The sequence below is a fragment of the Mycobacterium sp. NBC_00419 genome (assembly GCF_036023875.1).
Taxonomy (GTDB): domain Bacteria; phylum Actinomycetota; class Actinomycetes; order Mycobacteriales; family Mycobacteriaceae; genus Mycobacterium.
The window spans coordinates 4,684,464-4,799,806 of record NZ_CP107931.1 but is presented as its reverse complement, the minus strand read 5'-3'; the positions used below and the strand labels follow the sequence as shown (position 1 = coordinate 4,799,806).

The 115,343-nt window shown below is 67.5% G+C and carries 109 protein-coding genes (1 of these 109 only partly in view); 31 read left to right on the top strand and 78 right to left on the bottom strand.

Translation table 11 applies throughout. The features are described 5' to 3' along the window. Positions 1–37 precede the first annotated feature (37 nt). The 4 genes from OG976_RS22960 (at position 38) to OG976_RS22945 (ending at position 2,449) form a co-directional block, all read left to right on the top strand. The gene (locus OG976_RS22960) at positions 38–793 is read left to right on the top strand and encodes a hypothetical protein (protein ID WP_328354136.1); all 756 of its coding nucleotides are present in this window, start codon (positions 38–40) and stop codon (positions 791–793) included. A 102-nt stretch (positions 794–895) separates the two neighbouring features. After that, entirely contained in the window at positions 896–1,141 is a 246-nt protein-coding gene (locus OG976_RS22955) for a hypothetical protein (protein ID WP_328354133.1), read from the top strand. Further along, a complete protein-coding gene (locus OG976_RS22950) occupies positions 1,138–1,536 on the top strand; it encodes a VOC family protein (protein ID WP_328354130.1) in 399 nt (132 codons plus the stop codon). The genes OG976_RS22955 and OG976_RS22950 overlap by 4 nt, the downstream gene beginning before the upstream one ends. A 232-nt stretch (positions 1,537–1,768) precedes the next feature. Beyond that, the gene (locus OG976_RS22945; protein WP_328354127.1) at positions 1,769–2,449 is read left to right on the top strand and encodes a hypothetical protein; all 681 of its coding nucleotides are present in this window, start codon (positions 1,769–1,771) and stop codon (positions 2,447–2,449) included. A gap of 42 nt (positions 2,450–2,491) precedes the next feature. Here OG976_RS22945 and OG976_RS22940 read toward each other — a convergent pair whose 3' ends face one another. From OG976_RS22940 to OG976_RS22925, 4 genes are all read right to left on the bottom strand, one after another. Continuing rightward, entirely contained in the window at positions 2,492–3,361 is an 870-nt protein-coding gene (locus OG976_RS22940; protein ID WP_328354124.1) for a hypothetical protein, read from the bottom strand. A 580-nt stretch (positions 3,362–3,941) separates the two neighbouring features. Continuing rightward, entirely contained in the window at positions 3,942–4,166 is a 225-nt protein-coding gene (locus OG976_RS22935; protein WP_328354121.1) for a WhiB family transcriptional regulator, read from the bottom strand. A gap of 40 nt (positions 4,167–4,206) precedes the next feature. Then, positions 4,207–4,419, bottom strand: coding sequence for a heavy-metal-associated domain-containing protein (locus OG976_RS22930; protein WP_328354118.1), 213 nt, complete (start codon positions 4,417–4,419; stop codon positions 4,207–4,209). A gap of 6 nt (positions 4,420–4,425) precedes the next feature. Further along, positions 4,426–6,675 carry a heavy metal translocating P-type ATPase gene (locus OG976_RS22925; RefSeq protein WP_328354115.1) on the bottom strand — a complete coding sequence of 750 codons (2,250 nt, stop codon included), beginning with the start codon at positions 6,673–6,675 and terminating at the stop codon, positions 4,426–4,428. A gap of 193 nt (positions 6,676–6,868) precedes the next feature. On the opposite strand from OG976_RS22925, the gene sigC reads away from it, so the two are divergent. Both sigC and OG976_RS22915 read left to right on the top strand, forming a co-directional pair. Further along, the gene (gene sigC, locus OG976_RS22920; protein ID WP_328354112.1) at positions 6,869–7,423 is read left to right on the top strand and encodes an RNA polymerase sigma factor SigC; all 555 of its coding nucleotides are present in this window, start codon (positions 6,869–6,871) and stop codon (positions 7,421–7,423) included. A gap of 38 nt (positions 7,424–7,461) precedes the next feature. Further along, on the top strand, positions 7,462–7,884 hold the full coding sequence (locus OG976_RS22915) for a hypothetical protein (protein WP_328354110.1): 423 nt from the start codon (positions 7,462–7,464) through the stop codon (positions 7,882–7,884). An 8-nt stretch (positions 7,885–7,892) separates the two neighbouring features. Here OG976_RS22915 and OG976_RS22910 read toward each other — a convergent pair whose 3' ends face one another. Genes OG976_RS22910 through OG976_RS22890 form a run of 5 tightly spaced genes read right to left on the bottom strand, consistent with a single transcriptional unit; the run spans position 7,893 to position 12,889 of the window. Further along, the gene (locus OG976_RS22910) at positions 7,893–8,627 is read right to left on the bottom strand and encodes a FadR/GntR family transcriptional regulator (protein ID WP_328354107.1); all 735 of its coding nucleotides are present in this window, start codon (positions 8,625–8,627) and stop codon (positions 7,893–7,895) included. Between the two features lie 8 nt (positions 8,628–8,635). Beyond that, complete coding sequence (locus tag OG976_RS22905; protein WP_328354104.1) at positions 8,636–9,409, bottom strand: 3-oxoacyl-ACP reductase; 774 nt, start codon at positions 9,407–9,409, stop codon at positions 8,636–8,638. Then, positions 9,410–10,774 carry an aldehyde dehydrogenase family protein gene (locus tag OG976_RS22900; RefSeq protein WP_328354101.1) on the bottom strand — a complete coding sequence of 455 codons (1,365 nt, stop codon included), beginning with the start codon at positions 10,772–10,774 and terminating at the stop codon, positions 9,410–9,412. It abuts the gene before it with no gap. Then, positions 10,771–11,520, bottom strand: a complete 750-nt coding sequence (locus OG976_RS22895) for a gamma-glutamyl-gamma-aminobutyrate hydrolase family protein (protein WP_328354098.1) — start codon at positions 11,518–11,520, stop codon at positions 10,771–10,773. The genes OG976_RS22900 and OG976_RS22895 overlap by 4 nt, the downstream gene beginning before the upstream one ends. Then, positions 11,507–12,889: a glutamine synthetase family protein gene (locus OG976_RS22890; RefSeq protein WP_328354095.1), complete on the bottom strand. Its 1,383-nt coding sequence runs from the start codon at positions 12,887–12,889 to the stop codon at positions 11,507–11,509. Before OG976_RS22890 ends, OG976_RS22895 begins: the two co-directional genes overlap by 14 nt. A 194-nt stretch (positions 12,890–13,083) precedes the next feature. On the opposite strand from OG976_RS22890, the gene OG976_RS22885 reads away from it, so the two are divergent. Then, on the top strand, positions 13,084–14,655 hold the full coding sequence (locus OG976_RS22885; RefSeq protein WP_328354092.1) for an amino acid permease: 1,572 nt from the start codon (positions 13,084–13,086) through the stop codon (positions 14,653–14,655). A 101-nt stretch (positions 14,656–14,756) separates the two neighbouring features. Here OG976_RS22885 and OG976_RS22880 read toward each other — a convergent pair whose 3' ends face one another. Both OG976_RS22880 and OG976_RS22875 read right to left on the bottom strand, forming a co-directional pair. After that, positions 14,757–15,989, bottom strand: coding sequence for a fatty acid desaturase family protein (locus OG976_RS22880; RefSeq protein ID WP_328354089.1), 1,233 nt, complete (start codon positions 15,987–15,989; stop codon positions 14,757–14,759). Positions 15,990–16,000: 11 nt separating this feature from the next. Further along, positions 16,001–17,131: a ferredoxin reductase gene (locus OG976_RS22875; protein WP_328354087.1), complete on the bottom strand. Its 1,131-nt coding sequence runs from the start codon at positions 17,129–17,131 to the stop codon at positions 16,001–16,003. Positions 17,132–17,356: 225 nt separating this feature from the next. On the opposite strand from OG976_RS22875, the gene OG976_RS22870 reads away from it, so the two are divergent. Both OG976_RS22870 and ngg read left to right on the top strand, forming a co-directional pair. Next, positions 17,357–19,156, top strand: a complete 1,800-nt coding sequence (locus OG976_RS22870) for an N-acetylglutaminylglutamine amidotransferase (protein WP_328363903.1) — start codon at positions 17,357–17,359, stop codon at positions 19,154–19,156. Continuing rightward, positions 19,153–20,895, top strand: a complete 1,743-nt coding sequence (ngg, locus tag OG976_RS22865) for an N-acetylglutaminylglutamine synthetase (protein WP_328354084.1) — start codon at positions 19,153–19,155, stop codon at positions 20,893–20,895. The genes OG976_RS22870 and ngg overlap by 4 nt, the downstream gene beginning before the upstream one ends. Positions 20,896–20,897: 2 nt before the next feature. Here ngg and OG976_RS22860 read toward each other — a convergent pair whose 3' ends face one another. From OG976_RS22860 to OG976_RS22840, 5 genes are all read right to left on the bottom strand, one after another. Continuing rightward, positions 20,898–21,461, bottom strand: a complete 564-nt coding sequence (locus OG976_RS22860) for an alpha/beta hydrolase (protein WP_328354081.1) — start codon at positions 21,459–21,461, stop codon at positions 20,898–20,900. Positions 21,462–21,529: 68 nt separating this feature from the next. Further along, positions 21,530–22,195, bottom strand: coding sequence for a hypothetical protein (locus tag OG976_RS22855; protein ID WP_328354079.1), 666 nt, complete (start codon positions 22,193–22,195; stop codon positions 21,530–21,532). Between the two features lie 10 nt (positions 22,196–22,205). After that, positions 22,206–23,711: a cobyric acid synthase gene (locus OG976_RS22850; protein WP_328354076.1), complete on the bottom strand. Its 1,506-nt coding sequence runs from the start codon at positions 23,709–23,711 to the stop codon at positions 22,206–22,208. 25 nt (positions 23,712–23,736) lie between these two features. Beyond that, entirely contained in the window at positions 23,737–24,594 is an 858-nt protein-coding gene (gene map / locus OG976_RS22845) for a type I methionyl aminopeptidase (protein WP_328354073.1), read from the bottom strand. 9 nt (positions 24,595–24,603) lie between these two features. Next, positions 24,604–25,179, bottom strand: coding sequence for a DUF1707 SHOCT-like domain-containing protein (locus OG976_RS22840; protein ID WP_328354070.1), 576 nt, complete (start codon positions 25,177–25,179; stop codon positions 24,604–24,606). 61 nt (positions 25,180–25,240) lie between these two features. Between OG976_RS22840 and OG976_RS22835 the strand changes: the two genes are divergently transcribed. Next, positions 25,241–25,627 carry a QcrA and Rieske domain-containing protein gene (locus OG976_RS22835; protein WP_328354067.1) on the top strand — a complete coding sequence of 129 codons (387 nt, stop codon included), beginning with the start codon at positions 25,241–25,243 and terminating at the stop codon, positions 25,625–25,627. A gap of 3 nt (positions 25,628–25,630) precedes the next feature. On the opposite strand, the gene OG976_RS22830 is transcribed toward OG976_RS22835, so the two are convergent. The 6 genes from OG976_RS22830 to dxr form a co-directional block, all read right to left on the bottom strand. Beyond that, complete coding sequence (locus OG976_RS22830; protein ID WP_328354064.1) at positions 25,631–26,188, bottom strand: TetR/AcrR family transcriptional regulator; 558 nt, start codon at positions 26,186–26,188, stop codon at positions 25,631–25,633. Between the two features lie 33 nt (positions 26,189–26,221). Next, positions 26,222–28,045 (bottom strand): penicillin-binding transpeptidase domain-containing protein, encoded by a 1,824-nt coding sequence (locus tag OG976_RS22825; RefSeq protein WP_328354061.1) that lies wholly within the window; start codon positions 28,043–28,045, stop codon positions 26,222–26,224. 85 nt (positions 28,046–28,130) lie between these two features. After that, positions 28,131–28,985: a GNAT family N-acetyltransferase gene (locus OG976_RS22820; protein ID WP_328354058.1), complete on the bottom strand. Its 855-nt coding sequence runs from the start codon at positions 28,983–28,985 to the stop codon at positions 28,131–28,133. A 46-nt stretch (positions 28,986–29,031) separates the two neighbouring features. Continuing rightward, positions 29,032–30,192: a flavodoxin-dependent (E)-4-hydroxy-3-methylbut-2-enyl-diphosphate synthase gene (gene ispG / locus OG976_RS22815; protein WP_328354055.1), complete on the bottom strand. Its 1,161-nt coding sequence runs from the start codon at positions 30,190–30,192 to the stop codon at positions 29,032–29,034. A 9-nt stretch (positions 30,193–30,201) separates the two neighbouring features. Continuing rightward, a complete protein-coding gene (locus OG976_RS22810; RefSeq protein WP_328354052.1) occupies positions 30,202–31,440 on the bottom strand; it encodes a M50 family metallopeptidase in 1,239 nt (412 codons plus the stop codon). Continuing rightward, positions 31,437–32,639, bottom strand: a complete 1,203-nt coding sequence (gene dxr, locus OG976_RS22805; protein ID WP_328354049.1) for a 1-deoxy-D-xylulose-5-phosphate reductoisomerase — start codon at positions 32,637–32,639, stop codon at positions 31,437–31,439. Before dxr ends, OG976_RS22810 begins: the two co-directional genes overlap by 4 nt. 198 nt (positions 32,640–32,837) lie before the next feature. Here dxr and OG976_RS22800 point away from each other — a divergent pair, with 198 nt between their 5' ends. The 6 genes from OG976_RS22800 (at position 32,838) to OG976_RS22775 (ending at position 40,451) form a co-directional block, all read left to right on the top strand. Beyond that, positions 32,838–33,863, top strand: a complete 1,026-nt coding sequence (locus OG976_RS22800) for an iron ABC transporter substrate-binding protein (RefSeq protein ID WP_328354046.1) — start codon at positions 32,838–32,840, stop codon at positions 33,861–33,863. Further along, complete coding sequence (locus tag OG976_RS22795; RefSeq protein ID WP_328354043.1) at positions 33,864–35,435, top strand: ABC transporter permease; 1,572 nt, start codon at positions 33,864–33,866, stop codon at positions 35,433–35,435. It abuts the gene before it with no gap. Beyond that, entirely contained in the window at positions 35,432–36,487 is a 1,056-nt protein-coding gene (locus OG976_RS22790; protein ID WP_328354040.1) for an ABC transporter ATP-binding protein, read from the top strand. Before OG976_RS22795 ends, OG976_RS22790 begins: the two co-directional genes overlap by 4 nt. After that, positions 36,480–38,939 (top strand): AMP-binding protein, encoded by a 2,460-nt coding sequence (locus OG976_RS22785; RefSeq protein ID WP_328354038.1) that lies wholly within the window; start codon positions 36,480–36,482, stop codon positions 38,937–38,939. The genes OG976_RS22790 and OG976_RS22785 overlap by 8 nt, the downstream gene beginning before the upstream one ends. Before the next feature lie 147 nt (positions 38,940–39,086). Then, positions 39,087–39,743, top strand: a complete 657-nt coding sequence (locus OG976_RS22780) for a fasciclin domain-containing protein (protein ID WP_328354036.1) — start codon at positions 39,087–39,089, stop codon at positions 39,741–39,743. A 102-nt stretch (positions 39,744–39,845) separates the two neighbouring features. After that, positions 39,846–40,451 (top strand): fasciclin domain-containing protein, encoded by a 606-nt coding sequence (locus OG976_RS22775; protein WP_328354033.1) that lies wholly within the window; start codon positions 39,846–39,848, stop codon positions 40,449–40,451. A 99-nt stretch (positions 40,452–40,550) separates the two neighbouring features. Here OG976_RS22775 and OG976_RS22770 read toward each other — a convergent pair whose 3' ends face one another. The 7 genes from OG976_RS22770 to OG976_RS22740 all read right to left on the bottom strand — a co-directional run bounded on the left by OG976_RS22770 (position 40,551) and on the right by OG976_RS22740 (position 49,277). After that, a complete protein-coding gene (locus OG976_RS22770) occupies positions 40,551–42,017 on the bottom strand; it encodes a sugar transferase (RefSeq protein ID WP_328354030.1) in 1,467 nt (488 codons plus the stop codon). A gap of 179 nt (positions 42,018–42,196) precedes the next feature. Continuing rightward, positions 42,197–43,417, bottom strand: a complete 1,221-nt coding sequence (locus tag OG976_RS22765) for a lipase family protein (RefSeq protein ID WP_328354027.1) — start codon at positions 43,415–43,417, stop codon at positions 42,197–42,199. Continuing rightward, positions 43,414–44,676, bottom strand: a complete 1,263-nt coding sequence (locus OG976_RS22760; protein ID WP_328354024.1) for an acyltransferase family protein — start codon at positions 44,674–44,676, stop codon at positions 43,414–43,416. The genes OG976_RS22765 and OG976_RS22760 overlap by 4 nt, the downstream gene beginning before the upstream one ends. Continuing rightward, positions 44,673–45,911: an alpha/beta hydrolase gene (locus OG976_RS22755; RefSeq protein WP_328354021.1), complete on the bottom strand. Its 1,239-nt coding sequence runs from the start codon at positions 45,909–45,911 to the stop codon at positions 44,673–44,675. The genes OG976_RS22760 and OG976_RS22755 overlap by 4 nt, the downstream gene beginning before the upstream one ends. Continuing rightward, positions 45,908–46,582 (bottom strand): YveK family protein, encoded by a 675-nt coding sequence (locus OG976_RS22750; RefSeq protein WP_328354019.1) that lies wholly within the window; start codon positions 46,580–46,582, stop codon positions 45,908–45,910. The genes OG976_RS22755 and OG976_RS22750 overlap by 4 nt, the downstream gene beginning before the upstream one ends. After that, positions 46,579–47,823 (bottom strand): lipase family protein, encoded by a 1,245-nt coding sequence (locus OG976_RS22745; RefSeq protein WP_328354016.1) that lies wholly within the window; start codon positions 47,821–47,823, stop codon positions 46,579–46,581. Before OG976_RS22745 ends, OG976_RS22750 begins: the two co-directional genes overlap by 4 nt. Beyond that, the gene (locus OG976_RS22740) at positions 47,820–49,277 is read right to left on the bottom strand and encodes an AAA family ATPase (protein ID WP_328354013.1); all 1,458 of its coding nucleotides are present in this window, start codon (positions 49,275–49,277) and stop codon (positions 47,820–47,822) included. Before OG976_RS22740 ends, OG976_RS22745 begins: the two co-directional genes overlap by 4 nt. Positions 49,278–49,400: 123 nt before the next feature. On the opposite strand from OG976_RS22740, the gene OG976_RS22735 reads away from it, so the two are divergent. Together OG976_RS22735 and OG976_RS22730 are read left to right on the top strand one after the other, a co-directional pair. Next, positions 49,401–50,795, top strand: coding sequence for an O-antigen ligase family protein (locus tag OG976_RS22735; protein ID WP_328354010.1), 1,395 nt, complete (start codon positions 49,401–49,403; stop codon positions 50,793–50,795). A 10-nt stretch (positions 50,796–50,805) separates the two neighbouring features. Then, complete coding sequence (locus OG976_RS22730; protein WP_328354007.1) at positions 50,806–52,341, top strand: hypothetical protein; 1,536 nt, start codon at positions 50,806–50,808, stop codon at positions 52,339–52,341. Here the strand turns inward: OG976_RS22730 and OG976_RS22725 are convergent. From OG976_RS22725 to puuE, 8 genes are all read right to left on the bottom strand, one after another. Continuing rightward, positions 52,298–53,473 (bottom strand): glycosyltransferase, encoded by a 1,176-nt coding sequence (locus tag OG976_RS22725; protein WP_328354005.1) that lies wholly within the window; start codon positions 53,471–53,473, stop codon positions 52,298–52,300. The genes OG976_RS22730 and OG976_RS22725 overlap by 44 nt on opposite strands. Then, positions 53,470–54,642, bottom strand: a complete 1,173-nt coding sequence (locus OG976_RS22720; protein WP_328354003.1) for a lipopolysaccharide biosynthesis protein — start codon at positions 54,640–54,642, stop codon at positions 53,470–53,472. Before OG976_RS22720 ends, OG976_RS22725 begins: the two co-directional genes overlap by 4 nt. Continuing rightward, complete coding sequence (locus tag OG976_RS22715; RefSeq protein WP_328354000.1) at positions 54,615–55,724, bottom strand: glycosyltransferase; 1,110 nt, start codon at positions 55,722–55,724, stop codon at positions 54,615–54,617. Before OG976_RS22715 ends, OG976_RS22720 begins: the two co-directional genes overlap by 28 nt. Further along, positions 55,725–56,339 (bottom strand): acyltransferase, encoded by a 615-nt coding sequence (locus tag OG976_RS22710; RefSeq protein WP_328353997.1) that lies wholly within the window; start codon positions 56,337–56,339, stop codon positions 55,725–55,727. Continuing rightward, a complete protein-coding gene (locus tag OG976_RS22705; RefSeq protein WP_328353994.1) occupies positions 56,336–57,340 on the bottom strand; it encodes a GDP-mannose 4,6-dehydratase in 1,005 nt (334 codons plus the stop codon). Before OG976_RS22705 ends, OG976_RS22710 begins: the two co-directional genes overlap by 4 nt. Positions 57,341–57,349: 9 nt before the next feature. Next, positions 57,350–58,366, bottom strand: coding sequence for a GDP-mannose 4,6-dehydratase (locus tag OG976_RS22700; RefSeq protein ID WP_328353991.1), 1,017 nt, complete (start codon positions 58,364–58,366; stop codon positions 57,350–57,352). Continuing rightward, entirely contained in the window at positions 58,363–59,484 is a 1,122-nt protein-coding gene (locus OG976_RS22695) for a glycosyltransferase (RefSeq protein ID WP_328353988.1), read from the bottom strand. Before OG976_RS22695 ends, OG976_RS22700 begins: the two co-directional genes overlap by 4 nt. Positions 59,485–59,776: 292 nt before the next feature. Next, a complete protein-coding gene (gene puuE / locus OG976_RS22690) occupies positions 59,777–60,700 on the bottom strand; it encodes an allantoinase PuuE (RefSeq protein ID WP_328353985.1) in 924 nt (307 codons plus the stop codon). A gap of 63 nt (positions 60,701–60,763) precedes the next feature. Between puuE and OG976_RS22685 the strand changes: the two genes are divergently transcribed. Then, positions 60,764–62,122 (top strand): cryptochrome/photolyase family protein, encoded by a 1,359-nt coding sequence (locus tag OG976_RS22685; protein ID WP_328353982.1) that lies wholly within the window; start codon positions 60,764–60,766, stop codon positions 62,120–62,122. A gap of 64 nt (positions 62,123–62,186) precedes the next feature. Beyond that, entirely contained in the window at positions 62,187–62,441 is a 255-nt protein-coding gene (locus OG976_RS22680) for a DUF2631 domain-containing protein (protein ID WP_328353979.1), read from the top strand. A 93-nt stretch (positions 62,442–62,534) separates the two neighbouring features. Here the strand turns inward: OG976_RS22680 and rlmN are convergent, their stop codons facing one another. The 6 genes from rlmN to OG976_RS22650 all read right to left on the bottom strand — a co-directional run bounded on the left by rlmN (position 62,535) and on the right by OG976_RS22650 (position 67,086). Continuing rightward, on the bottom strand, positions 62,535–63,626 hold the full coding sequence (gene rlmN, locus OG976_RS22675) for a 23S rRNA (adenine(2503)-C(2))-methyltransferase RlmN (RefSeq protein WP_328353975.1): 1,092 nt from the start codon (positions 63,624–63,626) through the stop codon (positions 62,535–62,537). Between the two features lie 31 nt (positions 63,627–63,657). Next, positions 63,658–64,551, bottom strand: coding sequence for a phosphatidate cytidylyltransferase (locus tag OG976_RS22670; protein ID WP_328353972.1), 894 nt, complete (start codon positions 64,549–64,551; stop codon positions 63,658–63,660). Further along, a complete protein-coding gene (gene frr / locus OG976_RS22665; protein WP_328353969.1) occupies positions 64,551–65,108 on the bottom strand; it encodes a ribosome recycling factor in 558 nt (185 codons plus the stop codon). The genes OG976_RS22670 and frr overlap by 1 nt, the downstream gene beginning before the upstream one ends. Before the next feature lie 18 nt (positions 65,109–65,126). Continuing rightward, positions 65,127–65,894, bottom strand: coding sequence for a UMP kinase (pyrH, locus tag OG976_RS22660; RefSeq protein WP_328353967.1), 768 nt, complete (start codon positions 65,892–65,894; stop codon positions 65,127–65,129). Between the two features lie 127 nt (positions 65,895–66,021). After that, positions 66,022–66,375 (bottom strand): Fe-S protein, encoded by a 354-nt coding sequence (locus OG976_RS22655; protein WP_328353964.1) that lies wholly within the window; start codon positions 66,373–66,375, stop codon positions 66,022–66,024. Between the two features lie 24 nt (positions 66,376–66,399). Continuing rightward, positions 66,400–67,086 carry a class I SAM-dependent methyltransferase gene (locus OG976_RS22650; protein WP_328353961.1) on the bottom strand — a complete coding sequence of 229 codons (687 nt, stop codon included), beginning with the start codon at positions 67,084–67,086 and terminating at the stop codon, positions 66,400–66,402. Positions 67,087–67,131: 45 nt separating this feature from the next. Between OG976_RS22650 and OG976_RS22645 the strand changes: the two genes are divergently transcribed. Next, on the top strand, positions 67,132–67,551 hold the full coding sequence (locus OG976_RS22645) for a MarR family winged helix-turn-helix transcriptional regulator (RefSeq protein WP_328353958.1): 420 nt from the start codon (positions 67,132–67,134) through the stop codon (positions 67,549–67,551). A gap of 229 nt (positions 67,552–67,780) precedes the next feature. Here the strand turns inward: OG976_RS22645 and OG976_RS22640 are convergent, their stop codons facing one another. The 8 genes from OG976_RS22640 to rpsB all read right to left on the bottom strand — a co-directional run bounded on the left by OG976_RS22640 (position 67,781) and on the right by rpsB (position 77,058). Beyond that, positions 67,781–69,763, bottom strand: a complete 1,983-nt coding sequence (locus OG976_RS22640) for a primary-amine oxidase (RefSeq protein WP_328353955.1) — start codon at positions 69,761–69,763, stop codon at positions 67,781–67,783. A 4-nt stretch (positions 69,764–69,767) separates the two neighbouring features. Next, positions 69,768–71,279: an APC family permease gene (locus tag OG976_RS22635; RefSeq protein WP_328353952.1), complete on the bottom strand. Its 1,512-nt coding sequence runs from the start codon at positions 71,277–71,279 to the stop codon at positions 69,768–69,770. Continuing rightward, positions 71,276–72,025, bottom strand: a complete 750-nt coding sequence (locus OG976_RS22630) for an ABC transporter ATP-binding protein (RefSeq protein ID WP_328353950.1) — start codon at positions 72,023–72,025, stop codon at positions 71,276–71,278. Before OG976_RS22630 ends, OG976_RS22635 begins: the two co-directional genes overlap by 4 nt. A 2-nt stretch (positions 72,026–72,027) precedes the next feature. Continuing rightward, the gene (locus OG976_RS22625; RefSeq protein ID WP_328353947.1) at positions 72,028–72,591 is read right to left on the bottom strand and encodes an ABC transporter permease; all 564 of its coding nucleotides are present in this window, start codon (positions 72,589–72,591) and stop codon (positions 72,028–72,030) included. Next, on the bottom strand, positions 72,591–73,760 hold the full coding sequence (locus tag OG976_RS22620) for an ABC transporter permease (RefSeq protein ID WP_328353945.1): 1,170 nt from the start codon (positions 73,758–73,760) through the stop codon (positions 72,591–72,593). The genes OG976_RS22625 and OG976_RS22620 overlap by 1 nt, the downstream gene beginning before the upstream one ends. Before the next feature lie 95 nt (positions 73,761–73,855). Then, positions 73,856–75,274, bottom strand: coding sequence for an amidase (locus OG976_RS22615; protein ID WP_328353942.1), 1,419 nt, complete (start codon positions 75,272–75,274; stop codon positions 73,856–73,858). A 126-nt stretch (positions 75,275–75,400) separates the two neighbouring features. Continuing rightward, the gene (tsf, locus tag OG976_RS22610) at positions 75,401–76,216 is read right to left on the bottom strand and encodes a translation elongation factor Ts (RefSeq protein ID WP_328353939.1); all 816 of its coding nucleotides are present in this window, start codon (positions 76,214–76,216) and stop codon (positions 75,401–75,403) included. 11 nt (positions 76,217–76,227) lie between these two features. Then, complete coding sequence (gene rpsB, locus OG976_RS22605) at positions 76,228–77,058, bottom strand: 30S ribosomal protein S2 (RefSeq protein WP_328353936.1); 831 nt, start codon at positions 77,056–77,058, stop codon at positions 76,228–76,230. Positions 77,059–77,336: 278 nt separating this feature from the next. Between rpsB and OG976_RS22600 the strand changes: the two genes are divergently transcribed. Next, a complete protein-coding gene (locus OG976_RS22600) occupies positions 77,337–77,834 on the top strand; it encodes a M23 family metallopeptidase (protein ID WP_328353933.1) in 498 nt (165 codons plus the stop codon). A gap of 111 nt (positions 77,835–77,945) precedes the next feature. Next, a complete protein-coding gene (locus OG976_RS22595; protein ID WP_328353930.1) occupies positions 77,946–79,376 on the top strand; it encodes a protein adenylyltransferase SelO in 1,431 nt (476 codons plus the stop codon). Positions 79,377–79,380: 4 nt separating this feature from the next. On the opposite strand, the gene OG976_RS22590 is transcribed toward OG976_RS22595, so the two are convergent. Then, positions 79,381–80,301, bottom strand: coding sequence for a tyrosine recombinase XerC (locus tag OG976_RS22590; RefSeq protein ID WP_328353927.1), 921 nt, complete (start codon positions 80,299–80,301; stop codon positions 79,381–79,383). Between the two features lie 74 nt (positions 80,302–80,375). Further along, on the bottom strand, positions 80,376–80,546 hold the full coding sequence (locus OG976_RS22585) for a hypothetical protein (protein WP_328353924.1): 171 nt from the start codon (positions 80,544–80,546) through the stop codon (positions 80,376–80,378). Between the two features lie 158 nt (positions 80,547–80,704). Between OG976_RS22585 and OG976_RS22580 the strand changes: the two genes are divergently transcribed. Further along, on the top strand, positions 80,705–81,136 hold the full coding sequence (locus tag OG976_RS22580) for an MmpS family transport accessory protein (protein WP_328353921.1): 432 nt from the start codon (positions 80,705–80,707) through the stop codon (positions 81,134–81,136). Continuing rightward, positions 81,133–84,111, top strand: coding sequence for an MMPL/RND family transporter (locus tag OG976_RS22575; protein ID WP_328353918.1), 2,979 nt, complete (start codon positions 81,133–81,135; stop codon positions 84,109–84,111). Before OG976_RS22580 ends, OG976_RS22575 begins: the two co-directional genes overlap by 4 nt. On the opposite strand, the gene OG976_RS22570 is transcribed toward OG976_RS22575, so the two are convergent. The 9 genes from OG976_RS22570 to rplS all read right to left on the bottom strand — a co-directional run bounded on the left by OG976_RS22570 (position 84,108) and on the right by rplS (position 93,971). Then, a complete protein-coding gene (locus OG976_RS22570) occupies positions 84,108–84,956 on the bottom strand; it encodes a siderophore-interacting protein (RefSeq protein ID WP_328353915.1) in 849 nt (282 codons plus the stop codon). The two genes, OG976_RS22575 and OG976_RS22570, sit on opposite strands and share 4 nt — an antisense overlap. Before the next feature lie 69 nt (positions 84,957–85,025). Next, positions 85,026–86,159, bottom strand: coding sequence for a DNA-processing protein DprA (gene dprA, locus OG976_RS22565; RefSeq protein WP_328353912.1), 1,134 nt, complete (start codon positions 86,157–86,159; stop codon positions 85,026–85,028). Beyond that, on the bottom strand, positions 86,156–87,667 hold the full coding sequence (locus OG976_RS22560) for a YifB family Mg chelatase-like AAA ATPase (protein WP_328353909.1): 1,512 nt from the start codon (positions 87,665–87,667) through the stop codon (positions 86,156–86,158). The genes dprA and OG976_RS22560 overlap by 4 nt, the downstream gene beginning before the upstream one ends. Further along, positions 87,667–88,032 (bottom strand): YraN family protein, encoded by a 366-nt coding sequence (locus tag OG976_RS22555; RefSeq protein WP_328353906.1) that lies wholly within the window; start codon positions 88,030–88,032, stop codon positions 87,667–87,669. Before OG976_RS22555 ends, OG976_RS22560 begins: the two co-directional genes overlap by 1 nt. Positions 88,033–88,142: 110 nt before the next feature. Next, on the bottom strand, positions 88,143–91,526 hold the full coding sequence (locus OG976_RS22550) for a right-handed parallel beta-helix repeat-containing protein (protein ID WP_328353903.1): 3,384 nt from the start codon (positions 91,524–91,526) through the stop codon (positions 88,143–88,145). A 117-nt stretch (positions 91,527–91,643) separates the two neighbouring features. Next, on the bottom strand, positions 91,644–91,949 hold the full coding sequence (locus tag OG976_RS22545) for a DUF2469 domain-containing protein (protein WP_167103784.1): 306 nt from the start codon (positions 91,947–91,949) through the stop codon (positions 91,644–91,646). Between the two features lie 47 nt (positions 91,950–91,996). After that, the gene (locus tag OG976_RS22540) at positions 91,997–92,701 is read right to left on the bottom strand and encodes a ribonuclease HII (protein WP_328363901.1); all 705 of its coding nucleotides are present in this window, start codon (positions 92,699–92,701) and stop codon (positions 91,997–91,999) included. Between the two features lie 12 nt (positions 92,702–92,713). Beyond that, positions 92,714–93,535, bottom strand: a complete 822-nt coding sequence (lepB, locus tag OG976_RS22535; protein ID WP_328353898.1) for a signal peptidase I — start codon at positions 93,533–93,535, stop codon at positions 92,714–92,716. A gap of 94 nt (positions 93,536–93,629) precedes the next feature. After that, entirely contained in the window at positions 93,630–93,971 is a 342-nt protein-coding gene (gene rplS / locus OG976_RS22530) for a 50S ribosomal protein L19 (protein ID WP_328353895.1), read from the bottom strand. Positions 93,972–94,294: 323 nt separating this feature from the next. Between rplS and OG976_RS22525 the strand changes: the two genes are divergently transcribed. Beyond that, on the top strand, positions 94,295–95,227 hold the full coding sequence (locus OG976_RS22525) for a hypothetical protein (RefSeq protein ID WP_328353892.1): 933 nt from the start codon (positions 94,295–94,297) through the stop codon (positions 95,225–95,227). Between the two features lie 3 nt (positions 95,228–95,230). On the opposite strand, the gene trmD is transcribed toward OG976_RS22525, so the two are convergent. From trmD to OG976_RS22495, 6 genes are all read right to left on the bottom strand, one after another. Then, positions 95,231–95,920, bottom strand: coding sequence for a tRNA (guanosine(37)-N1)-methyltransferase TrmD (trmD, locus tag OG976_RS22520; RefSeq protein ID WP_328353889.1), 690 nt, complete (start codon positions 95,918–95,920; stop codon positions 95,231–95,233). Position 95,921: 1 nt separating this feature from the next. Continuing rightward, a complete protein-coding gene (gene rimM / locus OG976_RS22515; protein WP_328353886.1) occupies positions 95,922–96,455 on the bottom strand; it encodes a ribosome maturation factor RimM in 534 nt (177 codons plus the stop codon). 43 nt (positions 96,456–96,498) lie between these two features. After that, positions 96,499–96,741, bottom strand: a complete 243-nt coding sequence (locus OG976_RS22510; protein ID WP_328353883.1) for an RNA-binding protein — start codon at positions 96,739–96,741, stop codon at positions 96,499–96,501. Then, positions 96,738–97,247 (bottom strand): 30S ribosomal protein S16, encoded by a 510-nt coding sequence (rpsP, locus tag OG976_RS22505; protein WP_328353880.1) that lies wholly within the window; start codon positions 97,245–97,247, stop codon positions 96,738–96,740. The genes OG976_RS22510 and rpsP overlap by 4 nt, the downstream gene beginning before the upstream one ends. Positions 97,248–97,403: 156 nt before the next feature. Then, positions 97,404–98,330 (bottom strand): amidohydrolase family protein, encoded by a 927-nt coding sequence (locus OG976_RS22500; protein WP_442930372.1) that lies wholly within the window; start codon positions 98,328–98,330, stop codon positions 97,404–97,406. Continuing rightward, a complete protein-coding gene (locus OG976_RS22495) occupies positions 98,309–98,725 on the bottom strand; it encodes a nuclear transport factor 2 family protein (RefSeq protein ID WP_328353877.1) in 417 nt (138 codons plus the stop codon). The genes OG976_RS22500 and OG976_RS22495 overlap by 22 nt, the downstream gene beginning before the upstream one ends. Before the next feature lie 58 nt (positions 98,726–98,783). On the opposite strand from OG976_RS22495, the gene OG976_RS22490 reads away from it, so the two are divergent. Beyond that, positions 98,784–99,665, top strand: a complete 882-nt coding sequence (locus OG976_RS22490) for a D-alanyl-D-alanine carboxypeptidase family protein (RefSeq protein WP_328353874.1) — start codon at positions 98,784–98,786, stop codon at positions 99,663–99,665. On the opposite strand, the gene OG976_RS22485 is transcribed toward OG976_RS22490, so the two are convergent. After that, positions 99,666–100,325 carry a DUF1942 domain-containing protein gene (locus OG976_RS22485; protein WP_328353871.1) on the bottom strand — a complete coding sequence of 220 codons (660 nt, stop codon included), beginning with the start codon at positions 100,323–100,325 and terminating at the stop codon, positions 99,666–99,668. Between the two features lie 157 nt (positions 100,326–100,482). Between OG976_RS22485 and OG976_RS22480 the strand changes: the two genes are divergently transcribed. The 3 genes from OG976_RS22480 to OG976_RS22470 all read left to right on the top strand — a co-directional run bounded on the left by OG976_RS22480 (position 100,483) and on the right by OG976_RS22470 (position 103,147). After that, on the top strand, positions 100,483–101,334 hold the full coding sequence (locus tag OG976_RS22480) for a D-alanyl-D-alanine carboxypeptidase family protein (protein WP_328353868.1): 852 nt from the start codon (positions 100,483–100,485) through the stop codon (positions 101,332–101,334). Between the two features lie 43 nt (positions 101,335–101,377). Next, positions 101,378–102,724 (top strand): HNH endonuclease signature motif containing protein, encoded by a 1,347-nt coding sequence (locus tag OG976_RS22475; protein WP_328353865.1) that lies wholly within the window; start codon positions 101,378–101,380, stop codon positions 102,722–102,724. A gap of 141 nt (positions 102,725–102,865) precedes the next feature. Continuing rightward, positions 102,866–103,147: a hypothetical protein gene (locus OG976_RS22470; RefSeq protein WP_328353862.1), complete on the top strand. Its 282-nt coding sequence runs from the start codon at positions 102,866–102,868 to the stop codon at positions 103,145–103,147. On the opposite strand, the gene OG976_RS22465 is transcribed toward OG976_RS22470, so the two are convergent. Both OG976_RS22465 and ffh read right to left on the bottom strand, forming a co-directional pair. Next, complete coding sequence (locus OG976_RS22465) at positions 103,144–104,214, bottom strand: metal-dependent hydrolase family protein (protein WP_328353859.1); 1,071 nt, start codon at positions 104,212–104,214, stop codon at positions 103,144–103,146. The genes OG976_RS22470 and OG976_RS22465 overlap by 4 nt on opposite strands. A gap of 4 nt (positions 104,215–104,218) precedes the next feature. Then, positions 104,219–105,769: a signal recognition particle protein gene (gene ffh / locus OG976_RS22460; RefSeq protein WP_328353856.1), complete on the bottom strand. Its 1,551-nt coding sequence runs from the start codon at positions 105,767–105,769 to the stop codon at positions 104,219–104,221. 72 nt (positions 105,770–105,841) lie between these two features. Here ffh and OG976_RS22455 point away from each other — a divergent pair, with 72 nt between their 5' ends. Next, positions 105,842–106,513 carry an HAD family hydrolase gene (locus OG976_RS22455; protein ID WP_328353853.1) on the top strand — a complete coding sequence of 224 codons (672 nt, stop codon included), beginning with the start codon at positions 105,842–105,844 and terminating at the stop codon, positions 106,511–106,513. Here OG976_RS22455 and OG976_RS22450 read toward each other — a convergent pair. From OG976_RS22450 to OG976_RS22420, 7 genes are all read right to left on the bottom strand, one after another. Next, entirely contained in the window at positions 106,454–107,485 is a 1,032-nt protein-coding gene (locus OG976_RS22450) for an ABC transporter ATP-binding protein (RefSeq protein ID WP_328353850.1), read from the bottom strand. The genes OG976_RS22455 and OG976_RS22450 overlap by 60 nt on opposite strands. Continuing rightward, on the bottom strand, positions 107,482–108,450 hold the full coding sequence (locus OG976_RS22445; protein ID WP_328353846.1) for an ABC transporter ATP-binding protein: 969 nt from the start codon (positions 108,448–108,450) through the stop codon (positions 107,482–107,484). Before OG976_RS22445 ends, OG976_RS22450 begins: the two co-directional genes overlap by 4 nt. Continuing rightward, positions 108,447–109,388, bottom strand: a complete 942-nt coding sequence (locus tag OG976_RS22440) for an ABC transporter permease (RefSeq protein WP_328353843.1) — start codon at positions 109,386–109,388, stop codon at positions 108,447–108,449. The genes OG976_RS22445 and OG976_RS22440 overlap by 4 nt, the downstream gene beginning before the upstream one ends. Next, the gene (locus OG976_RS22435; protein ID WP_328353840.1) at positions 109,366–110,346 is read right to left on the bottom strand and encodes an ABC transporter permease; all 981 of its coding nucleotides are present in this window, start codon (positions 110,344–110,346) and stop codon (positions 109,366–109,368) included. The genes OG976_RS22440 and OG976_RS22435 overlap by 23 nt, the downstream gene beginning before the upstream one ends. Beyond that, positions 110,346–112,031 carry an ABC transporter substrate-binding protein gene (locus tag OG976_RS22430; protein ID WP_328353837.1) on the bottom strand — a complete coding sequence of 562 codons (1,686 nt, stop codon included), beginning with the start codon at positions 112,029–112,031 and terminating at the stop codon, positions 110,346–110,348. The genes OG976_RS22435 and OG976_RS22430 overlap by 1 nt, the downstream gene beginning before the upstream one ends. Continuing rightward, the gene (locus tag OG976_RS22425; RefSeq protein WP_328353834.1) at positions 112,028–112,993 is read right to left on the bottom strand and encodes a PHP domain-containing protein; all 966 of its coding nucleotides are present in this window, start codon (positions 112,991–112,993) and stop codon (positions 112,028–112,030) included. The genes OG976_RS22430 and OG976_RS22425 overlap by 4 nt, the downstream gene beginning before the upstream one ends. Positions 112,994–113,429: 436 nt before the next feature. Next, on the bottom strand, positions 113,430–115,343 hold the 3' portion of the coding sequence (locus OG976_RS22420) for a [protein-PII] uridylyltransferase (protein ID WP_328353831.1). It continues 570 nt past the right edge of the window; the window shows 1,914 of its 2,484 coding nt (coding positions 571–2,484); the start codon falls outside the window, past its right edge; it ends in the stop codon at positions 113,430–113,432.

The window sequence follows — 115,343 nt, the reverse complement described above, 5'->3', positions numbered from 1 at the left end:
GCCGAGCACTCGACTAATGTCACCGCGGGGACGGGCGTTGCCGTTCCTCCTGATCTCGTTGTTCGAGGCACAAATGCGTTTGGGCCCAGGGCAAGTCGCCACCCCCAACCTGTTGGCGCTCAAGTCCGACGACAACAATGCGCCAGCATGGTCCGACTACATCGCCACCGATGCCCAACCGTCGCTGGAGGGCAGGGTCTTCGTCAGTGTGCCCACCAAGAAGGCCCGCCAGATTCAATCTGGCCTGCTCCGGCTGCACGCGCAGAATCTCATCCACTTGCCGCCAGCCAAGGGCCACAAGCGGAACTATGAGGACTTCATGCTGATGCGGGAAGACGCCCGCTTGATCGGGGACAACAGCGAGTATCGAGTGCCCGAGCATGAGGCCGAGTACTTCACCGTGCCCACAACGCTGTTTACCAACGGCTGGATTCAGGTTCTTGAAGACAGTGAGCTGGCCCTGCTGCTCATCGCCGCCCGCATGCGCTGCAAGCATGGCGATACTCCAGTGCCGCTGCCAGCCGGACCCCGCAAGCTGAACTACGGCCTTAGCCGCGACTCGTACGAGGCCTCCCATCGCATGCTGGATTATCTGGACATCCTTGATGTCATCTCCGATTGGCGGCGCTCTGGAGACGGAAAAGTAGACGGCTTCAACGACCACGGCGCCAAACCCCACGAGCTGCGTTTTCACCCCGAGACCCTCAGCAAGCCAGCCCACCAGAGCATCGTCGAGACCATCACCGCACAACTTGCCCGGCCGGAGATGACCAAACACGCCAGGATGAACTAGGGAACCATCACCCGGAGCCCCATCGATTTCGTTCGGACAGTGGGCCCCGGGACTGCCAGACAATTCGGCGGCATGTCAGTACTCGCGTCTACCGTTGCTGGGATGCAGGATTCAGCGATCGATAACAACGCCGCAGACGTGGCTTTACGCAGTTTGTTGGCCGACATTGCGGAACGTACCCGTAACCCCGGCAAGCGGCAGTTCGTTCTGCACTACCTACGGACGATGAATCCGTTGGCCGAACGGTCCGAATCGGAACTCGACGTACTCAGTCGAATCTGTGACCACGGCGTCAGCCTCGCCCGGATGAATCGCGAACTCAGTGTCATTATCAGCAGCCCACGGTGACGAATGTTGCTGCGCCGTTGCAGATTCCACCCAATCATCTCCCTTCCCTGCTTGAACTGACCGTGTTCGTCAGCAACGTTGACGAGTCCTCACAGTTCTACCGCGCCTTGGGATTTCGGCTGTTCGAGGTCGATGCGCCTGGCTATCCGCAGATGGTTGACGGATCGTTGGGCATTAACACTGGGTTTCAGATTGTCTCTGCGGGCTCCAGGTCCCCAACCCACATCCAATTGGGCTTCTATGTGGCCGACCTCGCCGTTGTGGCCAACGCTTTGCAACGCCTCAGCATCCCGTATCAACTACCCATGCCTCGTCGACTCACCACCGAGGACCCAGACGGAAACCACCTGCACCTGACCGAGTTGGCCCGAGACGATCGAACAAGTCCTGCCTAATCACGGTGAGCGAAGCGCGCCGCACTCCCGGTCGCGCGCTGAGGCCACTGCCATCTGCCCGGGAATTCCAATACGATTGATGCCTCGCTTCTCCTGAAGTGTTGAGCCGCAGAGAGAAGAAGGTTTGTCGTATCGTCGTTCATTGGGCGGACGGTACGCATGAAGGGTGGACACAGGCGGATTCCTTGCCAACGCCGCAAATCTGTCGGGGCCCCGTGCAACGCTTGCGCCTGTGTCACATAACACCGAGCAGCTCCACGTCTTAATCGACCGCTGCGAACAGTTCCGCGATGCCAAGGCGCCAGCGGGCTACCGCGATAGCCTTGCCCTCTGCGTGGTCGATTCCGTGCAGTCCACCGGCGTCACGTACTCCAGCGTGGAGTCGGTCATTACTCGCTACCGGGCCTACCGTAGGGAACAGAGCGGCGACCCGAACACCGACGGCGTGCCCGAACTCCTCACCACGTTCGACGAGCTGATCGGCGCGGGCGGATGGGCGCTAAGGATCGGCAACCGCAACCGCACCTCGACGCACGCCGGCGCCCCACTGAAGTCCGCCGCAATCCGCGCCGCTGCGCTCGCCCTCGCCGCCGAGGAAGTCGACAGCGCCGCCAGTCTGAGGAAAGCAGCCCTGGACACAGAGCGCTTGACGCGTGTGGAGGCGTCGTGGAGAGCCGTTCCCGGTCAACGCTCCGGAATCACATGGCACTACGTGCAGATGCTCGCCGGGATCCCTGGCATCAAGCCGGACCGCATGATCTGCCGTTTCGTCGCAGATGTCTTAGGGATGCCCCGTCGCGCTGTCACGACCGGGTTCGCCCTACAGATCCTGACCGCTACGGCGGTGGAAATGGGCATGTCTCCGACCGACCTCGACCACGGTGTCTGGCAGTGGCAGCGGGCGCGGCGGTAGGCAACTTGTACGTGGTTCTCATGGTGCGACGTGGCCGATACATCAATTAGGGCGAAGCAGTTGGCCGTGGTCGTTGCTGGCGGCACGCAACAAGTCGTCCATCGCTCGCAGCCCGCTCAGCTTGATTGGCGGTAGCCAGGGGGCCTCGTGAGTCCACATCCGCGCGGTGCCGATCTCTGGGATGACAAAGGCGAGCGCGCCGGGGGTTCGGCCGTGTCCGGGTACGGCAATTCTGCTGTGCCTCGTTGGGTCGGCCCCTGGCGGCACAGAAAAGGTGAGGGCGGTGCGGCCATTTTGGTCGTCGACGGTGCCCTGGGTGAGCCAGGGGGCCATGCGCGTTTGGTCGCCGGCGAACCGGAAAGGGTGCAGCCCGTCACCGGTTAAACGGGTGATGTAGCCGCCCACTGTGGCAATGTCGTCGAAGGCGGAGATGGCTTGCATGGCAGCCACGAGCCGGAATTCAGCAGTTGCACTTGGAAGGGCCGAGTGGTGTTGGCTTTGGAACGCGGAGAATGCGGCGGGGTCTCCGATCCATAGACGAGGCAGCGCGCTGCTGTCGTCCACTTGGCCGCGAACGATTCTCCACAGCTTGGGATTTGGGGCGCGCTTGGCGATGAGGAACGACTTGGACACGTTGCGTGAGTCGTGGTCGACGCTGTACCGGCGCAGTGACTCCACAATCTGAGCGAGGCCCTGTCCTCGTAAGCTGGTGACGAACCGCAGGGCGGACTCGGGATTGTCTCCTGCAACAGCAACCGCGATGTCATCGTCGATGATCACGATCTTCAGGCACGGGTGAGTGTAGATGTGCCGCGTAGCGACATCATCAAGCCTGTCGGTCAACTTGGTGTCGGCAAGCAGTGTGACGCGGCCAGCGGCGTCTGAAAGTACCTCGGCGATCGCGAATGTCATGCACGCAAAGGGGTTTCGCGTGCGATCGTCGTCACGCCGTCGCTGCGGCGCTCAATCCGACAGAAGACCCAGGAACGCTGCTCGCGACAACTGCACCGTGTTCTGATGGCGCGGCTGCACCCGCGCAGGAGAGGCATCGTCACCGACCACCTTCCAGATCCGATGTCGCCGACGCGCGGCGGTCACTGCGCCGCCACGGTAGCCAGTCAGAGCGCGGGCCCGAGATCATCGTCAATTGCCTTGTCCTGCTTGGACCTGTGCTGCCCCATGCCAAGAATCATCTCTTGGACTTCTCTCACTCAGGACGGAGAGTATCGATTAAATGCACCTAGATCAATACGAACGAAGCTCTCGAAGGCACGCGTACTTGCGCTCACCTACAAAAGAAGCGCGGACGCCCTGCTCCTAAGTGAAAAAACGACCTACATTTGGCCTTCCGTACGTCCGGTTACGTTCTTTCTGCCGCTGAGGCCAACCGGCTTCTCTTCGGCCTGCGGGCATCGGATCGAGCGAGTTCAGGCCGCGGATTGGCCCCGACGCGCCGTCAAGCCTTCGGCTATGCGATCGCACCAGAAACTCCTCACACGACGGAGGAAGCGCCCACCGCAACGACGACGGCCGAGCTGTCGGCCAACACCGGGCAGCGCTGACAGAGGGTCTTGGCGGCCCGTTCTCGGCCGATGCGCGCGGTGTGGGTCTCGCCGTCCGCGCCGAAGAAGACCGACGAGTCGGCAGCCCGGCACACCCCACGAAGCTGCCAGTCCCACTCGTGGGTTGACGGCCGCGGAAATCGTTGTCGCCTCACGCTTTACATAGTCGTGAGCCGGGCGTGGCCGGTTCCCGGTTCAGCCGACGACGGAGTATTCGCCTTCTTCGTCGAGGGCGGCCTGCACCTGCTCGACGGTCAGATCGGTGTCGGCGCGCACCCGCACCGTCGACGGTTCACCGAGGTCCACCTCGACGGCACTGACATCCGGCAGCGCGCCCAGCGCGGTGCTGACCACGCGGACGCAGCTCTGGCAGTGCAGTCCGTCGACCTTGAAGGTCTGCTCCGGCATGGTGATTCAGCCTTTCCGGTCAGTGCCTGCGAAGTTGCGCAGCCGCAAGCTGTTCGAGACGACGAAGAACGACGAGAACGCCATCGCCGCACCGGCGATCAGCGGGTTGAGCATGCCGGCCGCGGCGATCGGGATGGCGGCCACGTTGTACCCGAATGCCCAGAACAGGTTGACCCGGATGGTGCGCATGGTGGCCCGGGCCAGGTCGAGTGCCTGCGGCACGATGTCGAGATCGTCGCGCACCAGGATGATGTCGGCGGCTCCGATCGCGACGTCGGTACCCCGGCCGATCGCCAGCCCCAGATCCGCCGACGCCAGAGCGGGGCCGTCGTTGATGCCGTCGCCGACCATGGCGACCACCCGGCCGCGGTCGCGCAACTGCTCGATGACATCGACCTTGCCCTCGGGTAGCACCTCGGCGATCACCTCGTCGATACCCACCTGGGCGGCCACCGCACCCGCCGCGCTGGCGTTGTCGCCGGTCAGCAGCACCGTCCGCAGTCCCCTGCTGTGCAGCGCCGCCACGGCGCCCGCCGCCGACTCCTTGACCGCGTCGGCCACTGCGATCGCGCCGCACACCACACCATCAACGGCGACGAAAACGACTGTCTCCCCGCGTGATTCGGCGGCCCGCCAGGCCGATTCCAGCTCCGCACCCAGCGGGGTGTCACCGCGCACCCAGACCGGCCGGCCCACCGTCACCGACGTGCCCGCCACCACACCGGTAACTCCGCGCCCGGCATAGGACCGGAAATCCTCCACCTCACGCCGGTTGGTGACCGCACCCGCAATCGCCACCGCAACCGCGTGTTCGGAGGCGGTCTCGACGGCCGCGGCCAGCCCGAGAACGTCGTCGGCCTGCCAGCCGTCGGCGGCCGTCACGCCGGTGACCGTGAGATGACCGGTGGTCAGGGTCCCCGTCTTGTCGAAGACGACGGTGTCCACGGCACGGATGGCCTCCAGCGCCTGGTAGCCCTTGAGGAAGATGCCCAGTTGAGCGCCGCGCCCCGAGGCCACCATCATCGCGGTCGGGGTGGCCAGGCCCAGTGCGCACGGACAGGCGATCACCAGCACCGCCAGCGCAGCCGAGAACGCCCGGTCCGCGTCGGCGCCGAAGGCCAGCCACACCGCGGCCGTCACTGCCGCGATGACGAACACGACGGGCACGAACACCCCGGCGATCCGGTCGGCGAGCCGTTGCGCGTCGGCCTTCTGCGCCTGGGCCTCCTCGACCAGACGCACCATCCCGGCGAACTGGGTGTCGGCGCCCACGGCGGCCGCCTCGACGATCAGCCGCCCGTCGAGAACCACGGTGCCGCCGACGACGCGGCCCCCGGGATGGGCGCGGGCCGGTTTGGACTCGCCGGTCATCGCGCTCATATCGATCGCCGCGCTGCCCTCGACCACCAGGCCGTCGGCGGCGATCGTCTCGCCGGGGCGCACCACGAAGCGCTGCTGCTCCTTGAGCTCGTCGGCCGGGATCACCATCTCGGTGCCGTCGCCGAGCAGCACCGTCACGTTCTTGGCGCTCAGGGCGGCCAGCGCGCGCAACGCGCCGCCCGCCCGCGACTTGGCCTTGGCCTCGAAGTACCGGCCCGCCAGGATGAACACGGTGACGCCGGCGGCGACCTCGAGATAGATCGCGTCGCTGCGCAGCAGCGCCTGCCAGATTCCGCGGCTCTCGCGGATGCCGTGGCCGAGGAAGATCGTGTACAGCGACCACAGCGTGGCCGCGGTGACGCCGACGGAGATCAGCGTCTCCATCGACGCGGTGCCGTGGCGCGCGTTGCGCAGGGCGACGCGGTGGAACGGCCAGGCCGCCCAGGTGACGATCGGCAGCGCCAGCGCGGTCAGCACCCATCCCCACCCGGTGAACCGGGTGCTGGGGACTACAGCGAACATCACCGACAGATCGGCCAGCGGCACGAACAGCACCGCGGCGACGGCCAGCCGGCGCAACAGGCTCCGCGCGGTCTGGTCGTCGGGGTCGGGCGCCTCGACCGGTGTCGCGCTGCGCGGAGCCGCGTCGTAGCCGGCCTTGCGGACCACCTCACACAGCGTGTCGGTGGGCACCGAGTCGGCGGCGTCGACGGTGGCCACCCGGGTCGCGTAGTTGACGGTCGCGTGCACGCCGTCGACCTTGTTGAGCTTGGTCTCCACCCGCGCCGCGCACGCCGCGCAGGACATTCCCGAGACGTCGAGCTGGACGCGGCGGACGTCGGTGTCGGCAGCGCCGCCGACGACAGATGCCGTCATCGTCCTCCTCGTCGATCGACAGTAATCGGCTCGAGTCGAATAGTCGGATGCCAACCGCACCGAGTTCCCGGAAACAGGAAATCCCTGGTTCTGGGCACATTCGACTCCTCCCAAAGTACTCCGGCGGGGTGTGCGGAAGCTCCTGCGGGGCTGGGGATGTGCCCGCAACCGCGATCCCCTACTCTGACTTCCCGTGAGCGAACGCGACGACGACCAGGTGACCCGGTGGGCACTGGCCGCCGGGCGCGGTGACAACGCCGCGCTGGACGCCTTCATCCGGGCAACCGAACGCGACGTGTGGCGAACCGTCGCCTTCCTGGGCGACCCGGGCAACGCCGACGATCTGACCCAGGAGACGTTCCTGCGTGCCCTGGGATCGCTGCCCCGGTTCTCCGGACGCTCCTCGGCGCGCACCTGGCTGCTGTCGATCGCCCGCCGCGTCGTCGTCGACCAGATCCGGCGCAACCAGGCCCGGCCGCGCAGCACCGGCTACAGCGTCGACCTCGACCAGGTACTCGACACCCGCCGCAGCGCGGCCCGCTTCGAGGACATCATCGAGATCCGGATGTTGCTCGACGGCCTCGACGACGACCGCAGGCACGCGCTGATGCTCACCCAGGTGCTGGGCCTGTCCTACGCCGAGGCAGCCGAGGTGTGTGGCTGCCCGGTGGGCACCATCCGCTCCCGGGTGGCCCGCGCCCGCGACGACCTCATGACCGCGGCCCACCGCGACGACCAGGTGATCTAGGCCGGGAACCAGCGGCCCGCTCGATCCGACTAGTCGAGGTGCCCAGTAGCGATGTCGCAGAGATGCTGCGCGGGATCGAGCGTCAGGTCCTCGACGACGTCTGGATCGATCCGCGGCGCAGAGTCTTCACCGCCGTCGTCATCGCGTGGCTCGCCGCGGCGGCAGCGCTGGGCTGGGCCGACGTGCATGACCGTGCCGCTACTGGCACACCGGGCATCGCCGGCTGCGCCGTCTCGCTGAGCCTGTTTACGGCGACGGCCATGGTGTCATCGATTGCCCTGCTGCGCAGTACTTTCCGCTGGTGCACCCTGGGCGCGGGTGGTGTGGTGGCATCAGACCACCCCGATCGCCCAGGCTCCGGGGCCGCGCCTGTGGATGGCGGCAGGAGTGCTGTGTTCAGTGGTACTGGTGCTGGTGTGGCTGCAGGTGGTCCTGACCCCGCTGGAACGCTCCCAGCCTGATCTTCGGCTCAGTCCAGGAAGCCGTGCAGCAGCGCGGCCGAGCCCGCGACATGGGCCCGCATAGCCGATTCGGCGGCCCCGACATCACCGGCGAGGATCGCGATCACGATCGCCTCGTGCTGTTCGTCGGAGTGAACGATGTTGCGCCGCAACAACGGGATCTGGTCGAGCAGCGCGTTGAGCCGCATCCGGTTCTCGGCCACCATGGGCACCAGCGACGGCGCCCCGGCGGCCTCGGCGATGGCCAGGTGTAGCCGCGAGTCCAGCCTGCGGTAGTCCTCGGGGGTGGCGTCGCGGACGTCGACCAGACGCGACCACAGGCCTTCTCGTTCGGCGGCGGTCAAGGTGCGGGAGGCAGCCATCCGGGCGGCCCCGACCTCCAGGATCTCGCGCAGCCGCATCGCGTCGTCGAGTTCAGCCCGGTTGACGCGCACCGCTTCGTCGGACGGAGCGGGCAACTCCTGGGCCAGGAACGTGCCGCCGTAACGGCCCCGGCGCGACACCAGATACCCGGCGTCGGCCAGCGACTTGATCGCCTCGCGCACCGTGTCGCGGCTGACACCGAGTCTGGCGGCCAGCTCCCGCTCTGGTGGCAGCGAATCCCCCGGCGCGAGCACACCGAGCCGGATGGTCTGCAGCAGTCGGGCGACGGTGTCCTCGAAGGCGTTTCCGGGGCGCACCGGACGCAGCAGTGCCTCGGAAGCCACTGCTGAATCCGGTTCCGGCGCCGCCGCTGCCGACATCGCAGCCTCTACAGCGGAGTCACGTAGTGGCCGCTGATGCCGCCGTCGACCAGGAACGTCGACCCCGTGATGAACGACGAGTCGTCACTGGCCAGGAACGCCACCGCGGCGGCCAGTTCCTCCGGCTCGGCGAACCGGCCCATCGGCACGTGCACCAGCCGGCGCGCCGCCCGCTCGGGATCCTTGGCGAACAACTCCTGCAGCAGCGGGGTGTTGACCGGCCCGGGGCACAGCGCGTTAACCCGAATTCCCTGGCGCGCGTATTGAACTCCGAGCTCGCGCGACATCGCCAGCACGCCGCCCTTGGACGCGGTGTAGGAGATCTGGCTGGTCGCCGACCCCATCACCGCCACGAAGGACGCGGTGTTGATGATCGACCCCTTCTGCGCGGGCACCATGTGCCGCAGTGCCGCCTTGCAGCAGAAGAAGACCGACTTGAGGTTGACGTCCTGAACCCGGTCCCAGGCGTCGATGCCGGTGTTCTCGATGAGGTCGTCGTCGGGCGGGCTGATACCTGCGTTGTTGAAGGCGATGTCGACGCCACCGTGGGTCTCGAAAGCGGTGTCGAACAAGCGATCCACCGCAACCTGATCCGAGACGTCCACCTGAACGAATGTGACGTTCAGGTCGTCGGCAACGGACTTGCCGGTCGTCGGGTCCACGTCACCGATGACGACGATCGCGCCTTCGGCCCGCAGACGTTTGACGGCTGCCAGGCCGATACCGCTCGCGCCGCCCGTGACGACGGCGACCTTGCCGGCCAGACGTTGGGTCAGGTCCATCTAGTTCTCTCCGATCGCAAAGAAGACATTCTTGGTTTCCGTGAAATGCAGGGGTGCATCGGGGCCCAATTCGCGCCCCAGCCCGGACTGCTTGAACCCCCCGAACGGGGTGTTGTACCGCACCGATGAGTGCGAGTTCACGCTGAGGTTGCCTGCCTCCACCGCGCGCGACACCCGCAGCGCCCGAGACAGGTTGTCGGTCCAGATCGAGCCGGACAGACCGTATTCGGTGTCGTTGGCCAGCGCGATGGCGTCGGCCTCGTCCTCGAACGGCAGCACCGTGACGACCGGGCCGAAGATCTCCTCGGTCACGGTGCGGTCGGTGCGCGCCGGGGTGAGCACGGTCGGCGGGAACCAGTACCCGGGGCCACTCGGTGCCGAGCCGCGGAACGCCACCGGGGCGTCGTCGGGCACATAGGCGGCCACCGACTCGAAGTGCTTGCGCGACACCAGCGGACCCATCTCGGTGTCGCGGGCGGCCGGGTCGCCGACGACCAGGCCCTTGACGGCGGGTTCCAGCATCTCCATGAACTTGTCGAACACGCTGCGCTGCACCAGGATCCGGCTGCGCGCGCAGCAGTCCTGGCCGGCGTTATCGAATACCCCGTACGGCGCGGTGGCCGCGGCCTTCTGCAGGTCGCAGTCGTCGAAGACGATGTTGGCGCTCTTGCCGCCGAGCTCGAGCGTCACCCGTTTGACCTGGCTGGCCGCGCCGGCCATCACCTTGGTGCCAACCTCGGTGGAGCCGGTGAAGACGATCTTGCGGATGTCGGGGTGGCTGATGAATCGCTCCCCCACCACCGACCCCTTGCCCGGCAGCACCTGGAACAGGCCCTCGGGCAGTCCGGCCTCGAGTGCGAGTTCGCCGAGGCGAATGGAGGTCAGCGGCGTCCATTCGGCGGGCTTGAGCACCACGGCGTTGCCTGCCGCCAGCGCCGGGGCGAACCCCCACGCTGCGATCGGCATCGGAAAGTTCCACGGGGTGATGACAGCGATGACGCCCATCGGCTCGTTGAACGTGACGTCGAGGCCGCCGGCCACCGGAATCTGCTTGCCGGACAACCGCTCCGGTGTCGCCGAGTAGAACTGCAGCACGTCGCGCACATGGCCGGCCTCCCACTCCGCGGCGCCGATCGGGTGCCCGGAGTTGGCCACCTCGAGGGCGGCGAGTTCGCCGACGTGTGCGTCGACGGCCGCGGCGAAGGACCGCAGCGCGGCAGCGCGCTCGGCGGGCCCCTGTGCCGCCCAGGCCTTCTGCGCGACCTTGGCCCGCGCGACGGCGTCGTCGACACCGGCGACGTCGGTCAGTTCGACGCTGCGCAACACCTGCTCGGTGGCGGGATTGATCAGCTCGGTGGAGGTCACAGGTCAGCCCTTTCGGTCGTATACACCCGCGCGGCGTCCACCAGTCCGGCGAACACCCGCAGGTCGTCCAGCGTCTCTTCGGGATGCCACTGCACCGCGAGAACGAAGTCGTGGCCGGGCATCTCGACCGCCTCGATCACGCCGTCGGTGTCCCGGGCGCTCACCACCAGTCCCTCGCCGAGGCGGTCGATGGCCTGATGGTGATAGCACTGCGCGTCGGAGGTCTCCCCGATCAGCGCGGCGAGCTTACTACCCTCGACGGTGCGCACCGTCGACGTGGAGAACACCGCATTGCCCTGCTGATGGCGGGTATGCCCGAGGAGGTCAGGCAGATGCTGATGCAGCGTGCCGCCGAGGGCGACGTTGAGCACCTGGGCGCCGCGGCAGATGCCGAGCACCGGCATCCGCCGGCGCAGCGCAGCGTCGATCAGCGCGAACTCCCAGGCGTCGCGGTCACGGGCGGGCTCGTCGGTGCTCGGATGCGGGTCGTGGCCGTATGCGCCGGGGTCGACATCTTTGCCACCGGTGATGATCAGGCCGTCGATGCGGTCCAGCACGCGCTGCGCGATCTCGGCGTCGACAGGCTGGGGCGGCAGCAACGCGGCGACACCGCCTGCCAGCGTGACGCCCTCGATGTAGATGCCCGGCAGGAAACTGGCGTGCACATCCCACACGCCGGTCTGCGCCTGTTGGAGATAGGTGGTCAGGCCGACAACGGGACGGGCAATCCCATTAGAGTCGCTCAAAGCCGCGCACCCTCTCCCAGTCGGTCACCGCGGAGTTGAACGCCGCCAGCTCGACGCGGGCGTTGTTGAGGTAGTGCTCGACGACCTCGTCGCCGAATGCCTCGCGCGCCACCGCGGAGCCTTCGAAGAGTTCAGCGGCCTCGGCCAGCGTGGTCGGAAGTTTCTGCGCGCCACTGGTATAGGCGTTGCCCACGCATGCATCCGGCAGTTCCAACCCGTTGTCGATGCCGTACAGACCGCCGGCCACCAGCGCGGCGACGGCCAGGTACTGGTTGACGTCACCACCGGGGGCACGACACTCCATTCGCATGGAATGCCCCTGCCCCACCACCCGCAAGGCGCAGGTGCGGTTGTCCAGGCCCCACGCGATCGCGGTCGGGGCGAAACTGCCCTCGACAAAACGCTTGTAGGAGTTGATGTTCGGCGCGTAGAACAGGGTCAGCTCGCGCAGTGTGGCGATCTGGCCGGCGATGAAGCTGCGGAACATCGCCGACATCCCCAGCGGCTCATCGGAATCGGCGAACACCGGGCTGCCGTCGGCGCCGCGCAGCGAGATGTGGATGTGACAGCTGTTGCCTTCGCGCTCGTCGAACTTGGCCATGAAGGTCAGGGCCTTGCCGTGCTGGTCGGCGATCTCTTTGGCGCCGTTTTTGTAGATGGTGTGGTTGTCACAGGTGACCAGTGCGCTGTCGTAGCGGAACGCGATCTCCTGCTGACCGAAGTTGCACTCCCCCTTGACGCCTTCGCAGTACATGCCCGCACCGTCCATGCCGACGCGGATATCGCGCAGCAGCGGCTCCATCCGGGTGGAGGCGTGGATGGCGTAGTCGACGTTGTAGTCGGTGGACTTCTTCAGTCCGCGGTAGCCGGCGGCCCAGGCGTCGCGGTAGGTGTCGTCGAACACCATGAATTCCAGTTCGGTGCCGACAAAGGCCTCCAGACCGCGCTCGGCCAGCCGGTCGAGCTGGGTGCGCAGGATGCTGCGCGGTGCCGGATGCACCGGCGCGCCACCGACGAACGACAGGTCGGCCATCACCAGTGCGGTCCCCGGCAGCCACGGCAGCAGCCGCAGTGTGTCGAAGTCGGGGCTCATCACCATGTCGCCGTAGCCGGATTCCCAGCTCGACATCGCGTAGCCGTCGACGGTGTTCATGTCGACGTCGACGGCCAGCAGGTAGTTGCAGCATTCGGCGCCGTGGGCGGCGACCTCCTCGACGAACAGTCGGGCCGCCACCCGCTTGCCGGTCAGCCGGCCCTGCATATCGGCGAAGGCAACGATCACGGTGTCGATCTCACCGGCCGCCACCAGCTGATCCAGCTCGGCCGCAGTCAACAGCCCGGACCGACGGGCACCACCACCATGCGTCACGAGCGTCCCTTCATCGCAGGAATGATTCGACGGAAAGTCAACCATTGGAGCCCGCCGCATCGGCGACCTCTGCCTTCAGATTTACATGACTGTCACTCCAAAGGTAGGACACCAGACCAATAGCACTCTATTCTGCCCAATTAGAGCGCGCCGGTCGACGCCTCCCTGCCACCACGCCCAGAAGGAGAAGCGCTGTGCCAGAGGGTCACGAAATACTCGACGAGGACGAACGACACCTCGCCAGCCTTGGTTACTCCCAGGAACTGCATCGCTCCTGGTCCGGATTTTCCAACTTCGCCATCTCGTTCTCGATCATCTCGATCCTGGCGGGCTGCTTCACCTCGTTCGGCCTCGGCTGGAACAACGGCGGTCCGGCGGCCATCGCCTGGGGCTGGCCGATCATCTCGGTCTTCATCCTGTTCATCGGGTTGTGTATGTCCGAGCTGGTGTCTGCGTTCCCGACCTCCGGCGGAATCTATTGGTGGGCAGCCAAACTCGGCGGCCCCAAGGCCGGGTACTACACCGGCTGGCTGAACCTGGTCGGTCTGATCGCCATCCTGGCCTCGGTGGCCTACGGGTCGGCGACCTTCCTGGACCTCACGCTGGGCACGTTCAGCGAAACCTGGCTTGCCGGCTACAGCCTGCAGCGCACCTTCATCATCTTCCTGGTGATCCTGGTGGCCGTCGCCGTCATCAACATCTTCTCCAGCCACCTGCTGGCGGTCATCAACAACATCTCGGTGTGGTGGCATGTCATCGGTGCGGCCGCCGTCATCGTGATCCTGTGGGCGATCCCCGAGCAGCACGCCAGCTTCTCCACGGTGTTCGCCACCACGGTCAACAACACCGGCTTCTTCGGCGGATCGAACGCCGGCTTCGGCTTCCTGCTGTTCGTCCTGCCGATGTCGGCGATCCTGACCCAGTACACGATCACCGGCTATGACGCCTCGGCGCACCTGTCCGAGGAGACCAAGAGCGCGGCCGACGGTGCCGCCAAGGGAATCTGGCGGTCGATCTTCTACTCGGCGATCGGCGGCTGGATCCTGCTGCTGACCTTCCTGTTCGCCGTGCAGGATGTCGACGGCGTGACGAAGGGCGGCGGTGCTGTCGCGACGATCTTCGCCCAGGCGATGGACTCCAAGTGGGTGGCGGTGGTGCTGTTGATCTCGACGGCCGGCCAGCTGTTCTGCACCACCGCGTGCCAGACCAGTTCCTCGCGCATGCTGTTCGCCTTCAGCCGCGACCGCGCGGTGCCCGGCCACCAGCTGTGGTCGAAGGTCAACGCCAAGCGGGTGCCGGCCAACGCCGTCATCGTCACCGCGGCGATCGCGGCGATCATCACCCTGCCCGCGCTGGTCGAGGTGGACATCAACGGCGCTCCGGTGCCGATCGCGTTCTTCGCGGTCGTCTCCATCGGCGTGGTGGGTCTGTACCTGTGCTTCGCGGTGCCGATCTACTACCGCTGGAAGGCCGGCGATTCGTTCCCGCTGGGCAAGTGGAACCTGCGCGGCCACCACAAGTGGATGGCGCCGTTGGCACTGATCGAGATCGTCGTCACCTCGATCATCGCGATGTTCCCCACCTCAATCGGCGGAGCGCCGTGGGACCCCAGCTTCGAATGGAAGTTCGTCAACTACACCCCGCTGTTGGTCGGCGGCGTACTGATCCTGCTGTGGATCTACTGGCACGCCTCGGTGAAGAACTGGTTCACCGGACCGATCAAGCAGGTGGATATCACCGGCGAGGAACTGGAGGGGGTTTCCTAGAACAAGGAGACGTCATTTCCAGGCCCGCCGTGAGGCGGGCCCCGCGCCCCTCGTGCCACCAGGCCGAGGGGCGCGGTTTATGTCGGGCAGCCACGCCGGGCCTAGGCCATCGCTCCGGTCTCGATCTCGCGGATCGCGGTGCGCAGGCCGCGTCGCCTGCCGGTCGCGGCGTCGACTCCGAAGCTCTCCCGCATCCCGGCCCGGATCCGGAACTTGAGTTCGGAATTCGTCTCGGGGGCGTCGTCGGAGGTGGCCTTGAGCAGCTTGTCCGGCAGCGCAAGCTTGGCGATGGTCCAGAACGACTGCAGATACTGGCGGCCCAAAGAGCCAGTCGTGTACGGCAGGTCGTACTTGTCACACAGGGCCCGTACGCGTTCGCTGATCTCGGCGTAACGGTTGCTGGGCAGGTCGGGGAACAGGTGGTGCTCGATCTGGTAGCACAGGTTACCGCTCATGAACGCCATCACCGGGCCGGCATGAAAGTTGGCTGAGGCCAACATCTGTCGCAGGTACCACTCCGCCTGGGACTCGTTCTCGAACTCCTGTCGGGTGAACTTCTCCGCACCGTCGGGGAAGTGACCGCAGAAGATCACCATGTAGGACCAGTAGTTGCGGATCAGGTTCGCAACCGCATTGGCGCGCAGCGTGTGCTTCCAGTTGCGCCGCGTCAGCGCCGGGAACACCAGGTAGTCCTTGCCGACCTGCTTGCCGACCTTCTTGCCGATGATGCGCAGATCCTTGCGGACCTCGGCCAACGACTTCTCACCCTTGCGGTACTTGGTGGTCTCCAATCCGTGCGCGGCCACCCCCCACTCGAACAGCGTGCCGAGCAGCAGGTTGTAGACGGGGTTGCCGATCATCCAGCGTTCCCAGTGCTGATCGCGGGTCAACCGCATGATGCCGTAGCCGATGTCGTCGTCGAGGCCGACGACGTTGGTGTACTTGTGGTGGATGAAGTTGTGCGACTTCTTCCAGTGCACGCTGGGCGAGGTGGTGTCCCATTCCCATTCGGTGGAGTGGATCTCGGGGTCGTTCATCCAATCCCACTGCCCGTGAATGATGTTGTGTCCCAGTTCCATGTTCTCGATGATCTTGGCTGTCGCCAGCATCGCCGTCCCGATTCCCCACGCCAGCTTCTTGTGGCTGGCGAACAGGACGGCTCTGCCGCCGGCCGCCAGCGCCCGCTGCAACTGGATGGACCGGCGGATGTAGCGGGCGTCGCGCTCACCCCGGGATTCCTCGATGTCGGTCCGGATGGCATCCAGCTCGCGTGCGAGCGACTCGACGTCGTCCGGCGTCAGGTGTGCGTACTGCTTGATGTCGGTGATGGCCACGACGTCTCCCCTCAGATTTTCAGCGTGCAGTCGCCGGACGCGGTCGACACGCAGGTGTTGATGCGATCCCCCGCCCCGTGCTCGGCACCGGAGCGGAAGTCCCGGACATGTCCGTCCTCCAGTGGCAGCACGCAGGTTTGGCAAATGCCCATCCGGCAGCCGAACGGCATCTGGATGCCGACCTTTTCGCCGGCTTCCAAAAGTGATGTGGCGCCGTCGATCTCGATGCTCTTGTCGGAGATGGCGAAGGTGACGGTCCCGCCTTCCCCACCCTTGTCGGTACGGGCGATGGTGAAGCGCTCCACGTGCAGTTCGTCGGAGCGGCCGGCGCCGTCCCAGACGGCCTGCACCGCATCGAGCATGGCGGCGGGTCCGCACGCCCACGTCGGCCGCTCCGACCAGTCCGGCACCAGCTCGTCGAGGTGGCCGAAGTCGAGTTTGCCGTCCTGCCGGGTGAGTTGAAGGTGCAGGCGGTAGCCGGCCTGCGCGGCCTCCAGTTCGCGCAACTCGTCGTGGAAGATGACCGCGTCGGCTGACGGCGCGGAGTGCAGGTGCACGATGTCGGCGCTCTGCCCGCGAGCGGTCAGCGAGCGCAGCATCGCCATCAGCGGCGTGATACCGCTGCCGGCGCTGACGAACAGGATCTTGCCCGGTGGCGGATCGGGCAGCGCGAAGCCGCCCCGCGGGGCGGCAAGCCGAACGACCGTGCCGGGCTTGACCCCGTTGACCAGATGCGTGGACAGGAAGCCCTCGGGCGTGGCCTTCACGGTGATGGTGATGTTCTTGTCCCGGCGCCGGGGAATCGAGGTCAGCGAGTACGACCGCCAGTGCCATCTGCCCTCGAGCCGCAACCCGATCCCGACGTACTGTCCGGGGCGGTAGTCACCGGAGAACCCCCAGCCCGGTTTGATGGTGACGGTGGCCGAGTCGGCCGTCTCGGGGCGGACGTCGACGATCTGGCCGCGAAGCTCCCGCGCCGTCCACAACGGATTGACCAGTTTGAGGTAGTCGTCGGGCAGCAGCGGTGTGGTGGCCCGTGCCGCGAGACCGCGCAGCACGTTGACCTTCGGAGTGGTCGCGGTGTCGACGTGTCTCGCCGGCTTGATACTCCAGCGCGCGATATCGCGCAGCGTCGGAGTCATCGCTCAACTGCCACAACGCGCGCTGCCGCCATGGCCGGGGTGATACCCCGGGGTGAGCGGCCTCACACCGGCACGGGCGTCAACCCGGTGTTTCCCGTGCGAAATCAACAAGGACAGCGCGCCGAACTGGCCTTTCACCGGTATGACCGCCCGGCTCGGATTGAGAACGGCCCTGCGCGGGTACAGATCACGGGCACACAAGCGACAGACGGGATGACCGCAACGATGTGTGGAGCGACGGGCGAGGTCCGGCTCGACAACCAGGCACCTGACGTGGCGGCGGTGACCGCGATGGCCGAGACGATGGCGCGCCGCGGACCCGACGGGGCGGGGGTGTGGTCGGCGGGCAGAGTGGCCTTCGCGCACCGCAGGCTCAAGATCATCGACCTGTCGGAGGCCGGCGCCCAGCCCATGGTCGACGCCGAGTTGGGCCTGACGATCTGCTGGAACGGCTGCATCTACAACTACGAAGCGCTGCGCGACGAACTCGCCGGACACGGATACCGGTTCTTCTCGCACAGCGACACCGAGGTGCTGCTCAAGGCCTACCACCACTGGGGTGATCGGTTCGTCGAGCGGCTGCACGGGATGTTCGCCTTCGCGATCGCCGAACGCGACAGCGGCCGGGTCCTGCTGGGCCGCGATCGGCTGGGCATCAAACCGCTGTACGTCAGCAGCGACTCCCATCGCATCCGCTTCGCGTCGTCACTTCCCGCACTGCTGGCCGGCGGCGGCGTCGACACCCGCATCGACCCCGTCGCGCTGCACCACTACCTGAGCTTCCACTCGGTGGTGCCGGCACCGCACACCATCCTGCGCGGGGTCCGCAAACTCGCGCCCGGCACCGTACTGGCCCTCGAACCCGACGGCACCCAGACCACGACCACTTACTGGAGCCCCGACTTCACCCGCCGCGCCGATCGTGCCGACTGGTCCGAACAGGATTGGCAGGACGCTGTTCTCGGCGCTTTGCGCACGGCCGTGAAGCGACGACTGGTCGCCGATGTGCCCGTCGGGTGCCTGCTGTCCGGCGGAGTGGACTCCAGCCTGATCGTCGGTCTGCTCTCCGAGGCGGGCCAGCGCGGACTGTCGACGTTCTCCATCGGCTTCGAGTCGGTCGGCGGCGTCAAGGGCGACGAGTTCGCCTACTCAGACATCGTCGCGCAAGCATTCGGCACCGATCACCACCAGATCCGCATCGACACCGCACGCATGCTGCCCGCCCTCGACGGGGCGATCGGGGCCATGAGCGAACCGATGGTCAGCCACGACTGTGTGGCGTTTTACCTTCTGAGCCAAGAGGTTTCCCGCCACGTCAAGGTGGTGCAGTCCGGCCAGGGCGCCGACGAGGTGTTCGCCGGTTACCACTGGTATCCCCCGATGGGCCATGCCGATGCCGCCAGCGTGGCGGGTTCGGTGGACCGCTACCGCGCGGCGTTCTTCGACCGCGACCACGGCGGTGTCAATGCCCTGCTGTCCGAGGAACTCGCCTACGACGACAGCCTGGATTTCGTCAGCGCGCACTTCGCCCGGACCGGCGCGCAGACCGGCGTGGACCGCGCACTGCGGCTGGACACCACCGTGATGCTGGTCGACGATCCGGTCAAGCGGGTCGACAACATGACGATGGCGTGGGGGCTGGAGGGCCGGGTGCCGTTCCTCGACCACGAACTCGTCGAGCTCGCGGCCAGCTGCCCGCCCGAACTGAAGACCGCCCACGGCGGCAAGGGGGTACTGAAAGAGGCTGCCCGTCAGGTGATTCCGGCCGCGGTGATCGACCGGCCGAAGGGCTACTTCCCGGTGCCGGCCCTGACCCACCTGGAGGGGCCCTACCTCGACCTTGTCCGCGACGCCCTCTACGCACCGCAGGCCAAGGAACGCGGGCTGTTCCGGCCGGAATCCGTCGAACGGCTGCTCGCCGACCCGAACGCCACCCTGACGCCGCTGCGCGGCAACGAACTGTGGCAGATCGGCCTGCTGGAACTGTGGTTGCAGAACCACGGGATCACCGGAGCCGCGGCATGATCCACACAGAAGCCATCACGCTGGGCCTGCACGGCGCCTCCCCGCCCGATCTCGTCGACGCGATGGACGATGACGTCGTGCTCGAACTCGGTTGGGGCCGTTTGATTTTCGGGCAGACATTCAGCGACCCCGACAAGCTTGCCGGTGTGCTGCAGCAGGAGGAGCAGGGTCGTCGCGACATCTGCATCTACGCGCGGGAATCCCATGTGCTGGTGGCCAAGTCACCGGCCGAACTGTTCATCGACCCCAGCCACACCTACCGGCGCCGCTTCACCGACGACGACCCCGCACCCCAGCAGCCGATCGGCTTCTCGGTTCGGGCCGTGCGTGACAGGACCGAAGCCGACGCCATGAATCGGGTGTACGTGCGCTGCGGGATGGTGCCCGCCCCAACCGATCTGATCTGGAACAACCACCTGCACGCCGATGCCGTCGAGTACCTCGTCGCGGTCCGCGACGACGACGGATCGGTGGTCGGCACGGTGACCGGCGTGGACCATCGCCGGCTGTTCAACGACCCCGAGGACGGTGCCAGCCTGTGGACGCTGGCCGTCGATCCCACCGCCAGCCTGCCGGGCATCGGCGCCGCGCTCACCGAGACACTGGCCGCCATCTACCGCGGCCGCGGCCGCGCCTACCTGGACCTGTCGGTGGCCTACGACAACGACGCCGCGATCGGGCTCTACGAGAAGCTGGGTTTCCAGCGGGTGCCCGTGCTGGCCGTTAAGCGCAAGAACGCGATCAACGAGCCGTTGTTCACACCGGCCTCGGAAACCGTCGACGACCTCAACCCGTATGCCCGCATCATCGCCGACGAGGCGATGCGACGCGGCATACATATCGAGGTACTCGACGCCGAAACCGGTGAGATGCGGCTGTCACACGGCGGTCGAAGCGTCATCACCCGAGAGTCGTTGAGCGAGTACACCTCTGCGGTGGCGATGAGCCGCTGCGACGACAAGCGGCTGACCCGTCGCATCGTCTCAGAGGCCGGCATCGTCGTCCCCACCGGCCGCCTGGCGACGTTCGACGCCGACGACCACGCGTTCCTCGCCGAGGTCGGTGACGTCGTGGTCAAGCCGACCCGCGGCGAGCAGGGAAAGGGCATCACGGTCGGGGTGGACAGCCCCGAAGCGCTGGACGCCGCGCTGGCCCGGGCCCGCGAACACCACCCCGAAGTACTGATCGAGCAGCGCGCCCAGGGCGACGACCTGCGGCTGGTGGTCATCGACGGCAAGGTCGTCGCCGCCGCAGTGCGCAAACCCGCCGAGGTGGTGGGCACCGGACGGCACACCGTGCAGGACCTGATCGAAACCCAGAGCCGGCGCCGTGCCGCCGCCACCGGCGGCGAATCGCACATCCCGCTGGACGCGGTCACCGAGGCGACCGTGGCCGAGGCCGGCTGGCGGCTGTCCGACGTGCTGCCCGAAGGCGAGCGACTGCGGGTGCGCCGGGCGGCCAACCTGCATCAGGGCGGCACCATCCACGACGTGACGGCCGTGGTGCATCCGGAGTTGCGCAAGGTGGGCGTCGCCGCCGCGCAGGCCATCGGCATCCCTGTCACCGGCATCGATCTGCTGGTCGCCGACGTGACGCGCGACGACTATGTGTTCATCGAGGCCAATGAACGGCCCGGCCTGGCCAACCACCAGCCGCAGCCCACTGCCGCGGCGTTCGTCGACTTTCTGTTCCCCGGCAATCCCGGGCTACCACAACCCTGGACGCCCGACGGGGCATGAGGTCACCAGGTGCTGGTGCGCAGAACGATCTCGGCGGCCAGTTGCGCGGTGGACTCGGCGGCGTTGCGCCGTCCGGCGAACTCCACCACCCGGTAGTCGCTGTAGACATAGCGCTGACTGGTCTTGGCCAGTGCGCGGGCAGCCGGGCTGCTGACCAGAGCGGTGGTGTTGATCTCGACCGGCGGGCAGTCCTCGTCACGGATGACGCCATGCTGATCGGGCACCCGGGGGTGGCCGCGGTCGATCACGATCAGGCCGGTGAAGCGGTCCAGGCGGGTCGCCGCCAGTTCCCAGGCCAGTTCGGCTCCGGCACGATCGCCGACGAGCACCCCCCAGCGCACATCGAGGGTGTCCAGCAGGCCTGTCACAGCTTTGGGGTGCAGCCGCGGGTCGTGGCCGATGACGACGGTGCGCACCGATGCCGTGTGCAGCCGATGACACACCGCGTCGTACGCCGCGGGCGCATGCTGGGCCGCGCCCAGCACGACCACGTACGGGCCCTTCTCCGGGCCTGACACGCTGACCTGCACGGGGAACCCGTCGACAGTCACCATCGTCGAAGGCATTTCGCCACGCTACTCCGAAAGCGGATTGCGGCGGGCCATTTCGCGAAGCTTACTCAGCTGGTCCTCAGCTACGTCCTCAGCTTGGCGGCCTGCTTGCCGAACACGTCCAAGAATGTCTGTGGCAGTGACGCTTTGGCGGTGACACCGCGATTCGATGTGGGAAATGCGCTGCCGAACACGGCCAGGTTGCCGACGTTCTGGAATGCCATGTACACGCTGTTGGACGCACCGCCGAGCTGCATTGTCTGCTGGTAGGCCAGCGCACCGCTGGGCGCGCCGCCGAGCTCGGTGGTGGTGATGGGGATACCCGCCGAGGCGGTGTCGAAGAGAGCCTCGAACGACGCGCAGCGCTCGGCGGCCGCCCGCAACCTGTCGAGATCCAGATTCCACGACACCACCGTCATCACCATGCGCGCGCCGTCGTAGGTCGCCGCGTATTTGACGGCGCTGCCCGGTCCGCGCTCGGCCGATTGGGCGATCACATTGGTCAGCGCGTTGGCGCAGCCTTCCGGCCGCGACATCATCGACGGCGGGCCGCCAGCACCGTCGGGCTGGCCGGGAGAGTCGATGATGCGGTCGTACTGGACTCCGGGCGGAAAGTCTTCGGCGCCCAGCGCGACCCTGTCCAGCGTGGCACCCGGCCACGTCGGGGTGCCCGTGACCGTCGATCCGCATCCGGCGGCGGCGAGGACGGTTGCCGCGAGTATCGCGATCACCACTCCCCTATGGGCCATGCTGACCAGGCTACCGACGCAGCGCCGTGGTGATGGTGGGCCGCGCGGGAGCCCCGCCGTCGATCAGGGCCAGCAGGGCCTCGATGTCGAGGTGGTCGGCCAGCAGGTCGGCCATGACGTCGAGCTGGGCGTCGCGGCGGCCGGACACACTGACATCGTCGGCCACCACGAATCCGTGCCGGCCCGCCGCGGCGGCGGCCGCGCGCAGCCAGCCCCGGCGCAGGTCGTCGTTGTCCAGCAGGCCGTGCCAATGGGTGCCGTATACCGGGCCGCGGACGTAGCCGTGGGCCGTGCCGTCGACGTCGAACCAGGTGTCCTCGGCGCAGCGGGTGAGCCGGCCGTGGTGGATCTCGTACCCGGACAGCGGCGCCTCCCAGCGGGACAGCACCTTCTCGGCGGCGAACTCGATGTACGCGTCGAGCAGTCCGAGTCCGGGCACCTCGCCGCTGCGCGTCTCGACGGTGTCGACGATGCGGCGGCAGAGCATCTGGAACCCGCCGCAGATCCCCAGCACCGCCCGCCCCGAACGGGCGTGCGCCTCGATCGCCTCGGCCAGTCCGCGCTCGCGCAGCCACTGCAGATCGGCGACGGTGGCCTTGCTGCCGGGGACGACGACGACGTCGGCGTCGGCCACCTCGGCGGGGTCGGTGACCCAGCGGACCAGCACCCCGGGTTCGCAGGCCAGTGCCTCGACGTCGGTGGAGTTGGAGATCCGCGGCAACCGGATCGCGGCCACCCGCAGCCACTGCTGCCCGCGGGGGGGCGACGGTGTGCCGATCACCTGGCGGGCCACCACCGACACCGAGTCCTCGGCATCCAGCCACAGGTCCTCGCAGTAGGGCACCACCCCGTAGGTGGGGCGGCCGGACAGCGTCGCGAGCTGATCGAGTCCGGGGGCCAGCAGTGCCGGGTCGCCGCGGAACTTGTTGACGATGAAGCCCGCGATGAGCGCCTGGTCTTCGGGCGCGAGCACGGCGACCGTGCCGAACAGGTGGGCCAGCAGACCGCCCCGGTCGATGTCGCCGACCACGACGACCGGCAGATCGGCCGCGCGGGCCAATCCCATATTCGCCAGATCCGTTGCCCGCAAATTGATCTCAGCCGGCGATCCGGCACCCTCGCACAGCACGACGTCGAATTCGGCTCGCAGCCCGGCCAGTTCGTCGGCCACCACACCCGCCAGCAGGTCGCGGTGCTCGATGTAGTCGACGGCGCTGACCTGCCCGACCGGCCGGCCGCGCACCACCAGCTGCGAGGTGCGGTCGCTGCCGGGTTTGAGCAGGACCGGGTTGAAGCGAATGCTGGGGGGCAGTCCCGCGGCCCGGGCCTGCACACCTTGTGCCCGGCCGATCTCACCGCCGTCGACCGTGACCACCGAATTGTTGCTCATGTTCTGCGCCTTGAACGGCGCCACCCGGACGCCCTTGCGCGCCAGGAAACGGCACAGGCCGGCGACCACCATCGACTTGCCGGCATCGGAGGTGGTACCGGCGATCAGCAGCGCGCCGCCACTCACGGGTGCGCCAGCTCGCGGGGAAGGATCACACCTGGGTCAGGATCTCGGCACCGTCGTCGGTGACCACCAGGGTGTGCTCGAACTGCGCCGTCCACTTGCGGTCCCGGGTGGCCACCGTCCAGCCGTCGTCCCAGATCTCGTAGTCCAGCGCACCGAGGTTGATCATCGGCTCGATGGTGAACGTCATCCCCGGCTCGAGAACGGTTTCCACGCTGGGCTGGTCGTAGTGCAGCACCACCAGGCCGTTGTGGAACGTGGTGCCGATACCGTGCCCGGTGAAATCGCGAACCACGTTGTAGCCGAAGCGGTTTGCGTACGCCTCGATGACCCGGCCGACCGCGGACAGGGCCCGGCCGGGCTTGACGGCCTTGATGGCGCGCATCGTGGCCTCGTGGGTGCGCTCGACGAGCAGGCGATGCTCCTCGGCGACGTCGCCGGCCAGGAAGGTGGCGTTGGTGTCGCCGTGCACTCCGTTGATGTAGGCGGTGACGTCGATGTTGACGATGTCACCGTCCTCGACGACGGTCGAGTCTGGGATGCCGTGGCAGATGATCTCGTTGAGCGAGGTGCAGCACGACTTCGGGAAGCCCTTGTAGCCCAGCGTCGACGGGTAGGCACCGTGGTCGACCATGTATTCGTGGGCGATGCGGTCCAGTTCATCGGTGGTCACCCCGGGGGCCACCGCCTTACCGGCCTCGGCGAGCGCACCGGCGGCGATGCGGCCGGCGATGCGCATCTTCTCGATCACTTCGGGGGTCTGCACCCACGGCTCGGAGCCCTCGCGGACAGTCGGCTTCCAGGCGTATTCGGGACGCTCGATCGACTTGGGTACCGGCAGGGTCGGCGAGACCACTCCGGCACGAAGAGCGCTGCGTACGGTCATGATCAAAGCCTAGCGGCGACGCAGCAGTGGGCGCTTGGGGCCGCGCACGTTGACCATGCCCATCACCACCCGGCCGGTGAGCACCACGTGCGGGCTGCCCTCGGCGGGCGCATCCTTGCGGCGGTCGCGGGCACTGCCGCCGTAGACCGTGACGTCGTCGATGGAGGCGCTGGCACCCTCGGGCAGCCGCAGGTCCAGCGAGCCGCGCACCAAGTCCAGTTCGATCACCACGACGGGTCCGGCGAAGCGGGCGTTGGTCAGATCGAGTTCGACCGAACCCACCCGGCGCACCAAGGCCAGCCGGGTCGGTACCGTCCACTCCCCCTGCCTCTTGAGCGAGCCGAGCCAGCCGCGCAGTTCCACCCGGTCGGCGGCCGAGGTGACGATGGCCCCCGGCCCGGGCAGGTCGTCGACCAGGATGTCGAGTTCGGTGCGCATGCGGGCCGACGAAACCTGGGCGGAGCGCTCCTCGAACTCGCCGATGTCGATCAGCCCGAGGGCGACGGCGTTGTGCAGCCGCCGCAGAGTCCCATTGCGGTCGGCGTCGGAGACCCGCATCGCGGGCGTGTTGTCGATTCCGGTCATGACCTGTCCACGGTACCTGCGCAGCGCCGCACCCGATGGGCCTGCACTAACCTGACTTGCGATGACTGAACTGACGCGACGCACGGTACTCATCGCGGGCGCGGTCGGACCGCTGGCGGCGTGCGGCACCTCGACCGAGAAGGTGAAGGCGGCCAGCGCGCCGGTGTCCGGTCAGACCCTCGCCCCCACCGCCGACATCCCGGTCGGGTCGGGCAAGGTGGTCGGCGACACCATCGTCACGCAGCCCGTCGCCGGGAAGTTCGACGCGTTCGTCGCCCGCTGTACCCACGCCGGCTGCGTGCTACCTGGCGTGGAAGGTGACTCCATCGACTGCCCGTGCCACGGCAGCAGGTTCGGCCTGGATGGCACGGTGCTGCGCGGGCCGGCCATGCAGCCGCTCACACCGGTGAAGGTCAGCGTGAAGGGCGGCCTGATCGTCGCGGACTGACGCTCACGATGCCTTGCAGATCCCACGGATGAAGATGTCGAGCATCTGGGTGATGTACTCCTGGCGCACCGGCACATCTGCGAACACCACGTCGAACAGCGAGGCGCCGGCGAACATCCGGATCGCCTCGGCCGGGTCCACGTCGTCGCGCAGTTCGCCGCGCTCGTCGGCGCGGCGCAGCACCGAGGTCATCTCGTCGAGGCGCACGCGCCAGAAATCGATCCGGACGTCGGAGAGGTCCGCGTCACCGGATGCCGCGAGGAACCGGTGCATCGAACGCCGGCCCTCGGCGGTCTGGGACAACTCCACCAGGGATCCCACCAGCGCCAGCAGGTCGCCGCGCAGGCGACCCGTGTCCGGGATCGGCACCCGCTGCGCCGAGCTGCTGAGTTGGGCGTCGAGCAACAGCACCCGGCGATCACCCCAGATGCGGGTGATCGCACTCTTGTCGACGCCTGCTCTCTTGGCGACCCGCTCCAGCGAGAAGGCGTCGATGCCCGCGGAGATCACCTCGGCCAGCGCGGCGGCGAGGATCGCCTGCTGGTCCACCACGTCGTCCATCAGCTCTCATCTAACCGGTAGTGGCGGGGCCGCTCAGGCAAGGTAGTCGGCGGGCAGCTCGTCGAGCATCATCTTGACCATCCGCACGGCGTACTCCGAACTGCCGCCGCCGACGATCAGCGACGCGAACGCCATGTCACCGCGGTAGCCGGTGAACCAGGCGTGCGAGCCGCCCGCGAACTCCGCCTCACCGGTCTTGCCGCGCACGTCACCGGCGCCCAGGATGTCCTTGGCCGTGCCGTTGGTGACCACCAGCCGCATCATCTCGCGCAGGCCATCGAGCATGGCCGGACTGATCTGCGGATGGTCACCGGTCTCGGTGGTCTGCCGCCCGACGATGAGATGCGGCGTCGGTGTCTTGCCCGCGGCGACCGTGGCCGCCGCCAGCGCCATACCGAACGGGGTCACCAGAACCTTGCCCTGGCCGAAGCCGTCCTCGGTGCGTTCGGCGAGGTTGACCGTCGGCGGCACGGTGCCGGTGACCGTGGTCAGGCCCTCCATCGTGTAGTCCTGGCCGATGCCGTACTGGGAGGCGGCCACCGTCAGGGCGGTCGGCGGCATCCGGCTGGCCAGCTCGGCGAACGTCGTGTTGCACGAATTGGCGAATGCCTTGGCCATCGGCACCGTGCCCAGGTCGAACTTGTTGTAGTTCGGGATGGTGCGGTCGCCGATGTCGATCTGACCCGGGCAGCCCAGCAGGGTGTTCGGGGTGGCCATGTTGCGGTCGATCGCCGCGCCCGCGGTGATGATCTTGAACGTCGACCCCGGGGGGTAGAGGCCGGTGGTGGCCGCCGGGCCGTCGGCGTCGGCCGCCGCGTTCTGGGCGACGGCGAGGATCTCCCCTGTCGACGGTTTGATGACGACGATCATCGCCTTGCGGCCCTGGGTGTTGACCGCGTGCTGGGCGGCGTTCTGCACCGAGCGGTCCAGGGTGATCGAGACCGACGGTGCGGGCTGGGGCGACACCTCGTTGAGGACGTCGACGTCGTTGCCGTTCTGGTTGACGCTGACCACCCGCCAGCCAGCCTCGCCGTCGAGTTCATCGATCACCGACTTCTTGACCTCGGTGATGATCGCCGGCGCGAACGAGTCGTCGGTGGGCAGCAGGTCAGCCTGCGGGGTGACCACCACGCCGGGCAGCGGGTCGAGGGCTCCGGCGACCTTGTCGCGGTCGGACGGGCGCAGGGTGATCAGGTCCAGCGGCCGGCTCGATGAGCTGGCCTGCTCGGCCAGGCGCTGGGGGTCGAGGGTGTCGTCGAACTGGCGAAGCTGGTCGGCGACGATCCGCGCGGTGGACATCAGGTCGCCGCCGGCCTTGGCGGCGTCGAGCTGGTAGCGGTAGAGGTTGCCCGGCACCAGCACATCGCTGCCGCCGAGCTCGTTGACCGACGCGCGCCGCGGGGGGTCGGCCCGCAGGGCGAACGTTTGATGTTCGCCGAGCTTGGGGTGCAGGTCGGTGGCCGCCCAGCGGACCCGCCAGGTGCCCTCGTCGCGGATCATCTGCAGCACACCGTCGTAGGTCCACGTCCGCTTCTTGGGCAGCTGCCAGGTGAAGCGGTAGTTCACGCTGCCGGTGTCCTCGGCGTAGCGCGTGCTGAGGATCTGCGCGTCCAGGCGTCTGGCCTGCAATCCCGACCACGCCTCGTTGAGGGCGGCCTGCGCGTCGGACGGCCGATCGGACAGCTGGGCCGCCCCGGAGGTGTCGCCCTTGGCCAGGTCGGCGAGGAACTGCTGGGCCGTCGGGGCCGGACCATCGGGACGCGGGGTGCAGGCCGACAGCGTGGCCGAGGCGGCCAACACCGACAGCACCGACAGCGCGCCTGTGACTCGTGTTGCTAGTGAGGTGCAAGTAGCCATTGGGGCAGATGTTATGAGTCCGTGACACCGATCGGTCGGAGGCGCACCGTGGCCGGGGCATCGAAGGTGGAGCGACCCGCAAAGCTCAGTCGAGCAGGACGGTCGCGAACATCCCGACCTCGGCGAACCCCACTCGGGTGTAGGCCGCGCGGGCCACGGTGTTGAAGCTGTTGACGTACAGGCTCGCGATCCGCCCGCTGTCGACCACCGATGCGGCCACCGCCGCGGTCCCGGCGGTGCCCAGCCCGCGGCCACGCCACTCCGGATGCACCCAGACACCCTGGATCTGGCCCACCACCGGCGACTGCGACCCCACCTCGGCTTTGAACACCACCTGACCGTGCTCGAAGCGGGCGAACGCGCGCCCGGCGGCGATCAGGCTGGCGACCCGGCGGCGGTACCCGCGGCCACCGTCGCCGATCCGCGGGTCGATCCCGACCTCACCGATGAACATGTCGATCGCGGCGACCAGGTAGGCGTCGAGCTCGTCGACCCGCACCCGGCGCACGGCGGGATCGACGGCACACGACGGCCGCGCGCCGATGGCCATCAGCGGCTGACGGTCGCGCACGTCGCGTGCCGGGCCCCACGCGTGCTGCAACCGGTCCCACATCGGCAGCACCAACTCGGCCCGGCCGACCAACGACGAGCAGCGCCGTGCCGTGCTCATGGCCTTGTCGGCGAACGCGAACAGGTCGGCCTGCGAGCCGCGCAGCGGAATCAGGTTCGCCCCGGCGTAGCACAGCGACTCCTCGGCGCGCCTGCGCGTCCACAGCTCACCACCGATGGCCTGCGGTTCGACACCGTGCTCGGCGACCCGGGCGGCCACCATGCAGGAGCCCACGGGATCGTCGGCGAGCACCCGGCCCACCGCGGCGGCATCGCGCGCCACTAGCACCCGTCGTTCGTCGACCAGGCGAAACAGTGGCGGTGCCGACATGGGCATACTTTCTGCGGAGGTGAAAGCCGCTGCGCGGTTTACGCGCTCAGCTTACGGTCACCACAGGTGAACCGCTGGCAGATGCATCCGTACCGCGTTGCTCGTCGGCGATTCGCAAAGCCTCTTCGATCAGCGTCTCGACGATCATCGCCTCGGGGACGGTCTTGATGACCTCACCCTTGACGAAGATCTGGCCCTTGCCGTTGCCGGAGGCCACCCCGAGATCGGCCTCGCGGGCCTCGCCCGGGCCGTTGACCACGCAGCCCATGACCGCCACCCGCAGCGGCATGTCGAGTCCCTCCAGACCCGCCGACACCGCATTGGCCAACGTGTAGACGTCGACCTGGGCCCGCCCGCAGGACGGGCAGGACACGATCTCCAGCCCGCGCGGGCGCAGGTTGAGCGATTCCAGGATCTGGGTGCCGACCTTGACCTCTTCGACCGGCGGGGCCGACAGCGACACCCGGATGGTGTCACCGATGCCGCGGGACAGCAGTGCGCCGAACGCGACGGCCGACTTGATGGTGCCCTGAAAGGCCGGGCCGGCCTCGGTGACGCCGAGATGCAAAGGGTAATCGCACTTTTCGGCGAGCAGCTCATAGGCGGCCACCATCACGACGGGGTCGTTGTGCTTGACGCTGATCTTGATATTGCCGAAGCCGTGTTCCTCGAACAGCGAGGCTTCCCACAACGCGGACTCGACGAGCGCCTCGGGGGTGGCCTTGCCGTACTTCTCCAGGAACCGCTTGTCCAGCGAGCCGGCGTTGACACCGATGCGGATCGGGATGCCCGCCGCGCCCGCGGCTTTGGCGACCTCGCCGACCCGGCCGTCGAACTCCTTGATGTTGCCCGGGTTCACCCGGACCGCGGCACATCCCGCGTCGATCGCGGCGAAGATGTACTTCGGCTGGAAGTGGATGTCGGCGATCACCGGGATGTTGCTCTTCTTGGCGATCGCCGCCAAGGCGTCGGCGTCCTCCTGACGCGGGCACGCCACCCGCACGATGTCGCAGCCGGCCGCGGTCAGCTCGGCGATCTGCTGCAGCGTCGCGTTGATGTCGTGGGTCTTGGTGGTGCACATCGACTGCACCGAGATCGGGTAGTCGCTGCCCACGCCGACGTCGCGCACCATGAGCTGGCGGGTCTGACGCCGGGGCGCCAGGACGGGTGCGGGCGGAGTCGGCATGCCGAGGCCTATGGAGGTCATGTGAATCTCCTACTGGAACAGTCGGATCGGATTGACCAGGTCGGCGGTCACGGTCAGCAGCATGTAGCCGACCACGACGACGAGGATCACGTAGGTGGCGGGCATCAGCTTCATGTAGTCCACCGGTGCCGCGGCGACCTTGCCGCGCGCCGATCGGATCATGTTGCGGATCTTCTCGTAGAAAGCGATCGCGATGTGCCCGCCGTCGAACGGCAGCAACGGCACCAGGTTGATCGCTCCCAGCACGAAGTTGAGCTGGGCCAGGAAGAACCAGAACGCCACCCACAGCCCGTGGTCGACGGTGTCGCCGCCGATGATGCTGGCGCCGACGACGCTGATCGGCGTCTCGGGGTCGCGCTCGCCGCCGCCGATCGAGTGCACCAATGCGCCGACCTTGGTCGGGATCTTCGCCAGCGACTTGCCCAGTTCGACGGCCAGGTCACCGGTGAAGGTGAACGTCGCCGGGATCGCGGTCAGCGGGTTGTACTGCGTCGGGCCGAAACTGGCGGCACCGATGCCGACCGCGCCGACGTTGGCCGGGGCGGCGTCCTTGCTGCCGTCCTTGGTGGTCCAGCGCTGGGTGGGCACGACGTCGACGTTGGTGGTGAATTCGTAGGTGTCGCCGTTCTGGGTGCGCTGCACCACGAACGGCGTGGGGCCCGAGGCCTTGCGCACCGCGGTGACCATCTCGTCGAAGTTCTTCACCTCGGTGCCGCCGACCTTGACGACGGCGTCGCCGGGCTTGATACCGGCCATCGCCGCCGGGCCGGCACCCGTGCACGGCTCCAACTTGCCCTTGGTGACTTCGGCTGCCACACAAGCGGTTTCACCGACAATCGCCTTGGTGGGCGGGTGCAGGTTGGGCAGGCCCCACACCACGGCGATCGCGTAGATGAGCACCAGGCCGATGAGGAAGTTCATCGCCGGGCCGGCGAACAGCACGGCGACCCGCTTCCAGGTCTTCTGCTTGTACATCGCGTAGGGCTCGTCCTCGGGGGCAAGCTCCTCCACCGAGGTCATTCCCGCGATATCGCAGAAGCCGCCGGCCGGGACGGCCTTGAGGCCGTACTCGGTGTAGCCGAGCCGGTTGGGTCGCAGCGTCGACCACACGGTGGGCCCGAAGCCCACGAAGTAGCGGCGGACCTTCATACCGGTGGCGCGCGCCACCCACATGTGACCGCACTCATGCAGTGCCACCGAGGCGAGGATGGCGAGCGCGAACAGCACGATGCCGAGAGCGAACATCATCGGATTGACGAAACCTCCTGTGTGACGGCGGCGCGGGCGCGTTCCCGGGCCCATCGCTGCGCGTCCAGTACTTCTTCCACGGTAGCCGGTTCGGCCGCCCACTGGTCGGCGGCGTGCAGGACGTCAGCGATTGTTCGCACAATCGCCGGGAAGCCGATCTGGCCATTCAGGAACGCCGCGGCGGCCTCCTCGTTGGCGGCGTTGTAGACCGCGGTCATGCACCCGCCGGTCTGCCCGGCGTGCCTGGCGAGGTCGACGGCCGGGAACACCGCGGCATCCAGCGGCTCGAATTCCCAGGTCGAGGCGGTGCTGAAGTCGCATGCGGCGGCCGCACCGGCGACCCGGTCCGGCCAGCCCAGCGCCAGCGAGATCGGCAGTTTCATATCCGGCGGGCTGGCCTGGGCGATCGTCGAGCCGTCGGTGAACGTCACCATCGAGTGCACGATCGACTGCGGATGCACCACGACGTCGATGCGGTCGTACGGGATGCCGAACAGCAGGTGCGTCTCGATGAGCTCGAGACCCTTGTTGACCAGGGATGCCGAGTTCAGCGTGTTCATCGGGCCCATGTTCCAGGTGGGATGCGCCCCGGCCTGCTCAGGTGTGACCGAGTCCAGGTCGGCGGCCGCCCAGCCGCGAAACGGCCCGCCAGAGGCGGTCAGCACCAGCCGGGCGACCTCGTCAGCACTACCGGAGCGCAGGCACTGCGCCAGGGCGGAGTGCTCGGAGTCCACCGGCACGATCTGGCCGGGCGCGGCCGCGCGCAGCACCAGCGGGCCGCCGGCGACCAGCGACTCCTTATTGGCCAGGGCCAGGGTCGCTCCGCTGGCCAGCGCGGCCAGCGTGGGTTCCAGCCCCAGCGCCCCGACCAGGGCGTTGAGCACCACGTCCGCTTCGGTGTTCTGCACCAGCCGGGTGACGGCGTCGGGGCCGCTGTAGGTGACGTCACCGATCGTCTCGGCGGCCTGCGGGTCGGCGACCGCGATGTTGGTCACCGCCGTCTCGGCGCGCTGACGGGCCAGCAGGTCGGGGTTGCCGCCGCCGGCCGCCAGGCCGACGACCTCGAAGCGGTCCGGGTTCTCGGCGATGACCTCCAGCGCCTGGGTGCCGATCGAGCCGGTGCTGCCCAGGATCAGGACCCGTACGCGGTTGGCGGAGTTCACCGTCCCATTGTGCCGCCTGCGGCGCCGGTATCCCATTGTGCCGCCTCCGGCGCCGGTATCCCACAGTGCCGCCTTCGGCAGCGGTCTCCGCCGCGAGCAGGCGCAAACTCGCATGCGTGATGCCAGATCGGTGCGATTTTGCGACTGCTCACCGATAGGAGGGCGGGCACCCGCACCCCCGACATGCGTGGTTATATGGTTAGCCAAACCTTATGACCGCAGGAAGGACGCCGGATGCATCGGTGCTGGAACACACTCCGGGTCGCCGCTGCGCTGGCCGTCACCGCCCTGCTGGCCGTCGCGGGCACCGGCTGCTCGAGCGGCAGCAGCAGCGACGAGCTGCTGGTCTACAACGCCCAGCACGAGTCACTGACCAAGGAATGGATCGACGCCTTCACCAAGGAGACCGGCATCAAGGTCGCCTACCGCCAGGGCGGTGACACCGAACTCGGCAACCAGCTGATCGCCGAGGGCTCCGGCTCCCCCGCTGACGTGTTTCTCACCGAGAACTCACCGGCCATGGCCGCCGTCGAACGGGCCGGGCTGTTCGCGCCGGTGGACGCGCAGGTGATCGCAGGCGTCCCCGCCCAGTTCCGGCCCGCGAGCAACGCGTGGACCGGGGTGGCCGCGCGCAGCACCGTGTTCGTCTACAACCCGGCCAAGCTGCCCGCCGACCAGCTGCCCACGTCGATGCTGGATCTGGAGAAGCCGCAATGGAAGGGCCGCTGGGGCGCCCCGCCGCCGAAGGCCGACTTTCAGGCCATCGTCGCCGCACTCCTCGAACTGCGCGGACCTGCCGTGACCGAACAGTGGCTGACGGGGATGAAGGCCAACGCGGTGCTCTACTCCGACAACATCGCCACCCTGCGCGCGGTCAACAGCGGCGAGATCGCCGGCGGCATCATCTACCACTACTACTGGTATCGCGACCAGGCCAAGACCAAAGAGATGAGCGGCAACACCAAGCTGCACTACTTCGGCAACCAGGACCCGGGCGCGTTCCTCAGCCTTTCCGGTGCCGGCGTGCTGAAATCCAGCAAGAAGCAGGACAAGGCCCAGCGCTTCCTGGAGTTCATCACCGGCAAGGCGGGCCAGCAGATACTGGAGAACGGCACGTCGATGGAATACCCGGTGGCCAGCGGGGTGCCCGCCAACCCGGCACTGGTGCCGCTGGATCAGCTCGACCCGCCGAAGGTCGACCCGTCAGCGCTGGACCCCAAGCAGGTTGCCGACCTGATGACGCAGGCGGGCCTGTTGTAGGTGTCCGTCATCCAGGCCCCACCGAGCCCGGTGGTCGACCGATCCGGTAGCCGGCGCCGGCCCGGACCGCTGATCACCGCCGCCGTCGCGGGCCTTGTCGCGGTCACGTTCATTCCGCTGGGTTACGTGGCGTGGGCGTTCGTCACCACCGGGCCGGGCCGGGCAGCCGAGCTGATCCTGCGGCCCCGGGTGGCCGAATTGCTGCTCAACACAATCGGTTTGGTGGCGGTCACGGTTCCGCTGTGCGTGGTCATCGGGGTCGGCGCGGCCTGGCTCGTGGAACGTACCGACGTCGCGGGCCGGGCGCTGTGGCGCCCGGTTCTGGTGGCACCGCTGGCCATCCCGGCGTTCGTCAACTCCTACGCGTGGGTGTCAGTGGTGCCCGGGTTGCACGGGTTCACCGGCGCGGTCGTGGTGACGACGCTGTCGTACTTCCCGTTCGTGTATCTGCCGGCCGCGGCGACCCTGCGGCGACTCGACCCGGCGCTGGAAGAGTCCGCCCGCTCCCTGGGGTCGAGTTCGGCTGCCGTGTTCGGCCGCGTGGTGCTGCCGCAGCTGAGGCTGGCGATCCTCGGCGGCGGACTGCTCATCAGCGTGCACCTGCTGGCCGAGTACGGCGCGTTCGCGATGCTGCGGTTCAACACCTTCACCACCGCGATCTTCGAACAGTTCCAGGCCACCTTCGACGGCGCCGCCGGCTCGATGCTGGCCGGGGTGCTGGTCCTGCTGTGTCTGGTGCTGCTGGTCGCCGAGGCCGGCGCCCGGGGCCGGGCCCAGTTCGCCCGGATCGGCTCGGGCTCCCCGCGGCCGGTCGCGGTGATCGGGCTGGGCAGGACGCGGCCGGTGGCGCTGACGGCACTCGTCGTGGTGGCGGTGCTCGCGGTGGGTGTGCCCGCCTGGACGATCGTGCGCTGGCTGCGGATCGGCGGCAGCGAGGTGTGGCAGCTGGCCGACATCGGTGCCGCCCTCGGCCAGACCGTCGTCCTGGCGACAGCCGGCGCGGTGGCGGCCACCGTGCTGGCCTATCCGGTGGCCTGGGTGGCGGTGCGTACCCGCGGCCCACTGGCCCGGTTCGTGGAGGGCGCCAACTTCGTCACCAGCTCGCTGCCCGGCATCGTCACCGCCCTGGCGCTGGTGACCGTGGCCATCCGCGTCGCCGCGCCGCTCTACCAGACGGTCGCGCTCCTGCTGTGCGCCTACGTGCTGATGTTCATCCCCCGGGCACTGGTCAGCGTGCGGGCCGGCCTGGCGCAGGTGCCGGTGGGGCTGGAGGAGGCGTCGTCGATCCTGGGTACCTCGCCGGCGGCGACGTTCACCCGCGTCACCGCACGGCTGACCGCCCCGGCTGCGGCATCCGGTGCCGCGATGGTGTTCGTCGCCGTCGCCACCGAACTCACCGCCACCCTGTTACTGGCGCCGACCGGCACGCGCACGCTGTCCATGAGGTTCTGGTCTCTTGCCAGCGAACTCGACTACGCGGCGGCCGCGCCGTACGCCGCGATCATGGTGATCCTGGCCCTGCCGGTCACGATGCTGCTGGTGCAGCAGTCCTCGAAGGTAGCGGCCATATGACGACAGCCCAGCTCCAGATACGGTCACTGACAAAGGCTTTCGACCACCCCGTTCTGGACGGCCTGAACCTCGACATCGCGCAGGGCGGCATCACCGCGGTCGTCGGCCCGTCCGGTTGCGGCAAGACCACCCTGTTGCGGATCATCGCCGGGTTCGAGACGCCCGACGCGGGCACCGTCTCGATCGCCGGACGCGAGGTGGCCGGCCCGCAGGGCTGTGTCGCACCGCACCACCGCGCCGTCGGCTACGTGGCACAGGACGGCGCTCTGTTCCCCCACCTGACGGTCGGGCAGAACGTCGCCTACGGGCTCAAGGGCGGCCTGCGCAATCGGGCGGTCCGAGAACGGGTCGCCGCACTGCTCGAGATGGTCTCGCTCGACGCCCACCTGATGTCGCGGCGGCCCAGCGAACTGTCCGGCGGACAACAGCAGCGGGTGGCGTTGGCCCGGGCGCTGGCACGCCAGCCTGCCGTCATGCTGCTCGACGAGCCGTTCAGCTCACTGGACACCGGGCTGCGGTCGACCACCCGAAAAGCGGTGGCGCACACGCTGTCCGAGGCCGGTGTGACGACCCTGCTGGTGACCCACGACCAGGAGGAGGCGCTGTCCATGGCCGACCAGGTCGCGGTGATGCGCGGCGGCCGCTTCACCCAGGTGGGCTCGCCGCGCGAGTTGTACCTGAACCCGGCCAACCGGTTCACCGCCGAGTTCCTCGGCGACTGTGTGCTGCTGCCCGGCACCGTCCGCGACGGCGTCGCCGAGTGCGCACTGGGACCCCTTGCCGCCGAAGGACATCCGGACGGTGCGGTGACGATTCTGCTGCGGCCCGAACAGCTGTACGCGACGGAACTGTCCGACGCCATGGCCGCTGCGGTCGGCACCGTCGTGGCGACCGAGTTCCTGGGGCCCGACGTCCTGCTGACCATCGAGCCCACCGGCTCCTCGGACCCGCTCACCGTGCGCCAGCACAGCTTCGGCTGTCCCGAACTGCACGCGAAGGTCAACATCGACATCGTCGGACAACCAGTGATCCTGCAGGGCAGCGGTGCGTGATCTGATCGACCTGATGGCAGCGTTCGCCGACCGCCTGGCCGTCGCCACCGCCGACGAAACCCTGAGCTACGCCGACCTGGCCGACCGTGCCGGCGCCGTCGCCGCCGCACTGGGCCACGAACGCAAGCTGGTCATGCTGGAAGTCGGCAACTCGGTGCCCGCACTGGTCGCCTACCTCGGCACCCTCGCCGGAGGCCATGTCGCCCTTCCGGTTTCACCGGGAGGACACCACGCCGACCTCCTGGACACCTACGATCCCGATATCGTCATCGACGCCGGTGGGTCCATCCGTCATCGCCGCCGCCACAGCCGCCACCGGATGCACCCGGACCTCGCCCTGCTGCTGAGCACGTCGGGCAGCACCGGCTCACCCAAACTCGTCCGGCTATCGGTGGCCAACCTCGTCGCCAACGCCGAAGCCATCGCGGACTACCTCGACATCACCGAGAACGACCGGGCAGCAACGACATTGCCGATGTCCTACTGCTACGGCCTTTCGGTGATCCACAGCCATCTGCGCCGGGGTGCGGGGCTGATCCTCACCGACCAGTCGGTGGCCGACGAGGAGTTCTGGACGCTGGCCCGCCACCACGGCGCGACGAGTTTCGCCGGCGTCCCCTACACGTTCGACATCCTCGACCGCATCGGCTTCGACACGATCGAGCTGCCCCGCCTGCGCTACATCACCCAGGCGGGTGGGCGGATGCACCCGGACTCGGTGCGCCGCTACGCACAACTGGGCCAGAGCCGGGGTTTCGACTTCGTCGTCATGTACGGGGCCACCGAGGCCACCGCACGGATGGCCTACCTGCCGCCCGATCTGGCCGACACCCACCCGGAGGCGATCGGTCGCCCGATCCCCGGTGGCTCGTTCACCTTGGCACCGCTGGACGGCTGGACCGGGCCGGACGTCGGCGAACTGGTCTACCACGGCCCCAACGTGATGATGGGGTACGCGCACTGCCCCGCCGACCTGGCCGCCGGAGCCACCCTCGACGCGCTGCACACCGGCGACGTGGCACGACACCTCGGAGACGGGCTCTATCAGGTCGTGGGCCGGCTGAGCCGCTTCGTCAAGCTCTACGGCCTTCGCATCGACTTGCAGCGCCTGGAGTCGGTGGTCGACGAGGCCGGGATCTCGACGATGTGCACCGAAGCCGACGGCCGCCTGGTGGTCGCCGCCGCCGGGCCCGTCGACGCCGCCGAGTTGCAGCGGCGCACCGCGACCGCCGCCGGGCTGCCGGTGGCGGCCGTCCACGCGGTGCCGCTGCAGCAATTGCCGGTGCTGCCGTCGGGCAAGCCCGACTACCCGGCGCTGCGCGACATCGCACGCGAACCGGGTCGGCGCGGGCCCACCGATCTGCGTCTGCTGTTCGCCGAGGTGCTGCACTGCGACGTCGAGACGGTCACGCCGCAGGCCAGCTTCGTGAGCCTCGGCGGCAACTCCCTGTCCTATGTCGCCATGTCGATCCAGTTGGAACGCCTGCTGGGCCGGCTGCCGCCGAACTGGCAGGATCGCTCGATCAGCGAACTGCAACGGCTGCAGGCGCCGAACCGGCCGCGCTGGACCGCGGCGCTGGAGACCAGCGTCACGCTGCGCGCGGTGGCGATTGTGCTGATCGTCGGGTCCCACGCCGGGCTCTTCAAGTTGTGGGGCGGCGCGCACATCCTGCTCGGCGTCGCCGGCTACAACTTCGCCCGGTTCTGCCTCGCTGATCCACCACGGCGCCGCCGGGTGGGCCATCTGGTCAACACCATCGCCTGGATCGCGGTGCCGTCGATCATCTGGATCGCCGTCGCCCTGGTGGTCACCGACGACTATGCCCCGACGAACCTGCTTCTGCTGCAGAAGGTTCTGGGTCCCGACGACAGCATGACCGCGGGACGGTTGTGGTTCGTCGAAGTCCTGGTGTGGATCCTGGTGGTGCTGGCCGCGGTGTGCTGGCTGCCGTTGAGCGACCGGCTGGAACGTCGCTACCCGTTCGGGTTCGCCGCGGCATTCCTGGCCGTCGGCCTGGCACTGCGCTACGACCTGCCCGGGTTCGGGCTGGGCCGTGAAGCCTGGTTCACCGTCTTGGCGTTCTGGTTCTTCGCGGCCGGCTGGGCGGCGGCCAAAGCCACCACGACACTGCAGCGGGTCGCGGTGAGCGCCGTCGTGGTCATCGGGGTAGCGGGCTATTTCGGCAACAGCCACCGCGACGTGCTGGTCGCTGCCGGACTGCTGCTGCTGGTGTGGGCGCCGGCTCTGCCCGTGCCCGCCGTCGTGGCACCTGCGGCCGGGATCGTCGCCGAAGCCTCGCTGTACATCTACCTGACGCACTTCCAGGTCTACCCGTGGTTCGACAGCCCGCTGGCCGGGGTCATCGCCGCCGTCCTGGTGGGGGTGGGCCTCGCCCAGGCGATGGTCGCACTGCGCGGCCGGATCGCACAGGTCTCGCTGCTTCGCCGCTGATCGCTGTGTGCAGGAACTATGACGCGTTTGTGACCTGACCCCCGCTGCACCCGTCCGTGACGGGGTGCACACCGAATCCCTTGCGTAATGCCGATCAAGACGAGGTCGGTTTCGACTGAACACATCGAGATGACAAGGGAGTCACCCATGGGATTTCACCGGACCGCATTGACCGCCGTCGGCATGACGGCAGCCGCCGTCCTGTTCGCGGGCTGCTCGTCGACCAGCACGACCGCGGAGTCGACGACGACCACCGCAGCGGCCACCGCGACGACCACGACCACCACCTCGGCTGCTGCCGCACCCGCAGGCACCCTGGTCGGACCGGGTTGTGCGAGCTACGCCGAGCAGGTGCCCACCGGGCCCGGCTCGGTGGCCGGCATGGGCAAGGATCCGGTCACGGTGGCGGCGAGCAACAACCCGCTGCTCAAGACCCTGACCTCGGCGCTCTCGGGCAAACTCAACCCGAACGTCAACCTGGTGCAGACCCTCGACAGCGGCCAGTTCACCGTGTTCGCGCCGACCGATGATGCGTTCGCCAAGCTCGACCCGGCCACCATCGAGAAGCTCAAGACGGACTCCGACCTGCTGACCTCGATCCTGACCTACCACGTGGTTCCGGCCCAGGCCAGCCCCGCCCAGGTCGTCGGCGAGCACAAGACCGTCCAAGGCGCGACCGTCACGGTCACCGGCTCGGGTGGCGAGCTGAAGGTCAACGACGCCAACGTCGTGTGCGGCGGTGTCCAGACGGCCAACGCCACGGTCTACCTCATCGACACGGTGCTGACCCCGCCCGCCCAGTAACTCCCTACATGAGCCGGCTGCGGGATCGCCGTCCCCCGGCAACTTCGGCGATCCCGCGCCGGCTCCCCCAACCGCAGTACGACAACACGAAAGGAACGACGAATGTCGATCACGAAGTACACGAAGGCAAGTGCCATGGCCGGCCTCACCGCGGCCGCAGTTCTCGGACTGTCGGTGGCGGTGTCCCCGATGGCCGCCGCAGATGACCCGGGTGCGAACTTGGTGGGCCCCGGCTGCGCGGCCTACGCGGAGCAGGTACCCACGGGTCCGGGATCGGTCGCCGGCATGGCCGTCTCGCCGGTTGCCGTTGCGGCGTCGAACAATCCGCTGCTGACCACACTGACCGCAGCGGTGTCGGGCAAGCTCAACCCGAACGTCAACCTGGTGGACACGCTCAACGGTGGCCAGTTCACCGTGTTCGCCCCGACTGACGCGGCGTTCGCCAAGCTCGATCCGGCGACCATCGAGACGCTGAAGACGGATTCGAATCTGCTGACCTCGATCCTGACCTACCACGTGGTCCCCGGCCAGGCCGCTCCGGCCGCAGTCGTCGGCACCCACAAGACGGTCCAGGGTGCTGATCTGACGGTCGCCGGGTCCGGAAATCACCTGACGGTCAACGGTGCCAACGTGGTCTGCGGTGGCGTCAAGACCGCCAACGCCACGGTGTACCTGATCGACTCGGTGCTGCTGCCCCCGGCCAACTAGGCACAGCATCACCAGACCGGCCGGCTGCGGCGGCGCGTTTCTCCTTCGCGTCGCCTCAGCCGGCCTTCTGCTGTCCGGGTCGTGTTGTCAGGTCGTCGTTCAGTAAGCGCCGGTGGCGCGCAGCATGGCCCGCACCGTCTTGACGACGATCATGAGATCGGCCATCAACGACCAGTTCTCGACGTAGCTGATATCCAGTTGCACCGAGACATCCCACGGCAGATCCGAGCGTCCGCTCACCTGCCACAGCCCCGTGATGCCCGGCCGGACCAGAAGCCGGCGCCGTACTGCCGCGTCATAGCCGGCGACCTCGCTGGCCAGCGGCGGTCGTGGGCCGACGACGCTCATATCCCGGCGCAGAACGTTCACGAACTGCGGGATCTCGTCGATGCTGTAGCGGCGCAACACCCTGCCCACGGCGGTGACCCGCGGATCGCGGCGAATCTTGAACAGAACCCCACCGTTGCTCTCGTTCAGCGCAGCCAGTTCGGCAAGCATCTGGTCGGCGCCGTTGACCATGGTCCGGAACTTGATCATCCGAAACGGCTTACCGTCCATGCCGATCCGCTCGGACAGGTAGAACACCGGTCCTGAGCTGGTGGCCTTGATCGCCAACGCGACAACCAGGGTCAGCGGCAGCGAGAACAGCAGGACGGCAACGGAGAAGACGATGTCGAACAGCCGCTTCTCAAAGCCCTTGGCCCCGTTGTAGCGGGGTTTCTCGACGTGGATCAACGGCAGGCCGCCGACCGGTCGCATCAGCAGCCGCGGACTTGCCACGTCGACGACCCCCGGCGACACCAGCAGGTCGACGTCGTGTTTCTCCAACTGCCAGGACAGATCGCGAATTCCGCCGGCGCCCATGCGTTCGGTGGCGGTCACCGCGACAGCGTCGGCACCGGTCTCGGCCACCGCGCGCAGCAGCTCGTCACCGCTGTAGACGGGCACGACTCCCACCGAGGCGATCTCGACGCGATCCGATCCTGAAGTGTCGGGTACACACACCCCCACCACGACATACCCCGAATCGGATTGCCGCGCCATCGATTCAGCAAGTGCCCGGACGGCGTGCAACTGGCCCATCGCGACGACGGGTGTCGCGTACAGGCCGTGCTTGCGCCGGCCCCTGCCGATGGAACGTCGCACCACCCAGCGACCGACGAGCAGTGCCAGCAGGCCCAACGGCAGGGCGATGGCGAGGTAGCCGCGCGCGATATCCAGCTTGCACACCATCGACACGATCGCGATGCCACCGAACAGCGCCAGTGTCGCCGACAGCACCAGCCGGTACTCCTCGGCGCCCTCGCCGATGATCCGCAACGACCGTGTCCGGTACACCGACAGCGCCGCCAGCCACGCCACCACGAGGGACACCGAAAGCACCGTGTAGTCAATCGATTTGAAGGAGTCGCCCCAGCCTGCGGCGATGTCGAACCGCAGCCAGTGCGCCGCGAACACCGCGCCGGTGACCGCACCCGCGTCCACCTTGCGCAACCGGGATGCGTAGCCATTGCGCCACGACACCCGGGCCGCGGGAGCCTCCAGGAGGGTCGAGTCAATCGACATGTGAGGTCTGTCCGATCTCCCCGACCGGCACCGGCAAAGTGGTGGTGCTTGCAATCAATACTCTGGCACATCTATTTGCTATGTGCACGATGGAAAACATGATTTAACTCATACGAATCGTTGACTAGCAAGTCTTTACAACATGATTCCTAGTTCGTTACCGGTTGCGAACGCGTCTGCTAATTGACGCATTCGTTTGCCACACTCTTGTCCTGAAACCGCTCGACCAGCCAGGCGATCTGGTCGGCGGCGTCGATGTCGGCGTGCCCTTTTCCCTCTTCCAGACGCCAGACGACCGTTCCACCGCGAGCGCACGCCGCAGCGATGGCACGCGAGGTCCACTCCGGGTCGATATAGGTGTCGGCGGTACCGAACACCACCGACAGCGGCGCGGACAACGGGCGCTGGGGCAGCGCCCAGTTGCGCAGCATCCCGGTCAGCACCGCGGCGGGACGCGGGCCACCCGGCGCGAGGTCGAACGGCCCGATGTCCGGCGCCACCGCAGCCCTGGTGTGCACCAGCGCACCCGAACATGCCGAGAGCGCAGCCCAATTCGCCGCTGCCACACCACGGCGGAAGTCGTCGAGGTCGAGCTGCGGATGCAGACGTCCCAACGACGCCAGCACCCACTGCATCAGCGGGCGCTGATCGGTGCTCAGGGTTCCCCGCTGCGCCTTGTCCACCAACCCGACCATGTCGGCGGCCGGCGACAGTGCCACCACCCCGACCAGCTTCAGTTCCGGCGCATAGTCAGCGGCTTGCTCATCGGCCGCCCACACCGCCCCGCCACCCTGCGATCCACCGAACGCGCCGACGGTGGTCGACACCTCGGGGAAGGTTGCGCGAAGCGCACGGACCGCGTCGAGGATGTTGAGGCCGGCGGTCCTGGCATCCAGATACGGATGCACGCCGGCGGCACCCAGGCCCTGATAGTCGGCGAAGGCGACCGCGTACCCCAGCTTGATGAAGCCGGCGACCACCGGCGCCTGCCCGAGCAGATCGTCGGATAACGACGGCGCACACGGCTGGTCGATCCCAGTGGTTCCGTGGCCGAACGCCACCACCGGCCAACCACCCTGCGGTGCAGACCCTTTGGGGACGAACACCGTCCCCGACACCACAGTGGGCTCGCCGGTGTCGCCTTCGGTCGACCGGTAGACCACCCGGGCTGAACGTACTCCCAGCGAGGACAGCACGCCGGTGAGATTCGGCATCGTCATCGCGCTGACCAAGGTTCCGGGCCCGGTACCGCCGAGATTGGCCGTACTCACCGCGACCGGTGGCGCAGTGGCGCCCCGGACCAACCGCTCGCCCGTGCGGTAGGCCACCACACCGGCCGCGGTCAGCAGGACGGTCGCCAGCAGCGCGCCGACGATGACCACCGAGCGTGGGACCCTCATCGCCGATATCGTTTCGCCACCGCCATCGCAGGCTTCTCGACGAAGCGATGCGTCAGCGACGCCAGCACCAGGCTGACCGTCAGCACGAGTATGACGTTGCGCAGCATGCCTGCGACGGTGTCACCAGCCATCAGCCCCAGCCGGCCGAGTACGAGCAACACCGGAAAGTGCCACAGGTACACCGAGAGTGAGATCTCGCCGACATAGCGCAGCGGAGACCAGTCCAGCGCGGCGGCGAACCTGGAATGTTCACCCCGGGCCAGCGGCGCGACGATGAACAGGATCACCAGCGCCGACAGCAGCGCCACCGCCGTGCTGGAGACATGTGAGTGCAGCGCGATGAGCACCAGACTGGCAGCGGCGGCGCCCAACAGCAGCGGTATGCAGTACCACCGCATCCTGCGGACCACGTGGCCGGAGAGCAGTCCGGCGCCGATGCCTGCGAAGAGCACCGCGGCGATCATGCCGAAGGCGAAGTTGTCGGCCAGCGAGACGAAGCTGCGGTTGTACACCGCAAGCCAGTTCGGCCCCCACTCGGCGAGAGTGGGGTCGGCGACCCCGACCCACTGCTGCACCACCGGGGCCAGCGTCTTGCCCAGGGCACCGATGAGCACGAGGATCAGCGGAGCCAGCAGCGCCACCGAGATCGGCGCCAGCCCGGTGCGGCGCCGAAGCGCCAGCGCCAGCGCGCCGAACACCGGCAACGACACGTAGAACACCAACTCCAGCGACAGCGACCACGACGGGTTCAGTCCGGTTTGGAAGTACTGCGGCAGATAGCTTTGCAGCAGAGTCAGATTCGCCACCAGCGCACCGGGGTCGGTCATCCGGCCCGTCCCGGCGTCGGTGCCCGGCGGCTGGATCGCCACGTTCTCGAGGTACACCGCACCGAAGACGAGGCTGCTGATCAGAAAGATGGTCACATAGGCGGGGAACACCCGCAGCAGCCGGTGCACGCCGAAGACCCGGGTATCAGGCCACCTGGCGGTCCCGGGTTCGGCGAGGATCGCACGCACGAACGGCAGGTACAGCAGGAACCCGCTGAGCGCGAAGAAGAACACCAGCGCCTGACCGAGCAGCTGGAGCTTGAAGGCGTCCATGACCCTGGGCGAGTAGTGGGCGTTGACGTGCAACACCAGCACCGCCGCGCACGCCAGGCCACGTGGGCCGTCGAGGCCGATGATGCGGCGGCTCGGCGCCTTGACGACCGCAGGTGCATCAGGCGCGGCAGCATCGACCGGTTTGTCCTGCAACGTCATTGGCGGCCCTGCCCGACGGGCTCGTCAGGGGACCGGGGTGCGCACGCGTTCAGTGGTGCGTCACCGTCGAAACGCTGACGAATCCAGCCGAATGCCACCGCGGCGTCGATGTCACCGTGGCCTTTGTCCGGCTGCAGGTAGTACTCCACGGTGCTGCCCATCGTGCACGCCTTGTCGAGTGCCTGTTTGGTCCAAGCGGGTGAGATCAGGGTGTCGCGGCCGCCGTAGATGACGAGCATCGGTGCGGTGGAACGCTGCTGCGGAACACTCATCCTGGCCAGGTGCGCACGGAGCGCGTCGGTGGCTTCCGGCGTGGAGGGTCGCAGGTCGTCGGCGGTGATGCGTTGGGCGACTTCGGCACGCTGACTGGACTTCTCGGGTGCGCACGACGACAGCACGGCCCAGTTGTCGGCGACGACGCCGCGGCGATAGTCGTCGAGGTTGAGCTGCGGGTCCTCCTGGGCCAGCGCATAGAGCACCCACTGCAGCAGCGGGCCCTGGTCGGCGGTCAGCGTGCCCGCCGCGGCGGCGTCGGCCAGCCCGGTGAGGTCGGCGGCCGGCACCAGGCTCACCGAGCCGAGCAGTGCCAGGTCAGGGCTGTAGGTGGTGGCCAACTCATTTGCCGCCCAGGCGGCTTGACCACCCTGCGACCCGCCGAAGGCCACCCAGCGATTCGAGGTGTCGGGCACCAGTCTGCGCGCGGCACGCACCGAGTCGATCAGGTTGCGGCCGCCGGTTCCGGCGTCGAGGTACGGGTGGTAGGTCCCGTCGAGCCCGAGGCCCTGGAAGTCCGACACCGTCACCACATAGCCGGCTTTGACCAGCGGGACCACGACCTCCGAGGTGCCCAGCAGCGTGGGTGACCGCGACGGCGCACAGTCCTTCTGGACTCCTGTCGATCCGTGGCCGAACGCGACGATCGGCCATCCACCCTGCGGCGGTGTGCCGCGCGGAACGAACACGGTGCCCGAAACCAGTTGGGAGCTACCGTCGACGGCGGATTCGGAGGTGTAGGTGATGCGCGCTGCCGTCGAGGTGACCGCGGTGATCCGGCGGTCGATGGTCGGCAGGGTCGCCGCCGACCTCAACGTGCCGGGCCCGGAACCGGAGAAGTCACCTGCGAGTGCGATCGCGCCGAGTTCGGGCCGGGCCGGGGCGGGCGGGTGCTGCAGGCCCGAACACGACACCAGCGCGATCACCGTCACCACCCACATCGGAGTCAGCCACCACCTCATCGCTGTGCCTCCCCCATCGCGTCGACGACCACATGGTCGAGTTGGGCCGTGGTGAGCACGGTGGCGCCGCGAATCCCCCGGGCCAGTACCAGCACGCAACTCAGGACGAACCCGAGCACGGCGCCCAGGGTGACGTAGCGGCCGGCCGCGGCGCGGACCTCCACCGCGCTGGCGCTCCCGACCGGGATCAACTCACCGGTCGGCCCCTGGGCGGACCATTCCAGTTCCCTGGCCACCCCGACCAGGTTGCGTGCCAGCGCATCAGCCGTCGATACCGCCTGCTGGCCCGACGTGTCGCTGACGCCGACATCGAGCAGCACCGAACCCGGTGTCACCTGTGCGGTGACCTGTTCGGCGAGCCGGCGAGGCGTCGTCGCCAGATTCCGCTCGGCGATGGTCCGGGCGAGCACCTGCTGGGACACCGCCAACGCGGAATAGCCCTGCATGCGGGCCAGGGCATCTCGGCTTCCGCTGAAGGCGCTGCGCGGTTCGGGGGCACCCGGCACCATGGCGAACACCGGAACGTGCGCGGTGTAGGTCGTGTCCCGGGTCTGCGCCACCCAGAAACCGGCGGCACCGGCCAGGACGGTGGCGCTCACGATCACCAGCCAGGACTGCCGCAGGATGGCCGCGTAGTCGCGCAGGCGCGGCGCGTGGGGCGGGGCGATCATCGCTGCCCCGCACAGGCATTGAACGGCAGCTGACCGTCGAAGCGGGCTTTCACCCACGGCAGTGACCGGCTGCTGTCGAGGTCGGCGTGCCCTTCGCCGATCCGCTCTTCGAAGTCCACCACGTCGCCCTGGGCGCAGGCGTTGCCGATGGCCTTCTTCGTCCAGTCGTCGTTGACGAGGGGGTCCACCGTGCCGAACTGGACCAGCAGCGGACCACTCGCCGGATGTTGCGGTAGGGCCATCTGCCGCAGCAGATCACGCAGTCGCGCAGTGGCTTCGGGAGTGGCCGGGCGCAGATCCGAAGCCTGCATGCCGTCGACCACGCCGGCGTAGCGGGACGGATCCGCCGGGGTGCAGTCGAGCAGTTCGTCCCAATGCTGTTCGGTGTAGCCCGAGACGTAGTCGGACAGCGCGAAGTCCGGATGCGACCAGGCCATCCCCTGCAGCGCGAACGCCAGCAGGGGCATCTGCTCCCGGGTGAGGCTACCGGCGGCCGCCGCATCGGCCAGCGAGGTCATGTCCGCGACCGGCACCAGTGCGGCGGTCCCGACGAGTGTCAGCCCCGCGCCGTACCGGCCGGCCTGGTCGGCGGCGGCCCACGCCGCCATCCCGCCCAGGGATACCCCGTATGCGGCCCATCTGCGGCCCGTCCGCGGGTCGATCCGGCGGGCCGCCCGCACCGCGTCGATCATGTTCTGGCCGAAGACCCGCGAGTCCAGGTAGGGGTGGGTGAAGCCTGGCACACCGAGGCCCTCGTAGTCGGTCATCGCGACGACGAATCCGTTCTGCACCAACGCCGCGACCATCGGGGCGTTGCCCAGCAGGTTCTCGTACTTCGTCGGCGCGCACCCGTTCAGCACACCGGAGGTTCCGTGCCCGAACGACACCACCGGCCAGCCACCCTTGGGGGGTGGTCCGGGCGGGATGGCCACCAGACCCGACACCTGCGTCGGCTCGCCGGTCTCCGACGTCGATCGGTACACCACGCGAAATGCCGTGGCGTCGACCTCGTCGAGTTCGGCGTTGCCGTCGAACCGGCTGACCGTGACCAGCGAGCCGGGCCCGTCGCCGCCCATCTCCGGCGGCGGCAACCGCACCGCACCCTCGAACGACGGCGTCAGGTCACGGATTGCATTGCTGGACTGGTTATTCGGCGGTGGCAGTGGCGGACCGCAGCCGGCAATCAGGGCTGCGATCAGCGCGACGACGGGAACCGCGCGCCGGTGCAGGGCGGGTGTCATGATTCGCGGTCGCCGGCTCCGGACAAGGCCGCGGCCTCGGCGGGCAGGTCAACGGGTTCGGCCGCGGGTTCGGCAGGCTCAGCCTGCTCGCTGCGTCGGTGCTGCGCGATCTCGCGGCGATGACCGGATTCGAACGTGGCCACGGTGCCGATGATCTCGGCATGGGTGGCCCGCAGCATCGCCACGGCGCGGCGCAGCGCCGGCGCACGAGTGCGGCCCAGGCGCACCACCACGATCGCCCCGTCGCTCGCACCGGCGACGAATGCGCCCTCACTGCCTGCGGACAGCGGTGGGGTGTCGATGAGCACGTAGTCGAACCGATCACGCAGGGCAGCCAGGGCCTCACCCGCATCGCCCGCCGGCCACAACCGGCTGCTCGCCGTGGGCACCGGACCTGCCGGCACCAGGCTGAACCCGTGCGCTCCCGCATCGGCGATCACAACGCTGCTCACATCGTGGTGACCGGCCAGCACAGTGCTCAGCCCGCGCCTGCGGGCAGCGGCCTGCTGGTCTGCGGACAGCCCCAGCCGGGTGGCCAGAGCGGGACTGCCCAGATCACCGTCGACCACGACAACCCGATAACCACTGCTGGTCAACGCGGCGGCGAGGTCGATGACCACGGTGGTGCGGCCATCCCCGCGGTCGCAGCCGGTGACGGCAAGGACATGCGGTCGACGGCCCTGCGCACCACGGGCGAACTGGAGATTGGTGCACAGTTCGGCCAGCCGTTCGCCATAGGGACCACGCGCATCGACGTCAGCCACCTCGACCGTCCGGCGTCCGGGATCGGCAGGCAACGTCGTCAGCAACAACGAATCCGTGACCGTGGGAACAGCTGCGCTGCGACGCATTCTGGTGTCGAGCAGGCCCACGATGACGGTCAGGATCACTCCGGCCGCGAACCCCGCAGCCACTCCCAGCAGGACCTGCGCCAGCACCGTCGGGCCGATCGGAAGTTGCGGGTAGGTCGCGTCGTCGACCACCACCGCGCCCGCCGCCGGGCTACCGCCCCGGCGCGAGGTCTCGAGTTCACTGATGACCTCGACGAGCTGGTCGGACACGGCATTGGCATACATCTGTGCCGTGGCCGGATCGCGGTCGTGCACAGCGATGTCGAGCAGCACCGTCTTGTCGACGGGCCGGGCCGAGATCCGGGATCGCAACTCCTGCGCCGGGATTCCGGACTTGAGCTGGTTGGCCGCGCGCGCTGCGACCTGCTCGCTGGTGGCCAGTCCGGCGTAGGACACCACTCGTTCCTGGGAGAACAGGTTGTTCTGATACGCCTCGCCGACAGATGTCCCGCCCTGCGTGCTGACGAACAGCCGCGCGGTGGACTCGTACATCGGAACGCTGGTCGCGGCAAGGACATAACCGATACCGCCACCCGTGACGGTGACGACCAGAACGACCCACCAGTAGCGGCGCACGATTCTGAGGTAGTCGCCAATACCCAAGCCGGATCTCCATTCCCCTGTGGCGCCCGACCAACGATCACCTTAGACGCTGCGATGCGGTTCGGCACAGCGGGAGACTGTTCGCTCTGTTGCATCGGGCGGTGAGGATGTAAGCATATTCCCGTGCAGCGCAACAAAATAACGCTCCGGACAATATTCAGCGACGCCGCGATCGCGATCGCATGCTGTTTGCTGTCGGGTGCCGCGCTGATCGGCGGAGCACTACCGGTCGCGGTCTTGCTCGGGCTCAGCAGCGCGGCCGTCGGAACATACATCGGCCTGCGTCATCCGTTGTGGCTCTTCTGGATACTGGCCGTCACCTTGGCTGCGCTACCGTTCGGCTACTTTCCGGGCGTCCACGCTCCGCTGACGTTCGGGTTCGGCACCGCTGTGCTGCTCGCGTCGTTGCTACACCACAGTCGCGTCACCGCCGTGTCCAGACTGGAGATCGCGGTGCTGCTGTTGGTCGGCGCGTCGGCGGTCTCGGTGGCGGCCACATTCGAGTCACCAACAGATATCGCAGAATTCGGCAAATGGACGGTATCGACATTGCTCGTAGTCGTCCTTTTGCGGCTGTCCACAACCGATCTGACGCGATTCGGTCGCATCTACGCAGTCTCCTCCGCAGCAGCGGCGCTGTTCGCGATCGTCATCGTCGCCGGAGATCCGAACGGGCGCTTGATCAGCTATTTGTCGCCTCTGGGGTACGGCCGGGAGTCCAACAGCACGCGGTTCGTCTACAGCGCGGCCGGAAACACGGTGCGGTTGGCCGGCACCTACATTGATCCCAACACCGCTGGAATCGGCTTGGTGGTCGCATTGGCCGTCACGCTCGTGGTGTTCACCGGCTGGCATCGTGTGGCATTGGCCACAATTTTCGTTGTGGCGGTGGCATTGACGCTCAGTCGTGCCGCCATGTTCAGCATTCTGGGCGGCCTGGTGGTGCTCGTGTTGTTCCATACCCTGAGCTCGCGCCAGCGGCGAACCATCCTCGCCGCCTTGGCCGTTGCGGTGGTGGCAGCCGTCGCGACCCCGCAGGTGCGCCGTCGGGTGTTCTCCTCGTTCGGCAGTGGTGACGTCGGATCCTCGGCGCGGGCCGATGCGCTGGACAACTTCGCGACGGTGATGCACGGTCACTGGCTGTTCGGACTTGGTTGGGGGCGGCCGGAATTCAAGGAACCCAGCAAGAGCTTCGAGGTCAACTACGTCGCCAACGCACCCCTGCTCACGGTGTACCGCGGCGGGATCGTCACCGGCGTGATCTTTCTCACCGTGCTGCTGGTGGCCGCGGTCATCGCATATCGGACACTGCGCGGTACCGACACCGCGCACGCGGCGCTGGCCGGTATCTTCGTCGGTTTCACGCTGGTCGCCCTGCAACTCGACTTCCCCGTCGTCACGATTCCGTCGGTGACGATGATGTTCTCGGTCCTTCTCGTCTTCCTGGCGAGGAACGATCCGGCTGCACACCAGAAGGTTTCGACACCGAACATGCTCGCCGTCGCGGCAGCGCACTGAGGGGATTGTGATGGCGAACAGCAGAGGACATCGGGGCAGCCGCCTCGGAACTGTAGCCACCGCGGTGTTGATTGCCGCGGCCATCGGTACCGGGCTGGTGTTGTGGCCCGGTACAACCAGTCGCCACGACGCCGTCGCCGAGGCGGCGGTAATCAATCCGGCACCGACGACGATCGGCTTCTCCCAGCCGGGCGAGTTCATGTCGATGACCGCGGCCGATATCGGGCGCACCCTGGACCTCATGGTGGCCACCGGCGCGAAGACACTACGGACGGTCATCCCATGGTCGGTCGTCGAGCAGACGAAGGGAACGCTCAACTGGTCGCTGGTCGACACGGTGGTCAATGCCGCTGTGGCGCGGTCGATGTCGGTTCTGGGCATCGTCGCGTTCACCCCCGACTGGGCCCGGGCGGCAGGTACCGCCGCGATGATCGGCAAGCCGGTGTCCGCCGCCGATTTCGGGGCGTTCGCCAAGAAGGCGGCCGCCCGCTATTCAGGCAAGATCTCGGCCTACGAGATCTGGAACGAGCCGAACTCGTCGCTGTTCTACTCACCGGGCCCCGACCCCGCCGGTTACACCGCGCTGCTCAAAGCTGCCTATCCGGCGATCAAGTCGGTGTCGTCGTCACTTCTGGTCGTCGCGGGTGCCCTGGGCGCCGACGTCACCTCCGCGACAGCGACCGATCCGGTGTCATTCCTGACCCAGATGTACGCCGCAGGCGCTAAGAACTACTTCGACGCGCTGTCGTTTCATCCCTACCAGTACAGCCTGCCCTTCTCCGCAGGCGTGGATATCGCCAATTCGCCTGTGCAGCAGTTGATGGACATGCGGACCGCGATGGTCAGCAACGGCGATACCGCCAAGAAGATCTGGGCGACCGAGTACGGCGAGCCGACCGCGGCGGTGGACGAGAACACGCAGAGCACGATGATCAACGACATGGTGACCAAATGGCAGGAGCTGCCGTACACCGGTCCGCTCATGATCTACACCACCCGCGACAAGTCGACCGGGAGTTCCGATCCGGAGGACACCTTCGGCGTCTTCCGGTCGGACTGGGCACCCAAGATCGCCCAGCAGGTGCTCCAGTGGCAGATCGCGAACGGCATCCCGAAATCCGCGGAGTACCAACGATTCAGTGCGGTCACGAATGCGGCCTACGGAGCCGTGCTCAGCCCGGTGTACAAGGCGACGTCCACGGTCTGGGCGCAGGTTCGTTCCAACGCCACGGTTTTCGAGACCGCCACGGCGGGATACCTGTCCTCCCCCAACCCGGTCGCGCTCAAGGCCCGACCACTCGGGGTCGCACCGACAGGCGCATTCGCCAACGGATACCAGGATTTCGAGACCGGTGTGCGCATCTTCTACTCCGCGGCCACCGGGGCACACGCCATCGGCAGTGGGATCGCCTCGGCATGGACGTCGGCGCTGGGGCTGGCCACCACCGACGAGGTGCCGATGGCCGGTGGCGGGGTCCGCGTCGACTTCCAGAACGGCCACATCACTTGGACACCTTCGGCAGGCGCGGTGGTGACCCGCTCTTGACCGTCGCTGCCAGGGACACCAGTTCGGCCACCGCCTGGTGGGGCCGGCGGGCCTGCCAGTGCTCGGCGTTGATGTCGTAGAGCGCCGACCCGTCGGACTCCGCAGACCGGCGGTCGAGCAGATAGCGCCGGCACGCCTGCACGAACGTGTCGTCCCGGTCGAAAACAGGCAGGCACAGATGGTCTTTCAGCGATCCCACGGCTTCGGTGGTCCCGACGATGGGCAGACCCACTCGCGCCGCGTCGAGGACCTTGACCCTGACCCCGCCACCTGTTCGGACCGGCGCGATCAAGGCGCGGCAGGTCGCCAGCAGCGCGGGCAGGTCGTCGACGAAGCCGACGTCGCGGACACCCGGCGGGTACGGCGGATCGACCGCGCCCGGTTTACGGGCGCCGATGATCACCAGCTCCGCGCCGGCAATGCCGTCGGAGATCTGCGGCCACAACCGCAGCGCCTCTTCGAAGGCCTCCTGATTGGGTGGCCAGTCCCGGGTACCGATGAACGCCAGCCGTGGCCCGGTGTCGGCGAGGTTCAACCGTTGCGCCGGTGGCAGTGTCAGTGCCACCCACCGGGCGCCCGGCACACCGGCATCGCGGTACATGGCGGCCTCTTCGGCATCGTAGGTGCCGACCGCATCGGCAGCCCGCGCCATCCGGAGTTCGTCCCGCAGCAACCGGGGTGCCTGCCACCGGCCGAGCCGTCCGCGGGTGGCCCGCCAGACTTCGGACTCGGTGTTGACGGTGTTGACGACAAGGCCACGTTGCCCGAAGTGCGCCGAGGACGTGAACGACTCGGCCATGTAGCTGTGTTCGGCGAAGAACACCTCGGCGTCGCTTCGCTCGATCGCCGACACCAGCTCGGGGGTGTCGTAGCGGACGTGCACCAGGCTTTTGCGCGAGCCGAAGGCATTGGCGGCCAATCGGACCCGGCTCACCGGCGGCTTGGTCACCTTCAGCAACGGCACCGCGGCGGGCATCGCTGTGGCCGCGGCGGCAGTCGGTTGTGGCGACAGACAGATGGCATCGACCGACCACGACTGTGCCGCGATGTCGATCACCAGACGCGACAGCGTCAGGTCACCGCCGTACTCGAGTTCGGGATCCTTGGACAGCAGAAACGTCACCCGGGTCATCGACCGCCCCCTCGATACAGGATTTTCAGATACACGCCCAACAGGACAGCGTCGGTCAGCACCGAGGCGATCGCCGCGCCGACCGCTCCCAGCGGACTCAGGGCGGCCACGCATGCCAGCTTCACCGGCACCAAACCCACTGCGGCCCAAGCTCGCAGAAGATCGCGATGCTGCATGTAGAGCACCGCGGTGTAGACGTAGTTGGCCGCCCGCATCCCGCAGAACACCGACATCAGCACCATCGCGATGCCCAGCTCCCGCGGCGCAGGCGACAGCAGCAGCCCGATCCCGACGGTCAGAACCAACACGCCCGCCACCGCTGAGACCGTCACGATGGCCTTCGGTGCGGGACCGTTGGCGAGATCGCCACCCGACTCGCGCAGCGGCTCGTGGTAGGTGGTCACATACGACTGGCCCAGCGCCGCCACCGCCCACGCCAGCACCGACGCCACCGAATAGATGCCCGCGATCCGGGAGTCGGTCAGGAACCCGAGCAGCAGCACGTCACCCTGGATGTAGAGCGCGTTGCCGAGGTGCTCGAGCACCAGGGCCGCGACTAGACGGGGCGGGCCGGGCAGGGCGGGGCGGTGCCCCCGGACGACAAGCACGGCCAGCAGCGCGACTGCGAAGTACGGCGCAGCGTAGAACAGGCTGGCCGCCAACAGCGTCGGATGGTCGACGGCGAACAGATATCCGGTGGCGACCGCGATGCTGGTGGCCTGCCGGACGGTGTCCATCCGCATGACCCGGTCGGGATGCCCGTCACGCAGGTCCTGGCTCTTGTAGGCGTTGAATACCAACTCGCCGCCGCCGACGACCAGCCCGAACCAGGCGATGTAGTTCACCTCGATGACCGCGACGCCGGCCGCCATCAGCAGCAGGCCAACCCCCACCCGGGTGGTGCGTTCGCGCAGGAACCGCTCCCGGGACTCGCGCAGCGCGCGAACGTTGAACGGATTGTCCAGCGGGGCGCAGACTATCGCTGCCAGGGCGAAACCCATGGCGTACAAACCATAGTCGGCGATACCGAGGCGGCTGATCACCGCCAGAGTCCAGAGCAGACCGATACCGCGGCCGCCGTACATCCACACCGCCGCCAGCACGGTCTTGCCGAGCCGGCCGGCCGGCGCCGACACCCCGGTCATCGGCAGCGCACCAGAGTTGACCACTGCTCGGCGTAGGCCTGCGCCACCCGCTGCGGCGAACGCCGGTCCCGTTCGGCGATGGCGTTGGCGGCGAGGGTGTCCAGGCGCTCGTAGTTGTCGACGAGATGGTCGATGGCCGAGCAGAACTGCCGCACGCTGGGATCGGTCCCCGGGGCGCGGACCACGAGCGCGCCGTGCCGCTCGTCGAGATCACCCAGTGCCCCGTGGTCGCTGCAGATCACCGGGGTGCCGTACCCGAGGGCATGGGTGACCACCGCAGAGGACGGATAGGCCGGGCCGTAGAAGGTGCGCCGCCCGTACGGGACGACGACGGCACGCACCGACTCGAAGAACGCGTCCTCGGCATCGCCCTCGACACCGCCGAGGATGTCGATGCCGGGTACCCTGGGCAGCCCTTCGGTGCCCCGGCCCGCGACGCGTATCGCGACATCGTCGCGCAGCGACTCTCGGATACGGCCGATCAGTTCGAAACCCTTGCCGCGGTATACCAATCCGAAGAAGCCCACGGCCAGCGGCCGCTGCTGGACGGGTCTGACGGTCCGGCGCACCGGTGCGATATGCGGCGCCCGCGCGACCCGCGCCCGTGGGTAGGCGGCAGCCAGCGCCTGCGCACCGCTGTCGGTCAACGAGAACAGCTGCAGGCCCGAGGCAACGGAGCATTCGACGCGGTGCGAGACAACCTGCAGTGGTAGATGCACGCCGTGGTTGACCAGCCGGTGCCCGGCCATGAACCGCGTGCGCCACGGCCACCAGATCAGTCTGGGTGGATCGTGAACCGTGGCGCTCACCGCCACGTCACGCCGGCCCGCGATGGCCCAAAAGGGCGTCACCGCACCGCCGCTGAGTTCGGCGTGGACCAGCGTCGGGCCGGGATATGGCGAGTCGATCAGCTCGGTGACCGCGCGGCGATGACGTCGCAGGTCGGCCACCCCATCTTCGCCCGGCCCGCCGTGGCGGTATTCCACGACCGACCCGAATAGGCCGCGCACGGCGTCGAGGAACTGTTGTGCGTAGTCCCCGACACCGCCGGCCCCCGCACGGGGGCCGATGTAGACGAGCCGAACCTCGGCCAGCGAGTGGGCCATCTAGTAGAACAACGGCCGGTACTTGGGGCGGTAGCGCAGCGCCTCGGGATCACGGGTGCTGAGCACCTTCGCGGGCACCCCGGCCACCACCGCCAGTGGAGCGACGTCGCCGCGGACCATCGAGCAACCGCCCACCACTGAGCCACGGCCCAGCGTCACACCCGACAGGATGGTGGACCTGCTGGCCACCCAGACGTAGTCCTCGATGACACAGGGTTCCAGGATCGGCGCGAACGACGGGTCGTTGTGGTCGTGATAGCCCCCGATGATGTGCACATCGGAGGCCAGAACGACGTTGTCGCCGATGGTGATTCCGCCGCGGGCGTCCAGCATGCAGCGGAAGCCGATCGAGCAGGCCTCCCCGATCGTCAGATTGCCGATATCCAGGATGGTGGTTCCCCGGAAGATCGACGAGTCCTTTCCGATCGTGGCACCGAAGAGCCGCAGATAGGCCTGCCGGACGTGATGGGACGGGAAGTAGGTGAAGAACAGGTTGAAGCCGAGCAGGCCGACCCGGTTGTACAGCTTGCGTGCAAACGAGATGTCCTGCATCGGCGGTGGTGTGACCGGCGCAAGGCTCGGCGCACTTCCGGCGGTCAGGGGTTGGCTCGTCATATCTCTCCTCTCATGGCGTGTTGTGGTGTGGCGATCGAATCCAGATCGTGGCGGACCATCGCCGCGACGATGTCGGGGAAATCCGCCGTGCGCCGCCAGCCCAGGGTCTGTTCGGCATGGGTCGGGTCCCCCACCATGTCCACCGGTTCGGTCGGCCGTTTCAACGCGGCGTCGGTGTGGACGTACCGCTGCCACTCGTCGATACCGACTTCGGCGAAGGCGGTCCGGACGAAGTCGGCGATCGAATATGAGGCGCCGGTGGCGATCACGAAGTCGTCACCGACACCGTGGCGCGCGATGCGGTACAGCGCGTCGACATAGTCCGGCGCCCAGCCCCAGTCACGGCGGGTATCCAGGTCACCGAGGCGCACCGAGTCCTGCAGCCCGCAGGCGATCCCGGCGACCGCGGCGCTGATCTTGCGGGATACGAACCGGGTTGGCCGAAGGGGTGATTCGTGGTTGTACAGGATCGCATTGGCTGCCGCGAGGCCCCGCGTGCGGTAGATCCCACACATCATGTGCCCGAGCGCTTTGGATGCACCGTAGGGCGACGTCGGGCTGATCCGTGTGGCCTCCGATTGCGGTGATCGAGACGAACCCGAGAAGATCTCCGCGCTGGAGGCGTTCACCACCACGATGGGCTGACCCAGTTCGTCCTGTACCCGCAGGCAGCCGTCCAGCAGCGCGATCGTCGAACCCGAGTTGAAGCTCAACGTCGTCACCGGGTCGTGCCACGACGCCGCGACCGACGTGACGCCCGCCAGGTGGAAGACATACTGCGGGGCAACACCTCTCACCAGCGCCAGAACTGCGCCGGCGTCCGCCAGATCCACCGGATGCTCGACGACGCCGAATGCGGTGCGCCCGGGAAGCGACCCGGGCCGCGTCGCCCCGTGCACCGTGAAGCCCGACGCGGTCAGCAGCCGGGCCAGATACTGGCCGTCCTGTCCCGTCGCACCGGTGATCAGTACGGCACCGCGCGGTTGCCGTTGGGATGTCATCGCGGGCCGCTACAGCGCGGCAGCACGCATCGCGCGCGACTCGCTGTCGAGATCACTGAACACCATCATCTCGATGAGTTCCTTGAACCCGACCGTGGGTTTCCAGCCGAGGATGCGCTGGGCCTTGGCGGCATCGCCGACGAGTAAGTCCACCTCGGCCGGCCGGATGAGCGACTTGTCCAGCTGGACATAGGGTTCCCAGTCGTGAATGCCGACGCTGGCGAACGCGATGTCGAGCATCTCCCGAATGGAATGTGTCCGGCCGGTGCAGATCACGTAGTCGTCAGCCACGTCCTGCTGCAGCATGAGATACATCGCCTCCACGTAGTCACCGGCGAACCCCCAATCACGCCGTGCGTCGAGATTGCCCAGGGTCACGTGGCTCTCGGTGCCGAGCGCGATGCGCGCCACCGCGCGAGTGACCTTGCGGGTGACGAATTCGACCCCGCGCCTTGGCGATTCGTGATTGAACAGAATCCCGGAACTCGCGTGCATGTCGTAGGACTCGCGATAGTTGACCGTCATGTAGTGGCCGTAGACCTTGGCAACACCGTAGGGCGAGCGTGGCCACAACAGCGTCGACTCGGTCTGCGGCACCTGCTGGACCTTGCCGAACATCTCCGAACTCGACGCCTGGTAGAACCGGACCGCTCGGCCGGCGATGTCCTGGTAGAGCCGAATGGCTTCCAGCAGGTTGAGCACGCCGCCGCCGGTGACATCGGTCGTCAGCCGGGCATTGCGCCACGAGTACGCCACATACGACACCGCACCCAGGTTGTAGACCTCGTCGGGCTCGGCGATGGTCAGCGACCGCATCAGGCTCGACATGTCGAGCAGGTCACCGGTGATGATCTTCACGCCGGGCACGGTCTGGCGCAGCAGCGCCTCCTTGGGGTTGTTCTGCCCGCGGATCAGTCCGTACACGGTATAGCCCCGCGACAGCAACAACTCCGACAGGTACAGCCCGTCCTGGCCTGTCACACCGGTGATCAATGCCGACTTCTTCGGCTGGTCGATAAGTCTCATGCCGCCACCCCTATGGTCGCTTGTATTTCGGACCGCAGGCCTTCGATGAATCGGGCCTCGGTGAAGCGCTCCATTGCGCTGCGGATCGTGTTCCCGTCGAAATGGGAATGTTCCAAACACTGCACAGCGCGGGCGATCTCGGCCGCCTCGGGCCGGCCGAAGAAGACGCCGGTGACACCGTCGATCACGGTGTCGACAAATCCGCCCCAGCGCAGTACCACACTCGGCCTGCCCCATACCCCCGCCTCGATCGGGGTCAGCCCGTAATCCTCGAAACTGGCCGCCACGACCGCGCGGCAGTTCTGGTAGAGCCAGACCATCTCGTCGTCCGACAGGCCTTCGAGCATCAGCACGTTGGGCCCGGCGAGCTGGCGGATTCGCTGCGCCTCCGGGCCGCGGCCGACGACGACCAGCCGCCGGTCCAGCTCGCCGAAGGCCCGCACCACCTGATCGACGTTCTTGTAGGGCAATAACCGGGAGACGCACAGATAGAACTCGCCCCCGGGACGCACGGCACCGGCGGGTCCGAGCCAGTCGAGTACCCGGCGCACGGGCCGTGCCTGCTCGTAGCCGGTCATCCCGACCGGTGCCGGCACGACTGGCGCGTCGATTCCGTAGGCGTCGCGGATGCGGTCGCGGGTGATCGAGGAGATGGCGATGTAGCGCTGGCAGGACTGCGCCGCCCGCCGGTCCCAGCGTTTGAGGTAGGGCCCCAATGCGGCCAGCACGGACCTCTTGACGGGCCCGGCCCCCTCACCGAGGTACATCTCACTCGCGTAGAGCCATCTGGCCGGTGAGTAGCAGTAGACGAGTTTGTCGCCGTGGGCGCGAAAGCCGTGCGCCCACCCACTCGAGCTGGTGATCACCAGCTCGGCATCGACGTTCATAGCCTGCGCGGCGAACGGGAGCAGCGGTAGCGCCGCACGGTGGTTGCGCCGCAACGGGCCGACGCGGTTCAGCGGTGATACTCGGATATCACGCTCGGCGAACTCCGGATACGTGCCGGCCGGATCGAACAGCAACGTGAAAATCGGGGCCTCCGGAAACGCCCGGCTAATTGCCAAGACAACTTTCTCGGCGCCACCACGCTGAGTCAGGTAATCGTGAGCAATCGCCACGGGGTACGGACCGATGTCGGCCTCCCAGGATCGGACCGCACCTACTGCCCAAGCCGATGCCACTGGCACCGTGAGCTGTATTGGCGCGGTTGAGGTTCCCCGACCTGTAGGAGCCATTGAAACGTCCCCGGGCCGTACCCACAACCCGGGAAGGCACTGGTGTCCGTTTGTTCACATTTCGGAAATTCGTGTAACGCCGGCGCATCCGCGTTCGTTGCGAGCGGAAATGTTGCTCTAGCAGCAAAATGTGGATGCCAAATTTACAGTCGCGCCAGTTAATTAATGACGGGGATCACAGCGGCGGAAACCGCTCGATCCAATGCCGGGCGATGTCCACCCGCCGGGTCACCCATACCTTGTCGTGGGACTGCACATGGTCAAGAAACCGCTCCAGTGAAGCGGTTCGGCCGGGCCGCCCCGCCAGCCGACAGTGCAGCCCGACCGAGAGCATCTTGGGCGCACCCGCGGCCCCTTCGGCGTACAGCACGTCGAAAGCGTCGCGCAGATGCGCGAAAAAGGCGTCCCCGGAGGGGAATCCGCCCGCCGTGGCGAACCGCATGTCGTTGGTGTCCAGGGCGTAGGGCACGACCAGGTGGTCCGTTGCGTTCACCCGCGTCCAGTACGGCAGGTCGTCGGCGTAGGAGTCGGAGTCGTAGAGGAAGCCGCCGTGCTCGACGACCAGGCCGCGGGTCTGCGGCGAATCACGGCCGGTGTACCAGCCCAGCGGAGCCGATCCGGTCAGCTCGGTGATGAGGCTGACGGCCTGCGCCATGTGCTCGCGTTCCACCTCCGGCTGAACGAGCTGATAGCTGATCCAGCGCAGCCCATGGCAGGCGATCTCGTCGCCGCGGCCAATGAAGGCCGCCACCGCCTCGGGGTTGCGGGCCAGTGCCATCGCCACCCCGAACACCGTCAGCGGCAGGCCGCGTCTGTCGAAAACCCGCAGCAGACGCCACAATCCGGCTCGCGAGCCGTACTCGTAGAGCGACTCCATGCTCATATGGCGGTTCGGAAATGCTTGCGCACCAACAATGTCGGAGAGGAACGTCTCGGAGGCGGCATCGCCGTTCAGGACGCTGTTCTCCGCGCCCTCCTCATAGTTGAGCACGAACTGAACGGCGATGTTCGCCTCACCGGGCCAGTGCGGATGCGGCGGGTTCGGGCCGTAGCCGACCATGTCACGCGGATAGCCGGCCGCGCCGTCCACTGGGCTCATCGCTGCATTCTGGCAGCCAACCCCGACCGCCACCGACTTCCCCGACAAGGCAGCATGGACGTCATGCCGTCCACATTGCTGTGGTTCCGTCGCGATCTTCGCCTCCGTGACCTCCCTCCACTGCTGGAGGCGGCCGCCGACGGGGCCGAGGTGCTGGCGGTCTTCGTCGTCGACCCGAGACTTGAACAGTCCAGCGGCCCGCGCCGCCTGCAATACCTGGGCGACTCGCTGCGGGCACTCTCCGAGGCGCTCGACGACCGGCTGTTGATCGTCCGCGGCAGGCCCGAAGAGGAGATTCCGGCGATCTGCGCGAACGTCGAGGCGCAGATGGTGCACATCTCGGCGGATTTCAGTCCGTTCGGGGTGCGCCGCGACACAGCCGTCGCCGAGGCACTGGCCAGCGACGGCAGGACACTGCAGGCGACCGGCTCGCCGTATCTGGTCTCCCCGGGGCGGGTCACCAAGGACGACGGCACCCCCTACAAGGTGTTCACCCCGTTTCTGTCCCGGTGGCGCGACGTCGGCTGGCGTGCCCCCGCCCAGTCGGAGCCGGGTGCGGTGCGGTGGATCGACCCCGCCGCGCTGACCGGGGTCGCGCGGGTCGGCCCACCCGATCCGGGTGCGCAGATGGACGTCGAGGCCGGCGAGGCCGCCGCACTGAGCCGCTGGGCGGAGTTCGTCGAGACCGGGCTGGCCGACTACGCCGACGACCGCAACCGCCCGGACAAGCCGGGCACCAGCCGGATGTCGGCGCCGCTGAAATTCGGCACCATCCATCCGCGCACCATGGTCGTCGACCTCGACGTGCGCGAGACGGGCCCGGCGGCCTATCTGCGGGAGCTGGCCTTCCGCGACTTCTATGCCACGGTGCTGGCCGAGTGGCCGCACAGTGCGTGGCAGAACTGGAACCGCAACTACGACGCGATCGACGTGGACACCGACGCCGCGGCCCACGCGGCATTCGACGCGTGGAAGCAGGGCCGCACCGGCTACCCGATCGTGGACGCCGGGATGCGTCAGCTCCTCGACACGGGGTTCATGCACAACCGAGTCCGGATGATCGTCGCCTCCTTCCTGGTCAAGGACCTGCACCTACCCTGGCAGTGGGGGGCGCGCTGGTTCCTCGAACAACTCGTCGACGGCGACATGGCCAGCAACCAGCACGGCTGGCAGTGGTGTGCGGGTTCGGGGACGGACGCCGCGCCGTACTTCCGGGTGTTCAACCCCACCGCGCAGGGCGAGAAGTTCGACCCGGCCGGAGACTATGTGCGCCGCTGGGTGCCCGAATTGGCCAGCCCCGAAGTGAAGGCCGCCGACGTCCACAAACTCAAGGGTGGCCGGCCACCGGCGTATCCCGATCCGATCGTCGACCACGCCGCCGAGCGGGTCGAGGCGCTGGCGCGTTACGGCCGGATCGGCTGAGCCAGGCGGGGGTCGGTGTGCCAGAATGACGGCAATTGCTTATCTGAGCCCGACAGGAGCCGCAATGCCCAGCACCGAGGTGGAGCGCTACAACGACGTCGATACCGCCGATGTCCCCTCAGCTGCCTGGGGTTGGAGCAAGATCACCTACCGCACCTGGTACGCCTTCGGCATCTTCGCCGTGATTTTCCTGCTGGGCATGCTGCGCGGCAACCACGTGGGCCACGTCGAGGACTACGTGCTGATCGCGTTCGCGATCCTGGTGGCAGGCATCATCGTCCGCGACTGGTGGGGTCGCCGCCGCGGCTGGCTGCGCTAAACGCTTTACGCGGTCCCCGCGAGATTGAAGCTACGCAGAGCTCTACTCGGTGTTGTCCCGCGTGAGTTCAATCTCGCGATCTGAACTGAACCTCTAGCCTTCGGCGGCAAGCTGCCCGCATGCGGCGGCGATCTCGCGGCCGCGAGTGTCGCGAACCGTGCACGACACGCCCGCTGCGCGCACCCGTCGCACGAACTCCCGCTCCACCGGCTTGGGGCTGGCGTCCCACTTGCTGCCCGGGGTCGGGTTGAGCGGGATCAGGTTGACGTGCACCAGCGCCCCGAGCGCCCGATGCAGTTTCTTGCCCAGCAGGTCGGCCCGCCAGGGCTGGTCGTTGACGTCCCTGATCAGCGCATACTCGATGGACACCCGCCGGCCCGTCGCGTCGGCGTAGTACCGCGCCGCGTCCAGCGCCTCGCCGACCTTCCAGCGGTCGTTCACCGGCACCAGGGTGTCGCGGAGCTCGTCGTCGGGGGTGTGCAGCGACAACGCCAGGGTCACCCCGAGGTGTTCGTCGGCGAGTTTGCGGATCGCCGGGGCCAAGCCGACCGTCGACACGGTGACCGAGCGGGCGGAGATGCCGAACCCCTCCGGCGGTGCGGCGGTGATGCGGCGCACAGCCGCCAGCACGCGGTTGTAGTTGGCCAGCGGCTCGCCCATGCCCATGAAGACGACGTTGGACAGCCGGTCACCGAAGCCGTCGCGCAGCGTCACCGCGGCGGCACGCACCTGCTCGAGGATCTCGGCGGTGCTCAGGTTGCGGGTCAGCCCGCCCTGGCCGGTCGCGCAGAACGGGCAGGCCATGCCGCAGCCGGCCTGTGAGGAGATGCAGACGGTGTTGCGGTTGGGGTAGCGCATCAGCACCGATTCGAACGTCGTGCCATCGTGGGCGCGCCACAACGTCTTTCGGGTCTCCCCCGCGTCGCACTCGATCTCCTTGGCCACCGAGAGCAGGGTCGGGAACAGTGCCTCGGCGACCGTGTCGCGCACGGCGGCGGGCAGATCGGTCATCTGCTGCGGGTCGGCGAGCAGCCTGCCGTAGTACTGCTGGGCCAGTTGCTTGGCGCGGAAGGCGGGCAGGCCGAGTTCGGCCACCGCAGCGGCACGGCCCTCGGTGTCGAGGTCGGCGAGGTGCCGCGGCGGCAACGCGCGGCGGGGTGCCTCGAAGACCAGCTCTTGTTTCATTACGTCCAGTATCGCTGACGACGGGGCCGGCTCAGGCCAGCAGCGTCAGCACGACCCAGCCGATGACCGCAGACGGCAGCATGGCGTCGATGCGGTCCATGATCCCGCCGTGGCCGGGCAGCAACGTTCCCATGTCCTTGATGCCCAGGTCGCGTTTGACCTGGGATTCGACCAGATCGCCGAGCACCCCGGTGATCACCAGCATCAATCCCAGTGGCAGACCGACCCAGGCCGGCTTGTCCAGCAGGAACGTCACCGACAGCACCGCCGCGGTGACGCCGAACAGCAGTGAGCCGCCGAGGCCCTCCCAGGATTTCTTGGGGCTGATCGCCGGGGCCATCAGATGCTTGCCGAACAGCACACCGGCGATGTAGCCGCCGATATCGGCGAACACGACGGTGGCGATCACGGTGAACACCCGGGCACCACCGTTGTCCTGCAGGATCAGCAGCGCGGTGAAACTGGCGAACAACGGCACCCAGGTGGCCAGCAGGACCGTCGCGGCGATGTCGCGCAGATAGTTGACCGGTTGTTCGCGCAGGCCCTGACCGAGCAGGCGCCACACCATGGCGACCACGATCGTCGCGCCGTAGGCGCCCAGCGTTCCCGCCACGCCCCACGGCCAGGCCAGCCAGATCATCGCCTGGCCGCCGACCAGCAGCGGCACCGTGGGCATCGCGTAGCCGTGTTCACGAAGCCGGCGGATCACCTCATGGGTGGCGATCGCCATGGCGACGGACAGCAGCGGGAACCACCACTTCGGCGCGAACAGCAGGCTGCCGATCGCCATGGCGCCCAGCACGGCCCCGACCGCGATCGCGGCGGGCAGGTCGCGTCCGGCCCGCGACGCCTTCTTGTCCGGCGCGTCGGAACCGGCGGTGCCGGACTCGGTATCTGCCACGGGCGATGGTTGCTGGAGAGTCATCAGACCTCCAGCAGTTCGCCTTCCTTGTGTTTGACCAGTTCGTCGATCTGCGTGACGTAGTTGTGCGTGGTCTTGTCGAGATCCTTCTCGGCGCGGCTGACCTCGTCCTCGCCGGCGTCGCCGTCCTTCTTGATCCGGGCCAACTCTTCCATCGCCTTGCGGCGGACGTTGCGCACCGAGACCTTGGCGTCCTCGCCCTTGGACTTGGCCTGCTTGACCAGGTCCCGGCGCCGCTCCTCGGTCAGCTGCGGGATCGACACCCGGATGATGTTGCCGTCGTTGGTCGGGTTGAGGCCGAGGTCGGAGTGGCGGATGGCGTCTTCGATCACCTTGAGCTGGGATGCCTCGTAGGGCTTGATGACCACCATCCGCGCCTCGGGCACATTGATGCTCGACAGCTGGGTGATCGGGGTCATCGACCCGTAGTAGTCGACGGCGACGCGGGCGAACATACCGGGGTTGGCCCGTCCGGTCCGGATGGAGGACAGGTCGTCGCGAGCGACCGCGACCGCCTTCTCCATCTTTTCCTCGGCATCGAAGAGTGCCTCTTCGATCATGTGCGGGGGTCCTCTCCCTCAGGTGGTGACCAGAGTCCCGATCTTCTCACCTGCGACCGCACGGGCGATATTCCCGTTGGTCAGCAGGTTGAAGACCAGGATCGGCATTCCGTTGTCCATGCACAGGCTGAAGGCGGTGGCGTCGGCGACCCGGAGCTCGCGGTCGATGACCTCGCGGTGGCTGATCTCGGTGAGCAGCTCGGCGTCGGGGTTCTCCCGCGGGTCGTCGGTGAACACCCCGTCGACCGCCTTGGCCATCAGCACCACGTCGGCGCCGATCTCCAGCGCGCGCTGTGCGGCGGTGGTGTCGGTGGAGAAGTACGGCAGCCCCATGCCGGCGCCGAAGATGACGACCCGGCCCTTCTCCAGGTGGCGCACCGCGCGCAGCGGCAGGTAGGGCTCGGCGACCTGGCCCATCGTGATGGCGGTCTGCACCCGGGTGACGATGCCTTCCTTCTCCAGGAAGTCCTGCAGCGCAAGGCTGTTCATCACGGTGCCGAGCATGCCCATGTAGTCCGAGCGGGTGCGTTCCATACCGCGCTGCTGCAGCTGCGCGCCGCGGAAGAAGTTGCCGCCGCCGATGACGACGGCGACCTGGACACCGCTGCGCACCACTTCGGCGATCTGGCGGGCCACCTGGGCGACGACGTCGGGGTCGAGTCCGACGGCCCCGCCGCCGAACATCTCACCGCCGAGCTTGAGCAGCACGCGCGCATACTTCGGGCGCAGCTGCGTGGATTCGTGCGCCGACGGCTCGGCGCCGTTGGTGCTGGCCGACTCCCCCATCAGACTCCTCGGACTCGTCGGGTTCCTGGCATGAGAGTGCCATCTCGGCGACGCCCGAGACGGCACTTCCATCCTGCCTCATCGCCGATCAGACGGAATTCCCGGGTTACGGATGCGCAAACGACCGTCACCAGAGCACGGCGACGGCTGCCGCCACGAACGTCAGCACGCCCACCGAGACGAAAATCGGCCGCGGGACCGGCTCGCCGCTACGCCGCTGCCGGGCTCCACCCATTCCGAGTAGGCCACCGATCACGATCAGGATGACGAGCTTGAGCCCGATCTTGGGGTAGTTGTGCACGATGCCCGCCGGCCACGGCGCAGCCAGCGCCAGCCCGGTCAGCAGGGACAGCAGCAACCCGTAATCCATGACGCGGGTGACGCGGAACCGCGTGGCCGCGGCTTCGGCGACCCAGGCGCCGAAGACGACGGCGAACCCGGTGATGTGCAGCAAGACGACTACGTGGCGTAGTAGCTCCATGGCCGTCAGACTACGTCAGGCGCGTCACTTCTCAGCCGAGTGAGCCGACAACAACCACCCCGGCATGGACTTGCGGCCCTTGGGTGCGTCACGCAGATCGCTGCCGGCCAACTCGACCATCGACACCAATTCCTCGGGCACGTTGCCATGGATGCGCGCGGGACGAATCTCGTCGATCACCCAGTACGGTTCGACCGCGGCACGCAACTCCTCGGCGGTCACGGGATGGGCAGTCCCGTTGCCCGGCATCGTCGCGGCGTCGAAGGTCAGCACGAAGTAGGACGCCCCGGGCGCGGCGGCGCGCACGATCGAGCGTTGGTAACCGTCGCGCGCCTCGACCGGCATCGAGTGGAACAGCGTGGAGTCGACGATGGTGCCGAACCGGCCGTCATACCCACCGAAGGCACTGATGTCGGCGACGGCGAAGGTGGCGTTGGACAGACCGCGGCGGGTGGCCTCGGCACGGGCCAGCTCGATGGCGGTCGGCGAGAGATCCAACCCGACCGTGGTGACGCCACGCTCGGCCAGGTAGAGCGATACCGCCGCCTCGCCGCATCCGGCGTCCAGGACGTCGCCGTGGAACTTGCCCTGCTCGATCAGCGCCGCGATCTCGGGCTGCGGCTCGCCGATGCTCCACGGCGGGCGGACTCCCTGGAACTCCGGCGCGTCACCGCGGTAGGCGGATTCAAAGAGATCTTCGGGTGTACTCATGATCCATGGATATCAACCCGATTGATATATGTCAAGATGATTGACATGTCTGCGTCCGGTGACGAACCCCTGGGCTACCTGTTGCAGCGGGTCACCTCAGCGCTGCGCGCGGAGGTGAGCGCCACGGTGCTGGGATCTGCGGACCTGTCGTTCCCGCAATACATCTGCATGCGGCTGCTGTCGAAATCCGGGCAGCGGTCCAACGCCGAGCTCGCGCGCGACACCGGCGTCTCCCCGCAGGCGATGAACATGGTCATGCGCAGTCTGGAGCAACGCGGACTGGTGACCCGGCCGGCCACCGTGGCATCGGGGCGCTCGTTGCCGGCGACACTCACCCGCGCCGGCGTGACATTGCTGGCAAGCACCGACGAGGGTGTGCGCGCCGCCGAACAGCGCTTGATGGCAGACCTCAGCAGCGACCAACGGCGCGAGTTCCGCCGGATTCTCACCGTCCTCGCGTTCTGACGGTGCATCTCGCCACCGGAATGATTGCGCGGCAACGCCTTCACCCGTTCGCGTCCGCAGGCCTACTCACGGGAGCGACCGGCGAACCAGCTGGTTGCCACGAGTCCATCGCCTGATCCAGCTGCTCGTCGTTGAGTACGCGCTCGGCCTGGTGCCGATGGTTACCGCTCTTGCGGACATCGTGCCGGGGCGTGTTCGGTGGTCTGCCACCGCTGCCCGCTGCCCGCTGTCAGTGATGGCTGTGGCAGCCCTTCGGCGGTGACGGCGGCACGTCGAGCGCCGGATTGCCGTCGAAGAAGCCGATGGGCTTCATCTTGAACCCGGTGTAGTGGCACGGCATCACCGGCCAGTCCTCCGGGCACACGATGTGATGCGCCCCGACGGTGTACCAGAGCACGATGTCGGTGTTCTCCAGCGGCGCGTCGTCGGCGACGTACTGCGGCAGACCTTGGGCCTCGGCGCACTGGTACATGTAGTCGCCGGCGGCGAACTTCTCCGCGGGGTCGTACTTGGTCACCCAGAGGTTGTGCTGGACGAAGCGGGCCCGGTCGTAGATGTAGGAGCCCTCCTGCACCATGACCGGCACCGGATCGCGGGGCATCAACTTGTAGCCCACCGGAGCGCCCAGTTCGTTGAGCTTGGAGGGGTTGACGACCTTCCAGTACCGCCCGGTGGACCAGTTCCAGTCCCTGGCTCCCTGCGCCTCCGATGCCACCAGCGTGTCCTTGGCGATCCACGCGTTGTGGTGCGGATTGAGCTCGGGCTCGGGCTCCGGTAGCGAATCGACCTCGTAGACACTGTTATCCGGCCCGTCGACGGTCATATCCAGCCGGAAGTTGAAGAAGTGCTGGTGATTTGGGCCGTAGATCCCCGGCGCGACGAGCTTGCCCCAGCGCGGGACCTCACCGTCGGGGATCGAGCCGGTGGTCAGCACCCCGGACAGCTTGACCTCCATCTCGATGGAGGCGTCGTTGTAGAGGTACCAGAAGAACCCGTATTCGTAGTTGCCGACGGTGCAGATCATCGAGATCACCAGGCGGCGGGCCCGGCGCACCTCGACTTCGTCGGTGCGGAAATCGGTGTGCTTCCAGGAGATCCCGTAGTCCTCCTCATGCATGCAGATCGCATTCGGGATCACCACCGCGTTGCCGTCGGAATCGTGAACCGTGCCGTCGAAGTAGTAGATCTCACCCAGACAGTCACAGCCAAGCGTCAGCGGGTTGGCCGAGAAGCCCATCCCGACTTCGCCCATGTCGAACACGTTCTTGTTCCAGTGGGTCGGCGAGGTGTCGCCGTAGGGCACCACCATCTCCGACAGTGCGGCGCGGTACATCACCGGCCGCACGGTCCCGCGATCGTTGTAGGTGACCTCGTGCAGCGTCAGACCTTCGCGGGGGTTGAACCCCACCCGCAGAGACCACTTCTGCCACTGCACATTCCACCCGTCGACGGTGAAGCTCGGGCCGTCGGGCTGGGAGATCTCGATGGTCTTCACGTCGTCGCGAAACTGCGTGAACGCCGGCCGGTTGTCCTCGTCGAACATGTACTTCGCGCTGTAGTTGCCGGATTTGGGCGGCAACGGCACGACACCGTGATCCTCGATGTCGATCACCTTCATGGCGTCGAGGTCGAAGGTGACGATCAATCCCTCGACCGGTCGTGCGTAGCCGTGTTCGGAGGGAGCCGCCCTCATGAACGTCAGCGGCCGGCAGACCAGAGGCGAATTGTCGTAATGGTCTCCGGCGCCGTAGTACCCGGCCGGCCACGGATCGATCATCGCCAGGTCGAAGTCGGTGACGCCGCGCTTGCGCATCGCCTCCTGCCAACGCGGATCGGCGCGGACCACCTCCTCCACACCGGTCATGTGTTCGACGAGATAGGACGGGAACCGTCCCGGGATCGGCGTCCACGAATCGACGGTGCGGGCGCCGATGTCGACGACCGCCTCATAGATCATCTTCTCCGCCGCGTCATACATCGTGATGAAGGCCCGCCGCGGGATCTCCTCGGCCGCCCCGGCGAACGTCAGCGTCGGGGTCTTGTCCGGCTCGGCGAGCTGGATCATCACGAACTTGACTGTGCCGGTGGCGAAATCGGACTCCTTGACGATCTGGGCCGCAGCCTCGATCTCGGCGCCCGACAGCGGATCGAGCGGGTAACGCACCGCATCCGCAGTTGGGGAACCGTTGAGCACAATGCTGTCCATCGTCATGCTGTTACACCGCCTCTGAATCGGACTTGGTCAGGTCGAGGACCGCGAGATGAGCCAGCGCGTCCTCCTGGGTCACCTTGCGCGCCGAGCGCCGGCCGAAGATGTAGACGACCACGCCGAGCGCGAACATGCCGGCGGCGATGCTGCCGGTCCACATCATCCAGGTGCTGTCGGGCACATCGGCGATCCACGACTTGGCGAACGAGTAGTAGATGCCGCCAATGGTCCCGATGGTGCCGATCACCACCGTGATCCACACCCCGACCGTGCCGCCCGGAATGCGCCAGAACGTCTCGGCCGCATAGCGATCGGCGTACTTCTTACGGGCCAGGATGACCGGGAACAGGAAGAAGAATCCGGAGATCAGCCACGCGATGGACAGGCCGCCCTGCAGGAACACGGTGACGTTGGCCATGCTGCTCTGCGAATACAGACCGACGATGAGCAGCGAGGACAGCACACCCTGGATCAGCACGGCGGTGACCGGGTTGCGGGTGCGCGGGTTGAGGTGGGTGAAGATCCGCGGCAGATGACCCTCCAAGCCGGAGACGAAGATCAGCCGCGAATAGGTGACCTGGTAGCTCATCAACGCCACGAACACGATGACGGCCAGCACGACGGCCGCCACTTCCATCACGCCCTTGGGTGCCGCGGTACCGAGCATCCCGATGACACCGGTGACCGGATTGACCTGGTCGGCTGGCAGCACCATGATCGTGCCCAGCGTGGTGAGCAGGTAGATCAGGATCAGGGCAATCGACCCGTACACCACCATCTTCGGTCCGCTCTTGCGCACCGAGAGGAACTCCGCACCCATGTTGTACGGCGTCTCCACGCCCACCAGGTACAGCAGCACGGTGCCGTACAGGAAGCCGGCGCCGGCGAAGTCGGGCACCAGCGCGGCGTGCGCCGTGAACTCCTGCGCAGGACCGTTGCGGAACGCATAGATGACACCCGAGATGAAGATGACGGCGGTCAGCACCCAGTACACGACGAAGACGGTGTTCATGATGCGTTGGTTGGCCGCCAGTTTGGCCAGCGCCAAACCGATGACGGCCCACAGCAACGCCACCTGCAAGATGATGCTCAGCGTCAGGCCCAGTTCGGCATGGAAGGCCAGCAGCAGGAACTGCAGGATGATCGCGGGCGAGGACGCCGAGTTGAGCACCACCGGAATCCACGACAGGTAGCCGCCGATGAAGCCCCACGTCTCCCCCATGGTGCGGGTCGCCCAGATGTAGACGCCGCCTTCACCGGGCCACAGGTTGCCCAATTCGGCGACGGCCATACCCGCCGGGATGAGGAACGTGAGGATACCGAGGATCCACATCGGGATCGCGGTCCAGCCGCCGGCCGCCATGATCGACGAACCGGTGATCCAGCAGATGATGAAGACGTAGGTGGCGGTGAGGCCGAAGGTCGTCATGACCTTGGGCAGCACCTGCTCCGGTATCAGTTCAGTGGTCAGCAGCTTGTCGCGTTGGGTCGGCGGCGAAGCCTCGAGCTCTTGTGTCATGCGGTATCTCCCGATGGCGGTTGTCCATTGATGATCTGTCCGTCTTTCATCCGGACGACACGGCTCGCTTCGTCGGCCACCGTGGGATCGTGGGTGCTGGCGACCACCGTGACGCCGAGCGTCGAGCACAGGTCGCGCAGCATGCGGACCACCGTCTCCCCGGTGCGGTGATCCAGATTCGCCGTGGGCTCGTCGGCGAGCACCAGGGTGGGGTTGCTGATCAGCGACCGGGCGATCGCGGTGCGCTGTTGTTCGCCGCCGGACATCTTGGTCGGCTGGTGGTGGACCCGATGGCTCAAGCCGACGAGGTCGAGCAACTCCAGTGCGCGCTGGCGCAGTGCCTTGCGGTCATACGGCTCGAACATCAGTGGCAGTTCGACGTTCTCGACCGCGGACAGGAACGGGATGAGGTTGTAGCTCTGGAAGATGAACCCGATCGTGTCGTGGCGCAGCGCGGCGAACTGGCTCTCGGTCAGGGTCCCGGTGTCCCGGCCGGCGATGCTCACCGATCCCTTGGTCGGACGGTCCAGGCCACCGATGATGTTGAGCAGAGTGGACTTACCGCTGCCGCTGGGACCCATCAGGCAGACGAATTCACCGGGCTTGACGGTCAATTCGACCGCAACGAGTGCCTTGACCACTTCGTCGCCGAGCTTGTGCAGCTTCCAGACGTCGCTGACCTCGATGACCGGTGATGAGCCGGCGACCTCGGCGGTATCCGACGGTGAGTCTTCGACTGCGGTCACGGCTAACCTCCGGTCAGGGAACGGATGGGAGGACGCGACGCTGCGTTCCAGGTGGGCACGATGCTGGTGGCCACCGCGGCGACGATGCTCACCAGGACGGCGATCACCACCCCCAGCGACAAGCCCGCGGACGAGACCCCGGTGGGCACAAAACCCAACACCGCCAACACAATCGATGCCAGCACGGCCAGCACGACACCGAGCACTGCACCAAGGGTGGCGGCCACCACCGGCTCGACGAGCAGGGCGGCGACCACGGGTCCCCGTGGTACACCGGTGGCCCCGAGCACACCGAGTTCGCGGGTGCGATGAGCCACCGTGCGGGTGGTGGCGACGGCGACCTCGACAACACCGACCAGCAGCACGGTGACGGCGATCAGGATCACCGCACGGCCGATCTCGGCAGCGTGGCCCAGTACCGCCGACTGCTCCCGGATGCCGGCCGACATACCGAAGACGATGACGACCAGGAACGCGCCGGTTGCGGTGGTGACGATGGGCAGGATCATCTCACCGACTCGGCGACGGGCGGCCAGCCAGCCGTAGGACAGACCACGGGCGATCATCAGCGGTCCCCCAGCAGGTCGACGGGACGTTGTTGTAGTAGCCGGTGCACCGGCACCAGCGCACCGACGATGGCCATCGCGGGCAGGAAGCCGGCCACCATGCCGGCGGCCTGCAACCAGGCGATCGGGGTGGCGATGCCCGGAATGACCAGTGCGACAGCGACTCCCGCCGCCAGCACGCCGAGGACGTAGGCGGCCAAGAAGATGACGGCGGATTCGACAAGGAAGAAGTACAGCACCTCGTCGGCGAGTCCGATGCTCGACATGATGCCGAACTCGCGACGCCGCTCCTGCACGGCAGCCAGAAACGAGGACACCGCGATGACGAATCCCAGCGCCAGTCCGATGATCGAGATCAGGCCGAGCGTCGATCCGGTCACCTTGCCAGAGAACAGCGCCGAGAACTTCTGCTCGAAGGTCAGCGGTCCGGACCCGCCCACGGTGTCGTAGATCAGGCCGGGGCCGTTCGGTTGTGGCGTCACCGAGGGATCGGTGGTCGACGGCAAGCCGACGGCTGCACCGAACGTCGGTCCGAGGTCGCGGTCCTTCTCCTCACCGGCCGGTGCGAAGATCGTCCACCAGCCGTGATCGCCGACGACGGCCTGCGCCACGTCCGTCGAGACCGTCAGCGACTCCCCCGAGCCGGCGACGTCGACCTCGAGGTCCCGATCTCCCAGCGATACCCGGTCGCCGACCCGCAGACCCAGCCGGTCGGCCAGGCCGGAACCCAAAATTGCTTTGCCAGAGCCGATTTCATCGCGTCCCCGGACGGAGGCCTGGGTGCCCTTGACCTCGGCCACTCCCGACAGCGTCCGCAACCCGCGCCAGCCGTCGGGCAGATCCAACGTGGGCGCCGCACCGTCGGCAACGAGTGCCTGGACAGTGCTGTCATAGTGCACGCCGGCCGCGGGTACCACCCACAGCTGTGCGCCGCCGATGACGTCGGTGACCGAATCTTGGCCTGTGATAGCAAAACTCGACGAAATCGTGCGCACGACGGTGACGCATGTGATGGCCAGCGCAATGCCCAGAACAGACAGCACGAACCGTTCGGGCCTCCGGCGGATGTTGGCCAAGGCGAACCGGAGCAAACGCACGAAGGTGTTGTTTCCGGTTGAGGTGGCGATCGCCGTTGGTCGCGAAATCGTGGGTGACACAGTGGACTCCACACCGACGATGGTGGGCGCGGGTTGTTTCAGCTGTCACCGCGAACGGTATCTGTCTGGTTAACGGCCACTCAGCGCCGTTACGGCGCTGTATCTGATTAGGATACCGCCACGGTCTGAATTCGCGGAAACGGCTTGGCCGCCTCGAGTTCGTAGGCCAACTCCAGAAGCCGCCGCTCGTGGCCGATCGGGCCGCCCAGCATCATCCCGACCGGCATGCCGGATTCGGACTGCGCCAGCGGCAGCGAGATGGCCGGCTCGCCGGTCGCGTTCTGCAACGGGGTGAACGCCACCCAGTCGACGAGCCGGTCGATGATCTGCTGATAGTCGGCGGTCGGGTCGAGGTGGCCGATGGGGTGGGTCTCCTCGGCCAGCGTGGGCGTCAGCAGGACGTCGTAGGTCTGGTAGAACCGGGCGGTGACCCGGCGCAGCCTGCTCAGCCTGGTGATCGCGATCGGCATCCGGTGCAGATTGCGGCTGGCGTAGCGGTCGAGGCCGAGCGTGAGGTTGTCCAGCCGGCTGCGGTCGAACGTCGGCCCGAACGTCCGCTGCCCTGACCGCACCAAGGTCATCGCCAAAAGCGCCCAGTACAAAAGGAAGTCGTCGACGAAGTAGCGCGGGATGGGGTTGTGGTCGAGGTGGTCGACCTGGTGGCCGAGGCTCTCGAGTAGCTCGGCGGTCTGCAATGTGAGGGCCCGAACACTCGGGCTGCTCTGCCGGGTCAGCGACTGCGTGACGACGGCGATTCTCAGCCGTTGGGTGCTCGGTCCGGTGACGGCGCCGACGGGCAGGAGCCGACGGTCGCGCCAAACACGTTCTGCCTCACGGTAAAACGCCGCGGTATCGCGCACCGAGCGGGTCAGCACGCCGTCGTTGACGATCTTGACCGGCATCTGTCGCGACATCTTGTCCAGCGGGAGCCGGCCCCGGGACGGCTTGAGACCGACAAGCCCGTTACACGCGGCCGGGATACGGATCGATCCGCCACCGTCGTTGGCGTGGGCGATGGGCACCACGCCGGCCGCGACGAACGCGGCCGACCCCGACGAGGACGCACCTGCGGTGTAGTCGGTGTCCCACGGGTTGCGGACGGCGCCGAGCCGCGGATGCTCGGCCGAGGCGCTGAACCCGAACTCCGAGAGTTGGGTCTTGCCCAGCGGAACCAGGCCGGAGGCCAGAAAGAAGCGGGCGAAGTCACCGTGGTCGGGCTGCGGGCGCGGATCCCACGCGTCGGTGCCCTGCATGGTGGGCATGCCCTCGACGTCCACGTTGTCTTTGATGAACGTCGGCACGCCGTCGAAGTATCCGCTCCCGGGCGCCGAGGCGCGGGTGCGGGCACGGGCGAACATCTCGTGCGCCAGCCCGTTGAGTTCGGGGTTCACGGCCTCGGTGCGTGCGATGGCGGCCTCGACGACCTCCGGGCGGGATACCTTGCCGGTGCGGATGGCGTCGACCAGGGCGACGGCGTCGAGGTCACCGAGCGCGTCGTCGCGAAAGGCATGCACGTGTCGGGTCACTGAACCGACGCTAGCAGACACGTGTTCAATAGCTCTGCCTCCTCAAATGGCAAAACCCCGCGCCTCCGGGATCACCGGATCTGGCGCGGGGTTTTCCAGTGAGCGGATTGGTGTTCCGCTCAAGCTTTACTGCTGGCCGACCTCGAAGCGGACGAACCGCGTGATGGTCACGCCGGCCTCGTCGAGCAGGGCCTTGACCGTCTTCTTGCTGTCGGACACCGACGGCTGGTCCAGCAGCACGACGTCCTTGAAGAAGCCGGTGAGGCGGCCTTCGACGATCTTGGGCAGTGCCTGCTCCGGCTTGCCCTCGGCCTTGGCGGTCTCCTCGGCTACACGACGCTCGGTCTCGACCAGGTCGGCCGGAACGTCGTCGCGGGTGAGGTACTTGGCCTTCAGCGCGGCGATCTGCAGGGCGGCCGCGTGCGCGGCATCCTTGTCGTCGCCGGTGAACTCCACCAACACGCCGACGGCGGGCGGCAGGTCGGCGGCACGCTTGTGCAGGTAGGCCTCGACGTTGCCGTCGAAGTACTGCGCGCGCTTCAGCTCCAGCTTCTCGCCGATCTTGGCCGAGAGTTCGGCGATCGCCTGCTCGACGGTCTTGTCGCCGATCGCGGCAGCCTTCAAGGCCTCGACGTCGTTGGCCTTGGAGGCCAGGGCGGCGTCGACGATCTGGTCGGCCAGGTTCTGGAACTCGGCGTTCTTGGCGACGAAATCGGTCTCGGAGTTGAGCTCGATCAGGGCGCCATCCTTGGCGGCGACCAGACCCTCGGCGGTCGCACGCTCGGCGCGCTTGCCGACATCCTTCGCACCCTTGATGCGCAACGCCTCGACGGCCTTGTCGAAATCGCCGTCACTCTCGGCAAGGGCATTCTTGCAATCGAGCATGCCCGCGCCGGTGAGCTCCCGAAGCCGCTTGACATCGGCAGCGGAAAAGTTAGCCATCAGAACCTTTCTTAGGAGATTTCTTCGGTAACGGATTCAGTGGCGACCGGGCCGGCCTCGGTGGGCACCGATGCCGTGGCACCCTCGAGCAGCTCCTGCTCCCACTCGGCCAGCGGTTCGGCGGCGGCTTCGGGCTTGTCGCCACTGCCGGCGCCACCGCGGGCCTTGAGGCCCTCGGCGACCGCGGAGGCGATCACCTTGGTCAGCAGTGCAGCCGACCGGATCGCGTCGTCGTTACCCGGGATGGGGTAGTTGACCTGGTCGGGGTCGCAGTTGGTGTCCAGGATCGCGATGACCGGGATACCGAGCTTGATGGCCTCACTGACGGCCAGGTGCTCCTTGTTGGTGTCGACGACCCAGATCGCCGAGGGCACCTTGCTCATGTCCCGGATACCACCCAGGGACCGCTCGAGCTTGTTCTTCTCGCGGGTCAGCATCAAGATTTCCTTCTTGGTGCGTCCCTCGAAGCCACCGGTCTGCTCCATGCCCTCGAGCTCCTTCATACGCTGAAGACGCTTGTGCACAGTGGAGAAGTTGGTGAGCATGCCGCCGAGCCAGCGCTGGTTCACGTACGGCATGCCGACGCGGGTGGCTTCTTCGGCGATGGACTCCTGCGCCTGCTTCTTGGTGCCGACGAACATGATCGAACCACCGTGGGCGACGGTTTCCTTGACGAACTCGTACGCCTGGTCGATGAAGGTCAGCGTCTGCTGCAGGTCGATGATGTAGATGCCGTTGCGGTCGGTGAAGATGAACCGCTTCATCTTGGGATTCCAGCGACGGGTCTGGTGCCCGAAGTGGGTGCCGCTGTCGAGCAGCTGCTTCATGGTCACTACGGCCATGGTTGTGCCTTACCTGTTGTCGGTTGTCGTCCGGCATCGGGTGAGCCGGACCCTGGCGCCCGCTTCGATGCCGGACCCGCTCGAGAGCGGGACCGCCCGGCATACAGGTGACGAACCAATGGGTTCGAACCGCGGACGCGCGAAGTCAACCCGCTCGCGCGAGTTGCGTTCCAAAGTTTACACGCCCGCAAGGGGTGCTTTGTCCACAGCGCCGCGCCGGTGCACAACCTCGGCGGCCCGGCCTTTCGCAACCCCGATCGGCGCGCTGAACTGGGACGATGCGAATCCTGACGGCGGTGATCGTGGCGCTGCTGAGCTTCGCCGAACCCGCCGCGGCACAGACCGGGCGGCTGCAATGGCCCCTTCGCCCGCCCCCGGCGGTGACCCGCGGCTTCGACGCACCCGCCCCGGACTGGCACCGCGGCCACCGCGGGGTCGACCTGGCCGGGACTCCGGGCCAGGAGGTCTACGCCGCCGGGCCTGCGACAGTCGTGTTCGCCGGCACGCTCGCCGGGCGGCCGGTGGTGTCGCTGGCGCACCCGGGTGGGCTTCGGACCAGCTATGAACCCGTCGACGCGGTGGTGCGGGTCGGGCAACGGGTCGACGGGTCCTCGGTGCTGGGGCGGCTGGTGGCCGGGCATCCGGGTTGTCCGGCGGCGGCCTGCCTGCACTGGGGCGCGATGTGGGGTCCGGCGGCCCGAGCCGATTACGTCGACCCGACCGCCCTGCTGGCAGGCACGCCCATCCGCCTCAAGCCGCTGGCGGGGCTGGGCTGACCTTCTGACCGCGAGCGTGCGTGTCGGTACGCGACACGCCGCCCGTAGCGAGGCGCAGGCGCACGCTCGCGGGTACCGAACTTCGACTGGGGGTGCGTACCGTGGTTCACGATGAGCATTGCGCCCGATACGACCGTCGTTCTCGGCCATCGATTCGCCGCCGACCTGCCCGAACTCGCCGTGCACTGGCAGGCCGAAGCCGCTCCCGCGCCGCGACTGCTCGTCCTCAACGAATCGCTGGCCACCGACCTGGGGCTCGATCCTGGGTGGCTGCGCAGCCCCGACGGCCTCGGTCTGTTGGTCGGGACGCAGGTGCCTGCCGACGCGCAACCGGTCGCGCAGGGCTATGCCGGCCACCAATTCGGCGGCTGGGTGCCCCGCCTGGGCGACGGCCGCGCGCTGCTGCTCGGCGAAGTGACCGACACCCAGGGGCGGGTGCGTGATCTGCATCTGAAGGGCTCGGGGCGCACCCCGTTCGCCCGCGGCGGCGACGGTCTGGCGGCCGTCGGCCCGATGCTGCGCGAATACCTCATCAGCGAGGCGATGTACGCGCTGGGCATTCCGACCACCCGCTCGTTGTCGGTCGTGGCCACCGGTAACCGCGTGCGACGCGAGACCCTGCTCGACGGGGCCGTCCTCGCCCGCGTCGCCGCCAGCCATCTGCGCGTCGGCAGCTTCCAATATGTCGGCGCCAGCGGTGACCTCGCGCTGCTGCGCCGCCTCGCCGACCACGCGATCGGCCGGCACTACCCCGCCGCCGCACAGGCTGACAATCGGTATCTGGCCCTGCTCGACGCAGTGGTGGCCGCCCAGGCGCACCTCGTCGCGCAGTGGATGCTGGTCGGCTTCGTCCATGGCGTGATGAACACCGACAACATGACGATCTCGGGCGAGACGATCGACTACGGACCGTGCGCCTTCATGGACGCCTTCGACCCGCAGACGGTGTTCAGCTCCATCGACTCGTGGGGCCGCTACGCGTACGGCAACCAGCCGTCGGTCGCCGTGTGGAACCTCGCGCGATTCGCCGAAGCACTGCTGCCGCTGATCGCCGAGGATCAGGACCGGGCACTCACGCTGGCAACTGCGGCGGTGCAGAACTTCCCGCAGCTCTACACCACGGCGTGGTCGACGGGGATGCGTCGCAAACTCGGGCTGGGCGACGGTGTTGCCGACGCCGTCGTCGAGCAGCTCATCGATGACCTGGTGACGCTGCTCACGAGCGAGCGCATCGACTACACATCGTTCTTCTGCCGGCTGGCGCGCGGCGACGTCGATGCCGCTGTGGCGCAGTGGGCCGCCCGCTGGCGCGATCTCGATCCGGACACCGAGGCGATGGCAAAGGTCAACCCGGTCTACATTCCGCGCAATCACCTGGTCGAGGAGGCGCTGACCGCCGCTTCGGCCGGCGACATGGCGCCGTTCCACGGGCTGCTCGCAGCGATCAGCTCCCCGTACGACGAGCGGCCGGGATTCGAACGCTACGCCGAGCCGGCCCCAGAAGATTTCGGGCGCTGCTTCCAAACCTTCTGCGGCACTTAATCTTTCAGGCGCGCGGGTGGGCCTGGTCGTGTACCGCGCGCAGCCGCGCGACCGTGACGTGGGTGTAGAGCTGGGTGGTGGCCAGCGTCGAGTGGCCCAGCAGTTCCTGCACGATGCGCAGATCGGCGCCGCCTTCGAGCAGGTGGGTGGCCGCGCTGTGCCGCAGGCCGTGCGGGCCGATGTCGGGTGCGCCGTCGACCGCGCCGACGGTCTGGTGGACGACGGTGCGGGCCTGTCGCGGATCCAGCCGCTTGCCGCGCGGGCCCAGCAGCAGAGCGGGACCGGAGTCGGCATTAACCAGTTCGGGGCGACCGTCGGCGAGCCAGGCCTGCACCGCAGCGAGCGCAGGTGCGCCGAACGGCACGGTGCGCTGTTTGTTGCCCTTGCCCAGCACCCGCAGCAGCCGACGCCCGGTGTCCACGTCGTCGACGTCGAGGCCGCACAGCTCACCGACCCGGATACCGGTGGCGTAGAGCAGTTCGACGATCAGCCGGTCACGCAGTGCCAGCGGGTCACCTTGCTCGGCACCCAGATCGGCCGCCGCCATCGCAGCCAGCGCCTGATCCTGGCGCAGCACGGCGGGCAGGGTCCGGCGCGCTTTGGGCAGCTGCAGCCGGGTGGCGGGGTCGGCGTCGAGCAGTCCGCGGCGGGTGGCCCAGGCCGTGAACGTCTTCACCGCTGAGGTTCGGCGCGCCAGCGTGGTGCGCGCAGCGCCGCCGCCTGCCTGCGCCGCCAGCCACGACCGCAGAACCGGCAGGCTCAGCGCGCACAGGCCCGCGCCGGGGGCGCGCTCGTCGACGAAGGCGAACAGTGAACGCAGGTCGGCCAGATAGGCCCGGCGGGTGTGTTCGGATCGGCCGCGCTCCAGAGCCAGGTACTCGGCGTACTCGTCGAGGATCGCGGTGTAGTCGCCGGGATCGTGCACTCCCCTACGTTCGCATCAAACCCCGGCACGGCTGCCGACCGACGCGCAGCCGTGTCCGTGCTGTGACGTGGCTGTCATGACTTCTTGCGCTTGAACAGATTCCAGCGCGACGGGCCAGCCTCGCCGGCCGCGTGCCCCGGGCACCACTGCCCGGCGGGCACGCCGCGACGCACCGCATCGACGTGCATACCGCAGCCGGCCCAGGTGGTCTTGCCGCAGACGCGGCAGTTCACAGCACGACACATCAGTGATTCCTCTCGACGTGAACCGCCACCGCGGCTTCTCAACAAATAGATCCCGGCGTTCCCGCCAGTCCTGGATACCATACCCCCTATGGTATATCTGGAGACCGGACGAGACCCGTCCCGGCCTGAGGAAGTCATCCGCGAGGAGAAGTGAGTCGATGCCCGGCTTGATGAAACGGTTCTGGGTGGCGGCGGTGGTCGTCGTCGCTCTGATCGCGGCCGTCGCCGTGGTCAGCCGACTGCGCACGTTCTTCGACTCCGACAAGCCCTACATCGCGGCGTCGATGCCGGCTGATGCCATCAAGCCCATCAACACCAAGCGGGTGACCTACGAGATCGTCGGGCCCGCAGACGCATCCGGGCGCGTCAGCTACCTCGACGTCAACGGCAAGACCATCGAAGCCGGCTTCACGCAGCTTCCCTGGTCGGTGACGGTCAGCACCACCGACCCCGGCGTACTGGCCAATGTGGTCGCCCAGGGCGACACCGACGCGCTGGGCTGCCGCATCCTGGTCGACGACAAGCTGGTCGCCGAAGACTTCGCCGAGGGCCGCGACGCCCAGGCCTTCTGTTTGGACAAAGCCGCATGAGTGCTCACGTCAAGGACAGCCGTACCGGTATCCCCCGCACCATCCGGACCCTGGCTGTCCCGATCATTCTGGTCTGGGTCGCATTCACCGCCGCCGTGAATCTGCTTGTCCCCCAGGTCGAGAAGGTCGGCATGGCCAACGCCGTGTCGATGTCGCCCCAGGACGCACCCGCGGTGATCGCGGCCAAGCGGATGGGACAGAAGTTCGGCGAGTCCACCTCCGACAGCATCGCGATGGTGGTGCTGGTGGGTGACCAGCCCCTCGGCGATTCGGCACACCGCTATTACGAGACCCTGGTGGACAAGTTCAACGCCGACACCAAGCACGTGGAACACGTCCACGACTTCTGGGGCGACATGATCACCGCGGCCGGTGTGCAGAGCACCGACGGCAAGGCCGCCTACGTCCAACTCAACCTTGCCGGCGACCAGGGCAGCACCGAGGGTAACCACTCGGTGGATGCCGTGCGCACGATCATTCACGACACCCCGCCGCCGGCGGGATTGCACGCCTACGTCACCGGACCGGCTCCGTTGACCACGGATTCCCTGGAGGCCAGCGATCGCGGCATGATCAAGATGACCGTGGCCACGATGATCGTCATCACCATCATGTTGGCACTGGTCTACCGATCGTTCAGCACTGTGCTGCTCATTCTCGCCATCGTCGGCATCGAGATGGGTGCCGCGCGCGGGACGGTGGCGGTCATCGGCCACCTCGGTGTGATGGACTTCTCGACGTTCTCGGTTCCGCTGATGACGGCCCTGGCGATCGCCTCGGGCACCGACTACGCGATCTTCCTGGTCGGCCGATACCACGAAGCCCGCCAGAACGGCGAGGACCCGGAATCGGCCTACTACAGCGCATTTCACGGGGTGGGCCACGTCATTCTCGGCTCAGGTCTGACCATCGCGGGCGCCATGCTGACGCTGCGCCTGACCCGCCTGTCGTACTTCAGCTCGCTGGCCTATCCGTCTGCGCTGGCGTTGATCATCGTCGTGGCGGCCGCCCTCACCGTCGCTCCCGCGATCCTGGTGGTGGGCAGCCGGTTCGGCCTGCTGGACCCCAAGCGCATGATGAAGACGAGAGGCTGGCGCAAGGTCGGCACCGCCACGGTCCGCTGGCCCAAACCGATTCTGGCGGCGGCGACCAGCGTCGTGTTGCTCGGCCTGCTGGCCATGATCGGCTACAAGACCAGCTATGACGACCGCCGGTACATCCCCGCGGACGTGCCGGCCAACATCGGGTACACGGCAGCCGAAAAGCATTTCAGCACAGCCCGGCTCAATCCGGACATCATGACCATCGAGTCGGACCACGACATGCGCACTCCCACCGACATGATCGTGCTGGACCGAATCGCCAAGGCGCTGTTCAGGATTAAGGGCATCGCGATGGTGCAGAGCATCACCCGCCCACTGGGATCCCCCATCGCCCACAGCTCGATCCCCTACCAGATCAGCATGTCTTCGGTGCCGATCACGCAGAACCTGCAGTTCCTCAAAGCGCGCGTGGGTGATATCAGCACGATGTCCGACGACATGGGCGCGATGATCGCGTCGATGACGCAGATGCAGGCCCTGATGGTGAGATTCTCCGACGCCATGCACACCACGGTCGGCTCGGCCGACGGCATGGTGGACTCGGGGCATCGCAGCGTCGCCGACATGAACACCATGAAGACGACGCTCAACGAGATGCGCGACAACATCGCCAATTTCGACGACGAGGTGCGCCCGCTACGGAACTACTTCTACTGGGATCCGAATTGTTTCAACATCCCGGCGTGCTCGGGTGTGCGTTCGGCGTTCGACGCGATGGATGGCGTGAACACCTTCAGCGACAACATGGCCTCGCTGCAGACCGATATGACCGCGATGGTTGACGGCATGGACAAGATGGTCAATGGCATGGGCGATATCGACGCGCTGGCGCCCCAGATGGTCCAGCAGTTCGCGCCCATCATCGCTACCGCCACCACCATGCAGAACACCCTGCAGACCATCCATAGCAGTTTCGGCGGGCTCATCGAGCAGATGCAGCAGATGACCGACACCGCCACCGCGATGGGTGAGGCCTTCGATGCGTCCAAGAGCGATGACTACTTCTATCTGCCACCGGAAGTGTTCGCCAATCCGGACTTTCAGAAGGGCCTGAAGTTGTTCCTGTCGCCCGACGGCAAGGCGGCCAGGCTGATCATCACCCACGATGTGAATCCCGCTTCCGAGGAGGGCATCTCGGTGGTCGACGATCAACTGACCGCCGCGCACGAGGCCGTCAAAGGCACCGCCCTGTCCGGGGCGGACATCTACCTGACCGGAACCGCGGCCACCTACCGCGACGTCCAGTCCGGCGCCAAGTACGACACGATGATCGCCGCCTTCGCGGCGCTGACCCTGATCTTCATCGTGATGCTGATCATCACCCGCGCCCTGGTGGCGTCCATGGTGATCGTCGGCACCGTCGTCATCTCGCTGGGCGCCGCGTTCGGCCTGTCGGTGTTCATCTTCGAACGGATCGTCGGCATCCAACTCAACTGGATCGTGCTGGCGTTCGCGGTGATCATCCTGATGGCCGTCGGTAGCGACTACAACCTGCTGCTGGTGTCACGGTTCAAAGAGGAGATCGGGGCCGGCATCAACACCGGGATCATCCGATCCATGGGCAGTACCGGCACCGTGGTGACTGCGGCCGGACTGGTGTTCGCCTTCACGATGGGTTCGATGATCTCCGGTGACCTGCTCAACGTCGGCCAGGGCGGCATGACCATCGGCATCGGGTTGTTGCTGGACACACTGATCGTGCGCTCGCTGATGACGCCGTCGATCGCGGCCATTCTCGGACCGTGGTTCTGGTGGCCGCTGAGAATCCGGCAGCGCCCGGCCTACTCCGAACGGATGCAGATTGTCCCGGCCCGGCAGGACAGCCGGCAGCCGGACAGCGGCGACGACACCGAGGTGCTGTCGCCGGCCTAAGCCTCAGCGGTTTCGGTCGCGGCGAGCTCCTTCTTCCACTGCCGGAAGGTCTCCTCGGTGCGGCCGCGGCGCCAGTATCCCGAGATCGATGCCCGTGTGGCGTCCACTCCGCGCTCCTTGCGGACGTAGGGCCGCAGGTTGTGCATGACCGCCTGCGCTTCGCCATGGATGAAGACCTGGACCTGACCGGGCAGCCACTGCGCGGTGGTGACCGCCTCGACCAGCGGGGCGTGGTCACCGGCCCGGTCCTCGGGAACCAGGTCGGCGCGACCGCCGCGGTAGATCCAATAGATATCCACACCCTCGGGTGCGGCCACGTCGACCTCGTCCTCGGGCCCGGCGACCTCGACGAACACCTTGCCGATCGCGTTGGGCGGCAACGCTTCCAGGGCCGCGCTGATCGCGGGAAGGCCCGCCTCGTCGCCGGCGAACAGGTACCAGTCCGCGGCCGGATCCGGCGCATACGCACCGCCGGGGCCCATCAGGTGAATCGTGTCGCCCGGCTGGGCAGCCGCAGCCCAGGGGCCGGCCACCCCGTGCTCGCCGTGCACCACGAAGTCGACGGTGATCTGCCGCGCAGCGGGATCGGCCCGGCGGACCGTGTAGGTGCGCACCGTCGGCTGGTGCTCGGGAGGCAGGTCCGAGAAGCTGTCCAGGGTCAGCGGTTGGGGCAGGCTCGTGACGTCGATGTCGTCGCGGATGAAGGCGAACTTGACGTAGGAGTCGGTGAACTCCGACGGGGTGAACGTGTCGAATCCCGTCCCACCGAGCACCACTCGCACCATGTGCGGAGCGATGCGCTCGGTGCTGACCACCTGGAACGTGTGCAGTGGCCGACCCGCCATAACGCCTCCCGACCCAATTCGTTAGCTAACCTCAGCGATTATACGGGCTGCTGACACCACAGCGGGTGGCTACGTGCGGCTACGCACCAGCCGCCAGCAGCCGTCCTCGCGGCGGGCCAGCCCGGCGATCTCCAGCATTGCCAGCGGTCCGAGCACCGCGGTGGGCGCCAGGCCGGAGGCGACCGCGATCTCGTCCGCGCTGCGCACGCCGCGGGCCGGCAGGGCTTCGTACACCAGCTTCTCGGGATCGCTCAGACCGTCGAGCGGGCCGACCGGGCGTGGCTCGTCGTCAGCGAATTCTCCTGCCCGACCGACTAATTCGATGACCTCCTCGGCTCGCGTCACAAGCTCGGCGCCGCTGCGCAGAAGCACATGACATCCGATGGAGGACGCCGACGTCACGGGACCGGGCACCGCACACACCACCCGGCCGAGGGCCCGCGCCCACGCGGCGGTGTTCGCCGCCCCGCTGCGTACACCGGCCTCCACCACCACGGTGGCCGTACCCAGTGCCGCCACCAGTCGATTGCGGGTCAGGAAGCGGTGCCGCGCCGGACGTACGCCCGGCGGGTACTCCGTGAGCAGCAGGCCGGAATTACTGATCCGGTGCAGCAGCGCCGAGTGGCCAGCCGGATACAGAACGTCGATGCCGCCGGCCAGCACCGCCACCGTCTGACCCTCAGCGGCCAGCGCAGTGCGGTGCGCCACGCCGTCTATGCCGTAGGCGCCGCCGGAGACCACGGTGACCTCATGCTCGGCCAGCCCCGCAGCCAGGTCGGCGGCGACGTGCTCGCCGTAGCCCGAGGCCGCTCGCGTTCCGACGATGGCCGCCGACCGCTCGGCGACCTCGTCGAGCCGGGCCGGGCCGATCGCCCATAGCGCCATCGGCGGCCGGCCCTGCGGCTTCTCCCGCACCGCGGGCCCGCCGAAGGCCGCGAGGGCCAGGGTTGGCCACTCGTCATCGTCGGGCGTGATCAGCCGGCCTCCGCGACGCTGCAGCAGATCCAGATCCGCTTGCGCCGCATCGATGTCGCGGCGGGCGGCCGTGCGTTGGCGCAATGCCTCGCTCACCTCGCCCCCGGCGACCCGCAGGGAGGCTTCCACGGGCCCGACTTCGCGGATCAACGCGGCGATCTCGTCGCAGGGCGGTTCGGCGACCCGGGACAGATACGCCCATGCCAACGTTCTGGCATCGTCGGTCATGGTTTTGCTCCTCCCTGGCGGAAGCTCAATGCCACCGCCACGTCGTCGATACTCGGCATCGTGCGTCCGGCCAGATCCGCCAATGTCCAGGCGACCCGCAACGACCTGTCAACGCCCCGGATGCTCAGCACGCCGCGCTCGAGTGCGGTCTTCAGCGGCGACATCGCGGTGTTGTCGAGCCGGAACTTTCGGCGCAGCACCGAGCCGGTGACTTCGGCGTTGGTGGTGAAGCCGTAGCGGCGCCAGCGCGCGGCGGCCGCCGCGCGTGCCGTCGCCACCCGATCACGCACGGCGGCAGTGGGTTCGGCCGCATCGGGCGCGAAGGCACCGGCGCGCACCATGTGCATCTCGACTCGCAGGTCCACCCGATCCATCAGCGGCCCGGAGAGCTTGCCCAGATAGCGACGCTTCTCCACCGACGTGCAGATGCAGTCTTTCGGGTCGGTTTGCGCGCAGGCGCACGGGTTGGCCGCCATCACGAGCTGAAACCGCGCGGGATAGCACGCCACCCCGTCACGTCGGGCAAGCCGAATCTCGCCGTCTTCCAGTGGCGTTCGCAGGGACTCGAGGACGCTGACCCGGATTTCGGCACACTCGTCGAGAAACAGCACGCCCCGATGAGCGCGACTGACCGCACCGGGCCGGGCCATGCCCGAGCCGCCACCGACCAGAGCGGCCACACTCGACGAGTGATGCGGCGCGATGAAGGGCGGACGAGTGATCAGCGGCGTGCTCTGCGACAGCATTCCGACCACCGAATGGATCGCCGTCACCTCCAGCGCCTCGCTTTCGGTCAGTTCCGGCAGCAGCCCGGGGAGCCGTTGTGCCAGCATGGTTTTCCCCACGCCGGGTGGGCCGGTGAGCATCAGGTGGTGTGCTCCGGCGGCGGCGACCTCCACGGCGAACCGGGCGTGGGTCTGGCCCACCACGTCCGCCAGGTCGGCGACCGGATCGGTCTGCGGCACCGGTGTGTCGACGCGATCGGCCAGCGCGGCCTTGCCTTTCAGCCAGCCGTGCAGCTGCCGCAATGTGTGGGCACCGAGGACTTCGATGCCGTCGACCAGGCTGGCCTCGGCGAGGTTCGCGACGGGCACCACGACGGTGGGCCAGCCTTGTCGTTTGGCCGCCAGGACAGCCGGCAGTACGCCGCGCACGGGCCGAATCCGGCCGTCGAGAGCCAACTCTCCCAGCAGCACCGTCTTCTCCAGCCGATCCCACGGCTTCTTGTGACTCGCCGACAGCACCGCGGCCGCGATCGCGATGTCGTACAGCGAGCCGGCCTTGGCCAGGGTTGCCGGGGACAGCGCCAGCGTCAGTCGCGAGTTGGGCCACTCATTGCCGCAGTTGGTGATTGCCGCCCGTACCCGATCGCGGGACTCCCGCAGCGCGGCGTCGGGCAACCCCACCAGATACACCCCGGGCAGTCCCGCGTTGATGTCGGCCTCGATCTCGACGATCTCGCCATCGAGACCACGCACGGCGACCGAGTAGGCCCGCCCCAGCGCCATCAGCCGACGCCCTTCAGGTGAAAGATCTCCGGCTCGCGCTGCCTGCCGACCCGCACCCCGATCACGTCGATCCGGATGGCCGGCCAACGCTGCTCCTGCTCGGCCAGCCACAGCCCGGCGAGCCGCCGCAGGCGCCGTACCTTCTGTGGTGTCACGGCGTAGGCCAAGCCGCCGAAGCCGTCACCGCTGCGGGTCTTGACCTCCACGAAGACCACCGTGCCGTCGGCGTCTGCCGCGATCACGTCGAGTTCGCCGTAGCGGCAGCGCCAGTTGCGGGCCACGATTCGCGACCCCAGTGCGGTCAGGTGGTCTACCGCACGCTGTTCACCCAGCGCGCCCAGCTGGCCACGCGTCAACATTGTCATGCCCGCAGCGTCTGCCCCGCCCCCGACAACTCATCGACGCGAAGCACGGTGCAGGCGGTGCAGACCCCTGGTTATCCCCAGACGCCGGTTCATCCACAGCGACAACGCCGTCAGGGCACCGTGATCGGCTGACCGTTGAGGGTGAACCCGGTAGCGGTGTAGCTACTGGACGGGGCGTTGGTCGAGAAAGCAGGTAGTGCGCTGTTGGTCAGCGCGATGTTCTTGAGCACCACACCGGAGATCCGCCCGGCACCAGGGTCCAGGATGACGCCGGTGGAGCGCTGGGCCCATTGCGGGGTCCCCGAGATCGCCAGGTCCGAGATGGTGACCGCGCTGATCGTGGCTGCCGAGCTGCCCGAGTACACCAGGACCGCGCCCTGGACGATGTCGGTGCCGACCGCCGTCTCCACCAGCGAGCCACCCTTGATGGTCACATTCGACACCGATTGGGTGTACCACGGCGCACCCTCGGCGGCGACGTACACCGCGGCCGCCCAGGTCTTCCACACGTGAATGTTGGAGAAGGTCACGTTGTTGCCGCCGACCACGGCGATACCGCGGCCGTCGGATCCGTTGACTACCGGGTTGGTGACGACGATGTTCTGCGAGATCGGCTCGTCGGCGTACGACACCACCACGACTGCGTCGTCCTCGGTCCACGCGGTCGAGGGATTGATCACGGTGCCGTCGTGGCTCCCGCCGGTCATATGGATCCCGTCGGCGCGGGTGTATCGGACCGTAGCGTGGTCGAACATGAAATTGCTTGCGCCGTAGGCGAATATCCCGGCAGCCGCAGAACCGGTGACGCTGACGTTCTTAAGGGTGTCCCTGTCGCCGGTGACCAACAGCTTGTGCTGTTCGAGGTTGCCGTAGCGCAGGCCCTCGGTTGCGGCCGTCAGGTTGATGTTCTGCAGGGTGACGCCGTCGGCGGTGACCTGCACCGAGGAGGTGGCGTCGTTGGTCGAGTTGATCGTCGCCCCATTGCCGTCCACCGTCACCGAGGCGTTGCGCAGATACAGAATTCCCGCGACGTTGTAGGTGCGGCCGCGCTGCAGCCGAACGGTGGAGCCGGGGCTCGCCGCGTCGAGGATCGCCTGTAGGGCGGCAGTGGCGTCGACGGCTCCGGCCGGCACCGTCAGAGGGCCCTTCTCGGTGACGGTTTCGGAGCTGGAGCCCTGCGAGTCAACCCGCCAGACACCGGTCGATGTCGTCAGGTAGGCCGTTCCGTCGGCCCCGATCGCGACGGCGCCGGACGGCAGACCCGCCATCGTGTGCCGAACAGCGGTGCCGTCCGGTGCCAGCATCGTCACCACCGAGGTGGCGACACCACCGGCATTGACCCCCGAACTCGTCTGGTAGACCGTGCCATTGGCGGCGAGGGCCACTCCACCCACGGGCTGGCCGGACTGGGTGCGGTCGGTGACGGACCCGTCGGCCGCCCAGGCGCGGATCAGGGCGGTGTAACCACTTTGGGCATTGCCCGTGACGGTGGTCTGGTAGACCCGCCCATCGGGGCGGACCACCAAGCCACCGACGGGTTGGCCGGCCTGGCTGCGCGAGACGACGGTGCCGTCGGGCTTGAACTGGTTGGTCCACGTGGTGGCGGCCGCCGAGTCATAGGTGACTTCGTACACACTGCCGTCGGCTGCGAGCACGAGATCGGAAGCAGGAGAGCCATTTTGGACTCGCAGCAGTGCGATGTTGCCGTCGGCGCGTAACGTGGTGATGGTGGTCTTGCCGTTGAAGACCGACGCCTGATACGCGTATCCGTCGCTGCCGATCAGCACACCGCCGACGGGCGTCCCGGACCACGTCTTGCTGACCCGAGTGCCAGCGGGCGCGATGATCGTCACCGTGGTGCCATTGATGGCGCTGGTCTGATAGGCCGTTCCGTCCGCGGCAACGACCGTGGTCGGCCGTACACCCAGCACGCTGGTCCTCGCCGAAGTGGTTCCATCGGGGCGGATCGCGGTGATCGTGGTGGTGAAGGTGGCGACCTCCTCATCCCACAACGATGTTGTCTGGTAAGCGATTCCACCCGATCCGATGACGATCTGGCCGTCCGGCAGACCGGTCAGGGTGTATTCCCGCGTCGAGCCGCCGGGTGAGAGCACGTCGACCACCGTCGACTTCGCCATGTCGGTCTGGTACGCGAACGTGGTTTGGTAAGCCGTGCCGTCCGCACCCACGACGATCGGCCCCCACGCCTCGCCCTGCTGGGTGTGGGTGGTCGTGGTGCCGTCAGCACGCACCGTGCGGACCACCGTGGTGTAGCCGGGATTGGCGCTGCCGGCGGTGCTGGTGGCGTAGATGGCGCCGTCCGGCCCGATCACCACCGAACTGCCGTTGGTGATGACGCCGGGCTGGCTGTAGTCGACGACGGTGCCGTCGGGGCGCACGGCGCGCAGCACGGTGGTGTCGTTGGTGTAGTCGATGCTGCCGGGCCCGCCCGACGAGCTGATCTGGTAGGCGGTGCCATTGGCCGCCACGACCACGCCCGTGAACGTCTGGCCCGGCTGGCTGACAGTGGTCGACGTGCCGTCCGGACGCACGACGGTGACATAGGTGCGGTAGCCGTTGGCCGCGTCGCCGCCCACGGTGGTCTGGTAGACCACCCCGCCCGTACCGGCCACGGCGGTGCTGAACGGTTCCCCGGGCAGGGTGACCACGTCAGGTGGCACCGGCGTGGCCGGCGTGACGTGCACGGTGACGGTGCTGGTGGCGGTATGGCCCGGATCGCCGAGCAAGCCGAACGTCAGCATGCTCAGCAGACCCGAGAGCCCGTGGATGTGGAATCCACTGTCGGCGTCAGAGGCAGTGACGGTGAACGTGTCGTCGTAGGAGGTCAACCCGCCCCATGAGGACGGGGGCGTGTAGGTGGCGGTGTCACCGGAGGTCGCCAAGGTGCCGCCACCGGTGCCGACGCCGGAGTTGGCCACCGTGTAGGTCAGGGTGTCGCCGTCGGGGTCAGTGGCGTCGAGCTGGAACGGCTGGCTGGTCTGCCCCGTGGTCAGCGTCAGCGGGACCGTCTGCGGGGTGATCACCGGCGTCGAGTTGAAGAACGTGCGCTGGAACCAGCCGATCACCCCTCCGCTTTGCGCGGCGGTCTGGGCCGACGTGGTGGCGGTGGTCGGCGTGGTGGATGTCGCGGTGGCCGACGCCGCGGCCGTCACCGGCGTCGCTGCGGACACCGCCGTCCCGGGGATGTCCACCACCCGGCTGTGGCCGGCGGCGGCCGACGGGGTGGTCACCGTGGTAGCCGGGGCGGCAGCCTGGAGTACGACCGGCCTGCGCGGTCCGGCGGCGCCCTGACGGCGGGCCGTGGACTTCCGTGATGCCGCCGTACCGTGCGGCGCGGCGCTCCCGGTGGCCGATGTGGCGCCATCGGAGGACGGGCTGGCCTCGGCGATCGCGATTCCACCGGCCATGGCCCCGCCGATGCCCAACGCGACCGCGAGTGCGCCGACCCTGCCGACATAGTTCGCGTGCTTCATGATCCCCCCGAGAAAAGCCCAGCGCACCCCTCACGCTGTAGCTCCTGCCGAGATTAACTCAGGAGAAAAGCATTTACTGCCGAATAGTGCCTTGCGCAATTACATAGGGGCACAAAGTCACTCAGGGAGGCGGAGTTCGGGCTTCTCGACTTCCTCGATGTTCACGTCTTTGAAAGTGATAACACGTACCTGCTTGACGAAACGTGCCGGTCGGTACATGTCCCACACCCACGCATCGGTGAGCCGCAATTCGAAGTAGACCTCGCCGTCAGTGTTCCGCGGAACCATTTCAACACTGTTTGCTAGATAGAAACGGCGCTCCGTTTCTACGACGTAGCTGAACTGACCGACGATGTCCTTGTATTCGCGGTACAACGAGAGTTCCATCTCGGTTTCGTACTTTTCGAGATCTTCGGCACTCATCGGCTCAGCGGTCCTCTTGTCTGCTCGTGGTCGTAGTCCATCTTGACTCACCCCTGTCCGGCACGCTGCGCCGGTGCGCACTCTGCGACCACGTGGGTACCCGCACCAGCCGCCAGCCGTCGGACATTGATGAAGGAGTAGCGATGCTGGCTGCACGGGCCCAGTGCGGTGAGCGCCGCACTGTGGGCCGGAGTGCTGTACCCCTTGTGGTCGGCGAAACCATAGCCCGGATGTTCGGCCTCCATCGCCACCATCAACCGATCTCTGCTCACCTTGGCCAGAACGCTGGCCGCCGCGATACACGCTGCCGCCGCGTCTCCGCCCACCACGGGCAGCGACGGCATCGGCAACCCGGGCACCCGGAAACCGTCGGACAGGACGTATCCGGGCCGCAGTGACAGCCCGGCTACGGCCCGGCGCATGCCCTCGATGTTGGCGACGTGCACACCGCGTCGGTCCACCTCCGCGGCGGGGATGAACACCACGTGATAGGCCAGCGCATAGCGGCGGATCAGCGGAAACAGCTCCTCGCGCGACTTCTCGGTGAGCTTTTTCGAATCGTCGAGCGCGGCGAGGCTTTCGAACCGGTTGGGCCCGAGCACACAGGCCGCGACCACCAGCGGACCGGCACAGGCGCCCCGTCCGACTTCGTCGACCCCGGCCACCGGCCCCAGGCCGCTGCGGTACAGCGCGGACTCCAGGGTGCGCAGACCCGACGATTTGCGGATCACTGTGCGCGGCGGCCACGTCATCGCGGGCACGAGTCAGCCCTGCTGCGGGTCGACCGAGGTCACTCCACCCCACCGAGCCGGCGGCCAGGCGATGAACCGCGCCTTGCCGATCACATTGCTCACCGGCACGGTGCCCGTCACCGGGTCCCCGGTGCACAGGATGCCCTTCTGGGCGTCGGCGGGTGTGCTGGTGCAGTGGGCGCGCGAATCCGCCGAATGGGTGCGGTTGTCCCCCATCACCCACAGCCGGCCGTCCGGCACCTTGACCGGACCGAACTCGTTACCCAGGCAGGGGTAGACCAGCGGGTCGGCCATCATGGTCTGGGCGTTGAGGTAGGGCTCCTTGAGCGGCTTACCGTCGACGGTCAGGCCCGAATCGGCACGGCACTGCACGGTCTGGCCGCCGACCGCGATGACTCGCTTGACCAGATCGTTCTCGTCCGGCGGAACGAAGCCGACGAAAGACAGCGCGTTCTGCACCGTGCGGATCGCTGCGTTGTCCGAGCGGATCGACTTGTAGCCCACGTTCCAGTTCGGCGGGCCCTTGAAGACGATGACGTCACCGGGTTCCGGCGAGCTGAACCGGTAGGTGACCTTGTCGACCATGATCCGGTCGCCGGTGCAGCCGTTGCACCCGTGCAGGGTGGGCTCCATGGACTCCGACGGAATCAGATACGGACGCGCCACGAACGTGAGCATCACGTAGTAGAGGACCAGGGCGATGCCGACGAGGATGGCACCCTCGCGAAGCGCAGAGTGCTTCTTCTGCGGCTGATCGCTCGTGGTGTCGTCCGGGTTGTCCGTCTTGGTGGACTGCTCCGGCGTGGAGTCGGCCGAGTCTGCGGTGTCGGTCACGAGATCAGCGTAGCCAGCGGTGCCGGCACGAAGCTCAGCGCTTCACTCCAGCCCATGTCGAAGCTCAGCGCTTCTCCGCAGCCCATGTCGAAGCTCAGCGCTTCTCCTTGATCTTGGCCTTCTTGCCCCGCAGCTCGCGCAGGTAGTAGAGCTTGGCGCGCCGGACGTCACCGCGGGTGACGACCTCGATGTGGTCGATGTTGGGCGAGTGCACCGGGAAGGTGCGCTCGACGCCGACGCCGTAGCTCTCCTTGCGCACGGTGAAGGTCTCGCGGATGCCACCGCCGGAACGACGGATCACCACACCCTTGAAGACCTGGATGCGCGACTTGTTGCCCTCGATGACCTTCACGTGAACATTCACGGTGTCGCCGGGGCTGAAGGTCGGGATGTCGTCGCGCAGCGACGCTTGATCGACGAAGTCCAGCGTGTTCATCGGTGACACTTCCTTGCGTTCGCGGCTGCGGCCGGCAACCTGCACACGGGGCGCAGGCGGCCGTCGAGCCGATGGATTCGGGCACGTGGTCTGTGTCGCAGCAGGCGGAAAGAAGTCCGGCCCGCGCGGGCAACTGCTCAATTGTGCCAGATGGGTCGCGAGCAGTGAAATCGCCCGACCCGCCGGCGACCCGCCGAGGTCACGGGGATGTACCGCCGCGCTAACAGTGCGGTGTACAAAAGGTACGGTTAACCTGAACTGACGGGCGGCGACGCGGCAAGGCCCTTCCACTGCGTACCACGAATCCCGACAAGGAGAAGACCATGCGACGGCGTCCGTCGGTGCTGGTCACCGGTACAGCCGCAGCATTGATCGGCGTGCTGGCCGGCGCCTCGTCGGCGCAGGTCAATGCCGGAGCAGAAGATGGTGCACCGCAGCGGGTCACCTTGCTCAGCGCCGACCCGAACCTGATTCCCGAAGCCCCCGTGCCGGCACCTGCCCCAGCGGCCCCGCCGGAGACGATCCTGGGCCTCGACGCCCGAGCCCGGCAGGCTGCCGCCGACGCCGCCAAGAAGGGCGCCGACATCAGCTTCACCCTCCTGGATCGCACAACCGGCCAGACCATCTCTGGCGGCGACGGCGGCGCGTTTCCGATCGCCTCGGTGAGCAAGCTGTTCATCGCCGACGACCTGCTGCTGCAGGTCGCCAAGGGCCAGCGTCAGCTCAGCCCGGAGGAACGCCAGCAGTTCGACGTGATGCTGCGCTCATCGGACGACAACGCGGCCGAGATCTTCTGGAGTGAGAGCGGCGGCAACGCTGTCGTCAACCGGGTCAAGGCCCGTTACGGCCTCACCGGCACCACAGCGCCCTACGACGGGCACTGGTGGACCACCATGAGCACCACCGCAGATCTCGTCCGTTACTACGACATGCTGCTCGACGGCGCGGGCGGTCTGCCGCCCGAGCAGGCCGCCGTCATTCTGTCCGACCTGTCCGCCTCGACACCGAATGGCTTGGACGGTTACCCGCAGCGGTTCGGCATTCCGGATGGGCTGTTCGCCGAACCCGTTGCGGTGAAACAGGGTTGGATGCCCGGCTGGAACGGGAACAACTGGCTGCACATGTCGACCGGTGTGATCGGGCCCGACCGACGCTTCGTCATCGCGATGGCCTCGTTGCAACCGGTCGATGACACGACCGCCCGCAACACGATGACCCAGGCCATCCAGACGATGTTCCCCGGCGGCCGGATCTAGGGCTTACTCGCCCAACAGATCCGGACGCCGTTCCCGCGTACGTTGCAGCGCCTGCTCGTGGCGCCATGCCCTGATCTTGGCGTGATCCCCCGACAGCAGCACCTCGGGGACGGGCAGACCCCGCCACTCCGGCGGCCGGGTGTAGCTCGGCCCCTCGAGCAGGCCGTCATTCTCGGGGGAATGTGAATCGTCTTGGTGCGAAGCCGGATTCCCCATCACGTTGGGCAGCAGCCGAACCACAGCCTCGATCATCACCAGGGTAGCGACCTCACCACCGGCCAGCACGTAGTCGCCGATCGAGACCTCTTCGACCCGCATTCGGGTGGCGGCGTCGTCGATCACACGCTGGTCGATGCCTTCGTAGCGGCCGCACGCGAACACCAGATGCTGCTCGCCCGTCCAGCGTTGGGCCATTGCCTGGTTGAACGGCCGGCCCGCGGGCGTGGGAACCACCAGAAGTGTTGTATCGGTGCAGATCTCGTCAAGGGCGGCGCCCCAGACCGGCGCCTTCATGACCATGCCCGGACCACCGCCGTAGGGCGAGTCGTCAACGGAGCGGTGCACGTCATGCGTCCACCGGCGCAGATCGTGCACACCGAATTCGACGATGCCGGACTCGATAGCCTTGCCGGGCAACGACTCCCGGACCGGGTCGAGATAAGACGGGAAGATGGTGACGACGTCGATGCGCATCTCAGCCTGCGACGTCGTCCAGGTTCAACAGGCCTTCGGGAGGATCGATCTCGACGATTCCGTCGGCCAGTGACACCGAGGTGACGATGGCGCTGACGAACGGAACCAGGATTTCGGCACCGTCCTGGTCACGCACCGACAGCAGTTCACCGGCGCCGGTGTGCAGCACCTCGGCCACTGTCCCGACGTCCACGCCATCGACGCTACGCACCACCAGACCCTCGAGTTGGTGGTCGTAGAACTCGTCGGGATCAGCAATCGGCGGCAACTCACCGGAGTCGACCACGAACAGATGGCCCCGCAGCGCATCCGCCGCGTTGCGGTCGGACACCCCTGGCAACCGGACCAGCAGCCGTCCGCCGTGTGGACGGGCAGTCTCGATGACCACGTCGCGTCCGCCCTCACCGCGAGAAGGCCTCAGCCGCAAGCGATTACCAGGGGTGAAACGCTCCTCTGGCTCGTCCGTGCGGACATCGACGACGAGTTCACCGGTGATGCCGTGGGCTTTCACCACACGCCCGACGACCAGCTCCATGCCGGCTCTCCTCCCCGGGTCGCTTCGCTCGTGCCCGCACGACCTACTGGTCGGTGTCGACCACGTCCACGCGGATACCGCGGCCGCCGATTCCGGCGACCAGGGTGCGCAGCGCAGTGGCGGTGCGACCGCCGCGGCCGATCACCTTGCCGAGATCCTCGGGGTGGACGTGAACCTCCACGGTCCGGCCGCGACGGCTGGTGACCATGTCGACACGGACGTCGTCAGGATTGTCGACGATCCCGCGGACCAGATGCTCCACGGCGTCGACGACGGCCGAACTCATTCTGCGGCGGCTTCAGCGGTCTCGGTGGCCTCGGCAACCTCGGCGGCGGGCTCGGCGGCCTCGACAACCTCGGCGGCGGGCTCAGCGGCCGGTTCGGCCTCGTCGGCCTTCTTGGCCGGAGCCTTCTTCTTCTTGGGCTGGGTGGCCTCGCCGGACGGCGCACCGTCGGCGGCGGCGAGCGCGGCGTTGAAGAGATCCAACTTGCTCGGCTTGGGCTCCTTGACCTTCAGGGTGCCCTCGGCGCCGGGCAGACCCTTGAACTTCTGCCAGTCACCGGTGATCTTCAGCAGCTGCAGGACGGGCTCGGTGGGCTGAGCACCCACGGACAGCCAGTACTGGGCGCGCTCGGAGTCGATCTCGATGAGGCTCGGATCTTCCTTGGGGTGGTACCGGCCGATGACCTCGATGGAACGCCCGTCACGACGGGTGCGCGCGTCGGCCACGGCGATGCGGTACTGGGGATTGCGGATCTTGCCAAGCCGGGTGAGCTTGATCTTGACAGCCATGAACTACTACTCCTGATACATATGCCACGCTGCAATTCAGCGATGCGGGCGGATGCCCGATCCGGTTTTGCCTCACGTGTGTGACCGCGGGGCGGCGCATCCGAAGAAGCCGCGCGCGGACAGCCGCCCATTGTGCCAGATCGCCGTGATCAGGTGTTAATCGCCGGCACCGGCGCTGATCGGCCAAAACAGCCGTTTCGCGTTGTCGTGGAGCACGTTGCGGCACCACTGGTCACCGAGACCCAGACCGGTGATCGACTCGAGTGCGTGCTGATACGAGTACGGGATGTTGGGGAAGTCGCTACCGAACAGCACCTTCTCGGACAGCGCGACAAGCGTCGGCCGCGCATCGGGCGGAAATGGTTCGGTCTGCTCGATGAACGTGGTGAACGCCATCGTCGTGTCGAGGTAGACGCCGGGATGACTCAGGGCCAGCTCCATGAACTCCCGGTACTCGGGCAGCCCCATGTGGGCGACGATCAACCGGAGTTCGGGATGCCGGCGCAGAACCTCCGCGACGGGGCCGGGGCCGGTGTACCGACCCGGCTGGGGCCCGGAGCCGGCGTGGATCACCGTCGGGATCTGCGTCTCCTCCAGCAGCGCCCACACCGGTTCGAGTAACGGGTCTGTCGGGGCGTAGTCACCGACCTGGATGTGGGCCTTGAAGACCCGCGCCCCTGCCTCGATCACCCGGCGCACATATTCCGGCGCCGAGGGTTCGGGGTAGAACGTCGCGGTGTGCAGGCATTCCGGCACCTGCGCAGCGAACTGGGTGGCCCACGAGTTGAGCCACTCGGCCATGTCCGGCTTGTGCGGGTACACCAGCGACGTGAAGGCGCTGACACCGAACTGCCGTAGCCGCTGGACCCGTTCGGTCTCGTCGAGCCGGTACTCGATGGGCCAGGGGCGACCGACGAGCGGCCCGATCCCGTCGAAGTAGGCCCACACTTTGTCCATCACCCGCTTGGGCATGAAGTGGGTGTGCACGTCGACGATCGCGTCGAGTCCCAGCGTGTCCAGTAAGGCCCGGACGGCGGCGACTTCGGCTTCGGCGGTGGCGCTCAGAAGAACTTCTGGATGCACTTGGTCTCGACACGACGGGTCATCCGCCAGCCGTCGGCGGTGCGAAGGAACTCGTCGTCGTACCACAGCCCGCAGAACATGATCTGGCCGTCGTCGCCGAGTTTCATCGGGTTGAAGCAGATCGACCGCGAGGTCGCGGTGTCGCCGTCGATGCGCACGTCGACGTTGCCCAGCATGTGGTAGTACGCCGGGAAGTTCGGCATCACCTCGGCCAGCCAGGCTTTGACTTCGCCGAAGGGGCCGGCGATCCCGCCCATCGCCGTGTAGTCGATGTGCGCGTCCGGGGTGAAGACCCGGTCGAGGTCGTCGAAGCGTTGATTGTCGATCGCGGTGGAGTAGTCGATCAGCAACTGCTGGATCTCCAGCCGGTCCGAGATTTCCGCCAGGCTCAGCACCCGTCCGATTCAACACTGCATGTGGCGTTGCGCCCAGACCGGGTTAGGCTCGGACCCCATGGTGAGGCTCCTGGCCGCTCTCGCGGCATCTTTCGCCCTGATCATCACCACCGTCATCGGTGGCTGGTCGCCGGCCATCGCCGACACCGACCAGCCGCCCGGCTCGCTTCCGATTCCCGACGGCCCCGCGCCGGCGTGGATCGTCGCCGACATGGACACCGGGCAGGTGCTGGCGGGCCGCGATATGTACGCCCCGCATCCCCCGGCCAGCACCATCAAGACGCTATTGGCGCTCACCGCGCTCGACGAGGTCGACCTGAACGCCACCGTGGTGGCCAACGAGGCCGCAACCCGGGTGGAATGCAACTGCGCCGGAGTCAAACCCGGCCGCAGCTACACCGCGCGCCAGCTGCTCGACGCCGTGCTGCTGGTGTCGGGGAACGACGCGGCGAACACCCTGGCCGACATGATCGGCGGCTATCAGGTGGCCGTGGACAAGATGAACGCCAAGGCGGCCGCGATCGGGGCCAGCAACACCCACGCCACGTCGCCGTCGGGACTCGACGGACCTGGCGGACCCGGCTGGACCACCCCGCACGATCTGGCCGCGATCTTCCGCGCCGCGATGGCCAATCCGGTGTTCGCCGAGATCACCGCGCAGCCGGTCGCCATGTTCCCCACCGACACCGGCGACAAGCCGCTGGTCAACCAGGACGAGCTGCTGGTGCGCTACCCCGGCGCGATCGGCGGCAAAACCGGCTTCACCGACGCCGCCCGCAAGACCTTCGTCGGCGCCGCCGACCGTGGCGGCCGCCGGCTGGTGATCGCGATGATGTACGGCCTGATCCACGAAGGTGGACCGACCTATTGGGACCAGGCGGCCATGCTGCTGGACTGGGGCTTCGCCCAGGGCCGATCCGAGAGCGTCGCGGCACTGTAGCTAGCGGCGGCCGCCGCTGCCTGGCCCTTCGCCGCCACCGTTGAAGCCGGGCTGGGCGACGTCACCCTCGGTGAGCTGGAACGGCGGGGTAGCGAGGTCATTGGGGGTGGCCACGATCGCCGAGTTGCCATCGGCGGACCCAGGACCCGTCGCTGCCTGCTGGGAATCCGGCACAACCTGCGATGAGTCCTCGGCATCCTCCGGCACGATCACGGGCGCTGCGGTGCTGCCGGGCTTACCCGGCACCCAGGCGAGCAGGTCGCGAGTGCCGTCGTTGAAGACGACGCTGTTCGGGATGTCACCGACGACATCGAAGTAGAGCTTGCCGGTGTTTGAAGCACCCCAGATCGACGGGTAGAAATCGCCCGACTCGGCGCGGGCGCCGAACCTCTCGACGAACGCCGGGAAATTGCCACCGAACCCGTCGACGACCAGTTTGGCCGCATACAACTTGCCGTTGTGGGGCACCGGATCTGAACTGGGCTTGAGCTTGCCCACCGCGTAGCCGATGTAGGGAAGGCCATTGGGCCCGTTCAGGGTCTCCTGCTCGCCGTACACCCTGATGCTGTCGGTCGCCGACGCCGTGGCGGCGTTGACGGCGCCCAAGCCGAACGTCACAGCGGTGGCGGCGACGATTCCCGCCAGTTTCGTGATCTTCACAAGTCCTCCCGACCTGCTCGAATTCCACATCCCACGGCAGTTGCCTGCAAAAAGGCTACTGCTGGTGAACCCCGGTATGTGGGCAAATGGGATCTGCGATCAATCGGAGACCTCGCCGAACCCGCGCTGCGTCCTTGCCCGGTTAGCCTCGGCGCACATGCGTGTGTTCGCTGGGCGGTTGCGCCGCACTGTGCTGGCCGTGGCGGCGGCCTCGATGGCTCTGCTCTCAGCCGCACCCGGCGCGGCCGAACCGCTGCCCGGCGCCGCGTTCGTCGCTCCCCCGGATGGACCGGCCCGGGCGTCGTTGGTCGCCGATCTGGACAGCGGGCGCATCCTCGGCGGGCGTGATCCCTACGGCGCGTACGCGCCCGCCAGCACCATCAAGCCGCTGCTGGCGATGGTCGTGATGGACCTGGTCAACCCGGCGGCGGCGATGCGCGCGACGGCCGCCAACACCGACGTCGAGTGCACCTGCGTCGGCTTGGTGCCGGGGGCGGTCTATACCGCACGGCAGTTGCTCGACGCCTTGCTCATGGTGTCGGGCAACGATGCCGCCAACGCGCTTGCCGACATGGTGGGCGGCTACCAGGCCGCGATACAGCGGATGAATATCAAGGCCTACCAACTCGGCGCCCGCAGCACCCGAGCCGGCTCACCGTCCGGGCTCGACGGGCCCGGTTGGGAGTCGGTGACCAGCCCGCACGATCTGGGCGTCATCTACCGGGCAGCACTGAACTATCCGCTGTTCGCCCAGATCATCCATCAGAGCACCGCCCTGTTCCCGGATGGGAAGGGCGGCGCCAAGCAGATCGCCAGCCATGACCGCCTCCTGGCCAGCTACCCGGGGTTCATCGGAGGTAAGACCGGCTTCACCAACCTGGCCAAGGAGACCTATGTCGCGGTCGCGCAGCGCGGCGGCAGGCGACTGATCGCGGTGATGATGTACAGCGACGACGCCCTCTGGGATCAGGGCCGAACGCTGCTGGACTGGGGTTTCGCCCAGCAGTAGCGGGTCACGTTTTTTGTCGGTGCGTGGCGCTAGTCTTTCGAACATGCGTTCGATCATGGCGGTTCTCGACGACCTCGACACCCTGGTCGCCGAACTCGCCGCCGGCGATCTGGATGCGGTCGAGGACCTGCAGCGTTACCACGTGCTCGACCGGCTCGAATCCGCCCGGCGCCGCCAGATCGCGATCAGCCACGATCACCTGGCCCGCCTGCAGCACATCCCGGGCTGCCCACCGCCACCGATCAGCCTGGCCGACATGCTGCGGATCAGCCGCAGCGAGGCCCGCCGCCGCCTACGCGACGCCGAGGAGCTCGCGGCACGCACCACCCTGACCGGTGAGCCACTGCCGCCACTGCTCCCGACGACCTCGACGGTCTGGCACGACGGCCTGCTCGACGCCGAACACCTCCGCGTCATCCAGAAGTTCTTCCGCGAGCTGCCCGACCACGTCGGGCCCGCCGCAATCGAGAAAGCCGAAGCCTCGTTGGCTGAACACGCCACGAGCCTGCGCCCCGACCAGCTCGAGAAAGTCGCTGCCCGCCTCGCGATGACCCTCAACCCCGACGGCACCTTCTCCGACGACGACCGCGCCCGCAAACGCGGATTCAGCTGGTGCGGCGGACAACGCCCCGACGGCATGAGCGTCGGCAAACTCATCGCCAACCCCGAACTCCGCGCCATGCTCGACGCCTGGTTCGCCAAGTTCGCCGGCCCCGGCATGTGCAACCCCGCCGACCAAACCCCCACCGTCACCACCGAACCCAGCGCCGAGGTCGCCGAACGGGATGCCCGCAGCGTGCCCCAACGCCGGCACGACGCGCTAACCGCGCTGGTGCGCGGACAACTCGGCGATCCGAAACTCGGCCAACACAACGGACTACCGGTGACCGTCATCGTCTCCACCACACTGCAGGACATTCAGGCCAAGACCGGACAAGCCGTCACCGCCGGCGGCACCCTCATCCCAATGTCCGACGTGATCCGCATGGCCACCCACGCCTACCACTACCTCGCCCTGTTCGACGGGGTCACCGGCCAAGCCCTCTGGTTGGGCCGCACCAAGCGTCTGGCCACCGGCGACCAACGAATCATGTTGCACAACAAGGACCGTGGCTGTACCCGGCCCGGCTGCGACGCCCCCGGCTACCGCACAGAAGTCCACCACATCGACGAATGGGCCAAAGGTGGTCTGACCAACATCGACAAACTCACCCAAGCCTGCCCACCCGACCACAAACTGCTCGACGAAGGCTGGAGCGTACGAAAACGCGCCGACGGCACCACCGAATGGATCCCACCACCACAACTGCCCTTCCCCGGCGCCGGCATCAACACCTACCACCACCCCGAACGCCTGCTCAAAGACCGCGAAGACGACGGCGCTGCCTGACGCCCGTCCCCCGATCGGTGGATATCGACACCCTCCTCGGATGGGCCTGAACGGTGGACAGACGTCGTGCCCGCGACGGCCGATCGTATCCAGTACAGAACGCCGCCGAGGGTGGCGTCACAAGGTCGAGGGAGTATCGATATGAAGCGCACCAAGACGTCCCTGGTGGCTGTGATCGGCGGCGGATTGGCGGCATGCTCGCTGATTCTGGCCGGGCCGGCGGCCGCGGCAGGTCATCCCGGCCCGGGAGTCTCACGGCCGAGCGTAGGGAGTAACGAAGCCGCCCAACCCGCCGACGCGACCGATCACACGATCGGTTTGGAGTTGCCCATCGCCCCGGTCGGCGCGACCGGACCCGGCAACGCCGCGACAACGGCACAGCCAGACGATCCTGACTGGAAGCTGCTGGGCAACGCTGGCTAGAACACGCGGCCGCGCAGGATCACCCGGTCGGGGCGGGACAGGACGTCTGCGCCATCGCGCGGATCTTGTTGGAAGCAGAGCAGATCCGCCGAGGCTCCGTCGGCCAGAGCCGGTCGGCCCAGCCAGCGTCTGGCGTCCCAGCAGGCCGCACCGAGAGCGTCCGTCGCGGTCATCCCGATGCCCTTGAGCGCATCGACCTCGTCGGCGATTCGGCCGTGTTCGACATTGCTGCCCGCGTCCGTGCCCGCATAGATGGGGATGCCGGCGTCGCGGGCGGCGGAGATCCGCTGCGGGCAGTGGGCGTGCAGGTCGCGCATATGCGCGGCGTAGACCGGGAATTTGCTTGCGGCATCGGCGAATTCCGGAAAATTGTCGATATTGATCAGGGTGGGCACCAGCGCGGTGCCATGGTCGGCCATCATCGCGATCGTATCGTCGGTGAGGCCGGTGCCATGCTCGATGCAGTCGATGCCCGCGGCGATCAGGCCCGGCAGGGCATCCTCGCTGAACACGTGCGCGGTGACCCGGGCGCCGGCGTCGTGGGCGGCGGAGATGGCGGCGCGCAGCACGTCGTCGGACCACAGCGGTGCCAGGTCCCCCACCGACCGGTCGATCCAGTCTCCGACGAGTTTCACCCAGCCGTCGCCGGCGCGGGCCTGCTCCGCCAGCGCCTCGGGTAGCTGCCACTCGTCCTCGAGTTCGACGGCATGGCCGCGCCCATAGCGTTTCGGACGGGCCAAATGCTTGCCTGCCCGGATGATTCGCGGCAGGTCGTGATGGTCGTCGAGGCTGCGGGTGTCGGTGGGCGATCCGCAATCCCGCAGCAGCAGAGCCCCGGCCGCCCGTTCGGCCTCGGCCTGTGCGATGGCCTCGTCCAACGGCGTCTCGCCATGCGGACCCAGCCCGACATGGCAGTGCGCGTCGACCAGCCCGGGGATGATCCAGCCGCCGTCCCAGATCGTCTCGGCACCGGCAACCGCGTCCGAATGCAGGACACCGTCGACGATCCACCATTCGACGGGCTCGCCGTCCGGCAGGCCACGGCCCCGGATATGTAACGGCCCCAACGGTTTACGGCTTACCGGGGAACTTCAGCTTGGACAGGTCGAAATCGGCCAGACCGTGCGGCAACTCGTTGAGCCCCTCGGGCATGCCGGAAAGGTCCGGGAACCCGCCCGGCAGTCCACCGGCAAGCAACGGGTTACGGGCCTTCGGCGGCGTCGGGCCACGCCCGCCCTTCTTGCCCTTCTTGTTGTTCTTGGCGTTCTTCTTCGACGAACGGCGACCGAAGGGCATGCCCATCGCGCCGGCCATCTGCGACATCATCTTTCGGGCTTCGAAGAACCGGTCAACGAGCTGGTTGACCTCAGAGACGGTCACCCCCGAGCCGTTGGCGATGCGCAGCCGCCGCGAGGCGTTGATGATCTTCGGGTCGGCCCGCTCCTGCGGAGTCATGCCGCGGATGATCGCCTGCAGCCGGTCGAGCTGCCTGTCGTCCACCGCGGCCAGGGCGTCCTTCATCTGGCCCGCTCCGGGCAGCATGCCCAGCAGGTTGCCGATCGGACCCATCTTCCGGATGGCCAGCATCTGCTCGAGGAAGTCCTCCAGCGTCAGCTCGCCGGAGCCGATCTTGGCGGCGGCCTCCTCGGCCTTCTGCTGGTCGAAAACCTGCTCGGCCTGCTCGATGAGGCTCAGCACATCGCCCATGCCCAGGATGCGCCCGGCCATCCGGTCGGGGTGGAAGACCTCGAAGTCGTCGAGCTTCTCGCCGGTGGACGCGAACAGGATCGGCACGCCGGTGACCTCGCGGACCGACAGCGCCGCACCACCGCGGGCGTCGCCGTCGAGCTTGGTCAGCACCACGCCGGTGAACCCGACCCCGGCGCCGAAGGCCTCGGCGGTGGCCACCGCGTCCTGGCCGATCATCGCGTCGAGGACGAACAGCGTCTCGTCGGGGTTGGTCGCGTCGCGGATCGCGGCGGCCTGGGCCATCAGCTCTTCGTCGATACCCAGCCGGCCTGCGGTGTCGACGACGACGACGTCGAAGTGCTTGGCTTTCGCCTCGGCGAGGCCGGCGGCCGCCACGGCGACCGGGTCTCCCGGCGGGGCGTCATGGGACCCCTCTGCGGTGCCCGGGTGCGGGGCGAACACGCTGACCCCGGCCCGCTCGCCGACGATCTTGAGCTGACTGACCGCGCCGGGACGTTGCAGGTCACACGCCACCAGCAGCGGGGTGTGACCCTGGCCCTTGAGCCACTTGGCCAGCTTGCCGGCCAGTGTGGTCTTACCGGCGCCCTGCAGGCCGGCCAGCATGATGACCGTCGGCGGGTTCTTGGCGAACGCCAGCTGACGGCTCTCACCGCCGAGGATGCCGATGAGCTCGTCGTTGACGATCTTGACGACCTGCTGGGCCGGGTTGAGCGCGGCGGAGACCTCCGCGCCCTTGGCCCGCTCCTTGATGCGGTTGACGAACTCGCGGACCACCGGCAGCGAGACGTCCGCCTCGAGCAGGGCCAGGCGGATCTCGCGGGTGGTGGCGTCGATGTCGGCGTCGGTCAGCCGGCCTTTGCCGCGCAGGCCTGAGAGCGCACCGGTCAACCGGTCGGACAGGGATTCAAACACGAGATAGAGCCTAACCGGTGCGACGAGGACGCAAGTGGCCGCTCACGCGGGCGGTGAATACCCTTACACCCTGTGAGCGAGCTGCCGTCAGCGGTGAGTGGAATCGTGTTCGACTGCGACGGCCTGCTGCTGGATACCGAGAGCTGCTGGGCGCGTGCCGAGGCGGCACTGCTGGCCCGCTACGGCCGGCCTTTCGGTGAGCGTGAGCGCACCCTGCTGCTGGGCCGCACCGTCGAGGACATCTGTGACGCCATCGCCGCGCTGATCGGTCAGCCGGCCCACGGTACCCGGTTGCGTGACCCGTTGATCGAGCTCGTCGAAGCCGAGCTCGGCGACCGTGTGGCACAGATGGCGGGGGCGGGTGAACTTCTGGGTGCCCTTTCGCAGCGGTTTCCTCTCGCCATCGCCTCCAACAGCAATCGCGCGATCCTCGACATGATTCTCGACTCAGGCGGAATCGCCGGCCATTTCGCGGTGACCGTCGCGGCCGACGAGGTGGCCGACCCCAAGCCGCACCCTGAGCTGTATCTGACCGCCTTCGCCCGGCTCGGTGCGGCGGCCGCCGAAGGCGTCGCATTCGAGGACTCGGCCACCGGCGTTGCGGCGGCCCGTGCCGCGGGTGCCTACGTGGTAGCCGTGCCGTCGGACAGCGCGGCCGACCTCGACGGGGATTTCATCACCGACTCACTGCGTGATCCGCGGCTGCACGGCTGGGCGCGCACCGTCGCGAGCCTCGTCGGCTGAGCGGGCCGTCACGAAACAGGCCGCACGGTGACCGACTCCCACCGCCGACAGGGACGGGACAGTCTGCTCGCACCCGGTCCGCACCAGTGGGCATCGCGAGGCGAACGCGCATCCGGCCGGTGGCCGCTGGGCATCGGGCAGCTCACCACGTACGACCTCCGGCCGGGTCCGTACCGCCGGGTCGGGCGAGGGCATCGCCGACAGCAGCGCCCTGGTGTAGGGGTGGGCCGGCCGACGCAGTACCTCGTCGGCGGAACCCACCTCCACGATCCGCCCGAAATACATCACCGCGACGCGGTCGGCCAGCAAGACGGCGCTGGCGAGATCGTGGGTGATGAACAGCACTCCCAACCCGTCGTCGCGCAGACCCCCGATCAGGTTGAGCACGCTGGCCCGGACCGAGACGTCGAGCATGGACACCGGTTCGTCGGCCAACAACAGCCGCGGCTTCAGCGCAACCGCTGCCGCGATGGCCACTCGTTGACGCTGCCCGCCGGACAACTCGTGGGGAAACCGGTCAAGGACCCACGCCGCCGGCCCCAGCCCGACCCGCTCCAGCGCGGCGTAGACCGCCGCGTCCCGCTCACGCCGGGGGATGTGGTGGATTCGCAGGCCTTCGTCGACGATCGAGCGCACCGTCATCCGCGGATCGAGCGAGTCGTACGGGTCCTGATGGACCAGTTGAATCGCCCGGCGATAGGGCTGCAGCGCAGAACCGCGAAGCCGGGTCAGATCGGCGCCCTCGAACACGACCCGGCCCCCGCTGGGCCGCTGAACCCCCGCGATCGTCCGTGCGACAGTGCTTTTACCGCAAGCTGATTCGCCAACCAGGGCCACAACCTCACCGGCATTCACGGTCAGCGATACCTGTTCGACAGCGTGCACCACCGACCGCCGACGGCGCAGAATGCCGGCCGGCCCGACGGGGTAACGCACGGTCAGGTCGGACACCTCCAGCAGCGGCGCAGTCATCGCGACGCCAGCGTGGGCGAAGCGAGGTGGCAGGCGACCGAACCGATGCCATCGTCGACGTTGGCGGGTTCGACGTCTCGGCAGATATCGAGCACCGACGGGCAGCGCGGCGCAAAGGAACATCCCGATACCGGCGCGTCGAGCCGGGGCGGGTCACCAGCGATGGAGCGCATCCCCTTGTCGGACAGCGGGTTCGGGATCGCCGACACCAGTGCGGCTGTGTAGGGATGACGTGCGGCGGCGAGCAGCATGTCCACCGGGCCCTCCTCGACGATGCGACCGGCGTACATCACCGCCACCCGTTCGGCGACCTGCGCAACAGCCGGCAGGTCGTGGCTGATGAACACCAGGGCGATACCGAGCTCGTCGGTCACGTTGCGCAGCAGATCGAGGATCTCGGCTTGGACGATCACATCCAGCGCGGTGGTCGGCTCGTCGGCCAGAAGCACTTTCGGTCCGCACGCCAGCGCCATGGCCAGCGCGGCCCGTTGCCTCATGCCCCCGGAGAACTCGTGCGGATAGTGGGATGCCCGCCGGGAGTCGATGCCCACCAGTTCGAGCAGTGACCCGACACGGTCGCCGGCTTGGCGCCGGGTTGCCTTCTGGTGCAACCGGATCGGCTCGGCGATCTGCTCACCGATAGTGCGTACCGGATTGAAGGCGTTCATCGCGCCCTGGAACACCATCGCGATGTCGCGCCAGCGGTGCCTGCGCATACCGGCATCGCCACCGGCCAGAATGTCGACGCCGTCGAGCAGGACCTGTCCGGACACTTCGGCGTTGGGCGGCACCAGTCCCATCACCGCGAGCACCGCCGTGGACTTGCCGCACCCCGACTCCCCCACGATCCCCAGCCGACTGCGTGGCTCGAGGCCGAAGGTGACACCGCGAACCGCAGTGACTCGCTTTCCACCGGAGTCGAAGTCCACGTGTAGGTCACGCACCTCTAACAGCGGTTGCGTCATGCGGACTCCAGCCGGCCGTAATGGGGGCGCACCCGAAACCTGCGCACCGCCAGGTGCCCGACCCGCAGCCGCGGGTTGAGCGTGTCCTCCATGCCCTGCCCTGCGACAGTGGCTGCCAGCACGACCGCAGTCACTGCCAAGCCGGGCGGCAGCACGACCCACCAGGCGCCGGCGAGCACCGCTCCCTGGTCGAGCGCGTCCTGGATCATCCGTCCCCACGACACCACCGACGGGTCGCCCAAACCCAGGAAGCTGATGTAAGTTTCGGCGAAAATCGCATTGGCCACCATCAACACGGTGTTGGCCACCAGCAGCGGCATCACATGCGGCACCACATGGCGGGACAGCACCGACAGCGGCGAGGCCCCCATAGCCTCCACCCGGCGTACGAAGGTGCGCTCGCGCACCGACAGCACCTGGGCTCGGATCAGCCGGGCCGTCGAGGCCCAGTACACCAGTCCGATCACGATGACGATGTTGCCCAGGTTCTGGCCGAAGACGGCCGCCGCGACGATCATCAGCGGGATGTCGGGGATGACCAGGAAATAGTCGGTGATGCGCATCAGCACCCCATCCGTGCGCCCACCGAAGTAGCCCGCGCTCACGCCGATGACCCCACCGATGAGCATGCCGACCAGCGCCGCGATCGAGCCGACCAGCAACGAGGTCCGCGCACCGTGGACCAGTCGAGTCAGCACATCGAAGCCGCCACCGTCCAGCCCGAGCGGATGGGCGCCACTGGGCGCCGCGAAACCATTGCTGAACTGGGTGTCCACGCCGGTCGGCGAGATCAGCGACGCGGCCAGGGCGACTACCGCGAACGCGCCCAGGGCACACAGCCCGACGAGGGTTTGCCGGTTCCCGGTAACCAGACGGCGCAGGGTCCCGGCTCGCTTCGGAGTGTCACCGGAGCGCTCAGCCGGCGGCGACGCGACCATGGGAGATCCTCGGGTCGAGACGAACGTAGATCAGATCGGCGACGAGATTGGCCACCACCACGGCCAATGTCAGCAGTAGAAATATGCCTTGCAGCACCGGGTAATCCCGCTTGTTGATCGCGTCGACGGCAGCGAAACCGATTCCGGGGTAACTGAACACGTCCTCGACGACGATCGCTCCGGCCACGACGGAACCGGCCGACAACGCCACGATGGTCACCAGTGGCAGCAGCGCGTTGCCGAACGCATGACGACGCACGATCGTCCAGTCTCGCAGTCCCTTTGCTCGCGCAGTCAAGATGTAATCCTCGCCGAGAGTTTCGAGCATCGCCGAGCGCACGACGATCGCGTACTGGCCGTAACAGCCGATGCCTAGAGTCAACGCCGGCAATACCAGATGCCGCGTGCGATCGACCAGGAGATCCCAGGTGGAGGGCGAACCCAGAACATCGAGGGTTGCGCTCTGGATACCCACCGCAGGCAGACCCACCGCGGCCGCGACGTAGAACACCACCAGCAGGCCGATCCATTGGGTGGGCATGGCGTAGCACGCCAGTCCGGTCCACTGCGATGCGGCGTCCACCACGGTGCCACGCCGCCACGCCGACACCACGCCGCTGGCGACTCCCAGCACGAGCGCGATGAGGGTTCCCGCGACCAACATGGGCAAGGTGTTGGTCAGCGGACCGATAATGGCCTGCCACACCGGCTTTCCGGTCGCCACGCTGATGCCGAGGTCACCCCGCAGCAACTGCCCGAGGTACCGGAGGAACTGAACCGGCAGCGGGTCGTCAAGGCCGTAGCGTTCCAGCAGCGCCTGGCGCAGCTGCGGGGTGCAGCCACGGCAGCGCAGCGCCGACACCGCGTTGCCCGGCATCACCCGGAACAGGAAGAAGTTGATCGTCGCGGCAACCAGCACGGTGACGAACGCGAACCAGATTCGGCTCAGCGCAGCCATCAAGCCCGTCGCGGGCTGGTGTAGTAGGCCTTGCCGAGAGTGAACAACTCCGGCGCAAAACCGGTCCAGCCGTTCGAGCTGGCCGTGACCAGGTTGGTCTCCACAATCTGGATATAGGGCCTGGCGTTGGCGATCTCCGCCTGTGCCCGCCACACCAGTGCGCGCCGCGCCGCCGGATCGACGGTGGTGCGCTGTTGTTCATAGAGGGCGTCGTAGGCGGGGTTGCTCCAACCGGTGTCGCTGTTGTTGTTCAACTCGCTGGTGGTGACCACCCCGAGGTTGAAGTCGGGGTCGATGTAGGGATGCCAGTACCAGGTGAACATGTCGGCGTCCTCGTACGTGCCGTCCGGACCGGTGATGAGCGCGTAGGCCTGGGTGCCGTCACCACCGGCTTTCTCGCTGAGATCGACCCCGACCTTGCCGAAGGCACTCTTGAGCAGAGTGAACTGCAGGTGCCCGTCATAGTCGGTGTCGTTGGGCACGATGACGCTGTAGCGCATCGGGTGCTCAGGCTGTGCCTTCTCACCGCTGGTGGCCGGAACCACTCGGAGACCATCCGGTCCCCGCTTGTACCCCAGCGAGTCCAGCATCTGGTTCGCCTTGTCGACATCGTTGGGCAACGGTCGCACGTCGGGGTTCACCCAGTCGCCGGACCATCCGGACAGGATGCTGGCCCATGGCTTGGCTTCGCCGCCGAAGACCGTCCCGACGATCTGCTCTCGCGGCAGCGCATACTCGAATGCTTCACGCAGTTTCGGGTCTAGCAGCTCACGGTTGAGCTTCTTGGAATCGCTTGAGTTGAATCCGAAGTTGGTGACCTCGTTGCCCGGCTGGCTGGTCACCGTGATGCCGGGAACAGACCTCAGCTGAGCGGCATCTTTGAACGGGATGTTGTCGACGAATCCCAGCCGGCCGGCCTTCAGATCGGCGATGAGCGCGGTCGGGTTGGTGTAGTAGGTCAGCGCGACCGCCGAGGCATTGGGCTTGGGGCCGTAGAAGTTCGGGTTGGGCGTGAAGACCGTCGTGCCCTTGTCCTCGTACTTGGTGATGGTGAACGGACCCCCGGCCACCACTGGCAACTGCTGCTCGGGTTTGAAGTCGGTGAGCCCGGAGCCGTCGTCGCCCGTCGCGTGGGGCGCCCAGATGTGCTTGGGCAGAATGTACATCTGCTCAAGGTTGGCCATCGCCGGACCCATCGGCTGCTCGTAGTGGATGACCAGCGTCTGGGGATCGGGTGCTTCCGCGGACGCGACGCCGGCTAGAACCTTGGCCATCGAGGCGGTCGCCCCCTTGGCGTACTTCAGGATCGTCTCGACGGTCCACACCGCGTCGTCAGCTGTCAGCGGCTGCCCGTCGGACCACTTGCCGTCCTTGAGCTTGAAGGTGATGGTGTGGCCGTCGGGTGATTCGGTCCATTCCTTGGCCCAGTCACCTTCCAGCTTCAGTCCCGGGCCGTACTCCACCAGCTGGGGGTAGAGCATTGAATACGCGGTGCTGTCTTGAGTTTCAATGCCCACGAAGGGATTGAGCGACGAGATGTAATAGCTCGTGCCGATGGTGAGGACGTTGTCGGTGTTCGTGGCGCCGTTGGACGAACAGCCGGCGATCAACACTACGATCGCGGCAAGCACGGCGCCGAAGCGGCGTCCGATGAAGCGCGTAGTCGAGCCGATGTGCGCGCTCACAGGACGTTGGTCCAAGCCTGATGACCCGCGGCGTCCACGACGCGCACCCGGGCGTATTCGACTCCGCTGGTATCCAATTCGACTCTCGCGTGAGTAATCATGCCTGCTCCGTCGGTCTCGAAGATCTTGCCGGTACGCCGGCCGCCTCGGCCGGCGGTGATGCTGGCGCCGTTCTCCCGGCTGGTGGTCACGTGGATGGAACTCGCCGGCGAGCACCGGACCTCGACTCCGTTGTGGGTGATGTGGACCTCGAGGATGCTCGGTCCGCTCGACGCGTAGGAGTCACCGGCACGCAAGGCCGCGATCACCGCGCCCGGGGTACGTTCGGCGACCTTGACCCACGTCCACGCCAGCCCGATGTCGAACAGCGGCATATGTGAGTCGTCGGTGGCTATGGCGTGCAACCGAAGTCCGCGTTGCAACGCCTCGTCCCACAGCAGCGACGAGTCACCTCTGCCACCCTCGTATTCCGCACTGCCGTTGAAGATCTCGACACCGGCGAGGTGTGGGGCATCGTCGAAGGCATCCGAGCCCGCCCCCGTCCAGTAGGGATGCGCGACGTAGGCCACCCCGCCCTGCTGATGTGCCCACGCCGCACAGGCTTCGACCGACGGGAAGGTGCGCTGCTCCCAGTGTTCCTCGGTGTTGATCATCCAGTTGCGCCGATCTCCCCCGGGATCCTCAGGGATGTCGCCTATTCCGTACACCAGAACATCGGCGGTCCACCCCACCCGCCCCAGGTCGGCAGTGAGCTCAGCTGCCGGGACCATCATGATCTCCGGGACGTCGTCGACGACCGCCAGTCGCCAGTGATCGGTGAGGGCCAGCACGTCGAACCCCGCGGTCGCGTACTGGCGGGCGACTGCCTTGGGCGGCAGGTCACCGTCACTGACGGTCGAGTGGGCATGCAAGGCGCACCGCAGCCACTCTCCGTCACGCTCGAATACATTGGTCCCGGCCACTATTCGCATCCAACTTCTCGTCACCGCATCTTCGGACAGCCGGACAGTACACCGGCCTGAACCGTCGTTCAATTGATCGGAGACGCCTTGGATGACCTTCGGTGAATCGACGAATCAGCTCATCCCAGAACTGACCGCGACCGCAGCGGCCCCAGCGGTCTGCGTTACCAAGCGACCCGTCAGCGCGGTGGCCCGCGCGCGGCCACGAAGCGGCAGATCGCCGTTCAGGCAACGCGGACAGCATCTTTCGCGAACCCGGCTGATCCCGGGAGGTCACCAGCGGCACTCCGGCAGCGTTTGCCCGGCACCACTGGGCCGTTCAACCGAGCAATGAACGGTTCACATACTTCCCGCAAACACGAGGTTGGCGTTGCACCCACGCACGACTGTCGTTCACCCAGGTGAATCTGTCGTGAACTCGTTCGATCTCGCGGGTCTAGCTGGCCTCTTCGACGGGTTTGGCCGGCGTCACGGCAGGCAGCACGGCGTAGAGATCACGCTCGAGGGCCGTGCGGACGTCGTCGACCGAGTTCAGCGCCGGCACGGTGATACCGAACACGTCGACCACTGAGGAGCCCAGCGTGGTGATCTTGGCCCAGGCGATGTCGACGGCGGAGCGCTCGAAGACGTTGGTGAGCATCGCCAGCAGCCCGGTGCGGTCGGTGGTGCGGATCTCGACCAGCAGCTGGCCCGGACCGATGCCCTCGCGCCACAGAACGCGCGGCGGGGCCGGAGCGGAGTTGACCGGCACCGCCGGCTTGGGATCCCCCACCCGGCCGGTGCCGTACTGAGCTGCCTCGCGGTCACGCTTCTCCAGCGACGCGATCACGTCGAGCTCACCGTCGAGGGCCAGGATGAACTGCTGACGCAGCAGCTCGGCCGCGGGCGGTGAACCGAAGTGCGGCGAGACCACGAAGGTGTTGATGGCCGCCCCGCTGGCACTGTTGATGGCCGCGGAGTGCACCCGCAGCGAATTCAGTGCGAGCACACCGGCCGCCTTGGACAACAGGCCACGGCGGTCCGGTGCGATCACCGTCACGTTGTAGGTGTGCGCGCTCTCCCCCGGCGTCATCTCGACATGGACGCCGTGGTCGGCGGCCAGGGAAAGATGATGGGGATCAATAGGATCGGCCTGTGGCAGCGACTCCCCTGCCATCACCAGCCGGCAGCGCCGCACCAGGTCGCCGATCAGCGAGGCCTTCCAGTCACCCCACACCCCCGGCCCGGTGGCCAGTGAGTCAGCCTCGGCCAGGGCGTCGAGCAGTTCCAGCAGCACCGGATCGCCCTTAAGCGCGTCGACCACGTTGGCGATGGTCTGTGGGTTCTGCAGATCCCGCCGGGTCGCCGTGTCGGGCAGCAGCAGGTGATACCGCACGATCGCCGAGAGCAGATCGATATCAGAGGGCCACAGTCCCAGCCGGTTGCCCACCTGGACGGCGAGTTCGGCGCCGATGGCGCTGTGGTCTCCGCCGCGACCCTTGCCGATGTCGTGCAACAGCGCGCCGAGCACCAGCAGGTCCGGACGCGACACGCGGGTGGTGAACGCGCTTGCGCGGGAGACTGTTTCGACCAGGTGGCGGTCGACCGTCCAGATGTGGATCGCGTCGCGCGGGGGAAGGTCGCGCACCGCACCCCACTCGGGGAACAGTCGGCCCCACAGTCCGGTGCGGTCCAGCGCCTCCACCGTGGCCACGGTCGTGGGGCCGGCGGCCAGCAGTACCAGCAGATCCTTGAGCGCGTCCCGCGGCCACGGGGCGCGCAACTCCGGCGCCGAGTCCGCCAGCCGGCTCAGCGTCGACCCGGAGATCGGCAGCCCCGTAGTGGCCGAGGCGGCCGCAACCCGCAGGATCAGTCCGGGGTCACGCTCGGGCCGGGCGTCACGGGCCAGGATCACTTCACCGGCGTATTCGATGACACCTTCGTCGAGGGGTCGACGAACCGGCCTGCGCAGGACCGAAAGCCCGCGCCGCGGAAGCGCATTCGCCGCAGTGCGCAGGCCCGCGTCGACGTAGTAGCTGATGGTCCGGGCCGCGTCCGACAGAACCCGGGCCAGGTCGAACCGGTCGCCGATATGCAGCGAGGAGCCGATCTCGTCGGCGAACTGGGCCAGCAACTGGTCGCGGCCGCGCTTGGACACCCGGTGCAGTTCGGTGCGAACGTTGAGCAGGGCCAGATGCGCCTCGCCGAGCGAACCGGTGGGCGAGGCAACCGAATGGCTCGGGTAGACATCGGCGAGCTGGGCGATCGCCAGTGCGTTGAGCAGCTGAACGTCACGCAGACCACCGCGGCCGCACTTGAGGTCGGGCTCGGCCCGGTGCGCGATCTGCCCACTGCGCTGCCAGCGGGCCTG

Coding starts and splice junctions, on each gene's coding strand:
- OG976_RS22870 (WP_328363903.1), top strand. CDS start 17,357: ATGTGTGGAGCGACGGGCGAGGTCCGGCTCGACAACCAGGCACCTGAC.
- OG976_RS22715 (WP_328354000.1), bottom strand. CDS start 55,724: ATGGCCCACTCGCTGGCCGAGGTTCGGCTCGTCTACATCGGCCCCCGT.
- puuE (WP_328353985.1), bottom strand. CDS start 60,700: ATGAGCCCAGTGGACGGCGCGGCCGGCTATCCGCGTGACATGGTCGGC.
- OG976_RS22685 (WP_328353982.1), top strand. CDS start 60,764: ATGCCGTCCACATTGCTGTGGTTCCGTCGCGATCTTCGCCTCCGTGAC.
- OG976_RS22570 (WP_328353915.1), bottom strand. CDS start 84,956: ATGGCGGGTCGGCCACTGCACACGTTCCAGGTGGTCAGCACCGAGCGC.
- OG976_RS22775 (WP_328354033.1), top strand. CDS start 39,846: ATGTCGATCACGAAGTACACGAAGGCAAGTGCCATGGCCGGCCTCACC.
- OG976_RS22940 (WP_328354124.1), bottom strand. CDS start 3,361: ATGACATTCGCGATCGCCGAGGTACTTTCAGACGCCGCTGGCCGCGTC.
- rlmN (WP_328353975.1), bottom strand. CDS start 63,626: ATGAAACAAGAGCTGGTCTTCGAGGCACCCCGCCGCGCGTTGCCGCCG.
- rpsP (WP_328353880.1), bottom strand. CDS start 97,247: ATGGCTGTCAAGATCAAGCTCACCCGGCTTGGCAAGATCCGCAATCCC.
- ispG (WP_328354055.1), bottom strand. CDS start 30,192: ATGACCTCCATAGGCCTCGGCATGCCGACTCCGCCCGCACCCGTCCTG.
- OG976_RS22820 (WP_328354058.1), bottom strand. CDS start 28,985: ATGTCGGCACCGCCACTGTTTCGCCTGGTCGACGAACGACGGGTGCTA.
- OG976_RS22440 (WP_328353843.1), bottom strand. CDS start 109,388: ATGGTCGCGTCGCCGCCGGCTGAGCGCTCCGGTGACACTCCGAAGCGA.
- OG976_RS22555 (WP_328353906.1), bottom strand. CDS start 88,032: ATGACAATGTTGACGCGTGGCCAGCTGGGCGCGCTGGGTGAACAGCGT.
- OG976_RS22835 (WP_328354067.1), top strand. CDS start 25,241: ATGACTGAACTGACGCGACGCACGGTACTCATCGCGGGCGCGGTCGGA.
- OG976_RS22800 (WP_328354046.1), top strand. CDS start 32,838: ATGCATCGGTGCTGGAACACACTCCGGGTCGCCGCTGCGCTGGCCGTC.
- OG976_RS22745 (WP_328354016.1), bottom strand. CDS start 47,823: ATGACACCCGCCCTGCACCGGCGCGCGGTTCCCGTCGTCGCGCTGATC.
- OG976_RS22550 (WP_328353903.1), bottom strand. CDS start 91,526: ATGAAGCACGCGAACTATGTCGGCAGGGTCGGCGCACTCGCGGTCGCG.
- OG976_RS22770 (WP_328354030.1), bottom strand. CDS start 42,017: ATGTCGATTGACTCGACCCTCCTGGAGGCTCCCGCGGCCCGGGTGTCG.
- OG976_RS22750 (WP_328354019.1), bottom strand. CDS start 46,582: ATGATCGCCCCGCCCCACGCGCCGCGCCTGCGCGACTACGCGGCCATC.
- OG976_RS22575 (WP_328353918.1), top strand. CDS start 81,133: ATGAGTGCTCACGTCAAGGACAGCCGTACCGGTATCCCCCGCACCATC.
- OG976_RS22595 (WP_328353930.1), top strand. CDS start 77,946: ATGAGCATTGCGCCCGATACGACCGTCGTTCTCGGCCATCGATTCGCC.
- OG976_RS22600 (WP_328353933.1), top strand. CDS start 77,337: ATGCGAATCCTGACGGCGGTGATCGTGGCGCTGCTGAGCTTCGCCGAA.
- OG976_RS22545 (WP_167103784.1), bottom strand. CDS start 91,949: ATGAGTGCCGAAGATCTCGAAAAGTACGAAACCGAGATGGAACTCTCG.
- OG976_RS22840 (WP_328354070.1), bottom strand. CDS start 25,179: ATGACCGGAATCGACAACACGCCCGCGATGCGGGTCTCCGACGCCGAC.
- dxr (WP_328354049.1), bottom strand. CDS start 32,639: ATGGGATACCGGCGCCGCAGGCGGCACAATGGGACGGTGAACTCCGCC.
- OG976_RS22670 (WP_328353972.1), bottom strand. CDS start 64,551: ATGACTCTCCAGCAACCATCGCCCGTGGCAGATACCGAGTCCGGCACC.
- rplS (WP_328353895.1), bottom strand. CDS start 93,971: ATGAACACGCTGGACTTCGTCGATCAAGCGTCGCTGCGCGACGACATC.
- OG976_RS22510 (WP_328353883.1), bottom strand. CDS start 96,741: ATGAGTTCGGCCGTCGTCGACGCCGTGGAGCATCTGGTCCGCGGGATC.
- OG976_RS22810 (WP_328354052.1), bottom strand. CDS start 31,440: ATGATGTTCGCTCTCGGCATCGTGCTGTTCGCGCTCGCCATCCTCGCC.
- dprA (WP_328353912.1), bottom strand. CDS start 86,159: ATGACCGACGATGCCAGAACGTTGGCATGGGCGTATCTGTCCCGGGTC.
- OG976_RS22705 (WP_328353994.1), bottom strand. CDS start 57,340: ATGACATCCCAACGGCAACCGCGCGGTGCCGTACTGATCACCGGTGCG.
- OG976_RS22855 (WP_328354079.1), bottom strand. CDS start 22,195: ATGGCCCATAGGGGAGTGGTGATCGCGATACTCGCGGCAACCGTCCTC.
- OG976_RS22645 (WP_328353958.1), top strand. CDS start 67,132: ATGTCTGCGTCCGGTGACGAACCCCTGGGCTACCTGTTGCAGCGGGTC.
- pyrH (WP_328353967.1), bottom strand. CDS start 65,894: ATGGGGGAGTCGGCCAGCACCAACGGCGCCGAGCCGTCGGCGCACGAA.
- OG976_RS22475 (WP_328353865.1), top strand. CDS start 101,378: ATGCGTTCGATCATGGCGGTTCTCGACGACCTCGACACCCTGGTCGCC.
- OG976_RS22700 (WP_328353991.1), bottom strand. CDS start 58,366: ATGAGACTTATCGACCAGCCGAAGAAGTCGGCATTGATCACCGGTGTG.
- OG976_RS22640 (WP_328353955.1), bottom strand. CDS start 69,763: ATGACGATGGACAGCATTGTGCTCAACGGTTCCCCAACTGCGGATGCG.
- OG976_RS22635 (WP_328353952.1), bottom strand. CDS start 71,279: ATGACACAAGAGCTCGAGGCTTCGCCGCCGACCCAACGCGACAAGCTG.
- rpsB (WP_328353936.1), bottom strand. CDS start 77,058: ATGGCCGTAGTGACCATGAAGCAGCTGCTCGACAGCGGCACCCACTTC.
- OG976_RS22480 (WP_328353868.1), top strand. CDS start 100,483: ATGCGTGTGTTCGCTGGGCGGTTGCGCCGCACTGTGCTGGCCGTGGCG.
- OG976_RS22930 (WP_328354118.1), bottom strand. CDS start 4,419: ATGCCGGAGCAGACCTTCAAGGTCGACGGACTGCACTGCCAGAGCTGC.
- OG976_RS22680 (WP_328353979.1), top strand. CDS start 62,187: ATGCCCAGCACCGAGGTGGAGCGCTACAACGACGTCGATACCGCCGAT.
- OG976_RS22760 (WP_328354024.1), bottom strand. CDS start 44,676: ATGACGTTGCAGGACAAACCGGTCGATGCTGCCGCGCCTGATGCACCT.
- OG976_RS22540 (WP_328363901.1), bottom strand. CDS start 92,701: ATGACGTGGCCGCCGCGCACAGTGATCCGCAAATCGTCGGGTCTGCGC.
- OG976_RS22765 (WP_328354027.1), bottom strand. CDS start 43,417: ATGAGGGTCCCACGCTCGGTGGTCATCGTCGGCGCGCTGCTGGCGACC.
- ngg (WP_328354084.1), top strand. CDS start 19,153: ATGATCCACACAGAAGCCATCACGCTGGGCCTGCACGGCGCCTCCCCG.
- OG976_RS22710 (WP_328353997.1), bottom strand. CDS start 56,339: ATGACGAGCCAACCCCTGACCGCCGGAAGTGCGCCGAGCCTTGCGCCG.
- OG976_RS22655 (WP_328353964.1), bottom strand. CDS start 66,375: ATGGAGCTACTACGCCACGTAGTCGTCTTGCTGCACATCACCGGGTTC.
- OG976_RS22525 (WP_328353892.1), top strand. CDS start 94,295: ATGCGACGGCGTCCGTCGGTGCTGGTCACCGGTACAGCCGCAGCATTG.
- OG976_RS22625 (WP_328353947.1), bottom strand. CDS start 72,591: ATGATCGCCCGTGGTCTGTCCTACGGCTGGCTGGCCGCCCGTCGCCGA.
- OG976_RS22790 (WP_328354040.1), top strand. CDS start 35,432: ATGACGACAGCCCAGCTCCAGATACGGTCACTGACAAAGGCTTTCGAC.
- OG976_RS22925 (WP_328354115.1), bottom strand. CDS start 6,675: ATGACGGCATCTGTCGTCGGCGGCGCTGCCGACACCGACGTCCGCCGC.
- OG976_RS22560 (WP_328353909.1), bottom strand. CDS start 87,667: ATGGCGCTGGGGCGGGCCTACTCGGTCGCCGTGCGTGGTCTCGATGGC.
- OG976_RS22490 (WP_328353874.1), top strand. CDS start 98,784: ATGGTGAGGCTCCTGGCCGCTCTCGCGGCATCTTTCGCCCTGATCATC.
- OG976_RS22860 (WP_328354081.1), bottom strand. CDS start 21,461: ATGCCTTCGACGATGGTGACTGTCGACGGGTTCCCCGTGCAGGTCAGC.
- OG976_RS22445 (WP_328353846.1), bottom strand. CDS start 108,450: ATGACGCAACCGCTGTTAGAGGTGCGTGACCTACACGTGGACTTCGAC.
- OG976_RS22585 (WP_328353924.1), bottom strand. CDS start 80,546: ATGTGTCGTGCTGTGAACTGCCGCGTCTGCGGCAAGACCACCTGGGCC.
- OG976_RS22580 (WP_328353921.1), top strand. CDS start 80,705: ATGCCCGGCTTGATGAAACGGTTCTGGGTGGCGGCGGTGGTCGTCGTC.
- frr (WP_328353969.1), bottom strand. CDS start 65,108: ATGATCGAAGAGGCACTCTTCGATGCCGAGGAAAAGATGGAGAAGGCG.
- OG976_RS22450 (WP_328353850.1), bottom strand. CDS start 107,485: ATGACTGCGCCGCTGCTGGAGGTGTCCGACCTGACCGTGCGTTACCCC.
- OG976_RS22875 (WP_328354087.1), bottom strand. CDS start 17,131: ATGACTCCGACGCTGCGCGATATCGCGCGCTGGAGTATCAAGCCGGCG.
- OG976_RS22650 (WP_328353961.1), bottom strand. CDS start 67,086: ATGAGTACACCCGAAGATCTCTTTGAATCCGCCTACCGCGGTGACGCG.
- OG976_RS22905 (WP_328354104.1), bottom strand. CDS start 9,409: ATGGACCTGACCCAACGTCTGGCCGGCAAGGTCGCCGTCGTCACGGGC.
- OG976_RS22955 (WP_328354133.1), top strand. CDS start 896: ATGCAGGATTCAGCGATCGATAACAACGCCGCAGACGTGGCTTTACGC.
- OG976_RS22910 (WP_328354107.1), bottom strand. CDS start 8,627: ATGTCGGCAGCGGCGGCGCCGGAACCGGATTCAGCAGTGGCTTCCGAG.
- map (WP_328354073.1), bottom strand. CDS start 24,594: ATGACCGTACGCAGCGCTCTTCGTGCCGGAGTGGTCTCGCCGACCCTG.
- OG976_RS22825 (WP_328354061.1), bottom strand. CDS start 28,045: ATGGCTACTTGCACCTCACTAGCAACACGAGTCACAGGCGCGCTGTCG.
- tsf (WP_328353939.1), bottom strand. CDS start 76,216: ATGGCTAACTTTTCCGCTGCCGATGTCAAGCGGCTTCGGGAGCTCACC.
- OG976_RS22755 (WP_328354021.1), bottom strand. CDS start 45,911: ATGAGGTGGTGGCTGACTCCGATGTGGGTGGTGACGGTGATCGCGCTG.
- OG976_RS22780 (WP_328354036.1), top strand. CDS start 39,087: ATGGGATTTCACCGGACCGCATTGACCGCCGTCGGCATGACGGCAGCC.
- OG976_RS22730 (WP_328354007.1), top strand. CDS start 50,806: ATGGCGAACAGCAGAGGACATCGGGGCAGCCGCCTCGGAACTGTAGCC.
- OG976_RS22435 (WP_328353840.1), bottom strand. CDS start 110,346: ATGGCTGCGCTGAGCCGAATCTGGTTCGCGTTCGTCACCGTGCTGGTT.
- trmD (WP_328353889.1), bottom strand. CDS start 95,920: ATGCGCATCGACGTCGTCACCATCTTCCCGTCTTATCTCGACCCGGTC.
- rimM (WP_328353886.1), bottom strand. CDS start 96,455: ATGGAGCTGGTCGTCGGGCGTGTGGTGAAAGCCCACGGCATCACCGGT.
- OG976_RS22725 (WP_328354005.1), bottom strand. CDS start 53,473: ATGACCCGGGTGACGTTTCTGCTGTCCAAGGATCCCGAACTCGAGTAC.
- OG976_RS22470 (WP_328353862.1), top strand. CDS start 102,866: ATGAAGCGCACCAAGACGTCCCTGGTGGCTGTGATCGGCGGCGGATTG.
- OG976_RS22830 (WP_328354064.1), bottom strand. CDS start 26,188: ATGGACGACGTGGTGGACCAGCAGGCGATCCTCGCCGCCGCGCTGGCC.